Genomic DNA, 115,343 nt, shown 5'->3' on the forward strand with positions numbered 1-115,343 from the left:
GCCGGATGCCCTTCTGCATGAAGGTGTGTTTTTGCAGGCAGAACGTACACCAAATATTGTTGCTTTGGTGACTAATAATAAGGAAATCAGTTATGGTGAATTAAGTTTGGCCGCTCGCTGGTTAGCAACCGTGTTGCAAAAAATGTCGGTTATACCGGGAGATCGGGTTGCCATTAGCATGGAAAAAGGCGTTGGACAAATTGTTGCGGTATTGGCGATACTTTATATCGGCGGCGTTTATGTACCGGTTCCTGTTGATCAGCCAGTAAACCGACGTCGTGCTATCTGCGAAAGTGCTGGAATTCGTGTCGTTATCATTGATCCTGAACAACACATTGATCTTGAAAAACACAATGATGACTGGTCACAAGATGTACACTGTGTTTCCTGGCATCAGGATGAGCAATGGCCACCTTTGGCAAACATGGTTAAGCGTGCGGTTACTGATCCGGCTTATATCATCTATACCTCTGGTTCAACCGGTATGCCAAAAGGAGTCGTTATCAGCCACCAGAGCGCACTCAATACCTGTTTGGATATTAATCGCCGTCATCAGGTCCAAAGTAGCGACCGGTTATTGGCACTCTCTGCTCTACATTTCGACCTCTCCGTTTATGACATTTTCGGTATTCTCACCGCGGGAGGTGCGCTGGTATTAATTAATGAAGCACAGCGTCGTGACCCATCAACCTGGGAAATGTTGATCGCGCGTCATCATGTGACGTTGTGGAATAGTGTGCCCGCACTGTTCGATATGTTACTGACCTATTGCGAAGGCATGGAGGTCGATGCGCCGAAAGCACTTCGTACTGTGATGTTGTCCGGGGACTGGATTGGCTTGTCACTGCCTGAACGTTACCGCGCCTTCAATCCTGATGGTGTTTTGAGTGCAATGGGTGGTGCAACAGAAGCGGCTATTTGGTCAAACGAATATATCGTCAAAGAAGTTGAAGCACAGTGGCGCTCCATTCCGTATGGCTATCCTTTAGCTAACCAGCGTTACCGTGTCGTAGGTGAAGATGGCCGTGATTGTCCTGACTGGGTTGTCGGTGAGCTTTGGATTGGTGGTGCCGGTGTCGCATTAGGCTACTTTAATGATGAAGAACGCACTTCCGCTCAATTTGTTGTCGATCAAGGGGAACGCTGGTACCGCACCGGTGATCTAGGTTGTTACCATCCTGAGGGCTGGCTTGAATTTCTGGGACGTCGTGATAGTCAGGTAAAAATTGGTGGTTATCGAATTGAGTTGGGAGAAATTGATGCGGCACTTAATCAGGTAATCGGAATCAGTAAAGGGGTGGCACTCGCCAGTGGCGAAAAAGAGAAGTCGCTAGTGGCGTTCCTTGAATTGGATGGTGATTCTTTATGCCAACGGATAAATCGTGCGCCTCAGTTACCGGCTGGCTATCGCGAACTGTTCCCTGCAACGCACGCAATAACCACGGATAACAGTGGACCTCAAGTTGCAATGTTCCTGCTGGAACATCTATCTCGTCACGGTATTACCTTTACTTCACCGCAATCATTGACAGATTGCTTGAAGCGCTATCAGCCCCAACCGGAATACCATGACTGGTTTGCCTGTATGTTGGCATATCTTTGTCAATGTAAGGTACTAGTTGAATCTACACAGCATATATATCAGGCCGGATGGTTACCTGCTACATCCAATAATGAGGCGATAGGTATCCCGGAACGTTGGCATGCTGTGTTACATGATGTTCTTACCGGGCAACAGACGGCGATCGCATTACTTGACGATCCGCAATTCGCACCGGAACAACAACTGTTTGTATTGCCAGAAACCCAGCAGTGGTTAGCAGGGTTGCAACAGGTCATCACTGCCCTTTCTCAGCGATTACAACGCCCCGTGACTTTGATGGAGTTTGATGCTCGCAGCGGTCGCTGTGCGCAGTGGTTGGCTGAGCATATTACTGATCAGCACCTCTGTTATCTCGGCTTTGAACGTTCTCAAGCACTGGTCAATCAGGCGCGAACACGGCTGAGCGGTTATGTTCATGCATCAGTACAATATTGGTCTGAACAACGTTGGCCTGAACAAGTTCCTGAATCGCTGCAACATCAGGCTGATATTATTCTGCTGAATAACGTATTACATCGGGAAGAAGATCCCGCATGTTGTGTCAAGGAATTGGTACCCCTTGCTCAACCTGGCGCGTTGATATTGGTAATGGAGTTGCAACAGGCATCGTCTCTCTCCCTGATTACGACTGAATTGCTTTCACCTCAAGGTATTCAATTACGTTCTGCGTCACAGTGGTTATCGCTATTATCACAACGATTGCCATTACAGGCTGAAACGCCAATTACCATCGGTAACCTTAATGTGTTATTGATGCGGTCAAGTGACAGTGTCACCATTCCAGATCGGGAAAAAATTAAGTCTGTTCTGGCACAACATCTGCCGGGATATATGATTCCACAGCGCTTGCATATCATTCCTCGCCTGCCACTGACACCTAACGGCAAAATTGATCGTAAGGCGCTGTCGCAAGAACTACAGTCTGCGACAAAAACAGAGACATCATCACGCCGGAATGAAGTGGTTTTGTTAAATGCAGTTGAACAAACCGTTGCTGACATTTGGCAACGTTTGCTCAATACAGAGCAACTGGGCCGTGACAGTGACTTTTTCCAACTTGGTGGAGACAGTCTTCTGGCTACACGCTTGGTTGGTGAACTGACACAACAAGGCTTCAAAGGTGAACTGGGCCATCTTTTCCGTAACCCACAATTAGCTACATTTGCGGCTACGCTGGTTCCTCTGGCTGAAACCTCATCAGCAGAGTGTGCTCTGCCGAAAGAGCAAAATGAATACCACCCTTTCCCACTCACGGAAGTTCAGCAGGCTTATTTGGTCGGGCGCCATCCGGGTTTCGCTTTAAGTGGTGTTGGCGCGCATTTCTTTATTGAATACCGGATAGAGCAATTAGATGTTCAACGTTTAAATCGGGTGCTAAATCGTCTGATTCAGCGTCATCCAATGCTGAGAACCGTGGTTGTTAATGGGCAGCAACAGGTATTAGAAAATGTCCCGCAGTTCTCTGTCAAACAACATCAATTCACCAATATTACGCAGGCCGACACATTACGTGAACAGCTTTCACATCAGGTATTAGATGCCGGCAACTGGCCGGTATTCGATTTCCAGCTTGCGCAAGATGATGGAATTATCTCCCGGCTATTTGTCAGTCTGGATAATCTGCTATTAGACGGGTTGAGCATGCGGATATTGCTGGCCGAATTAGAACAGCTCTATCTCGACGAGCAACATGAATTGCCACCATTGAAAGTGACATTCCGGGATTGTGTGTTACGCCAGCAGCAAATGCCGACGCACCGGCATTCGCTGCAATATTGGCAGGAGCAAGTGAAAACATTACCACTGGCACCACAATTGCCACTGCGTATTGCCCCGGAAGAGGTTCAATCCCCACGTTTTGTGCGCTATAGCGATCGGTTATCTGCATATGAATGGAGCCAGTTAAAACAACATGCAGCGCCTTATCAGATAACGCCTTCCGCGCTATTAATTGCGGCTTATGCAGCGGTTCTTTCCGCATTCAGTACTAAACCGGAGCTAACGCTCAACCTTACCCTTTTCGATCGTCCGCACTGGCATGAAGATATTAATCACATTCTGGGTGATTTCACTTCTCTGTCATTACTGGCCTGGCACCCGAAGAAAAATTGGTTATCAAGTGCCCGTAGATTGCAACAACAGCTCTGGCAGGATCTGGATCACCGTCACATTTCAGCAATTAGAGTGATGCGTGAATTGGCACAGAGCCGTAGCCCCGATGCGGCCATTATGCCGGTCGTTTTCACCAGTGCATTGGGAACACACCAAGGGCAATTTCTTTCGCATTCATCATGGATGAAACCCGTTTGGGGTATTTCCCAAACGCCACAAATCTGGTTGGATCACCAGGTTTATGAATCTGATAATGAACTTTGTCTAAATTGGGATGCTGTCGAAGAATTGTTTGAACCGCGTCAGTTGCAAAACATGTTCAATAGCTACATGACGCTGTTGCGTACCCTTGCGGCACAGCCAGAAAGTTGGCATGCGGTACTGGAACAACTGATGCCACGCCAGCAATCCGTGATGGTTGAAAATACTGCTGTTACCATTGCGCCATCACTGCGTTCAGCGGGATATGACCCACAAATATGCAGCGAAATTCAACGCCTGTTCTTGTCTATAACAAATCATCCTATTAACGCACAACAAAACTTTTTTGAGGCAGGAGCCAGCTCGCTACAGCTAATTCAATTGCATAGCAAATTACAACATGCGGGTTTTTATCATCTTGCCGTGACTGATTTATTTGCTTATCCAACAGCAGAGACGCTCAGTTTGCGCTGCCGGAAGGATCCCCACGACGGAAATCGCCAGTCGATTACCCCTCGTCGGCGTCAACAACAAAAGCGTTTGCAACAACGGGAAAAACGTCATAAAGGAGCTGCATAATGACTGATTTAACACCTCACTACGATAATTGCGATCCTATCGCAGTGATTGGCCTTGCCTGCCGCTTCCCGCAGGCACCAGATAGCAATACTTTCTGGCATAACCTGCAACACGGAGTTGAGTGTACTGTTCCACTCTCCCGTCAAACATTATTAGATGCAGGTATTCCTCCTGAAGTTATTGAGAGTGAAAATTTTGTCAATCGGGCAGCGATATTAGAGAAGGCGGAACAATTTGACGCCTCGCTGTTTGGTTATTCACGTCAGGAAGCGGAGATGCTCGATCCTCAACAGCGTCTTTTTCTCCAGACTGCCTGGCATGCCCTTGAGCATGCTGGTTATGCACCACGCCATGTCCCGTTGAAAACCGGTGTTTTTGGTAGTAGCCGAGTCAGTACTTGGCCTTCATGGTCACAATTTTCCATGACTGATGTTGGCAAAGTTAAAGGGCTTCAAGCGTTAATCAGTAACGATAAAGATTATCTTGCGACACGTACCGCTTATAAATTAAACCTAAAAGGCCCGGCACTGACGGTACAAACAGCGTGTTCAAGTTCACTGGTTGCCGTACATATAGCTTGTGAAAACCTGCGTGCCGGTGAGTGTGACATGGCGTTGGCTGGTGGTGTGGCAGTTTCTTTCCCGCAAGAAAGTGGTTACTTGTATCAGCCGGGAATGATCTTCTCCCCTGATGGGCATTGTCGCCCTTTTGATAGCCAAGCAAATGGCACCTATGGTGGCAATGGCGTTGGTGTTGTCACGCTAAAACGCTTGAGTGATGCTCTGCGCGATGGCGATCCCATCATGGCTGTGCTACGTGGCAGCGCAATTAATAATGACGGCAATGAGAAAGTTGGCTTTACTGCCCCTTCGGTTAACGGTCAGCGCAACGTTATTATCGAAGCACTTCAACTGGCGGATGTCAGTGTTGATGATGTTGGGATGATCGAGACACATGGCACAGGAACGCCTCTTGGCGATCCGATAGAAGTCGACGCGTTACGCAGCATATTTTCTGACCGTAGTGTGGCGGTACCGCCTTGTTATCTTGGCTCAGTGAAAAGCAATATGGGCCATCTTGATACGGCTGCCGGCATTGCTAGCTTGATTAAAGCGGTTCTGTCTGTTTGGCATGGGCATATTCCACCGACGATCAATGTTCAGCAACCCAACCCAGTTTTACGGTTGGAACAAAGTCCATTCAAGCTGGCAACACAAGGGCAACGCTGGACACAAGCATTACGTACCGCGGGCGTCTCTTCGTTTGGTATTGGTGGTACTAACTGTCATGTCGTCGTGCAATCATTGCCAGAAAAATTACGTCGTCACCGTGTCCATCATGCGCAGACTTCGCCTTTATTGCTCTCTGCTGCTTCTGAATTTTCATTACGTCAATTGGCCCAACGTTATGCGGCTGCGCTCAATGGTGCACCAGAGCATCATGCAGATTTGGCATGGACCGCATTACAGGGGCGTGATTTTTCATTACCTTGGCGTTTAGCGTTGACGCTAACGCCACAGAGTGCTGCAAATTTATCCGCTTTTGCCAACAAGAAACCAACACAAAATGTTTTCAGTGGGCAAATCAACAGCGAAAGTAAGCAACTTTGGCAATTTAGCGGCCAAGGTTGCCAATGGTCTGGCATGGGAAAAGCAATGTATGCCAGCTCTCCTGTTTTTTCCGCTATGTTGGATCGTTGCTGTGCAGCCTGTGCATCAAAGTTGGCATTGCCATTAAAAGCCGTGATGTTCGGAGAGCATGATGCCGCATTAGCCACCACAGAATACGCACAACCGGCAATTGTGGCGCATCAGATTGCACTGGCGGCACATTGGCGGGCGCTTGGATTGAAGCCTGATTATGTATTGGGGCACTCGGTTGGCGAATTTGCCGCTGCCGTTGTTGCCGGGATTCTCACACCTGAACAGGTGATGCCGCTCGTTGCGGTACGAGGCAAACTGATGCAAAGCTGCTCCCAAGGGGGCGCAATGCTGGCGGTTTTTGCCAATGAAGAAGAAGTACTTCCGTTCGTTCGTTCGCTGGCATTAGATTTGGCGGTTTGCAATGGCCCACAACACTGGGTTTGGGCCGGTACAGCGACGGAAATTGCTACTTTGGCGCAACGTCTGGAACAACAGCAGATTCGTTGCCAACGTCTAAACGTTGCCTGTGCAGCACATTCAGCCATGCTTGATGGCGTACTGGAGGCGTTTTCTCTGCGTTGTAGCCAGTTGCAACCTACATTGGGGGAAATTCCGCTGATTTCTACCCTGACAGCCAATATTGCAACGGCTGAACAATTAGGTTCACCGGACTACTGGCGTAACCATATGCGTCAGACCGTACGCTATTACCCGGCGGTTGAATTTGCTCGCCAGCAAGGGGTGACATTATTCATGGAGATGGGGGCTGATGCACAATTAACTGGCATCGGGCGGCGTGTCAGTCTGCCACAGGAAACCTGGATTGCTAGCGTACAGCGTCAAGGCTCTCCAGAGACAACTCAGCAAACGGCTCTTATGCAACTTTACTGTGCTGGTGTGCATCTTGACTGGCCGCATCTTTTCTCGCTTACTGGGGAAAAATGTCATGCTCCGCTCTATCCATTTGATGAGCAGCATTATCGCTTCCCTGCAACCAAATCTGTGCAGCCCACAACCAATATCAATTCTGGACTTGATGTAAATGCTTTGCTCGATCCTGCCATTGAGCAAAACCCCGATGCTGCAACACTACGTGAGTTGTATACCGATGCATTGGTATATCAATGTCATGGGCGTGATACTGAACAAGGTTTCAGTGCTATCGACACTATTCGGGCTGGCCGTCTGCAACCTCGTTGGCGCCCTTTGTTGGAACAATTGTTAACCTATTGCGTCCAGCAAGGTTATTACCGGGAAGTTTTTGGGCCAACAACAAGTAAAATGTATCGTCCTGATCGTCCCCTGCCATATGCCAAACGCAGATTATTAGAGGCACGTTTACTCACTGCTTTCCCTGCTTTGATTTATGCGGGTGAGCGTCTATTTGCCCTGTTAAGCGATCGTTGCGATCTGCCGCGTCAGTTTGTATCAACACAAGCTGCAACCAACTCATGGCTTCCCGCACCACAACCGTGTCCCGATACCCACTATGCCCTACACTGGCGTACAATAAACATCACAGATAACCCAAGATCTTCAACGGCATATACTCTCCGTTCTTCAACTGAGAATGACGAGATAGTTAATCATTGGTGTCAGGCGGGTATTCATTTACAGCCAGAAAGCGGAAATATCTTATTGCTGCTTACTGGCAGTGATGTACTTGAATTATGCAATCAAGTTATTACCGAACTAAAACGTGATGAAGAAATACCATTAACCGTTGTCACCTGTGGCGCTCAACCGGAAACCACCTTATCACCAGAGAATATCAATCCAGCTCAATATGCTGTCTGGGCATTGTTACGTGTCGCAGTTGAAGAATATCCCCATCGTCGTATTCAAGCGATTGATATTGCTGATATCAACGATGCTGACGCTTTGTCATTAGCGCTTGGATATTTAAGTGAACATAACCGTTGGCTGAGAATACGTGGCAACCAAGTCTCGGTACCCGTTTTACAACGTCAATCCTTACTGCTTTCTCAACAGCCGATGTCGATTCCTCATCAGGGTTGGCATATCGTGACTGGGGGAATGGGCGGAATTGGTCAGATTTCCATCCGTTGGTTGTTGGCTCAAGGTGCACGTAGAATCGCGGTATTTGCCCGTCGTCAACATGCGGATTGGGATGCTTTTGTTCAAGAGTTATCACTGAATATTGAATGTGAGATCCGCTGGATTAACGTTGATGTTACTGATACGCCAGCTTTGTTAAATTCAGTGCGGACGCTGGCACAAGAGGATGGTATCGCCGGGGCGATTCATGCGGCGGGTATCGCTGATCACACCCAGTTGGCAGAACTTGAACCTCAACGTCTGTCACAAATGTTATCGATAAAAGCCCTAAGTGCATCGGCATTGCAAATTGCTCTTAAGCAACATAATGCACACTATCTGTTGCTTCATTCTTCTGCCGCATCAATGTTAGGTGCTCAAGGGCAAGGTGCTTATGCCGTTGCCAATGCTTACCTGGAATCTTTGGCGCTGACAGCACCGAGTCCGTTGGTGGTAAAAACACTGGTTTGGGGTGTTTGGGGTGGCGTTGGTATGGCCCGCGAGCGGCGATTAGTGGAAAAATTGGCACAAGATGGCATGTTACCGTTCAGCGTCAATGAAGGTATCTGGCATTTTAATCAATCTCTGCGTACCGCATCTCCTTGCTATCTGGCAATACGGTTAGATGAGCATCATCCTGATATTTCGCGACGTTTACAGGCTGACACTGCTCATATCCATCCAGTGGCAACCCCAGCTCTTTCACACTCTGTCGATAACACGCTGTATCAGGACAGTGAAGAACGGCTTAATTGGTTGCGTCAACGTATTGCTGTATTGCTACGATTAGAACAGCCTGAATGTTTGGCACCGCAACAGGACTTACTGCAATTTGGTTTGGATTCCCTGCTGTTCCTGGAGCTAAATGCGGTGATCCACCAGCAATTTGGTTTCAGATTAACTGCCGAGTTGGCTTATCAGAATATGACTTTAGAGGGGCTTAATCGGCTTATTGGCGACGCATTACCTGAACAACCAGTAACCTGTTCTCAGCCTGAGATCATTATTGACAGCGCCCAACGTCATGCTCCATTCCCGTTAACACCCATTCAGCACGCTTACTGGATTGGTCGTACTCAGGCCATTGATTTCGGCGGTGTCGCGTGTCACGTCCTATTTGAATGGGATTTGACACTGGATAGTTTTGATATTCCGCGTTTTGAACAGGCATGGAATGCTTTAATTCAGCGTCATGGCATGTTGCGCATGGTCGTGGATGAAGACGGACAACAAAGAGTTTTGCCTGAAACGCCTTGGTATGTGTTATCACAAGATGATTTGCGGATGTTGGATGAAACCGCTTGCCTACAGGCGCTGGTTCAGCGTCGTCATACGCTTTCTTACCAAGTCCCGCCAGCAGAACAGTGGCCGTTGTTTGAAGTTTCTGTTTCTCTGCTAACGAATGCACGTTGTCGCTTACATATGAATCTGGATCTGTTGCAGTTTGACGTACAGAGTTTCCGGATCATGATGGACGATTTGCAACGCGCTTACCACCAGCAACCCCTGATCCCGCAGGTGTTTACTTTCCGTGACTATGTGATGGCGGAGCAAGCTCAACGGGCAAATAAAGAGTGGCAGGCATCATGGGCATATTGGCAGGAACAATTACCTTCATTGCCTCCGGCGCCAAGATTACCGCTGAATCCACAACTGCCCCAGCGTAGTCAGCCTCAATTCACAACTTATGAAGGTCGATTAGCACAATCTGATTGGCAAATGCTTAAACAACGCTGGCAACAATGGGGCGTGACTCCTTCTGCCGGTCTGCTGACGCTGTTTGCTCATACTCTGGAATGGTATAGCCGTCATCCGCTGTTTACTCTCAACCTGACATTCTTTAACCGGCAACCTTTCCATCCAGAGGTTCAAGATCTGATTGGTGATTTTACCTCAGTTATGTTGATGGATTTTGATTTACGCAAAATAACCTCCTTGCGTGCCAGCATGGAGAAAACACAAGCTTTGCTGTGGCAACGACTGAGCCACAACTATGTCAATGGCGTTGAGGTGTTGCGAGAACTTGGCCGCCAACAAAATGGTGAAGCTCAAAGCAGGCAACCGCTGACGCCGGTAGTTTTCACCAGCATGTTGGGAATGGCACAAGAAGGCGTCGCCATTAAACAATCCATCACTCAGTTACTGGGTGATCCAGTCTTTGTTCTGAGTCAAACCCCGCAAGTCTGGCTGGATCATCAGGTCATGGAAGTGGATGATGATTTACTGTTTAACTGGTACTGCATGGATGATGTATTGGCACCGGGGGTTATTGAAGCACTATTTGCCGCTTATAATGCTCTGTTAGTGCAAATTTGCCATCAGCCTGACTGCATAGAACATTATGATCTTCATATCCCCCCTTCCGGTCATGCACGTTATAACTTCTGGCCGCAACAACCTGAATTGCATCAAGCTGAACAATATTTGCGTACTAAACCTGAAGTACGGTTGGCGGAAATTCAGCCACGTCAGGACGACACGCAAGGTTATAACTTATGGCTGGTGGCGGAAGATAATTTGCCATTATCGCTACCAGAACCATTGGCAATAAACACTGATAAGTTACCGCTGCCTGAGTTAGCTGAACAACAGGCATTTGAGCGCTCCTGGCAACACATTGAGCAGCAAGCGTTATTTGGCCTGAGCCAGACATTACTGCGTCATAATCTGTTCACTTATCCTCAGCAATGTCACTCTCGTGCAGAGATTGAACAACGTTTACAACTGGCACCACAGTATCAGCGTCTTCTTACCCAATGGCTGACGTTATTAAACAACCAAGGATTGATTGAAAAAAACGCTGATGGATACCGTTGTCTGCAACCGCTTACTCATGTTCTTGCACCTACAGCAAAACTGGACGATGCCGTATGGTGTCAAACGATTAGCCGTTATGTTGCAACATGTATCGAGCAACATGATGCCCTGCTTGCCGGGCGAGGTAATGCGTTGGAACTGCTGTTTGCTGATAAACAGACCACTGCCAGCCTCTATAGTGAGAATCCAGCGTTACGATGCCTGAACCAAACTGCCGCTGAAATTGTCCGGCAATTGAGTCAAGTATCTGATCATTTCACTGTACTGGAAGTCGGTGCAGGAACTGGAGCAACCTCATCGAAGGTGCTTAAGCACAATGCACAATCGATTGAACGCTATCACTTTACCGATGTTTCGCCGCTATTCCTGGATGATGCACGCCAGTTGCTCAATCATTATGGAGAAACTGTAAAATTTGCGCTGTTCGATATTAATCAGAGTATTGATTTTAGCCAGCATCCTGAATCCGGTTATGACCTGATTATGGCGGTTAACGTGTTACATGATGCAACCCATCTGCGAAACACCTTGCAACGCCTGTCACGGTTACTAAAAACCGGTGGATGGTTGCTGATTATTGAATCGACGAAACGCGAAAGTGCGATGCAACTCGCCAGTGTTGGTTTTATTGAAGGCATTAATGCCTGGAGTGATGATCGCGGCGATAGTGCATTGATGGCGCTTGCGGACTGGCGTAAGTGCTTGGAGAAATCCGGCTATCGGGTTTCATTGGAATGGCCGGGGCAAGATGGACCAGAACTGCATCAACAACTGATTCTGGCGCGGGCTGAACGGCAAACACGGCTCAATATCAGTGAAATAGCGGCACAATTTTCCACTTTGCCTTATTCATTGCATGTTCAACAGCAAGAACAATTACCATTGATCATGACCGCTAAAGAGAGCGTAGCACAGCGATCAACTCTGGAAGCAGTACAACCGGAAACAGAGGATAACCAGCTCCATGATATAGAGCAGCAGGTAATCGCGCTCTGGTGTTCACTGCTTCCTCAGCCAATACAGCGCCACAGTGACTTTTTCCAAAGTGGCGGTGACAGCTTAATTGCTACCCGAATGGTGGTGCAATTGCGTCGTCAAGGTTACGAACAGGCAAATCTGCAACAGCTTTTTGAACATCCTAAGTTGAGTGAGTTTTGTCACACCTTGCGAATAGTTGAAACAACACCCACTACACAGGCTGTTCCACTTGAGGCTAAGCCAGCATCGGAGCAGACGCTTCCACTGACTGCGTTGCAATATGCCTATTGGTTAGGCGAAAGCCAGCTATTCCAATTTGGTAACGGTATTGCGCATTTCTACGCTGAATTGGCTATCAACGATCTTGATCTGCCACGTTTTACCACAGCTTGGAACCGTGTGGTGAGTCATCATGCGCAATTACGTGGCTATGTGAAGGATGGGCAATATCATATTCTGCCGGAAGTGCCCTGCTATACCCCGACGGTAATTGACTGTCGTAACATGATGCCTGATCAACGCGAGACAAAACTCGCTGATGCCCGCGATATCTTGCGCACTAAAGGTGTTCCTAGCGATAACTGGCCGCTGTTTGATTTGACGCTATATCGTACTGATGACCGGGTATGTTTATTGCATTTGACTATCGACCTACTGGTTGCCGATGGCAAAAGTCTGACATTAATCCTACGCGATTTGCAACGCGGATATCAGGAACCTAACTGGCAGCCAGAACCACCGGCAGCGACTATTAGTGACTATATTCAAGCACTGGAAGATGAGAAAACGGGGGAAGCCTGGCAACAAAGCCGGCAATATTGGCTTAATCGCTTACCTTATCTGCCTGATGCTCCGGTGTTACCGTTAAAAGATCATCAGTCACAAGAACTTAATCAACAATGTCTGACGGGATATATCAGTCCGCAACAATGGCGGCGTTTGCAACAACGTGCAGCAGAATACCGAGCTTCACCATCACAGGTTATGCTGACGTTATTCACCCATATTCTAGCGGTATGGAGCAACAGCGAGCATTTCACCATCAATGTTCTGCATGGCAACCGACTGTTAATGCCGCAACATTGCGATACGCTGGTCGGAAATCTGTCTACTACATCATTATTGGAAGTGGATTTACGCAATAGCACAGGATTCAGTGACGCGCTAAGTCGGATACAGAAACAGTGGTTAGCTGATCTGCAACATGCTCTATTTGACGGACAACTGGTACTCCGAGAGAAAAATCAGCACCGTCACAATCTAAACGCCGGTATGCCGATTGTGTTCAACGATACAACCGGTACTGCGGGCCAGGGGCCATCAGGGCTGGGAACGCTGAATCTCTTTGGTGCGCAAACACCGCATATTTATCTCGACTGTATGCTGATTTCCGGTTCAGATGGTGGCGTTATCATTCAATGGGCAATTTTGCCGCAACTGTTCCAGCCACAAGTTGCAGAAAACATGTTTGCGCATTATCAAGCTAGTGTCGTCGCCCTGCTTGAACCCGATTACCAATGGAGCACCTTACTTCCAGAGTGGCTCCCGGTAAGTGATCGGATTTTGTGCCAAGATAGTAATGCGACAAAGAATGTATTTCCGCCCCATACGATCTGTTCGTTAATTGAGCAGGCGGTAAATCGCTACCCACAACGTACCGCTGTAGTCGATGCTTATCGTCAAATCGATTACCGCACTTTGTGGTCACAAAGCCTGACGCTGGCTGCCCATCTACAAGCACAAGAAAATCAGCATTCGCCTCTGATTGGCGTGGTGATGGAAAAAGGTTGGGAACAGATTATCGCGGTTATAGCGATTTTATTGGCGGGACGGGCTTATCTACCTATTGATGCCGGCTACCCGCAACAACGCATCCATCAGCTATTGGCATCAGGGGAAGTTGATATTGTATTGACTCAACCTAAGTTTGCTCAACAGCTGAGTTGGCCTGATGGTGTGCAGGTTATCTCTCTGGATGAAATATTACTTAACCGCTTGCCGAAAAATACCGGTGAACAGCGTTTGTCTGCCCATCCTGAGGATTTGGCTTATGTGATTTTCACATCAGGTTCTACTGGCAAACCGAAAGGCGTGATGATAGATCATCAAGGTGCGGTTAATACCATTCTTGATATTAACCAACGTATTGCTCTCAATGAACACGATAGCGTACTGGCAATATCAGAATTGACATTCGATCTTTCAGTTTATGATCTGTTCGGTACTTTAAGTTGTGGGGCAAAACTAGTTATTCCTTCTCCTGGTGACAGCCGACAACCTGACAAGTTATTGACGTGGTTACAACAAGAATCAGTCACAGTTTGGAACTCTGTTCCGGCATTTGTCCAACTGCTTGAGGAGTACGCCAGAGATTATCCGCACTCCTTGGAGAGTCTGCGCTGGATATTGATGAGTGGTGATTGGATACCAACCAGTTTGCCAGAAAGATTATCTGCCCTTCACCCTGCCCTGAATATTCTTAGTTTGGGCGGTGCAACTGAAGCGTCAATCTGGTCTATTGCCTATCCTATCGTTCAGGTTGATCCAAACTGGCACAGCATTCCATATGGAAAACCACTGGCTAATCAGACTTTCTATGTGCTTAATGCAACGCTTTCACCCTGCCCGGTTTGGGTAACGGGGGAACTCTATATTGGTGGACAAGGGTTAGCGCTAGGCTACTGGGCTGATTTAGAAAAAACTGCACAAGCCTTTATTACCCATCCTCAAACCGGTGAACGGTTATACCGCACTGGTGATTTAGGGCGCTGGCGGCCAGACGGTAATATTGAGTTTCTGGGACGCAATGATCATCAGATTAAGATTCGTGGCTATCGGATTGAGTTAGGCGAGATCGAGCACCGCTTATGCGAGCATCCGGATATACAACAAGCGTTAGCGTTTGCACATACTACGTCAACCGGTGCATTGCAACTCGTTGCGGGTGTGCGTTTATCTGATGAAGCCCCGCTATCTACAGAGCTTTTACCGGTTCTGCCTCATTGGTTGCAACAGACCTTGCCCGTCTGGATGTGTCCACAGCGATTTATCATTCTTGATACGATCCCTGTATCCGACAACGGCAAAATTGACAGACGCGCATTGGCAGTTTTGGTTGAGGAGGCAGCACAGGAAATCAATCTTGCATCGTCGGTTGCTCTCAGTGTGACAGCACAAGCTGTGTTGAACCTTTGGCAATCAGTATTGGAACAACAAGCTATCAGTGTGCATGAGAGTTTCTTTACGTTAGGTGGAGACTCTCTGGCGGCGGTACGGTTAATGGTGAAAATCAATCAGACTTTTGACCGTCAATATCCACTCAGCCTGTTACAAACTTACGATACCGTACACTCTTTGGCTGAATTCATTGAACATCAGCCAGAAAACCCTTGCCAAGGGGTGATATTGAACGAGGGAAGCGTTGAACAACCTGCCCTGTTTATCGTCCATCCTATTGGTGGGCATCTGTTGGGGTATCGTCATTTAGCAGCCAATTTCGGTGACCAACGCATGATTGGGTTGGCGTTTTCGCCAGATAATTTAAATACAGATACTCCTTCTGTGGCAGCGTTGGCGGCTGACTATATCAGTCAAATCCGAGCTTTCCAGCCACAAGGACCTTATGCCTTGGCAGGATGGTCGTTCGGTGGATTGGTGGCTTATGAAATGGCTCATCAATTACGTGCGGTGGGTGAAAGTGTTTCTCAATGTATCCTGATTGACAGCTTTGCGCCAAATGTGCGCACCGATTTGACGCTGAATGAAACATTTTGTCATCGTCATTTCTTGCTCGATTTGCAGGGGCAATTCCCTGGTCTGACGCTGAATAATCATGTTATCGCTGCCGATACTAGGACTTTCCTTAATGCGTTGCACGATGCCTTGCCGCAATCTGCCCAGATTGATAGCTCGCTGACCGCACTTTATGACGTGTGGCGTCATAACCTGAATGCGTTGCTTGACTACTGTCCGCCGCAGACTTCACAGCCTTTCTGGCTTATACGGGCAGCACAGGCACTACCTGATTTTATGGATTATCTCGATCCAACCACTATCGCCTCAATCGATCTTGGCTGGCAGGCTTTTGGGCCAGTCAATGTGACACAACTTGCGGGCGATCATTACACCTTGTTCCAACATGAACATGTTGGCTCATTGGTTACTTGTCTGAAAGATATCTTGAATTCAGTACCAACCACTAATCTTGTTAAGGAGAACATATGATAAAGTCACGGCGGGTTCTGATTGTCGGTTCGAAATTTGGCGAATTATATCTTAATGCGTTCTTACAACCTCAGTCTGGTTTGGAATTAGCCGGTATTTTGGCACAGGGCAGTGCTCGCTCGCAGCAACTTGCCTGTGATTTTAATGTGCCCCTATTCCACTCACTGGATGAACTACCAGATGATATTGATATTGCCTGCGTGGTAATACGGGCGGAGGTTATTGGCGGCAAAGGCGATCAGCTCACTCAGGCACTTTTGGCGCGTGGAATTTCTGTCATTCAGGAACACCCCCTTGATGCCGAAGCCATTAAAAGACATCAATTAACCGCAAACAAACATGATGCAATGTTTTGGGTAAATAGCTTTTATAGCCAATGTCATGCTGGAAGAAGTTGGTTACATGCGGCGCGACAAATCACTCACTTATCACAGCAACGTCCGGTAAGTGGTTATCTGACAACCAGTCGCCAATTGCTATTTTCCGCTCTCGATCTGTTGTTACAGGCATGTCACTGTCCGGAACAGATGGAGATAGTCTATGTCGGTCAGCGAAGCAGTGCGTTTCATTGCTTTGAACTTAGCTTCGCAGGGACAACAGTAACATTAAACGTGCAATCCTATCTGGACCCGAGAGATCCCGATATGCACAATCTGGTAATGCATAAAATGACGCTGATCTGGCCTGTCGGTTATCTTACGCAGGAAGCCAGTTACGGGCCGGTCATCTGGACACCCGTTCTTCATGCACCTGATCATCTGAACAACGAACAAAGCCTCTACCTGAATGCCAGCCAGCCGGATGATAACTATCTGCACCAAGCAACATCACAAATTCTTTGTCCGGCAACCAAAAACTGGATGACAGCATTTGAATGTGATGGTGCTAAAGGTGTGGCATTTCTGCTCAATACCTTAGGTTCTGTATTGAACGGTGCCCTCTGCCCACCGGCTTTTGCTTACGATTACCAACTGCGGTTAGCAGGTTTATGGCAACAAATTTTGCGTATTATGGGAGAGCCTGTTACTCAGGATTTATCGTCCCCTGTTTGGATTGAGCCAGCAAAATTGATGTTAACTAAGGAAGAATGTTGATGACGTGGGCACTCCCTACACACCCGATGATTCGTCCTTGCCTGACGACTCACGGCAAACCCAAATACACGCTGTTAATCTGCCCCTTTGCCGGGGGCAGTACCAGTGCATTCCGCCACTGGTCCACACTAGAAAATTCAGATATAGCGGTTTCACTAGTGATTTACCCCGGACGAGACAGTCGGATGACGGAAAAGGCGGCCACCAATATTGCGACATTGGCGCAATCACTTTCTGACCTGATGGTGTCATTCACCTCCGCACAAAGAGAGAACCTGATACTTGTCGGTCACAGTATGGGGGCTCAAGTTGCTTTTGAAACTTGCCAACGCCTTGAGCAACAAAATTGTTCACCCAAGGCGCTGGTGCTTTCGGGGTGCCATGCACCTCATCTTCAATCCCGCCGCCAACTTAGCGGATTACCTGATCATGAGTTTATTGAACAATTGATTGATATCGGCGGTTGTAGCCCGATTTTGCGAGAAGATCCCGGCTTGCTTGCGCTGTTCTTGCCGATGCTACGGGCTGATTTTCTTGCTACGGAACATTATCACCGGCTCGTTCAGACTGACGCGGTAAAACTGCAAACACCAACATTGCTGCTTTATGGCAGTGAAGATAAAGAGGCTTCCGCGATAGAAGTTCAGCAGTGGCAACAATGGCTTGCAGACGGAGAGCAACACCTTTCATATCGCTACAAGGAGATTGTAGGCGACCATTTTTATATTACTCAAGAACCTGAGAATTTTATTCGCCACGTTACACAATTTATACAATATGTTTGTTTACAGGAGCTCGCATAATGGCACCTTTTTCTGTTCTAGGGAAAACACTTACTATGACGCCAGACTACCTTTGGAATGGCAAAACGCTGGACCAACAACTTGCCGGGTGGTCTGGTATTTGGAGCGATAAAACAGCGCTGATCTATCAAGAACAACAACTAACTTACCGTGAATTGCACCAATTCGCAGAGAGATTGGCCAGCGGACTATTTCGTCGTGGGATCCGTCGTGGGGATAACGTTATGGTACAACTGCCTAACCGTATCTCCTTTGTCGTTACCTGTTTTGCCCTGTTCAGGCTCGGTGCTCATCCGGTGTTATTAATGCCGACACAGCGGACTCATGATGTTCATGCCCTTTGCCAGATTGCACTCCCGGTTGCTTACATTATCCCTGATTGCTTCCATGATTTTGACTACCGAAAAATGGCACGAGAAATTGTGGCATCTTGCCCCGATCTAAAACACATTATTGTTGATGGAGAAGCGGAAGAATTTACCGCATTGGCATCCATTGATGATGAACCGGTAAATATTCCCGGCCCAAGTTATGGTGATATTGCTGTATTGCTGCTTTCTGGCGGAACAACTGGTACACCGAAACTCATTCCCCGTACTCACGATGCTTATACCTATGATTTTGTGTTGTCAGCCCGTCTGTGTACGGTAAATACAGAAAGTGTCTATCTAGCCGTACTGCCTGTGGCACATAACTTCACACTAGGCAGTCCCGGTATTTTGGGCACCCTTTCCCAGGGCGGAAGTGTCCTTCTGAGTGATACCGCCAGTTTTGATGAGGCCATGCCGCTAATCGAGCAACACAAAGTGACCCATCTGGCATTAGTACCAGCTCTGGCTCGGCTCTGGGAACAGGCTCGCGACTGGGAACAAAGCGATCTTTCATCCTTACGCTGTTTACAAGTGGGTGGTGGCAGGTTGACACCAGAACTAGCGGAACAAGTAATAGCACGCCTTGGGCCTTTGCAGCAGGTGTTTGGTACAGCGGAAGGATTACTCTGTTATACCCGATTGGATGATCCCCATGAGGTCATCATTAATACCCAAGGGCGTCCGTTATCAGAAGAAGATGAGATCAAAATTGTTGATACCAATTTACAACCTGTAGTACCCGGCGAGGTAGGAGAACTGATTACACGTGGTCCCTACACTATTACGGGATATTACCGTGCAGAGCTGCATAATACCGTGGCTTTCACCGCCGATGGGTTCTATCGCACCGGCGATCTGGTTCGTATGACCTCAGATGGCAACCTGATCGTTGAGGGCAGAATTAAAGAGCAGATTAACCGCAGTGGTGAGAAAATTTCGACCAAAGAAGTTGAGACCTTGCTGCTGCAACACCCTAACATTGATGATGCCGTTGTCATTTCTGTGCCTGATGAACTGTTGGGTGAACGAACCTGCGCCTGTTTACCTAACAACGGCAATCAACCGGAACCGGTGCAGATAGCGGCATTTCTACAACAGAAAGGGGTTCAGCGTCATAAAATTCCTGACCAATGGTTGTTTGTCCCATATTGGCCACTCACCACCGTGGGAAAAATTGATAAACGCCGCTTGGTACAGATGGCACAAGCAGAACATGGTCGCCCAATGCAGCAATATCATGAACAAACTGTTGTTATTACCAGCACTCCGTTAGATTTGATCACACATTTGCTTTCAGACGACGATGCACAACCTTATATGCTCTATGAAACAAAAGGTGAATGGTCACTTGGGATAGGCTGTGCAGCAACCATTAGTGCAGATGCATCGGGACAATTAATTGATCCACAAGGTAATCGTCATCCATACGATATCAACACATTAAGCCAAAAACTTGAACAGGCGCTCAATGCTCTTCCTATTCAGAATTGGCGGGCTTATGGAAGAACTTTATTTGAATTCTCCCATATGACATATGGACTGCCATTAGCACAACAAAACGAAGCATTAATAAAAATCACTATTCCACAGCATGAATTTCGTATAACTCCAGGACAGGTTCTGATACGAACTCTCGAAGAGAGTCAACTCACCATATTGAGGGAAAAAATTAGCCAGGTTGATCAATTAGGTACACCTGTTTTCCCGTGGACAAAAGATATGGAAATTATCAGTACATCAGACGCAGCGAAACGTTATCAGGATAATGTCGCCAATGCGGTTAAGGACATTGCCTCGGGTCACTACCAAAAAGTGATCCTGTCACGTCGAGTTGAACTTGGCTCGGATATTGATATGCCACACAGTTACTGGTTAGGCCGCCAAGCTAACACACCTGCTCGCTCCTTCTTCTTACGTGATGAAGATTTCTCTGTTTATGGTTTTAGCCCAGAAACCGTAGTTGAAGCGGATAGTTCAGGCTGGGTTAGCACGCAACCATTGGCTGGTACCAGAGCATTGACACATGATAAAGATCAGGATCAACGATTGAGAGCAGATTTGCTTTCTGACCCGAAGGAGATCTCTGAACATGCTGTTTCGGCTAAATTAGCATTAGAGGAACTGGCACCGATTTGTCAGGCTGACACACTTTGTGTATCAGAGTTTATGGCGATTCGTGAACGAGGTTCAGTACAACATTTGGCATCACGGGTAAAAGGATTACTACAAACAGACAAAAATCGTTGGGATGCGTTCATCGCCCTATTCCCGGCTGTAACCGCTTCGGGGATACCGAAAAAACCTTCTTTACAGGCAATTTCACGTTATGAAGATGAACCACGCCGACTTTATAGTGGTTGTGTCATGTTATTGGATAGCTCAGGAAAACTGGATGCGGCGCTGGTATTACGTTCTCTCTATCAGCATCAAGGGCGCTGTTGGCTCCAGGCTGGCGCAGGATTGGTCAGAGATTCAAAACCAGAAAGAGAGTGGCAGGAAACTTGTGAAAAACTTGACTGCATTATGAAATACGTTCGCCCTTGCTCTGGCAAAAAAGAGTAAATGAAGTAATAACACTTTTTCTTCCAAACCCCGGGAAAACCAGATCTGTCTCTGGTTTTCCCTAGACGACTAATTTTCTACTATGCTTAATCAGTCACTTCTAATTTTTCCTTCCAGTGACAACCATTAACTTAAAAAAATCAAATAAATAGATATCAGCTTGCAACTATTCTTGCTGGTACCCATTTTAATTGGAGGCAATAAATATGTTCTCTCGTCGTGATATCTTGAAGGCATCCGCAATTGGCGCGGCGGCCGCTAGCATGGGCGGTATGATTAAAACGGCTGTTGCTGATGAACAGCACAATACGGCTGCCGCTGGTAATAGTAAACCATCCACAAATGCTAAAAGTTTGTATAAATATAAATTCACCGATAGTAAAAAACGGGTATTGGAAAATGGATGGGCACGGGAAGCTACGGTGGAACAATTCCCGATATCTGAAGGGATTGCGGGTGTTGATATGATGCTTGAACCGGGTGGCGTGCGTGAACTCCATTGGCATGCTGTTGCCGCTGAATGGGCATATATGCTTGAAGGGCATGCTCGTATTACCATTATTGATCCGGAGGGCAGAAGTGAAGTAGCTGATTTTGGTCCCGGTGATGTATGGTATTTTCCCAAAGGTCATGGTCATTCCATTCAGGCGCTTGAAGATGGCGCGCATTTTATTCTGACTTTTGATAACGGACACTTCTCAGAATTTGGCACTTTTAGCATCACTGATTGGATAACGCATGTGCCGAAAGAGGTGCTTGAGAAAAGTGTCAACATGCCAGCATCTGTTTTTTCTAAAATCAAACAGGGTGAAGCTTACATCGTCGGTGGCGCTATCCCGCCAAAACTTCCCCTACCCGCCGATGACGGCGGATTAAACGATGCCCCACTCACCCACCGTTATGAACTCTTGAAGAATAAACCCTTCTTCGAGAACGACGCAGGGAGTGTTTATCGAGCATCATCGAAGGAATTCCCCATTTCTACAACGATCACTGGCCTCATCGAGACCATCAAACCTGGCGCTATACGTGAACTACATTGGCACCCTAATGCCAACGAGTGGCAATACTACATTTCAGGCAAAGGACGTATGACCGTGTTTAGTTCCCACGGACACGCCCAAACCGCAAAATATGGGCCGACCGACGTTGGTTATGTGCCACTGGGATTTGGTCACTATATCGAAAATATTGGTAATGATGATCTTCAAGTACTGATTGTGCTAGATAACGGTATCTACCAAGATATTTCACTTTCTGATTGGTTAGCTAAAACGCCGTCTTATCTACTGGCGGATAACTTCAACAATGATCCCTCCGATTGGGTGAATCGTCCTAAGGATAAGCTAGTTATATCGCGCCGTAGGACTTGAAATATTGCACAGTGGTGTATTGAAGGAACCTGTATAACTTTGTATATCAGAAATAGCCTCGTTTACACGGGGCTTTATTAGTAAAAAAACGCTCAATGAAAATCATTTATTAGGTGAGTTTTTTATTAACAAGAATCGAAAATTGCCTATTTCCTGCCATGCGCAATGATTATTTTACATTTACACAACCAGCCGTGACTATATTAAAAATATTTTGTTAACATAAAATTATCCTATTCTTCAAGTCCGTATTGGTACAGTTTGTTTTTAGTATCCTCTGTTTTTATTTAACTCATTTCATTTTTTATTTAACTAATATTAACCTAATGATTTAAATGAAAAAAAATCAACGAAAAATGGCAAAATAAAAGCTTGCTAATAATTCTTGTGTAAGTTAATTTTACATTGAAATTAATCATTAAAAAGCTAGGGAAAACTCTATATTTAAAGTTGAAATTTATATTAGCAGCGAAAAATTGCGGAGTTTTCTGCCAGAAATTTCATAGTTCAAATAAACATTAACATAATGGAGAAATATAATGGTTATACAATTAACACCTGATGATAGAAGTGGATATCCACCCGTTGAAAAGCAAATAGCAGGAGATATAGTACGTATACTAAACTTTAAGCAAACAGATGAGGGTCATACAGCATCATATGGAATTGAATATCGAGCTAAGAAAATAATATTAGCTTACGCTTTGGCTGTAAGTGGTATTCATAATGTATCTCAACTTCCTGATGATTATTATAAGAATAAAGAGACTGCTGAGAGAATTTATCAAGAATATATGTCTAATCTTTCATCTGCACTATTAGGTGAAAATGGTGATCAAATTTCTAAAGATATGGCAAATGGTTTTTATAAGAATGAACTGGATTTTGAAGGTCAATATCCTCAAAACATTTGGAATGTTCCTGAACTTGAAAATAAACCATTGAGTGCTTATTCAGATGACGATAAATTATTAGCACTATATTTTTTCTCTGTACAGGAAATTCCACTGGAGGAAAATCAACAATCAAATGCCGCAAGATTTTTTAAATTAATTGATTTCTTATTTATCTTATCTGCTGTAACTTCACTAGGAAGGAGGATTTTTTCGAAAAACTTTTACAATGGGTTAGAGTCTAAATCATTAGAGAATTATATTGAGAGAAAAAAGCTTTCTAAACCTTTCTTTAGACCACCTCAGAAGTTACCTGATGGTAGAATCGGTTATTTGGCCAGCCCAACTGAACCACCTAAATGGAGAGTGAGTTTTCAGGAACTTAAAAAGAATAAATCCAGGAATGGATTTTATAATATGGACCGTGCTGCGCAACAAAAGTATAGTTCATTTATAAAAGAGGTACAAAAGGGTAACGATCCACTGACAGCAGCAAAAAGTATTGGTACAGCAAGCGGCAGTAACCTGGAAAAATTGCCGAATAATTTATATAGTGTGAGGCTAAGCAAAGAAGACAGGGTAACCTTCACTCAAAATAATACTGACAATACAATGACGGTTCATAGTGTTGGAACTCATTATAAAAATATATGATGAGTGATCTCTGACTTCGATTGACAGAACATTTTTAAGCTCTCATTTTTTCAACGGGAGTCTCATAAGGCGTTTTACTTTTCAAGCCACTGTGTGGTCTGTGATAATTGTAAAACGCCTTCCTTTAGCCAATACACTTTACTACCAAGAAAATATATACCCTATGGATTTCAAGATGCATCGCGGCGGCAAGGGAGCGAATCCCCGGGAGCATAGAGAACTATGTGACCGGGGTGAGTGAGTGCAGCCAACAAAGAAGCAACTTGAAAGATGACGGGTATGCCGGCTCTCCCTGCCAATAACGTTAGATGGTTATAATTTTTGATGTTATTTTTGATTTTCGTAACAAAACACATAATATATATGACAGGATAAAAGCCAGCAAGGAATAGGCTATTATGTAAACATATACATTTATGTAATTAAATTTTTTTAATAAGAAATTATGGATAAATTCGTTATGTATTTCAATAACAAAAATATTGTGAACAAGATATATTCCTAGTATATTCTTGCTAATGTCATCTATTAAGAATGGTATTTCTCTGACATTTAAATTAACCAAGAATAAAAACAGGCACACCGAAGAAGCTTGAAGGAATACATTATAAAACTTCCCATAAAAGAAAGTCATCCCCGTCTTGGATGAAATGATTGATAAAGATATCAATGATATAATAAAAAATACCAGAAGTATTATATGCTTACAGGAAAAAGCCTTTATTTTAGGTTTCGTTAGCCCTATATATCCACCTATCAAGAAACTAATCAAACCCTCAGATTGGAACGGAAACAAAATATTGAATGGGATTAGGGAAAAAGAGAATTTGTAATCTGTTAGTGCATTCAGCAATGTAAGATTAGAAATTATAAGCATTATAACGAGTATTTTCTTAATCCCCTTTGCATTTGTTTCATTAAATGTGTTACGCATTAGTGGTGTTAATATATATAGAGAGACAATTGCAAATATAAACCATAAATGGGTAGCATCTGATGTGGTTATACTAACATTAACATAATTTAAAAAATTAATAGTAGGCACTGTTGTAAATTTACTGATAAAATATGTGTCATACAGATAATAAAATATAAGCCAAAACAACAATACAGTTAATATCCCTTTGGATTTATTAATGATGTAATCCACCTGCTTTTCATGCTTGTTGTTTAGTAAGAAATAGCCACTGCACATAAAAAACAACGAGACCCCCAACTGACCGGCCTGCCTAAGAAAATACAAAACCACGTCATTATCATCGCGCAACAAGAAAAATAAAGTAACGTGAGAAATTACAACGAAAAATATAGAAACTATCTTTAATAAATCTATGGCTAATATTCTCATTTTTTGTCTCTTAAATAGATAAAATGAAGTTTGAAATTTTTGGGGCAAGCCTGGTCATACCTAGTTTTGATGGATGCAAACCATCGGACACTGTGCCCAAGCTATTGCTGGTCATAATATCGATATTGCCTTCATTGAATCCAGATTGTTTTAACAAATCCAGATATGGGATGGAGTGTTTTTCGCAGATTTCCCGACAAACGCTGCAATAGTCAGACAAGTAATACCCTTTGGCGTTTTTACTGTTCATGCCTCTTTGTACTGATATTGGCGTTGTTATAATAAACCCTATTCTCGTTGATGGGTATTTTTTGGTAATTCCAGTCATTAATAATTTCATACCGCCAATAAATGTTAAAGGGGTTTTGTCTTTATAATCACCTATTTCCACTCCTCCATTGGAGCCAAAGTCAAATCCAAAATCATTTACCCCTCCCCATATTGTAATAATATCTGGATTGCTTCCCATTTTTTCATATCTTAAACACATGGCTGAATTGTCATTTTTATCTTTTTGGGCTATGCATGTTCCCCCTATTCCGTAGTTTTTCCATTCTTTTAGATCTAAATTTTTAGTCACTATTGGTTGATACCACCCTCTTTCAGTTATACTGTCACCGAGGGTAAACCAACACCCTCCCTTCAAATGCGATTGAATATAAGACATTTACTTTTATCCTTCTAAAAATAAAATGTAGACCGACTGGTTTTTTATCAGTATCGAATGTCAGCTGGAACGGACGCAGGCATTTCGATAGCGTGGTATTCGGACATTTGGCGATAGGCCGTTGTGATAATTGCTGCCTAAATTTCTCAGACCATAGAGAATATCCAAACAATTCTGCGATTAGTTTACGTTGAGTGTAATACTCATGGTTGGCAACTGGGGCGGCATGACGGAAGTAGCGATTAATCACAAATGTATAATCGCTTTCCACATCAGACAAAACGAAACGGAAAAAAGCGTGTTTAACTTTGAAATAACCGCTTTGCAGGACACAGTAAATTTGGGAATACAAAGCCGACCGGTTTGTAGTAGGCTCCAGTTCGCTTGCTGACAGCGACAGAAATTCCAACTGTAGGCCTTCATCAAAATTAGGAAGCGCATACAGGGAGAATTGCTTCGCATCCGTTAAGGCAGAGAGTCTTTTACTTTTATTGGCAGTTTGGTCTATATGATGAGTCATCATCCTGATTCCATGCAAATCATGTCCGTATGAGGATCGCTGACCGGACAGTAAAAATGAATTTCGTCACTGCGGTTGGATCTCGAATGAAGTTGTCTCATATAAATAGTACGATATCAACCCCTTTTACGCCCCTTTAATCGTACACATTCATGATAGAAATATGGATTGGTGATCATAAACAAATTATTGATCAGGTACTAAAAAATGCTGATAGTGATAATTAGTTTGCTAAAGAAGTGCCTGATAAATTAGCTGAAGAGAAAAATGAATCTGAAACATAATATTGAGTTACTGACCACCTGAGTTTAATAACAAAAATGCCGATCTTGAATATCGGCATTTTACTGTGAAAGAGAAGATTAATTTAATGCTTTAACGCTTCAATTTTATCCCGGCTCAGTCCGGTACTGGTGGCAATAATGTCCAAACTCACGCCATGCCGTAATAAGGCACGAGCCGTTTCCAGTTTACCTTCTTCTCGGCCTTGCTCAATACCTTGTTCGATACCTTGCTCGCGCCCTTTTTGTTCAAGCTGTTCTGCAATAGTCATCAACATCGTTTCATGCTCCGGAGATTGTTCAATCAGTTGATGGACAAAGTGTGAGAGATCCAGCGTATGTCCATTCAGTAAAATATAGCGTAACTAAAACAGCAGAGGCACCACCAAGGGGAGTTCAGTATGGCCTTTTTTCAGGTGAGCCGCCATGGCTGACATGGCGTAATACATCAACCGCCAGGCCATCAACGGGTCAGGGGTGGACTGATGTTCAATCAGACAGTAGATATAACCTTGTCCCCGAGCCGTTTCAACCGAGTAGAGCACATCACTGTGCAATTGACGTAAATGCCGGTCCACAAAACTGCCGGGTTCCAGTTTCAATGTGGCTAAATCACACAACGACTGGACCTTTTCGGGCAGATAAAGGGATAAGAACTCCCTGGCCGTTTCAGGCTGCGTTAAAAAATGTTTGAATAACGCGTCATGGTGAGGTCGTTTTTCTTTCTTTGCCACAATCCGTTTTCTCTGTCTTATCAGTTAGTCATCGCCATGCATTGCCAAAGTTATAATATCCGCAACCAATGTACAACATATTATCTACTTAGCAAAAACCGCCGTAAACCTTAGCCCAGTGTGGATGGGAATATCAGGCGAAAAGCCCAAAGGGCTTGAGGGCTGGCTACTCCGGCGTATTCTGACTGGCAACGTACGCTTTTAACGTTTCTCTCGTTGCGCCACCTGCTATACATAATGAAATGAGTATTTTTCAACATAGAAAAGCTTGAATGGAGCAATTCTCGTAAGCCTGTTACCCTATTGGGGATAAAGAAGTTTCCGCCAGAAATTCTTTTAGAAAAAAGTGAGCATCAGCATTTTTTATTTTACATGGCTTTTCTGTTAAATATATGCAGGAAATGGCCGTGAAGCATGTGAGAATGCCGTTGTGGTTGCTGCGGTACTTAAATGGATTAAGTCAATATGAGATCCGTGTTATTTCTTCCTATATTGCGAACAAGTTTTTAGAAACTTACTTGGTAAAACTCATTGCTAGTGAAAAAGTTGAAAACCTGATTGTTGGTGGTGGCGTTCATTTCAATGTCAAACTCAATAATGTTTTACTGAATAGCATAAAGGGAGATATCTGCTGCTCTCCCCTTGCTGGTGATATTGTGCATGCAATGACAGGTGCTGTTACTCTTGATAATACATTATCTAATAGAAGCGTAAATCTATTATTGCTAAAACGTGATTTATCTTTGCCGTACAACGGTAAATATGCAAAGAATATCATTTATACAGATAATCAAGCTGATTTTATTGAAAATACAGCTCACTATGTGAGTAAGGTATATATTATCAATACAGTAAAAAATTGGGGAGAATTAGGTCCCAGAGCACTTATGTCAAACTCCACGTTGTGTTTACCGACTGGTGAGTTGAAGCAAGAAATTAACCTTCTTAATGGCCGGGATGACCATATGCCAATGGCCCCTGTATTAAGATCAGAGAATTTGCCGGTTCTCTTTAACATTAAAGAAGTAAACAGAGTAACAGGCTCACTTCATGGCATGATTATTGCGCTAAGTTATAACGATAATATACTTGAAGAAAAATATGAGGGAGTGATGCATAAAATGCATGATGGTAGAACCACTGGCAGGCCGCTTGTGGTCAAATTAGACGTTGATGTCGAAATACTACAGAAAGTTGAAAATGAAACTGGCTATGCAGCGTTAATCAACACCTCTTTCAACATTCATGGTTATTCTACAGTTCAGCGGATGCAACATGCATATCACGACTTCGATTATCAGTGCAGGAAAGCTGAAAAAGCGGGTATCCGTAAGCCTTTTCTTATTATCGGCAACTTTTGAAATCCATAGGGTTATAGGTAATCGCCCTTTCATTAACGGTGACCTTTTAGCTGGTCACCGAATTTTTCTATATACCCGTCATCTTTCAAGTTGCCTCTTTGTTGGCTGCACTCGCTCACCCCGGTCACATCGTTATCTATGCTCCCGGGGATTCACTCCCTTGCCGTCGCGATCCATCTTGAAATCCATAGGGTATATATTCACAACAGTGTCTCGCATTTAAACCTGTTTTATAGTTAATTGTTTTTTAATTGATGGTGATTATTTGCATACCAGGAAATATAATCATCACTGGATATTGGCGTTTCGATTCCAGCCTTATCCACGCCAAAACTGGAAATATAATCATTTATTCTGTCTGCATGCTGACGTATATACTCAATGCGTCTCTCGTCTATTTTTTTAGATTCTTGTAAATTGATCACTTCACTTCTCAGGAGATTGCTCATGCTACGATGAATCCAGTCGAGAAGATAACCTTCGATGATCATATAAAAATCATCATCATTATTGTTGTGGTATGTATCAATAATGGTCGTTACCACGGATAAAACGGCATATGTTTGGCTTAGTTCTAGAAAATCCCTACTATGCTTATTAAGCATATCTAAATTTATTTTTTTATTGCTACTCACTGTTAATCCATTTAGTTTTTTATATAAAAAGTTCATATAATCATTTAAAATGGGAAATAGATTATGTTGGAAAGATGTTTTTTCTATTTCTTTCATCTTATTGAGAATGATCATCCCTCCGGCTTTTAGTGATAATACAAGGTTATCACCTTCCGAAGTAATCGTACCAAAATTAGATATCAAATAATGGGATATCTTGTTAACAGTAAATAATCCCTGTGCGCCGCAACGCTCACGACAATTAATTAATATTTCTTGTGTACGCCATGTGCACAGGGACTTGGTAGTAATGATTTCAATAAGTAGTTCATCTGAAAACTTAAAGTTTTTAACTGATTCTGATAATATAGCTGAAACTTTTCTTGTTAATTCTCTTAAGTATAACGCATGAGTGATTGTGCTCAGGGTATCCCAAGCAATACCTTCTTTGAAATGAGAATAATTAATTATTGGCATAGCACCTGAGTAACCGAATGTTTGTCGTTTATTTCCATATGTGCTAGTTATATGAAGAGCTGATTTGGCCGCTGTAACTGAGATCATTGCCATGCATAACTTGCCTGAATGTATTCTATTTGTAATTAACGAAAATCTTTCTCTTAATTCTTTAGTATGCAATGATACTTTACCCTCCCTGGTCAGTGTTATCATATTGCCCGTAAGGATCCCTTCAAAAGGAATTTCGACATTATCAAATGAAGTTATTGCGTTATCTAAATGAAGCCCTGGCTTATCGCCAAGTGGAGTAATTTTAACGCCAGGAGTTAATTTTCCATTTTCAGATAGAGGAAGAATAAATGGGAAAATACCATATTTCTTTCCTGATACATTTAACTGAGCTAAAATTACAGCCACTTTAGGTAATTCACAAGGCATGGTATTAGGCATAAATTTATATGCATTTGGACCAGGTGAATTCAACATGAATACGCCTTTTTCCGGCAGATAATTAGCCTGTGTTTCGATTGCGATTAGATCATTCCCGTGAGCTAGCTCAGTCGCCAGATATACTCCAATGGCACGACCTGAACAAAGTTTTTGGTAAAGATCTTCCACATATGGAGTTTGCACTCCTAAGTTAGCGATAGTGCCGATGGCTAAATTAAAATGAATTGATAGCATAGAAACTACAGCGCAATCATGTGGAGCTACAAGTTCATGAAGCGCAACTAATTCATTAAATGGTTTCGTGTGAATATTATTATCTTGAATATATTTAAGAAGTTCTATGAATTTTTTTACTGACGACTGATAATTGTCACAATTGCTTTTAAGTACCGCTACAAGGTTATCAGATACTCCCTCATTTCCTATGCCTAAATAAGACTTTAATGTTGATTCTGAATTGCACAATGATTTATTCATATCGATGGAGCCTTTTACTAGAATAATAATATGTATATCCCCTATGGATTTCAAGATGCATCGCGGCGGCAAGGGAGCGAATCTCCGGGAGCATAGGTAACTATGTGACCGGGGTGAGTGAGTGCAGCCAACAAAGAGGCAACTTGAAAGATGACGGGTATATTAACTATTTAATAGTTTAATGGAATACACCAGAAATATACACTTCTACGTTAAAAAATTTATTAATAGAAGTGATTTGTTAAAAATTTTTCTTCTTAGAGTCCAGTAGAGAAAGCGATATTAAAACATATTTATCAAGTAAATAATTCATCGTTGTTATTTTATTTAAACAGATGATTAATCATTTTATCTTCATCGTAAAAATTATATTGATATAAATAGTTTGTTATGAGAATGGATTTTTGTTGTTTTAATATAACTAGTTGGTGAATTAGTTATGAACCATTGTAGGTAGAGGTTTTTTATTATTTCAAACAATGTTATTTTTATAGATAAAAATTACCATGTTACTTTTATCAATTACTTAATTTTAATGAAAAAACTTTTGGCATTATTTATCATGCGAGGCACCTATTATATTAATGTGAAGTTGGTGCAAAGATTATTTGCATAATTTACACTTCAAATGCGTCAGATTTTCTTTATTATTAACTAGGAGTAGAATATGAAAAAATTGATATCTATGTTATTTATTTTCATTGGTATGATTAGCGCCCCTGCATTTTCTGCGGAAACGAATAGTGGCATTGTCAGAGTCGCAGAAATTAAAGCTGATTGGGACAATCCTGCACATTATTTTTATACATTCAGTGGAAGTTTAGCCGGTAACTGTGGAAAACCAGGTTATATTTGGTCAGGATCAAGCGCTGATAACATTAACAAGCTATTAAGCCAGGCTTATGCACAGGGTTTAAATATTAAAGTTGGTATAGAAAATGTAAGTTGTAATATAACTACAGTTTACGTCATTAAACAATAGTAATTATTTCTTATGCTGTTATCAATGGGATAAAGAGATAAATAAACATTGATTTACCTAACTTTATAACGAATCCCTCTACTTTACAGTAGAGGGATTTTTAAATTATCTTAAATGATTTTTCCTTTTCAGAATTATTTCAACTCAGAATTTATCTTATTCGCAATATATTTCAGTGACGAAACTTGGTGCATTTTCGATGGTATCATGAACCGGGCAGGTTCTATTAATAAAGTCGACAAAGGCATGAATTTCTTCTTCACTATTATCAGCTTTAATATGAAATTTTGTCACTATTTTGGAGAAACCTAATTTCGCTTGTTTATTTCTACCAGTGAAACCATCAGTATCAAGCTCACCTTCCAGATCAACGTGAATATCAATTAAGTTGATTTTGTGCAGTTTAGCAAAAGCCTTTGCTACGATACATTTACAGGCCCCGAGAGAACAGAGTAAAGCTTCAACTGGATTCATCCCCTGATCAGTACCACCTAAATTACGCGGTTCATCCAAATAAAAGGAGAAATCTCTTGATGTACATTCAACTTTCAATCCAGCTACAGATTTTACTGTGGCAGTAAATAATTCTTTCGCCATGATCTAACTCCTTAATTGTTTTCCGGATAAAACTCAGGGGACAGTATCTGGGACATACCCCAAATGGATACATCGGGAAACACGTCTAACCCGGTTTCGTTCATTGCTGAGGCAACGGCTTTAGACCAGACAACATCAACCCAATTTGAATCATCTAACTTTGTCTTTAAACTAGGTGATTCTTTTAAATCATAAAGAATCTCTTTTCTTTGCGCTTTAATTGTTCTTTCCCAACTTGTTCCTCTATCACTTGGCTGGTATTTCCATTTTAATAAGTGAGCAATTAATACTGCCATGCGGCTAGCCAACTCACGCTGCTCACTCTTGCCCACGTCTTCGATATCCTCAGCAATATTGGCTATATCAATCTCAGAGAGTTTACCGGCACGTAATAACGCTGCCTGCTCATTTGCCCAAGCGACCACATCAGTTTCGTAACGGGTATGATTCATAATTGTCTCCGCTAATAGGTCTATTATGCTAGCAGTCTGTCAGAGAATACGCTTTAGGTCAAAAAAGAACTTATCTTCGATAACTCAGTGTTTACCCTACTTCCGGCAACATTCCACTCACTATGCCAATCTGGATTGCTATTACTGCAATACCGCAGGTAAATACCAGCAAGAGTACAGGTTTACCGCCAGGTACCCGATATCGAAGTTCATTTTGTTGACGGGATTTATAGGCCAGGAGACTAGGCAATACTAACGCCAAAATTGATAGCGCGATCGCGGCATATCCCAACGCCATCACAAATCCTTTTGGGTAAAATAGCGCGAAAATCAACGGCGGAACGAAAGTTAACAAACCAGTTTGCATACGCCCGGCTACGCTATTTTTGCGTTTAAACAGATCACCCAGAAAATCAAACAGGCCAAGTGTGACACCGAGGAATGAGGTTGCGAGCGCTAGGTTGGCAAACATTTGTACTGCAAGCTCAGTTTTCGGTGAAGCAACAACTTCGCGAATGCTGTGTAATAAGCCATTCAACCCTGCGTTTTCAGCTAAGATATCGACGAATGTGCTGGAATTAATACTTCCGAGTGTCGCCAATTGCCAGAGAATATAAGCAAATAGCGGAATCGCGCTGCCGATGATAAACACCCAACGGAGTCGACGAATATCGCCATCCATATATTTCACAATACTGGGAACACTACCGTGAAAACCAAACGATGTGAATATCACAGGAATTGAAGATAGTATTAATCCTTGTTCTAATGGCATGGTCAGTAAGTTAATATGCTGAACATGTGGCATCATCATCCCCAACATCAATACTAGGAAAATAATTTTTGCACTGAAAATAACCCGATTAACCATATCTACTGAACTGGTGCCAATACAAACAACTCCTCCGCCAATCACTGTAAACAGGATAACACCTACTGAGGCAGGAAGAGATAGATTCAGCCATTTGTTGAGGCTGACTGTCAGTAATTCCCCGGCGCCACTAATATAGGCTGATGTTAATGCATACATTAGAAACATCATGCTGAAACCGGCTAACATTTTGCCACCGTTGCCAAGATAACGTTGAGCAAGTGTCCCTAACCCCGTATCAGGGGATTCATATTGGTAAGTTTCAACCAGCAATAACGCGGTGTAACTCATCAAAACCCACAAGCCAACCAACATGATCAAACTTACGCCAAATCCTACACCGGCGGTTGCTAATGGCATGGCCAACATACCAGCGCCGATGGTTGTTCCTGCTATGATAAAAGTACTGCCAAAAGTACGGTTCTTCACGTTTTTTCCCTTCGAATCAACAGCAAATATTTAATAATAGAAAATCAGGCGACTTTCTTTTTTTCTTCTTCATCAACAATTTGAGTCAGTTTTTGAATAAAAATTTTCTGGAGCCTTTCCCAATACTCGTCAAAATCGTCAGCATTATGTAAACAGTGAGTCATCACAGCAGCACGTAAGACATATAAACTGTGGACTTTCTGCCATTCTTCTTGGGCAAAACCGCAACGTTCAACATAATGCCAGGGAGTATCACCATACTCTTCATAACTAAGGGAGGTGGAAGAAGTCAAAAAATCATTGGTATAAGTGCGTCCAGAGGCATATGAACAAAGTTCGTACATCCGTTTATTAAGACGATTATGATGCATTAAGTCATCATTTCCTTGCTCTTTAAAAGTAAAATTGACCATATGGAAATCAGGATTCGGCATGGCATGAATTTCAAACCGGCGTTTATCAACAACCAATGGTTCTGTGGTTAAAAGTTTTTTAACCATCCAATTGGCCGTCACAATACCGGCAGCAATTACTTTTCCGTAGCCACTGATATTAAGTGGAACCAATCGATGCGCAGCCCAAATTGCGGCGGCGATAGCTCCGGCTTTAGATCCCTCCATAATAGAAGCACCGAGCACGACACGCCGGTTAACGGCTTGATCCTGTTGAGTATCAACATCTTCAAAAACATAAGCTGCACGGTAGGAAATTAGGTCAACAATACGCCTATCTTTCATACATACCGCACCGGCTGCATATTGAATAAATCCAACTTTGTGAGGATCTACGGTGATTGAATCAGCCTGACACATGGCCCGGAAACTTTGATAAATTTCAGGTTTAGGCCAAATAATATCTTCCGGAATGATTGCCAATTCACGATAACGGCGGATAAGTTCATCATATTCCATAAACTCTCCCCGCTCGTTAAGGAACATTGCGCTGGCATAACCTGCATAAGCGGCATCAATATGCACATAAAATGAGACGCCATAACGCTCTTCACACTCTTTACGCAACGCAATAACTTCATCAACTCGATCAATAGCACCGACTTCCGTAGTTCCAACTACGGTTACCATAGCTAGAATAGGTTCTCCCTGCTCTATCAGACTGAACGTAATTTCACGCATTTTTTCAACATCGGTACGATAATTTGCATCGACCGGCAATGGCACAATATGCTGTTGACCAATCCCTAGAACATCCATTGCTTTCATCCATGAATAATGTTTCGACTGCGGCACCAAGACTTTGCCAAACATTCCCTGTTTTATCCCAACACCACGGCAAGAAAGTTCACGAACTTCTTCGAAAATGCCCCGCTTTTTTAATTCATCCGTTAAATCCAGAATGTCTGATGGAGATATATTCAACAGTTGTTGTTCTGATTTATTTGCAACCAAATCACTGGATTGCGGATGCTGTGCCATAGCAAGAGGAATGGTTTTTAAATTACGTGCAACCCATAGCCCTTCATAATTGGCGACAGTTCCTCCCGATGTGATATGTCCCCAAGCTCGGCGAGGGTCATAACCAAACATCTGACATAAATCTAGCCCGGCTTCAATTTCTAGCTCCGTTGTTGTCGGTGATGACTCGTGGGCACAATTGTTCGGGTTGTACATCATAGCCATAACATAAGCGAGATTGGAAACCATCAAGGTATCGGCATTCATATGCCCCATATAACGAGGAGAAAACCAGGGAACAGAGGTGTTTTTCAATTTGGCGGATAGCTGGTTCAGAATACCTTCTGTCCGATAAAGGGTTTCTCTATAATCAGGTGCGTAACGATCAACTGAGGTTACCAAGGCGGGATCTTCTGGGTGAAAATCAGAACGCCAGTGCATGTGCTCACTTACGGCATATTCCATCATTTCTCTAAAAAAAACCGCATTTTCTGATTTAGGGCCTAAAAACAACGCATCAATGTTTAAGTGCGAAGTAAACTGTTTGGTCATAATCACATACCCTTTTCCAACTAACAAAAACGGCTGTCAGCAACAGAGAGATTCTGAAATTCTTTATTTGTTAATGAAATCACTATCATCCTCTGATAAGCAGACAGAAAATTGTATGCCACCTAACGTATCAATAGTTGGTCATACCTCATTATTCTAAATATTCAGAAAAATCTATCAGGTGTAATAGATCAATCATTAATATATCTATAAACGATCATTTGTTAATAGATATAGACTATATTTGTTAAAATATTAACAATGACGTTGAATATAAATTCTGATTTTGTGCGCAAGGACAAAGAACGAATAAAAACCAATCAGAAAATAGAGATTTATTTGTCATTTACCTTATTAAATATGAGTGTTTATTCTAACGCGAAGAGGTTAATAGATAAAATGCAGGGCTACAAGTTAAAATAGCCCTGATTTAAGCAGAAGTACTATTAAGATGATACATTTACCAGCATAACCTTGCCGATAACATCACCGGCTTCCATCATTCGATGCGCATCAGCAGCATCTTTCAGATCAAATACTTTACAAATTAGTGGACTGACTTTTCCTGATTTCAATAATGGCCAGACCTGTTGTTCCAATTCCCTGGCTATCTCTGCTTTTTCCTCTACACTGCGAGAACGTAATGTAGAACCTGTGTGAGTCAGACGTTTTAGCATTAAGGGCATCAGATTAAGATTTTCAGGGTCTCCTTTCATCATACCAATTTGAATAATTCTCCCGAATTTAGCAGCAACCTTATAGTTTTTATTGACATAATCACCACCGATTAAATCAACAACCATATCAACCCCATGATTACCTGTGATTTTCAATACTCGATCAACAAAATCTTCTTTATGGTAATTAATAACAAAGTCAGCACCTAAACTGTGTGCAACTTTAGCTTTCTCATCAGAGCCGACGGTAGTAATGACTTTGGTGCCAAAGGCTTTTGCTAACATAATCGTGACACTACCTATCCCAGAAGTACCACCATGAATCAGCAAATTTTCTCCTTGTTTCAGTTTGCCAGTCTGAAAAACATTAGCCCAGACGGTAAAAAAGTTTTCTGGCAATGCGGCTGCCTGAACAAAATCCAAGCTATAGATGGGTAAGGCAATGGAGTCATGTACCAGACAATACTCGGCATAACCGCCTCCGGCAACAAGGGCACAAACTTTATCACCAAGGTTCCAGCGTTCACAACCTTCACCCTTGGCAACCACTTCTCCTGCAATCTCCAAACCCGGTAATGGTGATGCATCAGGGGGTGGTGGGTAAGAACCCATTCTCTGAAATATATCAGGCCGATTAACACCTGCCGCAGCTACTTTTACCAACAAGTAGCCTTTTCCTGGCCGCGGCAGCGGAACCTGAACCAGATGCAATTTCTCCGGGCCTCCGGGCTTAATAATGCTGATCGCTAACATATATTGGGGCAATGAATTAATTTGGCTATGCATATATACCTCTTATTTCTTTTGACGATCCTTTTTATTGGGTTATGTTTAATATGATAAGTGAGATTTAAACAGGTTTTTCCATTTTGCTAGATAACTTGGCATTTTAAGGATCAGTTGTAACCTTGCCCAAGTCAACTAATACTCACCATTTTTGCGATTGAACTATCGGTAGATAATCTTAGTAAATTTCAACCTCCAGTATCCACATCCACTTCGATTTTTCTTTCAGACCTGGTGACGCATGGATCTTAACCGGAAAAAACGTCAAATATCTCAACACCATAACAGTGAAATTTAGCATTTCGCCCATTACCAGACAGATCGTTATAATTCATCCTACAAATTTTCATAGCTATCCTCTTATAATATACCTGCGAGTTGTTTTCAGTCTGGAATTGATTAAATTATTATGCTCTTTTCCATAGAGTATGTTTTCGTATCGTTGGATTTTAATACTATAATAAGGTTCACTTTTATCTGGAAAACTTCATATTAAAATAAATATGGATTATGACTATCGTTAAAACTGCAAAATAAACCGATATTAACTCTTCAGCTCTATACTTTGAAACTTTTTCACAAACGATTAAAAATATAGAAATATCAAAGTGGTAAAAGTAAAACCGTACTGAGTTAGCGCATCACCAACTAATATGACTGTTTAAAAAGAGATTGGTGAAAAAGCTTTCCTATCTTACAATTTACTATAAGCTAATTTTCAAAATTGTAAAATACCATTGAGGTGCTAATGGAAACATCAGCAAAACAACCCAATGACCGGACAGTAAAATTGAAAAGCGGATTTGATCAGTCTGAACTGGTCAAAGCACGCATCATCAATCTTGCTGATCATTTTATTAATGTGCTTAAAAACAAAGATTCAGAAAGTATTTCCCAGTTGTTAACCCTCTCTGATGATGAATTTTGGACAGAAGTCAAAGGACGAGCTAACTATATTGAAATAGTGGCAAATATCACACCGGAAAAGAAGGAACACGAAGAATTTATCGAAACTAGAAACGCTTTTCTTGCCCATCTTGGGGAATATGGTGGTGTTTATAAGTCCAGTAAGGTTGCTGATATATTAGGAGTGACCCGCCCAACAGTAAATAAGTATGGTGAAAATCATAAACTCATTGTATTAAATTGGGGAATAGAGAATTTATATCCTGTATTTCAGTTTTCGGTAAATAAAAAAACTAGCAATAAAGGATATTTAAAAGGTGTCCCAGAAATACTGGCTAATCTAGGTCCAGTCAGTGGTGTAAAAAAGTGCGGTTTTTTCCTGCGTGAAATCAAGACATTTAATCTTGGTATCGATCTGGCTGAATCCACGATGGTACTGGATATCCTCAGAAATGGTGCCTCCAATGATGAAATTGCTCAATTGGTAAAACTGGCGAAAATGTTCGGTTCTGTTGATTCTATATAAAAAATTCCAGCATAACCCTCCTTTGGAATATATCAACTGCTCAAAAATGCGTGTTCTCACAGTACTACCGTTTGTCCGCCATCGACTAGCAGTGATACGCCGGTTATAAACGATGCGAGATCCGATCCTAACCATACGACCGCATTTCCTACCTCTTCCGGCTCTCCCAATCTTCGGAGAGGCATCCTTTCCCGTAACCCATCAAACATTTTCGCCACTTCCGGCGAGGAAAGAGGAAGTGCTGTATTGATCAGTCCTGGGCAGACTGCATTAACACGAATACCTGACGGCCCGAAGGCATCGGCCAGTGCAGCCACCATCATATTCACGCCAGCTTTGCTAGTGGAATAGGCGGTTGTAAGTTGTCCTGTTCTAATGGACCCCATACTTGACGTTGCCACAATACTTCCGCGTTTACCTAGTTTTATCATCTGTTCAGCAGCAGCCTGTGCGCCAAATAGAACGCCATCCAAGTTGACCGTAAGCAGCTTGTGAAAATCATCTGCACTAATCTGTGGGCCATCGGTAGCTAATGCGATTCCTGCATTGCAAGCCATCAGATCAACACCGCCGAACGGTGTAGCGACATCAACCAAGGCGTCCATCTCACTTCGTGAGGTGACATCACACCGGTGGAATATGGCTTTTGTACCAAGCGAATTGAGACGCTGAAGCACTGGTGTTCCTCCCTCTCGAGGCTGATCAGTGATATCGCCAATAATTACGATTGCTGCGCCATGACGCGCCGCAGCTAAAGCAATGCCTGCTCCGATGCCACTTGCGCCGCCAGTGACAATGACAACCTTACCTTCTAGCATACGGTCCATTTGATGTTCCTCATTAGTATCGCGTTATCACAGGCGCTATTTGAGATATTTATTGATCCAGATCATGGGGATAGCATAAAAAACACACATACAATCATTAACCAATGCAAATATAACCGACATTGGCTTCCGAAACCCTACGCCCTGTTGCTCAGAACGAAACTATCTCTGCCGGATTAAGCGTGCTTATCACTCCCAGAATACCTTTAGCCAACGGAATGGCTACCGGAGAGAGATAGGAGCCCAGCGGGATACTCGCGTGGTCAATGGAGGTAAGCATGGTAAAATCGTCGTTGAGTCCGGTAAGATCGTCGCTGATAGCTTTGCCAATGCGCACCGTCTGCGCCACGCCATGACCACTCCAGCCATGTACCATATACACGGGTACTCTGTCGTCGCTCTTGCGGGCATCGGTGGCACCGTTTAAGGTCAGATCGCTGATCCCGCCCCAAGAATATTCTAGTTCGGCTTTTTCCAACTGCGGGAACACGGTTCTGATACGCTCAAGCAGATAGTTGTTCACATCACGTGGTGACCAAGAATTGCCAGTACCCTGTCCACCGAACAGCAGGCGGTTGTTGCGCACTGCACGATAGTAGTCGACCTGTAACTGTGTATCGTAGACCGGCAGATTCGACGGGATCAGCTCTTTGACATCCACTGGCAACGGCGGCGTTACCGCCACGTAGGAGAAAAAAGGCACCGTGGTGGAAGGGCCGGAGATAAACTCACCCGTGGAGACATGCACACCCAATACCACAGCTTTACTTGCCCTGATAGCTCCCCGCTCAGTTTCTACGACTGTACCACCAGCATCCTGCCTGATGCCCTTCACTTTCGTGCTGTCATAGATTCGCCCACCCAGTCTGGCGAAACCATAAACCAGGCCACGCAATAGTGCCAGAGGGTGAACCTGCCCACCGATACTGTCGACATTTGCTCCATGGTAGATGCTCGAACGCACATACTCTTCCTGCAATTCGTGCGGTCCGATAACCTTCATCGCCGTGTCTCCCAGTTGACGCCGGGCATCGGCATTAGCCACCAGCGGCCCCATGTGGCCTGCGTGCACCGCAACAGTGATATGACCATATTTGCGGTCACATTCAAAACTATAACGCTCACGGAGTTCATCCACGAGATTCATCGCTTCAACAGAGGCAAAACGCCATAAGCGTTTAGCCTCATCGAATGAAAGTTTTTCCAGTATGGTTTTAGCTTCCCAGCGTGCAAGCCCAGGGGTTATCTGTCCCCCGTTGCGGCCAGAAGCTCCTGAACCAATGTTATCCTTTTCAACCAGAATCACGTCCACTCCCGCTTCAGCCAGATGCAATGCCGTGGAAGCACCCAGCAACCCACCGCCGATAACCACAACTTCGCAGTTCTGGTCTTCAGGCAGGCTTCCAAAAGTGGGCCAGTCAGCCAAAGAAGCTTCATAATAATTGGCTGGCATGGCACCAGCCGCAGCGTCTTTATGCCAGCTCCAGATGCGCGGATCCAGCCCCAACCGGCTGGCTCTATGCTGTGCATCCTCCAACAGTGTTGGCCGGAGCTTATCAACTTTGACGGCCGGAGCATCGGCCGCGGTTAAGGTCCTGGCGAGCAGGGATAAGTTGGGAAATACGGATGAAAGCACTCCTGCCCCCGCGAGCGTCGCGACGGTAGAAATAAAGTCTCTTCTATTCATTGTCATTTCAACACTCCTGTCATGATCTTGAAATCACCTGCTGGCTTGGTCTGGAGAGTTTCCCTATGAGTGAGTCCGGCTATCTGAGCTGTATTTATTGCTGCCAGGGCTCCCTTTCAGGCCGGCGAGAATCAGCAGGATAACAGTGCCGATAAACGGTATGAGATGCAGCAGTAACCACCAAGCGCTACAGTTGATGTCGTGCAGGCGGCGGGCATTCACTGCTAGCGCGGGCAAAAACGTGAGCAGCAGATAGACAGCGCTGAACCAGCCCATATAAGTTTCAGGATTGGCAACGGCAAAGTAGCTTTCAAGGAAAGAGATAATAAATACAGTCAAGATCTGGAACAGGAAGAAATACCAGAATTCTTTACGCCTGGCTCGCCCTTTGAAACATGCATAGTTCTTTAATACATTTAAATACCAGTGCATTGTTATCCCCTCTTGTGAGGTAGCAGATTCTGAAATAAGCGAGCTTCAACAGACAGACGCCCGATGTGAATAGCTATCCAAAGCTGGTAGAAGTAACCGATCCAGCGTCGAAACCAGCATATCTGCCTGTGTATGGGCATCCGGTTGCGGCGCGACCGCAAGCTTCGCGCCGGGTATCGATCAACGCTAAAAAATACCGTGGCGATGCAGCGCTTTCGCATCCTCCGGTACCGGGGTGATAGCATCCCAAAGTTCGGCCACTTTGCCGTTCTCAATGCGCCATAGCTCGAAGTAGCTGTGACGCGCTCCGACGATACTTCCCTCCGAATGGGTCAGAACAAACTGCCCATCGGCTACCGTACGGTGAATTTTAGTGTAATGCAGCCCCTGCCCTTCATCCCTGAGTTGCTTAAGAAACGAGATGAGTGCCGCCGTACCATCGGGAATATCGGGGCTGTGCTGGCGAAACAATTCACCATTAGTGTAGTTTCCAAACTCTTCGTAGTGACCCTCGATCAGGGTACGTGTAAAAAAGTTGACCACCAGCTCGCGATTCTTCTCTCGGTCATGGTCATCGCCTGCTTCAGTCGGGCCGTCTAACTGAGTCCGGCCACTGACGTTGGGTGCAGCCTGCGGCACCAAGCCGTCCCAGTGCTCTACGATTAAGCCGCCGGCAACCCGGTACAGATCGAAACCAACCAACGGCCAGTTATCTAATCCCGTAAAACGACCGTGGATGGCGACCAGATCACCATCCTGCAATACACGATACGTTTCGTGGTGCAGTTCGGGATGTGTCCAGACCAGCTCACGTAATCCGGCAAGACCATCTTTGACCAACGGGGAATGTTCGATGAAATGTGGCGCGAAATAACGCTCAAGCGCCCCTAGATCACGGTCAGTAAACAGCTCGTGGTGCGCACGCGACACCAAGTCGCGTGGAGATCTATTCTGAATCATTGCGGATGTCCTGTGTCAGTCGTTGGAACTCATCACGTGTTTGATACGCGTATATTCGTCGAAGCCATAAGCCGACAGGTCTTTACCATATCCGGAGTTCTTGAAGCCGCCGTGCGGCGCTTCCGCCGTAAGAGGAATATGGGTGTTAATCCAGACGGTACCGAAATCGAGTTCACGTGACAGGCGCAACGCGCGGCCATGGTCGCGGGTCCAGACACTGGAGGCCAGTCCGTATTTCACGTCGTTAGCTTTCTCTATGGCATCCTGTTCATCGCGGAACTTCTGCACCGTGATAACCGGGCCGAAAATCTCGGTCTGGATTGCTTCGTCGTGCTGTTCCAGACCGGTAATTACCGTAGGTTCAAAGTAATAACCCGAACGTTCGGCCTGACGGCCTCCAGTTTCGATACAGGCATGCGCGGGCAAACGTGCAATGAACCCTTTGACCTGCTCCAGCTGACGAACATTATTGAGCGGCCCATACAGCGCCTCTTCATCTTCTGGATAGCCAAAGCGGGTAGCTTTAGCTACCGTCACCAGTTTGGCGACGAAGGTATCGTAAACAGAGTCATGCACCAGCACACGCGAGGCTGCCGTACAATCCTGACCCGCATTGAAATATCCCGCGGTAGCAATGGTCTCCACCGCTTTGTCCATATCTGCATCGGCGAAAACAACCACTGGCGCTTTGCCACCTAGCTCCAAATGTGCTCTGGTGAGATTAGCCGCCGCCGAAGAGGCAACCTGCAAACCTGCGCGCACGGAACCAGTGATGGAAACCATAGCTGGCGTTTTGTGTGAAACGACCAGAGCACCCGCGCTGGCATTACCCAACACCACGTTGAATGCACCTATCGGGAAGAACGGAGCGGCCAGTTCAGCCAGCAACAGAGTACTTTCCGGCGTGGTATCGCTCGGTTTGAGTACCACGGTATTACCCGCTGCCAGTGCGGGTGCTATCTTCCATACTGCCATCATCAGCGGGTAGTTCCACGGCGTAACCTGCCCCACCACGCCCAGTGGTTCGCGCCGGATGCTGGTCGTCATATCAGGAAGATATTCAGCAGTCGCTTTGCCTTCCAGAAAACGGGCGGCACCAGCGAAGAAACGGATATGATCCACTGACGTCGCAACTTCCTCAGAGGCAATCAGATGCTTGAGCTGCCCTGTATTGCGGCTTTGCGCTTCGATCAGACGTTCAGAGTTTTTTTCCACCGCGTCGGCTAATGCCAGCAACGCCTGCTGACGAGCTGACGGTGTGCTGCGCCTCCAGATCTTGAATGCCTCTTTAGCCGATACATAAGCTTCATCAACATCCGCTACAGTCGCGTTAGGAGAACGCGCATAGATTTCACCTGTGACCGGGCTTACTAGGTCAAAATATTCGGAACCTTTAGATTCAACATACTGACTATTAATGAAATGCCTGAGCGTTGGTACCGCCATGGTTACCTCCTGATGGATTGGATAACATAAAATATAACCTATAACTTAATATGTTCAATTGTTGTATAGATGTTAATTTTTCAACTAAAAAACAAAAATAAAAGAGTAATTAGATACATAGATGTACCTCTCGACACTCCTGTTCAGGAAAATATGCCGATCTGTGAGCAGGATCGATGATTTTTTTAACTGAAAGAAAAGATTTGGGGGCTATTTCTCGGCAGGATTATTTACAATCGAGTTAATATCAGAGATTGCTCAATTTGCAACATCAATATTAAAAAACGAAGTCTGAGAGAAATTACGTTAAATAACTCGCGACTGAAGTCGCAGCCTTTTAACTGCGACTACGGCGACAAGCCTTATTATTCTATACCTTATGGATTTCAAGATGCATCGCGGCGGCAAGGGAGCGAATCCCCGGGAGCATAGATAACTATGTGACCGGGGTGAGTGAGTGCAGCCAACAAAGAGGCAACTTGAAGGATGACAGGTATATACCCAATGGATTTCAAGATGGATCGCGACGGCAAGGGAGAGAATCCCCGGGAGCATAGGTAACTATGTGACCGGGGTGAGCGAGTGCAGCCAACAAAGAGGCAACTTGAAAGATGACGGGTATATACATTCACTCATGCTTTATTGACCTCAACCAATAATGTTTGATGAGAGTTTCCGTGTGCAAGCGGGGTTTTACGGGATGATGTCAGCACATTGACACAACCTCCCCAATCAACACCATTTTTATCCGGTTGCCACCATGCGCCGGTCGGCATTGCCACCACGCCGGGGATAATACGTTGAGTTACCTCCGCCGGGATCATAGAAACACCGCGATCATTAAATACCCGAACTAAATCCCCTTGTTTAATTTTGCGTTTTTGCGCATCCAATGGATTAATCCATAACCTCTGGGTTTGTACTTCCTTTAACCAAGGATTTGAATATTGGGTTGAATTAGAGCGGTTTTTCCCTTTCCAGGTAATTAATTGCAACGGGTATTTTTCAGTTAATTTATCCTCCGGCCCTTCGAATGCAGGTACATAATGTGACAATGCAGGGATCTCAGGATGTTGCATGTCGTATAGACGCTTAGAAAATATCTCTATTTTTCCTGAGGGTGTTGGAAATGGATGATTTTCTAGGTCACGAATATTTTTTTCAAAAGCGACATAAGGCGGTATTTTGAAAAGATGTTTGTTTGTCCGTTGTAATTCCTCAAAAGTAGGTAAATTTTCTTTTGGCATAGCTTGACGATTAGATTCCATAATATGAGCTATCCACGCTTTTTCGTCACGACCTTGGCTGAATTCCTGTTCAACTCCCAGCTTTTCGGCCACTTCACGTATCCATTCATAATCAGAACGCCGTTCGAATTCAGGTTCAATCAATTTTGATGACAAAATGAAATAGCTGCCGGTGCCCCAAGGATAGGCAATATTCCAGCGTTCCATAAAACTGGTTTCCGGCAATAAAATATCAGCATATCGGGTGCTTGGTGTTAGATAAAGATCACTGGAGACAATGAATTCAATTTTAGATTCATCTGCCAATATTTTTACTGCCTGATTAATATCCGGGTTTTGATTTGCAAGGTAATTACCGGCCAGTGAGAATAACACACGGATATTGGTATTCAGCTTATCTGCACCAACTAAACCGTCTGCCGGAGTCACTTTACTGGCATCATCGGCTGCTTGGACCCAGTTCATTACAGAGATTTTTTCTTTTACCGGGTTTTTACCAAGATCAAGTCCGTAGAGATATTTATTACCCGCAACACTACCGAAACCGGCTGCCCATCCCCCTTTTTTACCCACATTACCGGTTATTGTGGCTAAAATTGTTGAACCACGTGCAACACGTTCACCACAGATATGACGTTGTGGCCCCCATCCCTGAATCAGCGCCGCGGGTTTCGTGCTGGCATATTCGCGGGCAAGTTGACGAATGATATTTGCCGGCACTTTAGTGATTTTTTCAGCCCATGCCGGTGTTTTTACAATGCCATCTTTAGCGCCTGTCAGGTAAGCAACCAAAGATTCATTGGCAGGAACGCCATCCGGCATATTGTTTTCATCAAAACCAATCGTATAGCGATCGATAAACCCTTTATCGTGCAAATTTTCACTGACAATCACATACATCATTGCATCCATTAATGCGTTATCAGTTGTTGGCAGCAAAGGAATCCATTGGTCAGCCAATGAGGAAGCAGAATCAGAATAACGGGGATCGACAACAATAAATTTGGTGCCGTTTTTTTTCATCTTCTGGAAATAGTGATTGGTGTGACCAAAAATAGTTTCAGACGGATTATGGCCCCAAAGGATCACCAACGGGGTATCTTCTAAGGTATCCAGTGTGCTACCCGAAGTTGCTACGCCATAGGTATAGGGCGTGGCTGCCGCGGTATTGCCCATACTCACGGAATGGTAATATTGTAAATGTCCGCCGGTAATATTGAGTAAACGACGTAACATTTTATCACCTGATGATACACCGCCAATTATCGCGGTATTAACGCTAACATAGCGGCAAGCTGGGCCATATTTCTCAGTAATGCTTTTTAGCTTATCCGCAATAATGGTTGTCGCCTCATCCCAGGAGATTCGTTCAAATTTTCCTTCTCCCCGCTTACCAACTCGTTTCATCGGATATTTTAAACGATCAGGATGATAAACAAATTTGCGATAGCCCTTGCCGCGGACGCAAGCTCGCATGATCGGCATTGCTTCATCAAGTTCATGATCAGGTCTGGTGGTTATGCGGGTGACAACACCTTCTCGGACATGAGCTCGGATATCGCATCTTCCTCCACAATCAAATGTACTACAGGTGGGTATGACTTTCGTTTCACTTGTATCAATAACATTAATCGGTAGTGAGCTCTGGTCTGTTTTCTCGCCGGCGGTTGTTTGGCGGGTAGAAACAAAGGGAATAGATATAAGCGCCGCACTCGCTTGAATAAAATGACGACGGCTGGCCCTCAGGTCATTATTCTGTTCATCGGCTTCATCACTTATTTTTTTATGTTTCATATTAGCCTCCACACTGCATCTCATCCGTTGAATGTTATTTAGGAAAAAGGGTTTAAATGCTGATATACCCGTTATCTTTCAAGCTGCCTCTTTGTTGGCTGCACTCACTCACCCCGGTCACATAGTTATCTATGCTCCCGGGGATTCGTTCCCTTGCCGTCGCGATGCATCTTGAAATCCATAGGGTATAGATCACATTTTATTGAAAATTTTTGCTAAATCTGATTAATAAATTAACGCTGAAATGAATGCCTTAAAATAATTCATGTGATGAGTGAATATTTCAAGGTGTATAATTAAAAAACAAATTATATTTATTGCTTAAATTTCATGATATTGATGAAGTAGCGCTAAGTATTTTATGCTAATACTTAATTATAGTTATACCTCTTACATTCAAAATAGGGTATTCAATAGAATCACGTAATTTTAACTTAATATCTTAAATAGTCATAAACATTCTGAGGTTTGGTTTGCAAAATTATATAAAAACCTTAATTATCAAAAAATTGACTTCCCTGAAATAGATACCCCCAAAATGAAATTCTCTTGGAGAACAAACGATGAATAAAACATTAAGGAATATATCCTTATTCACAGGTATTATATTTGGCAATCTGGCATTATCTCATGCCGTAATTATTCCAGCAGGTACATTATTGTCAGTTAATCAAGATATCGTTCGCAATAATGGTTCAGAACCTGTGTCTCTTGATGTTCATAAAGTTGAAAATGATGTTGAATTTAATATTATTCATGATTTTTTTAGTGGATTAATCAGAGCGGGCAGTGATGGAAAAATCAATCCTGATTTAGCGGTCAGTTGGGAAGCCAAAGATAATAAAGTGTGGTTATTTCATCTAAGAAAAGGAATAAAGTGGTCTGATGGCTCCCCTATTACTGCCCATGATGTGGTTTTTAGCTGGCGACGTTTAGTTGATCCCAAAATTGCCTCTCCGTATGGCAGTTATCTTGGAAACATGCATGTAGTCAATGCCAAAGATATTGTTGCTGGCAAGAAAAAAACCGATGAATTAGGTGTAAAAGCGCTGGATAATTTAACTTTGGAAGTGACGTTAGAACAACCCGTATCCTATTTTTTACAGATGTTGGCCTACCCTGTTATGGTACCTATAAGCCAAAAAGCGGTTGAAAAGTATGGCGAAAAGTGGACTCATTCCGATGTATTTGTCAGTAGTGGACCATTTAAGTTATCCGAATGGGTTGTTAATGAGAAAGTTGTGGGTATCAGGAATTCACAATATTGGGATAGTGCTCATACTGTTATTAATAAAGTCACTTACCTTCCAATAGCATCAGAAACGGCGGATATCAATCGTTATCTAGCCGGAGAAATTGATATCACCAAGAATATCCCGTCGATTTTATTTAAATCCTTAAAGGAAAAATTAGGTAATCAAGTTCATATCACACCAGCATTAGGTGTTTATTATTATGATTTTAATAATAAAAAAGCACCTTTTAATGATTTCAGAGTCAGACAGGCATTAAATTTGGCTTTAGATAAAGAGATTATAGCGAATAAAGTTTTGGGGCAAGGTCAAGAACCTGCTTATAATCATACTCCACCAAATACTGGAGGAATGAATTTAGGGCAACCTGATTATGCATCATGGACACAACAAGCAAGAATTGAGAAAGCTAGGAAGTTATTAAATGAAGCGGGTTATAATAGAAGTAACCCATTGAAATTTAAACTTCTTTATAATACGTCAGAAGAGCATAAACGGATTGCTATTGCGGCGACTTCAATGTGGAAAAAAAGTCTGGATGTAGATATTATTTTGCAGAACCAAGAACGAAAAGCTATGTTGGATGTTATTCATCAAGGTAATTTTGAGATGGTGAGATATGCACGGATCGCTGATTACGATAATCCTGCCTCGTTTTTAAATAATTTTGTTACTGATAGTTCTAATAATACATTATTATATAGCAATCATACTTATGATGATTTGATAAATAAAGCTAAGGCAACAAATGATCGAAAATATTTTCAGCAAGCAGAAGATATTTTGGCAAAAGATGTACCAGCAATTCCTGTTTATTACTATATCGGCGTCAGATTGGTCAAACCTTATATTGGTGGATATTATATGAGCCCATTGGGTTTTGTGTCGACAAAAGATCTTTATGTTATTAAACATTAGTAGAATATTATTGTAGTACTTAAGTAGATATTACGGTTTTGGACAGGTTGGTTGTTTTAAACCGTAATATGAGATGATTTAATATTTTCATCAATTCTTATATAGATAATTTTTTATTTAAATTATCTTCATAGGAATATTCTGATGGAAATATATCACCATAACTATGAATAAGTGTTTTTAAGATAGCGGCCGTTACCTAAGATGCATCAACTGTCTATTATATGAACCATATCGAATAAATTATAAAAATCATATCGTTTTATATTACAAAAAATAGTAACAGGCATATTTCAAACAAAATTTCAATAACTTAATATAATTAGATTATTAATCAATTTATGAAATGGATAATCATATTATATTTATCTAGAATTGATAGCTAAGTCCTGGGGCTTTATTTGTCGTAGATATACCTAATGGATTTCAAGATGGATCGCGACGGCAAGGGAGCGAATCCCCGGGAGCATAGATAACTCTGTGACCGGGGTGAGTGAGTGCAGCCAACAAAGAGGCAACTTGAAAGATAACGGGTATAAATTATCCTGTAAAATGGAGGACACTATTATGTATAAACATAAAGTGAAAGTGATGACTTTAGCCGCTACGATAATTACAGCTTTATTTAATGGCGCATGGGCTCATGGTTATATTGATAGCCCAGGAAGTCGTGCATTCCTTTGTTCTGCACAGGGAAATGAACAAAATACGGATTGTGGGTTGGTTAAGTATGAGCCTCAATCTCTTGAAGCTAAGAAAGGCTTTCCGCAAACTGGTCCAGAAGATGGCCATATCGCTAGCGCTGGCATTGGTCATTTTGGCTCATTGGATGTTCAAACCGAAGATCGCTGGAGAAAAATTCCTATTACTGCCGGTGATATTGAGTTTCAGTGGGAAATTATGATTCAACACAAAACCTCAAGTTGGGAATATTTTATTACCAAACCTAATTGGGATCCCAATAAACCTTTAACCAGAGAGCAATTTAATAGTACACCTTTCTGCTTTGAGGATTATCAGGAAAAAATGCCGGGCAGCCGAGTTATTAATAAATGTACCTTACCAGAGGGTTATCAAGGCTATCACGTTATACTGGGTATTTGGACAATCTCAGATACCCTAAATGCATTTTACCAAGTAATTGACACAACAATTAGCCCTGCTTGATTATAAAATAGCTATTATCGGGAACAGCATGATGCTGTTCCTGTTTATCGAATTATATAGGTTTGCTCCCAAACTATGTGGAACAAACCTCAAAGACCGAATTTTTCTTTAAGTTTATCAAGCTGTTGTTGTTGAAATAGCTCAAACTTAGCTCTTGGCTGCTGCAAGCGTATAGAATCTAACATTGGATCTTTGACTTCCGTACGAATGCCGCTCATTTGTTCAAGCACAGCCAATCCACAGAATGGTACATAAGACTCTGCGTACCCGCCTTCATGAACAACGACTAGTTTTCCGTCGCATAAACTATCTGCTGCCTGTTGCACTAGCTGGGTCATCTCCCGAAAACTTTCACTATGGAGCTGCATCCTGGCCAGAGGATCCACCGCATTCGCATCATAGCCACAGGCAACAATAATCAGTTCCGGTTTAAAACGTTCAAGCGCTGGAAGTATTATCTGTGTCATTGCATAGATATAGCTATTATGTCCGGCTCCAGCAAGTAATGGGATATTCAGGTTATAACCTATTCCTTCACCTTCCCCAATATCATCTTCACCGCTGTATCCTGGAGGGAAGCAACCATCCTGATGTATCGAGATGGTCAAAACATCAGAACGCTCCCAATAAATATGCTGAGTACCATTACCGTGATGAACATCCCAATCAATGACCGCAACTCGTTTTAAATCAAAACGTGCTTTTGCCTGTTCAATTGCCAATGGGATATTTGCTAGAAAACAAAATCCCATGGACTTATCAGGTAAACAGTGATGACCTGGTGGTCGAGAAAGGCTGTAAGCATTATCAAGCTCACCGCTAAGCACTGCTTCCACCGCCGCACAAGCAAGGCTGGCTGAAAGCTTAGCAATTTCATAGCTTCCCGGTCCCAGAGAGGCTTCTATACCAAGCATTCCTCCACCATTATCACTGACTTGCTTAAACCGCTTCAGGTACTCTTCCGGATGAATTCTACGTAGCGTTTGCTCATCAATAGGCGATGCCGAAGAAAGGTGCAAAGAGTGGCTCAAGCCTGATACATCCATCAAATTTTTTAGCCGCCTTTTTGTTTCCGGCGATTCAGCATGTGCAGTTCCAGAAGTAGGTTGAACCCAACCACCGACAGGTAACGTCGTTATATGCATGCCAGTACTATGCCAAAAACAATGTTCATCAAAGAAAAACCCTGTTTTTCGTCTCATCACCCTTCCTTATAGATTAAATTAACTTACATATCATTAACATAATCAAAACAAAAACAGATTATGCCTAAGCCTCCCTAATATTCGTGGGCACCGATGAGATAACCCGAACTACTTGTTCGGGCCACAAATTCAGCAGTTAAGTGCTGAATTTAGAGGTCAGAACCACTCGGTGAAGCCCCATGTCGTGGTAAAGTCTCTAAGTATCTTCAGTTGTATGTTGCCCTGAATTCCAACAAATGCAAAATGGTCATCTTTTCTCATACACCACTCGAATCCTCCAGACGAACGCTTAACCACAGCCATATCTTCCCATTTTTGTTGGTACTGAGCTTTACAGATAAGTATCTCGTGAGCGTTGTAGCCAAGGTAAGCCCCGTGATCACTTACAGGGGATGCCCGGCAAATAAAGCCAAGGTAGCCTCCCCTCTTTCCTTCCCAGACGCACTCAAATTTTTGGTGTAGTATAGTGCTTTCCCATATTGCCAATGACACGCTCCCCGGCGCTGCATGAAACTTACTAGCCACCGTTACAGCAGTCGCGTAATCACCCGCTGGATACGGATGAATAATATAGGATTTTCCTGGGATCGGAGTATCGTTGCCTGTGAGTATTCCCATAATCATTCTTCGTTAGTTTATGTGGTATTCACATTCATTTAGGTAGATATTTTAATTATTGTGTCTTTTTAATGAAGCTCAATAATCAACATCAGTATCCTGATATATAAATATCTAAAAAATTCATAATAAATGACATCGACAATCCAACCATGAATTTCGACACAAGGATATTATAACTTTTATTGTTTATTTGAATTTTAATATTCAATGGCTTTGTGTGGCGTATGGCACAAAGGTGACAGTAAAAATCCGCCTTCATCCCATCCCCTGGCATTGTTTTTGTGCTGCTGAAATGAACATTTCCACCAAACAGTCTTGTTCACAGTAACGTTCAATGCATTGATATTTTGTGTTTTTTCTCAGTGGTATCATTCAGTGACATTCCTGACCACATTGTTGGCTTCAAGTTTTATAGGTGGTTGAATGTACATATGACATATTTGAGTTTGATGTTTTCTCCTTTTGTTTTATAATAAAAAGTATGTTGTAACTAATCGTGTTATTCAAATGAGTAAATATTTATCAATTGAAGATTTGAATAGTTGTTTTCAAAGACAAGAGAGTAAGTTGAAACAACTATATGAACAATTAAATAGCTATTCTTTGTTGGCCGCTCATGTGTTTATTCTGCCTGATGTAGAAAAAGGTAGTGAACATGAGCCAGTAACGAAAATAATTGTTAATGAAGAGACGGGTAATAACGCACTAAATATAGGGTTAAATCATTACCAGAAGCTATTTATATATCACAATAACCAAAATATCAGCAGTAAAGCTGCCGTTCGTCTTCCCGGTGTATTATGTTTTTCTGTGAACCAACAACAATATCGCTCTGCTTTACTGTTGATTGAGGAAATTAATAAGTTGAAAGCAGAACTTGAACATATCGTAACTGTACAATCAGGAGTGGATAAAGAACAACGGTTTGAGTTTGTTCACAGTCAGTTACATGGTTTGATAACTTTAAACGCTTACAGAACCATCACTCCCCTTATCAATCCCGATTCAGTTCGCTTTGGTTGGGCAAATAAAAATATCATCAATAAAGTCACAAAAGATCAAATTTTACAACGTTTAGAGAAAAGCTATAACGCGGGACGAGCAGTTTCCCCCTATTCTCGTGAACAGTGGGCAGCATTAGTCGCCAAAGAAATTATCGACATAAAAAAATTACCTAATGATGTGGTTTTAAAAATCAAACGTCCAGTGAAAGTACAGCCCATTGCACGAGTCTGGTATGCGGAACAACAAAAACAGGTGCAGTATGCTTGTCCCCTGCCAATAATTGCATTTTATGTTAATTATGGCGATAACCAACCAAAGATAGGTAGACTTGCTAACTATGATGCCAATGCCATAGTGCATCGTTATAAACCCAAAGCCAAACCATTGGAGTTGATTATTCCAAGGCTACATTTATATCGTGAGATTTAGTGCAATTAGTTCTATTTGCCTAATGGAAGCATCAGCGTGTATGGCTCCAATGGTGACTGGGCAAAGCCAAGACGCGTATAGAACGTTCGGGCGCTCTCATCAAGTGCATGGACGATTATAGCTGAAATGCCCACCAGTTCCGCCGTGCTGACGACACGCTTCCAAGCATCCTGGAGAAGCAATGCCCCGAGCTTCTTCCCTTGATATTCCATATCGACAGCCAGACGGCCGAGAAGCACTACAGGGATAGGATCTGGCATATTACGTTTAAGCGATGGTGTAGATTCAATATGATTAATTGAACCGGCGCTTAGACAATAATAACCGATAACGTCTTTTGTGCCTTCCTTGCAAATAACAAATGTGCGGCTCGCGCCGAGCTTATTATTTTTTAAAGCCCGGCGTGAAAGCCATTCGTTTAATGTTTCATGCTGGCAATAAAAATCATTTATATTATGTTCAACTGTTAATATTTCAGGTGCGCTTATTCCCATGGTGCTTTATATCCCATGAGTTTTTTAAAACCTGCATTATCAGAAAGCGGTTGCTCCAGCATCTGCATGAACGCATGATATTTTTCGTCGTTAACGAAAAAGTGGCGCTGATCGAGTATGGCCTCTTCGGCTGCGCGGCAGGCAGCATCCAAGATGAAATCAGTTCGGGTCTTTGAGTGCAGGTTTGCTGCATGGTCAATAAGCTCCCTCTGGAAGGCTTTCGCCCGGATGTTGATCGGGGTTTCTTTAGGTTGTGTTCTCATAAATCACCTGTGTAGCAAATTGGTAGGCAGTCATTATAGCAGTTGTATAACTAATAGCTACACAGAATGTATCCCGTACATTCTACTAACCGGAGCACTCGTCTCCGGTCAGTTTTTCATGGCTAAACAACAATTACTTCAAGCTGCCAACCATATCTTCCGGACGAACCCACTCATCAAACTCAGCGCCTGTCAGATAACCCAGTTTCATCGCCGATTGTTTCAATGTCAGCCCTTCTTTATGGGCTTTCTTAGCAATTTCTGCGGCTTTGTCATAACCGATATGTGTATTCAGCGCTGTTACCAGCATCAAAGATTCATTCAGCAACTGAGTAATGCGATCACGGTTAGGTTCGATACCAACGGCACAATGTTCATTGAAACTACGCATACCATCCGCCAGCAAGCGAACAGATTGCAGGAAGTTATTAATCACCATTGGACGGAACACATTCAGCTCAAAGTTGCCCGATGCCCCACCAATATTGATAGCAACATCATTGCCCATCACCTGAGCACAAAGCATCGTCACCGCTTCACACTGAGTTGGGTTAACTTTACCTGGCATGATTGAACTACCCGGTTCATTTTCAGGAATTGAAATTTCACCGATACCACAGCGAGGGCCGGAAGCCAACCAACGAACATCGTTTGCAATTTTCATCATGGATGCCGCCAGACCTTTTAATGCCCCATGAGAATGAACCAGAGCATCACAAGTCGCCAAGGCTTCAAATTTATTTGGTGCGGTAACAAACGGATGGTTGGTCAGTTCAGCCAATTTCTTAGCAACACGAACAGCATATTCAGGATGAGTATTTAAACCGGTGCCAACCGCAGTTCCCCCTAGCGCCAGTTCACAAACATGGGGAATACTGTCTTCAATGTGTTTTAGGTTATGCGTTAACATTGCCGCCCAACCAGAAATTTCCTGACCAAGGGTCAATGGCGTCGCATCTTGCAAGTGTGTACGGCCAATTTTAACGATATCCTTATAAGCTTCAGCTTTATCAGCCAATGTTTTTTGTAATATTTTCAGCTCAGGAATAAGGTGCTCACGCAGCGCGATAACCGCGGCAACATGCATTGCTGTTGGGAAAACGTCGTTAGAACTCTGACTTTTATTTACATCATCGTTAGGATGGATAAGGCGTTCACTCCCCCTCACCCCGCCAAGGATCTCACTTCCACGGTTCGCCAACACTTCGTTCATGTTCATGTTACTTTGTGTTCCAGAACCGGTCTGCCAGATAGCAAGAGGAAATTCTGTCGGATGTTTACCTTCCAGCACCTCTTTCGCAGCAGCAATAATTGCTTCACCACGTTCTTGCGGCAGAAGACCCAAATCCATATTGACACTGGCCGCAGCCTGTTTGGTCAATGCCAGAGCATGAATTAATGCAACCGGCATTTTCTCCTGCGAAATGCGAAAATGCTCAAGTGAACGTTGAGTTTGCGCTCCCCACAATTGGTCAGCAGGTACTTCGATGGGCCCCATTGAGTCTTTTTCAATGCGAGTGGCTGCCATTACTATCTCTCCTTAACACACAGAATAATCGAATATGCATATACCCGTCATCTTTCAAGTTGCCTCTTTGTTGGCTGCACTCGCTCACCCCGGTCACATAGTTACCTATGCTCCCGGGGATTCGCTCTCTTGCCGTCGCGATGCATCTTGAAATCAATAGGGTATAATCAGTCTTTGCAGATAAACTAATTAGCATTCTGTTATCATGCCACATATTAGTTCCTGATTATGCCAACCAAGTCGTATTTATCGTATTGTGGTAGAAAGGAAATAGATTGATTTTTTTAAAAAGAGAGTAACGGCCATGTTGAAGATGATAAATCAGATCCAGCGCTATTCATGGGGAAGCAAAACCGCCCTGATGGATATTTATGGTGTTGAAAATCCAGATAATCTGCCAATGGCTGAATTATGGATGGGCGCCCATCCTAAAAGCAGTTCACTTGTAGTCAATCCAGAAACGGGAAAACCCATTGCCTTAAATGAATTAATAGCCAGTGATCCGGAGAAATATCTGGGGAAAAAAGTTTCAGATAGCTTTCACCGTTTGCCTTTCCTATTTAAGGTATTGTGCGCCGCTCAACCTCTTTCAATTCAGGTTCATCCTGATAAAAAATCCGCAGAAGAGGGGTTTGCCAAAGAGAATATCGCCGGTATTCCGTTGGATTCCCCGGAAAGAAATTACAAAGATGATAACCATAAGCCCGAATTGGTTTATGCCCTTACCCCTTTCCGGGCAATGAATGGGTTCCGTCCATTAAACGAAATCGCGCAATTACTGAAATTTATTACTGCGGCTCATCCCAAAATTCCGTTCTTTATTCAGACACCAAATGAACAGAATCTTGCCTGCTTATTTTCCCAATTACTGAATATGAGTGGTAAACAAAAGCAGTTAGCTCTTGGCGTATTGAAATCAGCATTGAATAGTCGGCTCGGAGAACCTTGGGATTCCATCAAAAAAATGACGGCATTTTACCCTGACGACAATGGCCTATTTATTCCACTTTTACTTAATGTCATCGAACTTGAACCCGGTCAAGCCATGTTTCTATGCGCCCGCACGCCTCACGCTTATCTGGAAGGCGTTGCTCTTGAAGTGATGGCAAACTCAGATAATGTCCTACGAGCGGGCTTAACCAACAAATATATTGATATTCCTGAGCTAATGGCAAACCTTGACTTTATTTCAAAACCAACAAACACCTTATTTATGCTACCAAGACAGGAAAAAACAGCTAAAAATTTCCCGATTCCAGTGGATGATTTTGCATTTTCTATTTATTCTCTATCGGAACAGTCAATTACGCTTGATAACAATTCAGCATCGATTGTTTTTTGTGTTGAAGGTCAAACAGTTATACAATCTGGCGAACACCAATTGAGAATTTTCCCAGGTGAGTCAGTATTCATATCTGCTGCCGAAAAGGCTGTGATAATTCACGGTGATGGTTTTACTGCTCGGGTTTTTAATTAATAATACCAATCTGGGCCTAAAACTTATTCACAGGCGCTGTTAAGCACTACTTACACTCCAAGCTGTGTTAACGGCCATTTTTATACCAAGAGAATGCATATTACCTGCAAAATATGCATTAAAAGGATGGATTTGCATTATGAAAAAATCGTTAGTGGCAATAGGCATTATTGTTGCCTTGGGAGCAGCCTGGACTGGAGCTTCATGGTATACAGGCAAACAGATTGAACAACGTATAGATCAATCTATTTCCCGCGCCAATGCTGAGATGAAAAAAGCCTTCCCTGAAACAGGCTTGATGTTACAGAGTAAAGATTTCCACCGTGGCGTGTTCAGTTCTGATGTCCGTCTTGTTCTGACAGCTAAAGACGGCGTTAAAAACGCAGAAATCAAACCCGGTGAAGAGATTTCAATTAAATCGGTGATTGATCACGGCCCTTTCCCACTTGCACAAGTGAAAAAATTAACCTTAATTCCTAGTATGGCTTCCGTTCATTCCGAGCTGGAAAATAATAAATCTTTAAAATCCCTGTTTGAAATCACTAAAGGAAAATCACTATTCACTTCTGATTCACGTGTCAGTTATAGTGGTTCTGTTATTTCTGATGTTGATATCGTCCCTGTCGATTTTGAAAAAAATGGTGCTAAGTTCAATTTTTCCGGCGCCAAACTGACTTCCGATCTCAGCCGTGATCTGAAAGAGATATCACTGGCAATCAAGAGTGACCAGTTAGTCATCAATAAAAATGACGAAAATTTCCTTGTCAAAGGTATTGATTTAAACCTAGCTAACAAAAAAGGCAAATTTGATATCTATATTGGCGATCAAAGCATCAAAATTCAGGAAATCAGCCTAAAAGGCATCGGCAATGAAGATATGATGCTTTCCGGAGTTAAAATAGATTCAAATATCGGTGAAGATGAAACTAATCTGAAAGGAAAAATCACTTATAGTTTGGATGGTCTTAAACTGAAAAACATTGATTTTGGTTCTGGTAAGTTTGCAATTACTGCGGATCGTCTGGATGGTGAATCTGTCCGTAAGTTCACCCAAGCATATAATGATGCCACAGCTAAATCCCTCGCGTCTGGTGATCTCTCTTCCGATGCGGCAAACACAGCGATTATTGACGCGGTATTTTCTAACCTGCCTATTTTGCTGAAAAACAATCCACAATTTGGTATTGAGCCATTGACCTGGAAGAATACCAAAGGTGAAAGCACCATTAATTACCAAGTGGGTTTGAAGAGCTTGCCGAAAGATAAAAGTAGCTTGTCTTCAATGAAAACAGAAGAAGCTATTCGCACTTTAATTCAAAACATGTCTCTGAATGTCACATTACCAAAACCTATGATGATTGAGTTCGCTACTCAGTCGATGATAATGAATGGTGTGGATAAAGCAAAAGCTGAACATAATGCTGAACAACAGATAAAACAGTTTGAACAATTAGGACAGTTATTTAAAATTACCACGGTTGATAAAGATGCTATCAGCATTAAATTTAACTATGTAGACGGTAATGTAGAAATGAATGGTAAGAAAATGCCCTTACATCAGTTCATGTCTGAATACAATTTATCCGACCCTTCTGATGATGAAGCACCAGAGCAACCAGAACAAATAGTGCCAGAAGGCGACACCCACGACAATGGAAAAGTGAAAGCAGAAGGTACTGTGAAACCTGTGCAATAAAACGCGCCCATAAACGTTTTGTTAAATTGCCAGTCAACGTATGTGACTGGCTTTTTTATATAAAAAAGGACTGGAATGTGATTGACATAAAACTCCCACTGACAGATTTACACCGCCATCTCGATGGAAATATTCGACCGGAGACTATCTTAGATCTTGCCAACCAGCATAATATTCAGCTTCCAGCAAATGATCTGGAATCACTACTCCCTCACGTACAAATTATTGAAAATGAACCAAGCTTAGTAAGTTTTTTGCAAAAACTTGATTGGGGAGTGGCAGTATTAGCTGATTTGGACGCTTGTCGTCGTGTTGCTATCGAAAATGTTGAAGATGCCATCAATACTGGGCTAGATTATGCTGAATTACGTTTTTCCCCTTATTACATGGCGATGAACCACAAATTGCCGGTTGAAGGGGTCGTTGAAGCGATTATTGATGGTATCCGTTCTGCCCGTCAAAATAACGATATCGACATCCGTCTTATCGGAATTTTAAGCAGAACTTTTGGTGAACAAGCCTGTACTGAGGAATTAGCTAGCCTGCTGGCTCACCGGCAACATATTACCGCATTGGATCTCGCGGGTGACGAATTAGGTTTTCCCGGCCATCTTTTTCAATCTCATTTTACCAAAGCCCGTGACGCTGGATGGCATATAACCATTCATGCCGGCGAAGCCGCTGGTGCTGAAAGTATTTGGCAAGCAATTAGGGAATTAGGAGCTTCTCGTATTGGTCATGGGGTAAAAGCCATTACCGATCCCGTATTGATGGATTATTTGGTTGAAAACCGTATTGGTATTGAAGCCTGTTTAACCTCAAACCTTCAAACCAGCACCATCAATTCTTTATTGGACCATCCACTGAAACGATTCCTGGAAAAAGGTATTCTTGCTTCTATTAATACCGATGATCCGGCCGTTGAAGGCATCGATATCCGCCACGAATATGAAGTTGCCGCACCTGCCGCAGGTTTATCTATTGCTCAAATTCGCCAGGCTCAGATAAATGGGCTGGAAACCGCTTTTATCAGTGATGCGGAAAAAAAGGCATTACGTATGAAAGCAGCAAGTCGTTAAATATAAATAGTTCAGGAATGGAGATTCCATTCCTGACTTATTTTGGCTATTTATTAGGGATCACGGTTATATAATCACTGACACAATTTATCAGCTTACTATCACTTGTGATCAGTGGAATCTTGTTGTGCTTCGCCTGAGCGACAATTAACCGGTCAAACGGGTCTTTATGTAGTTTTTCAGGTAAATCGCTCACAGCAAGCGTATGCTCGCTTTTTATGGGGATTTCTATCAAACCAGCCTCAAACAACCCATCCCTGAACTGTTTGGGATCTACGGAAAAATCAGGCTTGTTGAGACTATTCTTGATGACCACTTTCCATACTGACGCCGCACTAAAACAAAGAGTTTTGTCGGTATCTTCAAGTATATCAACAATATCTGCTTTCAATTTTTCCGGTTCATATGCCATGAACAGCGGGATATTAGTATCTAACAACAAATCCATTAGGAGTATTTTCCTTCAAACATATCAATAATTTCGGTGCTGTTCATATCGTCAAAATTGGCGGGAACTCGTAAACGCCTAATTAACCCCACATACCCGACTGATTAATCTTTTGTCATAGTGTTTTTTCTTTTTTATTTAGGAGACAAACCACTATGACACTCACTGAAAAACAGCAACACTGGGCGGCAGTCATTGCTTCCCAGAAGCAGAGCGGGCTAACGGTGACGGCGTTTTGCCAGCACCATGAGATTAATCTGGCCACATTTTACTATTGGACAAAAAAGCTCCGGCAACAGCACGAGCCCCAACACCTGCATTCCGTTGTGGTTGAGGAACATTCCAAGGCCGGACACACCGTCACGCTCTTTCTGCCCAACGGACTCCGATCCTGTTATGGGACACCAATGGCTTCTGGCTCTACTACCGCCGGCTGGAAAAAGGCCGCTTTCAGTGGCCTGCTCCGGTGTCAGACGGCACGGTACACATTACACGCCAGCAACTGAACTGGCTGTTATCGGGGCTGGCGTTAGCACATCCCCGCGCACATCAGCCCTTACGGGGATTAAAAGTGTGATCGGTGACACTGATCCTGTTTTTGGAGTAGAGTATCGACAAAGTTGATACTTAAAATTAAAACTGATAGAGTATCTTCATTGTTGATACTTTAAGGATTTAAAAATGGCACGAGTAGTAGTGAAAAAATGGGGTAACAGCCCTTCTGTACGTCTTCCGGTAGCTATCATGCAAGCCGCCTCACTTAATGTTGATGATACTGTTGATATTGCTGTCGAAGATGGTCGAATTATGATTATTCCAATCAGGGTGAAAAAGTATTCTCTAGATGCGCTATTAGCCGGAATTACGCAGGAAAATATTCATGAAAAAATAGATTTTGGTTCTCCAGTGGGTAAGGAATTGATCTGATGGTTTCTCGTTTTGTGCCTGATGCTGGCGATATTATCTGGATTGACTTTGATCCTGTGACTGGACACGAACAAGGAGGCCATCGCCCCGCAGTAGTACTGAGTCCATTTGCATATAACAATAAGGTGGGGTTACTACTCTGTGTTCCTTGCACAACGAAAGCAAAAGATTATCCTTTTGAAGTTGAACTATCAGGAAGCCACGATAGTGTCGCCTTAGCTGACCAGGTAACATGCATTGATTGGCGAGCCAGAAAAGTGACAAAAAAAGGCAATGTTAATTCTTCAGAACTAGAAGATATAAGAGCTAAAGCAAAAGCGCTTATCGGATAACGAGGCTCTGTAAATCATAATATTTCACTATACCTGTCATCCTTCAAGTTGCCTCTTTGTTGGCTGCACTCACTCACCCCGGTCACATCGTTATCTATGCTCCCGGGGATTCGCTCCCTTGCCGCCTCGATGCATCTTGAAATCCATAAGGTATATATTTATATCTATCTCCATTTTAACCTCTTGGCATAACGTTGCGCCAATACGGCACACACCATCAACTGAATTTGATGAAAAATCATCAACGGCAACAACATTACGCCAACCGTCGCAGCGGGGAATAAAACATTTGCCATTGGCACGCCATTAGCCAGACTCTTTTTCGAACCACAAAAAACAATCGTAATTTCGTCTTCTTTATTAAAACCTAACCAACGGGCAATATAAGTATTAATAACCAACACAACCGCCAATAAAACACAGCAAACCACCCCAATCATCAGTAGCGAATAACCATCAATTTTATGCCAGATACCTTCTACCACCGCCTCACTAAAAGCCACATAAACCACCAAAAGAATCGATGACCGGTCAGTCATATTAACCAGTTTTTTATGTTTTTCTACCCAACGGGCAATCAATGGCCGCGACAAATGCCCAATAATAAAAGGAACCATCAATTGAAGAATTATGGATTTTATTGCTTCCAGCGTATCGGGGCTGCCTTCGCCTTGTGTATGGATCATCAACCCGACTAATATTGGCGATAAAAACACGCCCAGAATACTGGACGCCGAAGCACTGCAAATGGCAGCGGCAACATTACCACCAGCAACAGAGGTAAAAGCAATAGCTGACTGAACCGTAGCCGGTAATGCACAAAGATAAAGGAATCCCCAATAAATCGTTGATGTCATGATTTCGGGTACTAGCAAATTCAACCCTAATCCGATAATTGGGAATAAGACAAAAGTACTGAGAAAAACAACTAAATGAAGCCGCCAATGTCCCATGCCGGCAATAATGGCCTGACGGGATAATTTAGCTCCATGCATAAAAAACAGCAAAGCAATAGCAGCCGTCGTTAGCCGTTGAAACCAGACTTTAATTTCTCCCTCGCAAGGCAAGAATGTCGCAATAACGACTACCGTCACTAATACCATCAAAAAAGGATCTATTTTTAATCTTTGCCACCAAATCATTTATCATTTTCCTTGCTTTGCAAATAGTTAGCCCGGTTTACCAAGCTAACTACTAAGAATTAAATAGCTGAAAATAGACAAATCTTAAGAAATTCTGCGGGAGTTTATTCCATCACCACGATACCAAGCCGTTCCATCAGCTCCGACGCTTGATAGGTATCGATTTTCACGCCCTCCAGATTAATGCTACGAATGTCGAGTTCACCCAGCATTGAGTTAGTTAGATTACAGTGTGTAAAATTTGCTGCACGCCAATCAAAAGCGGCAAATTCACCACCAGAAAGATCGGAGCCACTGAAATTTGCACCAAGAATATTCGCACCGTTCCAACGGTTTTCCCATAACTCACACTTTTCAAGAATAACCTTAGAAAAGTTGGCATAGCTCAAGTTACTTTTGGTTATGTACGCACGACAAAACCAGACACGAGAACTAATCATATTCACAAAACTGGTTCCACGAAAATCTGAACCTTGAGCCCTACATTCCCTGATCTCTATACCAAGGGCGTTAGCATTCCTGAAATTAACCATTGACAGATCACAGCTTTTAAAGCTGGCGTCCTTTAGCACAGCATGGCTGAAGTTACACCCCATCTGACTTTCCTGGTCATAAAACTGACAACCGATAAACTGCGTTTCGCTCAGATCGGCCCCTGAAAAATCGCAGTTAAGGAATTTACTGTTTTCAATTACCTCTCCGGTAAACTGGTTACGTCCAATCTTCTCATCACACAGTATTAACGTTTTCATATAATGACTGTTCGTTGTTGTTTTGCCGACTGAATACCGGCTTCAATTAATTTCATAATTTGAATGGCTTCACTTGCCGTGACTGGATTAGGTTTACCTAGCGTAATCGCATCACGGATAGCAACATAATAAGCAGAATAATTACCAGGCAAAGTCGGCACATGTTCAGTCACTAACTCCTCTCCACTTAACAGTGTCATAACACCGTCACGAATATCATATCCCCAATCAGCATGCGGTGGCCTTTCCCCCGCTTTCAATCGCTCTTCCTGAGGATCAAGACCATATTTTACGTAACTGCCTTCCATACCATGCAACGTATAAACAGCAGATTCAGCCGCCGCCACAGTTGTTGCATGAAGAACTACTTTGATATCCGGGTAATTCAGCAATGCATGAAAATAATCCACCGCTTCCGCTTGTGGGCGAATCATTCCCAAATCAGCCGTAATAGATTGCGGTTTACCAAACAGTTGAACCGCCTGATCGAGTAAGTGAGGGCCTAAATCATACCAAATGCCACTTCCTTGCCCTGCCGCTTCACGCCATCTTTGACGTATAACCGGACGATAACGATCAAAATGGGATGCGAAATATTTTAATTTGCCCAAACGATTCTCTTTAATTAACGACTTTATCGTCAAAAAACCGGAATCCCAACGACGGTTATGAAATACAGAAAGTAATAAATCCGCTTTTTCTGCCTGCTCTTTTAAAGATTCAGCTTGTTCAACGGTGATAGTAAACGGTTTATCCACCACAACATGCTTACCCGCTGCCAATGCCTTCTGTGCCAGAGGATAATGCGTATCATTAGGTGTCGGAATAACGATTAAGTCAATGTCGGGATCATTAAAAAGATCCTCAGGGCAGGATACCACCGGGATATTTGGCCAATCTGATTTCACTTTCTCAGCATCACTACTGGAAATAGCGGCCAATTTAACACCAGCAGTGCCAGCAATTAATGGTGCATGGAACGTTTTACTCGCATAACCATACCCCACCAACCCAACCTTTAACAGCTCACGCATAACAGCCCCTCAAACTCATTAATAATATGCAGCAATTCAGCATCCGTAAAAAATATCATCGGTGATGACCGTTTCGCAAACTATCTCTAAATTTACTCTTGAAGATCTTTCAATCAATCTATTTCCTAAGTCATCAGAATCGCCTATTATTCTTTTTTCGTATAGCTTCAAGTGGAATGATTTATGTATCAAACCAATGACTACCACCGAATTAATGGTTGGATTCTGGCTCCGGCGGCTTATCTGATTATGACCTTTTTCAGCGCCAGTATAATGCTCGCCTTATATATTGTGGCATTTTTTAGTCAAAACAATGCATTGAGTGCCGGGAATAATCACTTTACTTTAATGTGGTTTCTTTCTGTTGCCATTACTGCGGTAATGTGGTGTTACACCCTATGGGTATTGAAACTGCTTTTCATTCGATCAAAAAGATTTCCCCAAATTTTTATTATTTGGCTTATTGTTACCGTATTAATTGCATTGAAAACTTTCGCTTTCTCCCCTATTCCTGATCAAATAGCTTTGCGTGCATTAGCATGGCCACTATTGGCAACTGCTATTTTTGTCCCCTACATTAAACGCTCTCATCGAGTCAAAATGACTTTCACACAAGATCGATAACCTCAACTTTCTTTGGTTGTTATCATTAACAATAGATTGCCCCTGGTAAAACGAGGGCATACTTATAATTTAATAAAAAGTCAACAAACTCATTTTCAGGCACAGCAATGACTGACTATTTTCTTTTATTTGTTGGAACCGTATTGGTTAACAATTTCGTCTTGGTGAAATTCCTCGGTTTATGCCCTTTCATGGGCGTATCTAAAAAACTGGAAACTGCCATCGGGATGGGGTTTGCGACAACATTTGTCATGACACTAGCCTCTGTATGTTCATGGCTGGTGAATACCTTTATTTTATTACCACTGGACTTAATCTATTTGCGTACTCTGAGCTTTATTCTTGTCATTGCGGTCGTGGTGCAATTCACAGAGCTTGTTGTACGCAAAACCAGCCCGACGTTATACCGGTTATTGGGTATTTTCTTGCCGTTGATTACGACTAACTGTGCTGTACTGGGTGTGGCGCTGCTGAATATCAATCAATCACACGATTTTTTACAATCCGCTATCTATGGTTTCGGTGCCGCCGCCGGTTTCTCTCTCGTTATGGTATTGTTTGCCGCTATTCGCGAACGTCTGGCTGTTGCTGATGTACCCGCCCCTTTCAAGGGGTCATCTATTGGTCTTATTACTGCGGGTTTAATGTCCTTGGCTTTTATGGGCTTTAGTGGTTTGGTGAAATTCTGATGACATCGTTATGGATTGCTATTGGTGCACTCAGTGCACTAGGGTTAATTTTTGGGTTAATCCTAGGGTTTGCTGCCCGCCGTTTTCAGGTGGAAGAGGACCCCATTGTTGAAAACATTGATGATATTCTGCCGCAAAGCCAGTGTGGACAATGCGGTTACCCAGGCTGTCGCCCTTATGCTGAAGCCGTAGCGAATAATAGCGAGATGATTAACAAATGTGCACCGGGTGGTGAGCAAGTCATGCTGAAAATTTCAGAGCTGCTCGGTATCGATCCGCAACCATTGGATGGTGATGCAAACGTACAAAACCCTGCACGCAAAGTCGCCTTTATTGATGAAGAAAATTGCATTGGTTGCACTAAATGTATTCAGGCATGTCCTGTAGACGCTATCGTCGGTGCTACACGCGCCATGCATACCATTGTTGAAGATTTATGTACCGGTTGTGACCTGTGCGTTGCTCCTTGTCCAACAGACTGTATTACGATGATCCCTGTAGCAACAACCACTTCCAACTGGAAATGGGATTTAAAAGCTATTCCAGTTAGAAATATTCCTGTTCAGCCACCTCTCGCCACTTCCATTAAAAGTATCCCGGTCAAAAATATTGAGGCTGAACACCATGTTTAATTTATTTAATTTGCTCAATAAAAATAAAATCTGGGATTTCGCCGGTGGTATTCATCCACCTGAAATGAAGCTGCAATCCAGCCAGACCCCTTTACGCATTGCGCCACTACCGGAAGAGTTAATCATCCCATTGCAACAACATTTGGGTACGGAAGGCGAGTTGCTGGTTAAAGTGGGTGATGAAGTGCTTAAAGGCCAACCTTTGACATTTGGCACTGGTCGTACTGTACCGGTGCATGCATCGACTTCCGGCACAATCATTGCCATTGAACCGTGTATTACAGCGCACCCATCCGGGTTGAAAGAGTTATGCGTTCGTTTGCGCCCTGATGGGAAAGATCAATGGGGTGAACGCATTCAAGCACCGGATTATCAATCACTGGATGCAGATACGATTCTTAACCGAATCCATCAGGCCGGTATCGCAGGTTTAGGTGGAGCCGGCTTTCCTACCGCAGCCAAACTACAAAACGGCCGTCATGGTCTTAAGACACTGATCATTAATGCCGCAGAATGCGAGCCTTATATCACCGCGGATGACCGCCTGATGCAGGAACATGCCGGCGAACTTATTGAGGGCATTCGTATTCTGGAACATCTGCTTAAACCGGAGCAGATCCTGATTGGTATCGAAGATAATAAACCAGCAGCAATAAAAGAACTCAAAACCGTTCTAAAGGGCGATAAATCGATTATCGTCCGGGTTATCCCAACCAAATATCCTTCTGGCGGTGCCAAACAACTGACCAAGATACTGACCGGTAAAGAAGTCCCCTCCGGTGGCCGTTCCTCTACTATCGGTGTACTGATGCAGAACGTAGGTACAGTGGTTGCAATCAAACGTGCCATTATTGATGGAGAACCTTTGATTGAGCGCATCGTCACAATTACTGGCGAAGCCATCACCTCGCCGGGTAACTTTTGGGCGCGGCTCGGTACTCCGGTACAATTTCTTCTCCAGTTAGCCGGTTTTGCACCACAATCCGAACAGATGGTCATTATGGGTGGGCCCTTAATGGGATTTACGCTACCTGACCTCAACGTGCCCATCGTTAAGATCAGTAACTGTATTCTGGCTCCATCCCATCAGGAAATGGATTCAAATACAACGGAAGAGGCTTGTATCCGTTGTGGATTATGTGTGGAAGCCTGCCCTGCCCGTTTATTGCCACAACAGCTCTATTGGTTCAGTCGGGGACAAGAGCACGAAAAAGCCAGAGATCACAATCTGTTCGACTGTATTGAATGCGGCGCCTGTGCTTATGTCTGCCCAAGCAATATTCCTCTAGTGCAATATTATCGCCAAGAGAAAGCTGAAATTCGGGCCTTGGATCAGGAAAACCGCCGTTCAACCGAAGCCAAAATTCGTTTCGAAGCTAAGCAGGCGCGCATGGAACGAGAAAAACTGGCCCGAGAGGAAAGGCACAAAAAATCGAACGTCCAAATTGATAATAAAGATAAGAGCGCTGTACAAGATGCGCTTTCCCGCGTGAAGGAAAAACAGGCTAACGCGGGTAAAATTGTTGCTATAGAACCGGGGCAAATACCTAATAATGCCGCAGTAATAGCTGCTCGTCAGGCAAGAAAAGAGCAGCTTCGCGCTCGTCAGGCGGAAAAACAGGCGGTGGAAAATATTAGTATTACTCCATCTGAACCACCAAGTGCAGAAGATCCACGCAAAGCCGCATTAGCAGCAGCAATTGCCAGAGCTAAAGCGAAGAAAGCAGCTCAAAATCAAGAAGTAACACCATCACCAGAAGCGAGAGAACCAGAAACTACTGCTAGTGAAAAACAAGATCTTCATAAAGATGCGGTCGCTGCCGCTATTGCCCGTGTCAAAGCCAAGAAAGCCCAAACACAGCAATTAGCTGAAACTCAAGCAGAACCACCGCCAGCGGAAGAAACTGATCCGCGTAAAGCTGCCATCGCGGCTGCCATTGCTCGTGTTAAAGCCAAGAAAGTCCAAACACAGCAATTAACTGAAACTCAGGCAGAACCACCGCCAGCGGAAGAAACTGATCCACGTAAAGCTGCCGTCGCGGCTGCCATTGCTCGTGTTAAAGCCAAGAAAGTCCAAACACAGCAATTAACTGAAACTCAGGCAGAAACACCGTCAGCGGAAGAAACCGATCCGCGTAAAGCTGCCGTCGCCGCCGCTATTGCCAGGGTTAAGGCCAAAAAAGACGCTCAGGAACAACAGAAAATTTCAATAGAATAGTGATTGTTATAAATGAAATTCAGACCCGTTCAGATTGACAATAAAAAACTAAAAGTCGCAAGTTCGCCTTTTACACACGATCAGCAAAGTACCAGCCGCATTATGCTGTGGGTTGTGCTGGCAGCAATCCCCGGTATTGCAGTACAAACTTACTTCTTTAGTTACGGTACCTTGTTCCAGCTCCTGCTTGCAGTGATTACCGCCCTACTTGCAGAATCATTTGCCCTATCTTTGCGTAAACAGGCAATTATGCCTCGTTTGCAGGATAATTCTGCATTACTGACAGGTTTACTTTTAGGGATCAGCCTTCCACCACTGGCTCCTTGGTGGCTGATTGTATTGGGAACTGCCTTTGCGGTAATTATTGCCAAACACTTATATGGTGGCCTTGGTCAAAACCCATTCAATCCGGCAATGGTCGGTTATGTCGTACTGCTAATATCATTCCCAGTGCAAATGACCGGCTGGCTGCCTCCTATGGATTTACTGGCAACACAAATCACACCGCTAGACAGTCTGATGGTGATCTTCAGCGGTCATACTCCCGATGGCACAACATTACAGCAGTTGCAACAAGGTTTCGATGGAATCAGCCAGGCTACACCGCTGGATAGTTTCAAAACCGGTTTATTGACTCACAATATTGATGACGTTCTTCGCCAACCTATATTGCAAGGATCTCTGGCTGGCATTGGCTGGCAATGGGTCAACATTGCTTATCTTGTTGGTGGGTTGATTCTGCTGAACAGAAAAGTGATAACCTGGCAAATTCCTGTGGCATTTATCCTGGTATTAGGCTTATGTGCACTCATTAGCTGGTTGATTGATCCATCTCATTATTCGCCACCATTATTACAACTGTTCTCCGGTGCAACCATGCTAGGTGCATTCTTTATTGCAACCGATCCCGTCAGTGCTTCCACGACACCCAAAGGTCGTTTGGTTTTTGGTGCCATGATCGGTTTATTAGTCTGGGTTATCCGTGTTTATGGTGGTTATCCTGATGCCATAGCATTTGCGGTCTTATTGGCGAATATTACCGTGCCACTCATTGACCATTACACCCAACCCCGCGTTTACGGGCATAAATAAGGAGCCGTTATGTTAGAAACCATGCGACGTCACGGCATCACACTAGCCATTTTTGCTGCAATTACCACCGGGTTGACGGCTGTCGTGAATTCACTCACCAAAAGTACTATCGCAGAACAAGCCGCACAACAGCACAAGTCGCTGCTTGATCAGGTTATTCCGCCTGCCCTATACGACAATGATATACAAAACGAATGTTATCTAGTCAATGCGGATGCTCTGGGCAATAACTTACCTCATCGTCTCTATCTAGCCCGTAAAAATAATCAACCCGTAGCGGCAGCGTTAGAAAGTACTGCACCGGATGGTTATTCCGGTGCTATTCAATTACTGGTTGGCGCAGATTTCTCGGGAAAAGTACTTGGTGTACGGGTTACAGAACATCATGAAACCCCAGGACTAGGGGATAAAATTGAAACCCGGATTTCAAACTGGATTAATGTATTCTCAGGGAAAACCATCACATCAAATCATGACCAGCACTGGGCAGTGAAAAAAGATGGCGGTGAATTTGATCAATTTACCGGTGCCACTATTACCCCACGCGCCGTGGTAAACTCAGTCAAACGAACCACACTTTATTTACAAACTATACCTAAACATCTCTCTTCTCTAGAATCCTGTGGAGAAAAATCATGAGTGAAACCAAAAACTTATTTATCCAAGGGCTATGGAAAAACAATTCCGCTTTAGTACAACTGCTAGGATTGTGCCCACTGTTAGCCGTATCTTCCACTGCAACCAATGCGCTCGGCTTAGGGCTGGCAACGACACTGGTTCTAGTCTGTACCAACATTGCGGTTTCCAGCTTGCGTCGTTGGGTACCCAATGAGATCCGTATTCCAATTTATGTTATGATCATCGCCTCGGTTGTAAGTGCTGTCCAGATGTTGATTAACGCCTACGCTTTTGGTCTGTATGAATCATTGGGGATTTTCATTCCTCTGATTGTGACTAACTGTATTGTTATCGGCCGTGCTGAAGCCTATGCCGCGAAAAATCCAATTATGCCCTCTGCGATTGATGGCTTAGCAATGGGATTAGGAGCCACTTTTGCCCTGTTTGTTCTTGGTGCTATTAGAGAAATTCTCGGCAATGGAACCCTATTTGATGGCGCTGATTTACTGCTGGGTAATTGGGCTAAGGTATTACGAATAGAAATCGTTCATATGGATTCCCCTTTCCTGTTAGCGATCTTACCACCCGGCGCTTTTATCGGTTTGGGATTAATGCTGGCAGCGAAATATCTTATTGACGAAAAAATGAAAACTAGGGCACTAAAAGAAAAAAGCCGTGCAATAACCATGTTACCAGAATAGGACAGTTCCATTTGATATGAACAAGCAGAAACGTATCGACATTTTAACGCGTTTACGGGATAACAACCCAAAGCCAACAACTGAATTAGTTTTCACAACACCATTTGAGTTACTTATTTCAGTACTGCTTTCAGCGCAAGCAACAGATGTGAGCGTTAATAAAGCCACAGCGAAACTCTATTCGGTTGCTAATACCCCCAAGGCAATACTTGACCTTGGTGTAGATGGGCTGAAAGAGTATATAAAAACTATCGGTCTGTATAACACCAAAGCGGAAAATACAATTAAAACCTGCCAGATATTACTGGAAAAACATGCTGGCGAGGTTCCCGAAGATCGTGCTGCATTGGAGGCATTGCCAGGTGTTGGCCGCAAAACAGCCAATGTGGTATTAAACACCGCTTTCGGCTGGCCGACTATTGCAGTCGATACCCATATTTTTCGCGTTTGTAATCGTACTCAATTCGCGCCCGGTAAAAATGTCAATGAAGTCGAAAATAAATTACTGCAAGTTGTCCCGGCTGAATTTAAAGTTGATTGTCATCATTGGCTTATTTTACACGGTCGTTATACCTGCATAGCCCGTAAACCTCGTTGTGGTTCCTGTATTATTGAAGATCTATGTGAATTTAAAGAAAAAATTTACCCTGAGTAACTATTGTAATTTTCATTGCAATTTCCATACTGTTTTACGCTATCTTGCAGATGTTGCTTGCTCGACACCATCAATTCGCGTAAAACTGTTATTCTAAAAAACTATCTGATAATAACCCTCAACTTTCTCCGCGGATATTATGTTTCAAAACAACCCGCTGCTTGCACAGCTAAAACAGCAACTTCATTCCCAAACACTTCGAGTAGAAGGTTTGGTCAAAGGTACCGAAAAAGGATTCGGATTCTTAGAAGTCGATGGGCAAAAAAGTTATTTTATTCCTCCCCCACACATGAAAAAAGTTATGCATGGCGATCGAGTGACTGCCGCTATTCATACTGATAAAGAAAGAGAGATCGCCGAGCCAGAAACATTGGTCGAACCATTTCTAAGTCGCTTCGTTGGCCGTATCCAGAAAAAAGAAAATGATAACCGTTTATGGATCATTCCTGATCACCCACTGCTAAAAGATGCTATCCCTTGCCGGCCGACCAATCAGGTCACTCATCCATTTCAACATGGTGATTGGGCTGTCGCTGAAATGCGTCATCATCCATTGAAAGGCAGCCGTGGTTTTCATGCAGAAATTACCGGCTATATCACTGAAGGCGACAATCACTACGCCCCTTGGTGGGTAACACTCACTCGCCATAACCTGGAACGTGATGCTCCCGCCATGGCTGCCGATTGCCAGATGAACGATGGCGATCTTGAGCGCATTGACTTAACGTCGCTGGATTTTGTCACTATTGACAGTGCAACCACGGAAGATATGGACGATGCTTTGCATATTGCTAAACAAGATGACGGTAGCCTGAAACTCAGCATCGCCATTGCTGATCCAACAGCTTATATTGCGGCTGACAGCGAACTGGATCAAATCGCCCATCAACGTGCTTTCACTAACTACCTGCCGGGTTTTAATATCCCCATGTTGCCACGCGATCTGTCAGAGAATTTATGCTCTCTGCGCCCTAACGCTCGCCGTCCGGCATTGGTTTGTCAAGTTTCTATTCTGGAAGATGGTCAACTGGGTGATGATATTGCGTTTTTCTCTACCTGGGTTGAATCAAAAGCTAAATTGGTTTACGACGAAGTTTCTGACTGGCTGGAAGAAACCGGGACTTGGGAACCTGCTTCCGAAGCGATTAAGGTTCAAATCACGCTCCTGAAGGAAATGAGTGATCGCCGTAACCAATGGCGCCACCAACATGCGCTTATTTTCAAAGATCGTCCTGATTATCGCTTCATCCTCGATGATAATGGTTACGTACTGGATATCGTAGTAGAACAACGCCGCACAGCTAACCGTATTGTTGAAGAAGCCATGATCACTTCTAACCTGTGCGCCGCAAAAATACTACGCGATAAGTTAGGTTTTGGTATTTACAATGTCCATATGGGTTTTGAGCCACTGCAAATTGAACAAGTGGTTGAATTACTGAAAGAAAATGGTGTCGATGCTAACACAGAAGAATTGTTAACCTTAAACGGCTTCTGCAAATTACGCCGTGAATTGGATAAACAGCCAACACAATTCCTTGATAGTCGCATTCGTCGTTTCCAGACTTTCGCAGAAATTAAACCTGAACCCGGCCCTCATTTTGGTCTCGGTTTTGATGCTTACGCCACCTGGACGTCACCGATCCGTAAATACAGCGACATGATTAACCATCGTTTACTGAAAGCGATTATTCAAAAAACGGATGTGGAACAACCCTCAGAAGAAACCTGTTTACAACTGGCTGAACGTCGCAGACTGAATCGTATGGCTGAACGTGATGTAGGGGATTGGCTGTATGCCCGCTTCCTGCAACCACACGCAGGAACAGAACAACGATTTACCGCGGAAGTCATTGATATCACCCGTGGTGGTTTACGTGTCCGACTGGTCGATAACGGTGCAGTGGCCTTTATACCGGCACCATTCCTACATGCGGTGCGTGATGAGCTGCAATGTAGCCAAGAGACCGGTACAGTGATTATCAAAGGTGAAGTCGCTTACCAATTGAACGATATTATTGATGTTCGTATTGATGAAGTCAGAATGGAAACCCGTAATATTGTCGCCCGCCCTACGGTCTGATTTTTCTCACAACACTTTCTGCGCCAAACTACAGCGATTAAGCTGTAGTTTGTTATTAAAAATCCACAATCAAAGGGAAGAATTACATCACATTTTATTCTGCGCGGGGTGTCACTATATTGAACCAAAATGGAAAATTATCCAACGGACCGATAAACTCATCAAACTTAGTGCGCTCTCCCTTAATTTTCACATTCCTTTTTTTCACCTCATTATCAAATTCTTCTTTACCCAAGTGAATTTTATCCAGAATAGCTTTGGTTAACGTCAACGTGACATCGACCTGCGCCACCTGCTTATCTGTATAATTCAATACCCATTTTCCACGGTCAATGTATAACGCTTATTGAGATCGGTAAGATTAATGTTCATCACCAATTTCTTACTAGCAGCTTTAGGTCCATTCAACCGCACTGCCAGATAATCAAATTGATGAAGGACTAAGAACGGCAAACGATACTGCGGTTGAAATGGTTAATAATCATTTGTAATTCATAAGATAACATTCCTTTAGACAAATTAGTTAGATGACTAAAACTAGAAATAACTTTATCCATAAAATCCAAACGATATGAATCATAGCCTGATAATAATAAATAGGAATATGGAAATAAGTAAAGGAAACAAATCCAGGTTATCGCTATTAGCATCACAACAAAAAATAGTTGTTATTATAGGAAAACTATAAATAACAACATTAATCTCCTTCCTACACTATTAAAATCAAATAACCTGATATATTAAATCTGAAAAAAGAATTATACGTAACCCTCTGTTAATAAATCGCTTTGCCTAAATATCGTATTTTTTATATATCAAAATTTATAACACACCATTTATTCATCCTTTTACAGAAAAATATAACCATGTGATTATAAAATAATTTATATGTAAATAATTCTATTGATTGATAATTTTAAATATTAATAATTGATATTTGAAATTAACGTCAGTTGACTATAATCCAACGTGATCATTCATGTGATCTCAAATTTACCAAGTAACGTTTCTATATAAAGAGTAACCAAGAAAAACAGGTTAGTGCGGTAGCTATTGTCTATTGCTAAATGCCAAGAGAAATAAAGCGATAATCGCGCTTAACATGTAATACACATGAAAAATAAAGGAAATAACTATGACCATAACAACAGAACAAATTGCTGTTGACTATCCAATACCAACTTATCGATTTGTTGTCTCCGTTGGTGATGAACAAATCCCTTTCAACAGCGTTTCGGGACTAGATATTACTTATGATGTCATCGAGTACAAAGATGGCACCGGTAATTACTATAAAATGCCGGGCCAGCGTCAACTGATCAATATTACGCTGCGTAAAGGGGTATTCCCTGGCGATACCAAACTTTTTGACTGGCTTAATTCCATTCAGCTTAATCAAGTTGAGAAAAAAGACGTTTCAATTAGCCTGACCAATGAAGCCGGTACCGAAATTTTAATGAGCTGGAGCGTAGCAAATGCATTCCCAACTTCATTAACCTCCCCCTCTTTTGATGCCACCAGCAATGATATTGCGGTCCAAGAAATAAAACTCACCGCAGATCGGGTAACCATTCAGGCTGCTTAAAGTATCACGATAACTGATATATCAGACGGGAAAAAATGATGCTCAAAATTGGCATAACCGCCACCCGTCCAACTAAATTCATCATCCTACAGTTCACACAAAATATCGCCCAATAATTGGAGGCAATATATGCCAACATCAACAACTTATCCCGGCGTTTATATTGAAGAAGACGCCTCACTGTCACTTTCTGTTCGTTCCAGTGCAACAGCAGTACCTGTTTTTGCTGTCAAAAACGACAATTCATTAATATCAGCTAATACCTATATTCGTATTAATAGCTGGCTGGAGTATTTGAAATTAAAAAACGGAAAATTTGATCATTCCAATAAGCTTGATATTTCATTGAGAGCCTATTTTATTAATGGCGGTGGATATAGCTACCTCGTCAGAACCGAAGATTTAGCTGAACAAGTTCCAAAACTCGACGATATCACATTACTGGTTGCTGCCGGAGAAGATATCAATGATGCCGTGTCCACACTTTGTAAATCAGGTAAAGGGTTATTTGCTATTTTTGATGGCCCAAAGGATGATACCAATATAAAAACACCAAACGAAGTACTCAAATCTTATACCGCTACCGCTTATGGTTCCGTTTACTACCCTTGGTTGACGGCCAAATGGGGAGAAAAAAAAGCCCTCGTTGATATTCCTCCTAGTGCTGTGATGGCCGGTATTTATGCCAGTGTCGATAACAGTCGTGGTGTTTGGAAAGCGCCAGCTAACGTTCCGATTCAGGGAGGATTACAACCTAAATATCCGGTGACTGATGACCTGCAAGCGCAATATAACAAAGATAAAGCGTTAAATATGATCCGCAACTTTCCTAAGAGCGGCACATTGGTTTGGGGAGCCAGAACCCTTGATGACAGTGATAACTGGCGTTATATCCCGGTTCGCCGCCTGTTTAATAGTGCAGAACGAGACATTAAAAATGCCATGAGTTTCGCGGTATTTGAACCTAATAGCCAGCCAACTTGGAAACGGGTACAAACAGCTATTGACAACTACCTCTATCAACTTTGGCAACAAGGAGCACTCGCAGGAAATAAACCACAAGAAGCTTATTTTGTCCAAATCGGCAAAGGTATCACCATGTCCGACGCTGACATTCAGCAAGGCAAAATGATTGTCAAAGTCGGTATGGCGGCGGTTCGTCCGGCTGAATTTATTATCCTTCAATTCTCACAACATGTAGCACAGTAACCGTACTGAGGCGCGGTTTAACACCGCGTCCATTCAGCCATTGAGGAGATGACAATGATAATAGAGACAAAACAGCCGGGCGTCACGATAACGGAAAGCCGTATATCTCTGCCACCAAACAATGAATTTATCGGTGTCCCCGTTTTTATTGGTTATACCGAAAAAAGCTCAAGTAATAAAACCGCCATTAAACTAAACAGCCTGACTGACTTTACCCAACATTTTGGTAAATCAGGATTAACCTATTATTCAGTGCGCCACTTCTTTGAAAACAGTGGTCGGCAAGCTTATGTCCTATCACTGGGCCATGATAAATCGCTAAATGATTTTCAATTATTGATTACCGCCCTACAACAGGACTGGGTGAAACAAGCCATTTCCGCAGAGAACGAAATTACATTGATTGTTGTACCTGATATTGCTCGTTTTAGTGATACCAACACTCCAAAAGACCTTTGGCTACAATCTTGGCAATCAATACTTGAACTTTGCAAAAGCCGACGCAGCATCATGGGATTACTGGATGCCCCAGACGATCCAACATTAGCTGCTAATTGTCTGGCTGATTTTTCTTCCAGTGATCGACAATGGGGTGCCGTATATTGGCCAAGGCTGATAAGCACCTATCAGGAAGGAGATAAACATATCGTACTTTCGCCTACCGCTGCGGTCGCCGCTGTTATACAACGCAATGACAACCAAAAAGGCGTATGGACAGCCCCTGCCAATGTCGCTTTAGCCAAAGTGATCAGCCCGGTACGCTCTTACATTGAAGCAGGCGCCCTCCTTAATCTTAATCAAGAAGGCACTTCGTTGAATTTGGTTCGTAGCTTCCCGGGCAAAGGTATTAAAATCTGGGGATGCCGCACGCTAGACAACACGCCGGGTTCCCCTTGGCGTTATATCCAAATTCGCCGGCTGGTTTCCTATATCGAAACCCACATGACCCAACTTGGCCGAGCCTTCGTCTTTGAACCCAATAACGCTATTACCTGGATGAAATTTAAAGGTCAGGCCCACAACTGGCTACGTCAGTTATGGTTAAAAGGTGGATTGCGCGGCACTCAGGAAGATCAAGCACTTGAAGTGTTACTGGGTGTTAATGAATCAATGAGTGAAACCGATATCCTGGCCGGAAAGATGATCATGAAAATCAAGCTGGCCCTGTTAATTCCGGCGGAATTTATTGAGCTAAGTCTGACGTTTGATATCCGTAACAATACTGTATCTAGCTAATCTCAACAGGGGAAAAACATGTACAACTTATACACCCCGTCAGTATCACACCGTTTTATCGCCAGTTTTCTGTTTAACAATATTCCCAGTCCACTTGATATCGCCTTTCAGCGCATATCGGGCCTGAGCCGAGAACTACAAACCACTCAACACAGCCAAGGCGGAGAAAACGCCAGAAATGTCTGGCTAGCCGAGAAGATCCAGCATGGCAGTCTGGTGCTGGAACGTGGTGTCATGACCATCACCCCACTCACCTTAATATTTGATCGCGTGCTGCGTGGTGAGAAAGCGGTGTATGCCGATGTCATCATCATGTTGCTGAACGAAAACACGTTACCTGTAGCAAGCTGGACCGTCAGTAACGCACTCCCCGTCCGTTGGTCCACCAGCGACTTTGATGCTAATAGCAACACCGTGCTGGTGAGCTCACTAGAACTACGTTATCAGGATATGCGCTGGTTAGGAGTAAAAGCATGACTGTAGAAATTAAGGAACTGATTATTCAGGCGAAAGTCACCGATCCGACGAGTGATCAACACGCCCCACGCACATTAGCTCAGGAAAGACTGGATAACGCCCGTTTGATTGAGATGGTGAAACGGGAGGTGTTAGAGGCATTACGTGAAACAGGAGGCGATTATGAGTTTAATTGAACGCGGTTTATCCAGACTCACTTTAACAGCCTTCAAAGACCGGGAAGGCAAAATTTCCGTGGGTAGCTTACAAGCCATGTACAACCCCGATGCAATCCAACTTGATTACCAAACCCGCTACCAACAGGATGAAAGTGTCAATCGTGCCAGCCAAAGCAGCCGCTATGTGTTATCCCAACCGGCTGGATTATCCTTAGTCCTGCTGTTTGATGCATCGATGCCCGGCAATAGCACACCAATAGAAACACAGCTTGCGACCTTAAAATCCCTGTGTGCGGTTGATGCCAGCACCAAAGTACCCCACTTCCTTAAAATCAAATGGGGAAAAATGCGCTGGGAAAATAAAGGCTATTTTGCCTGCCGGGCCAGTGGCCTTGCCATCAACTACACCCTGTTTGACCGGGACGCCACCCCATTACGAGCCAGTGCGACCTTATCTTTAGTGGCAGATGAAAGCTTGGTGATTCAGGACACCGAGCGGCAGTTAAAATCGCCACCGGCCACTGCGGTTAGCGTCACAGACATGCTCTCCTTACCCTTGATTGCTTTAGGCGCCGGCGCTTCTCTGGCAGGCGGTATCGATTATCTCTCTCTGGCCTGGCAGAACGATCTGGATAATCTTGATGACTTTACCCCCGGGCAAACCTTACAAGCACGGAGGGATACATGAAAATACCCACAGTAATCATCAAGATAGGTGGTAAGACACTCAACCAATTTACCGTAATCAGCCTGACAACCAACCATCACATCAACGGCATCCCTTCGGCCAACATCACTTTAGGCATAGCCGGTGATGCCAGTCATATTTTTGATGCCAAGACGCAAGCTGAATTGGCAAACTGTCGCCCGAATCATGAAGTTATCGTGCAGATACAAAAAACCGTGTTATTTAAAGGCGTTATCGTGCGGCAAATTCTAGGGCTTAAAGGTCAAGACAGCATCATTACTCTGACAGCAAAACATCACCTGCAAAAATTAACCCATAGCTTTCACTCACAGCTATTTAATAAACAGAGTGATGAGGCGATTATCAAAAAACTCTTTAATCAGAATGGCATCCAAACGACGATAAAACAGGCACCGCAACTCAAAACCGTTCATGAACAAATGGTGCAATTTCGTTGCAATGACTGGGCATTCCTAAAAAGCCGATTGACTGCGACTAACACCTGGTTATTGCCCGGTAATGAATCAGTTACCTTGATAACACCTAAGGCACTGAATAAGTCAACTGTGCATACCCTTCATCGGCATGCCAGCGATCAAAACATTGTGCTATTTGAAGCGGATCTCCAGTGGAATAACCAACACAACCCTAAAACCGTGAGTGTACGTGCCTGGGATGTGACTCAACAAAAGCTTTCTCAGGCAATCAATACCCAAAACAGCAAGCTTGGCAGCGACAAGTTGGCTGTGGACAGTATCGCTGCGCTAGCTGATAAAGAGTGGCAATGGGCTTACAGCTATCCATTGGATAATGAACAAGCCAAACATCTTGCTCAAGGCATTATGGATAACCTACGCAGTCATAATATATCCGGTAGCTTTGAAATCGAAGGCAGTCATCATTACCAACCGGGGAATGTTCTGGCGTTAAACGGCTTTGGTCAGGGAATAGATGGTCAAGGGATTATCACCGGTGTAAATCAGATAATTAACCAGCGGCAAGGCTGGCGCACCCGATTAACCTTAGGCATGTCGCCGGATATAGACCCTCCGGTGCCACAGGTAAAAGAGTTACATATCGGTATCGTGGAAAAATATCAGCAAGACAGCCAATCGCTAGGCCGTATCCCGGTCAGAATACCGGCATTAAACTTAACCCAAGGCGTACTCTTTGCCCGTTTAGGTAAACCTTATGCCAGTCATGAAAGTGGGTTCTGCTTTTATCCAGAACCGGGAGATGAAGTTATTATCGGCTTCTTTGAATGTGACCCCCGTTTTCCGGTGATATTAGGCTCCATGCATAATCCTAAAAATAAATCGCCGGTAGAACCCAGTGAAAAAAATCAAATGAAAACCTTAGTAATCAAACGAGGAGATAAACAACAGGCATTAATCTTCGATAATAAAGAAAACACCGTGGCACTTAATAGCGGAGAAAATAAAGTCTCTCTGCAACAGGATAAAGATATTACGCTCAATTCATCTAAAAATCTCATCACTCAGGCCCAGGAAATTAACATACAAGCAGAAAAATCTCTGTCAGCTACAGGAAAATCCGGGGTAGATATTAAGGGCTCGAAAATTAACTTAACACAGTAATGAGGTATTGAAATGACAAACTCAATATTAGCCGATATTTATGGTCGCGGCTGGAAATTTCCACCACAGTTTTCTCTTGAAACAGGCGTAGCAATGGCAGAAGGCGCAGAAAATGTTCGTCAAAGTATGAAAATCCTTTTTCTAACTGAACCCGGTGAACGGATTATGCGTGAAGATTATGGCTGCGGTCTGAATGATTATATGTTTGAAAATATCAGTGATGAATTGTTATCGGAGATTCAAACCCGTATTGAAGAGCGAGTTCTGCGCTATGAACCTCGTGCTGAAATCACCGATATTCAGGTAACTCAGAAAACAGGATCACCTAATACTCTACATATTCAAGTGACCTATGCCCTAAGAGGCAGTGAAATTAGTCAACAGCTTGAAGGCATTCTTGAAGTCAACGAAGGTCGGGCAAAGGTGAGCCTATGAGCAAACAATTGATCATCGATGGCGATAGCCTGCTATTTGAACCCTTATTCGGCAACCGGCAGGTCACCATTTTGGGACCAGCAATTATCAGAGGCAGCGGGCACGCTCAAATCCAAGGCAAAAAGATCGCTATTGTGGGTGATGAAAAAAAGGTACAACTTCAAGCGCAATATATTACCCCCAGCCACCCAACACTTGGCATGGGTATAGTCACCATTGCGCAATTGGATGCCAGCCAACAAGTCAACTTTTGCCGCAGTAACGCCACGGTAATTGTTGTCGGGCAGCAATTTACCGCCCGTTTTACTCCGACACAACCGGCAATTAATCCGTCAGGTGTACCGGATATAACAACCCCCAGTATGGGAAAAGGCCGTTTTATTGCCAGTCAATATGCTGTCAATGCCGGATAAATAACTCTTTAAAATCATTATTAAACAACGTTTCTATTCCGCAATAGCTATCAGCCATATATTCAAATAACAGGTGGTATAATATGGGACTCACCGAATTAAAAAACAAACTCGCCGCTATCGTACCAGAGACAGATTTTAAACTTGATGAAAGAAGTACGCTGGATATTTTAAACTGGCTACAAGAATACGCTAAAAAAATCCCTTTTGATCAAGAGAAAAAACAATTCTGGGATAGTTTCTATTTTATTCAGGAAAATAGTCCTGAAAAATTAGCCGATCTTTACCAAAACGTTAATAAAGCAGATGGACATTTACCGGCACATCAAGCTTTTGTGTTGGCTTTTTTAAAACTTTTAGAAACAACCAAAGTTTTATTTAATACTTTTCCGGCACGGCATCGTGATCTTTATTATCGGGAATTATTAGGATTGAAACCGAGAAATGCACAAGCGGATAGCGTTGCTTTAGGCATTACCTTAAATACAGATAAGGCAGAATATCTTATCCCTAAAGGAACCCTGTTTGATGCCGGGCAGGATAGCGCTGGGAATCCGTTACAATATGCATCAGATGCTGATCTACTGGCGAACCAAGGAAAATTAACCGACCTGCGTTGGTATCGGAAAGATAATGATAGTTGGAAATCGGCAATACTACTAAACCACTCAGATAATATTAAATTACCTGAAAACGGTATTAAGCTTTTTAGCCCAACACCCAACGATGTCCCAATCTTGTCTGGTTATCTGATTACCTCTTCTTTATTTGCTATGTCGAAAGGAGTGCGTAATATTGAGGTAACTCTAGCAAATGAGTGGATGGGTAATCCTAACAACATTACTGCTCAGATCAGTTCTGGAAAACATTGGCTTTCACTGCTAGTAAAAAAAGCAGAGACCAATCTTAAACTCATCTTAAGCTTATCAGCTAATGATGAACCCATCAGCCCCCCTGATTCCTTGGATAATATGGAGTTTGATGTCCCCATATTAAAGCTAGGCACCATTCAGGGAGCTATGCTACCCAAGATCGCGGGTATTGAAATTAGCATTAACGGCAACGGTAATGTACGTTATTCCTCTGATGGAGGTGTTGAAAACGCAGGTGCGACTAATTTTCCCTTTGGACAATCACCGTCACTAGGTTCCGGTTTTAATTTGATTGCTCCTGAATGGTATAACACTGAAAACGCAACAGTGACGATTACTCCTCAATGGGTGGGATTACCTCGACAAAACTTTTCAAAATGGTATGGCGTATATGAAACTAAACCGGACAATAGTAAATTTAAAGTACAGGGTTACTTAATCACACCTCAAAAGAGAGAAAAGCTCAATGAGGTACAAGCATTGTTCGATGGACAAGACGCACCACAAGGACAAAGCTTAAAAGTTACCTTGCCAACAATGAATTATCCCCTTACAAACAGCTCTTCACCCAATGACTGGCCTGCATCAGTACGCATAGAATTAGTTGAGCAGGATTTTATGCATTCTCAGTATTGGCAAAATCCTACGGGTAAAAATCAACCCTATACTCCTCAGATCAGTTCATTGAAAATTGAATTCAGAGCAGAAATCAAAACTGGGCAATATTTCGTTTATCCCCTAACTCCTTTTGGTTGGGACAAAGCAAACGCAGAAACACCACCATTAATCAGTGACACATTTTATTTAGGCTTTACTGATGTATTACCGGGGCAAACTTTATCTCTGTACTGGCAATTAGACGGTATTAAAGAACGCTTTTTATCCTGGTTCTATCTCAATCAAGAAAATACCTGGAGTCCATTAGATAATTTAGTACACGACCAAACCCGCAACCTATTTGACCGAGGAGGATTGAGTACTTTATTACCACATGATGCTTCAAACCAAGCATCTCAAATGCCAAAGGGACGGTACTGGGTGAAGGCACAAATTTTACAGACGAATCAAGCAATACTAACCGACCTGTATTGGCATCGGAAAGATAACGATGGCTGGAAATCTACAACACCTCTTAACCTTTCAAATAACATGAAATTACCAGCAAATGGGATTCAAATTTTTAATCCAACATCCAATGATATCCCGGTTCTATCCGGCTACCTAATTACTTGGCCTTTATTCACATTTCTAAAAAAAGGGCTCAACATTACATTAATTTTGGGAAGTAAATTGGAAGGTAATTCTGAGAATATAGCTGCTAAAATAAGTTCAGGGAATCATTGGTTAACACTGTCAGTCGAATATCTCAGTGACACTGATAGTATTAAGTTGCAATTACCAGACGATGATAACAATGATCCCATCAGCCCCCCTAATGCTTTGGATAATATGACGTTCGATACGCCATTGTTAAAATTGACAACTACTGAGGGTTTCACTTTACCCTGGATTTATAAAATATGTATTAACAGCAACATCGTGCTCTCTGCTTCCGACAATTCAAAAGCAGAAATCTCTCATTTCCCTTTTGGCCAATCGCCATCACTGGGCTCCAGTTTTAGTCCGAAGGTAGTTCTCCCCGAATGGATTAACTCTGAATATACATCGAACACAACATTCACTATTACTCCTCAATGGGTCAACTTACCTACAGAGAATTTTTCATCGAGGTATGAAGGATATGCTAATAAACCTACCAATAACAATGTATTTAAAGTGGAAGGCTATCTTGTCACTCCCTACAGAGGAGAGAAAAAACTTGATGAAACTCTGTCATTATTTGATGGCGAAAATGCACCACAAGGAAAAAGCCTGACTTTTACCTTACCTAACAAGGATTATTTCTATTCAAACAACCATGAAACAATTAATATAAAAATAAAACTCGCTGAGCAAGACTTTATGCACGCTCAATACCAGCAAAGTCCTACAGGTAAAAAACAACCCTACACCCCACAACTCAGTGAATTACAGGTGGAATTCAGTGCGACAGCTTTCCGTCGACAATTCTCCATTTATCCTCTCACGCCTTTTGGCAAGGGCGAAGCCGGAAAAGATATAACACCATTAACTCACGATACATTCTATTTAGGTTTTACCGATATATCACCAGGGCAAACTTTTTCTCTATATTGGCAGCTAAAGGGCCTGAAAAATCTATCTTTGTCTTGGTTTTATCTGAGTCAAAGAAATACCTGGAAATTATTAAATAGATCAACTTACAACCAAACATATAATCTATTTGAATCAGAAGATCAAAGTATCCTATTACCCCAAGATGCTTCAAACCAAACCTCTCAAATGCCATCAGGGAGATACTGGCTGAAAGCACAAATAGAACAGGAGAAAAAGCAGATAAAGATAGTCCCTCCAGATTACCCAAGAATTAAAGGATTGTTATATAACGCCACAACAGCCACGTTAATCAACACAGTAACAGTAGAACAAGATCACTTAATCAACGGATTAGCCGTTAACAGCATTAAACAGCCAGTGAACTCATTTATTGCAATCAGTGAAGTGGCTCAACCTTGGGCATCTTGGAATGGTCGTCCGAAAGAAGACGAGCAAACCTTTTTGAAACGGGTTCCCGCCCGGCTGTCCCATCGTAATCGAGCATTAAATTGGGGCGATATTGTCACCTTACTAAAAGAGCGTTTTGTCAGTATATTTGATGTCAAATACCCTTCTACCAATGAATTAACCAAAATACCAGCACCAGAAAAGCGCCAATTAATCGTCATCCCTGATAATCGTTACAAAGATAATGATGATTCACTTCGTCCAGAATTGAACCAAGCTCGATTAACTGAAATGGTCGAATGGTTAGATCAATTAAGTAGCCCCTGGACAACCATTGAAATTAATAATCCCACATACGTTGATGTCCCGATTAGCTATGAATTGGTATTTGCTTCAGGAGTTAATCCCGATTATGGCCGCCATCAATTACAACAGGAACTGAGTCGAATCTACATGCCGTGGGGAGAAAATATTGCTATTGGCGTAACACCAGGTAATCGCATTGACTATTACCAGTTATTAGCCACGATTCAACAATCACCTTGCGTTGAACGGGTCACTAGCTTGACTTTGCAAAAAGGCAATCCACCCACAGATACCGTAGGTAAAAGTATAGAAGCCGACGATGATGAAGTATTGATTTTAGTCTGGTAATACCCCCCTAAACGAAGGAGTTAACAAATGAATAATCGAAATATGCTATTTCCCATTATTAAAGATAATATTGCCTTTGAGACTTTACTTACCCAAGCAAAAACCGTTATTGAACAACAATCCGGCCAATGTTGGAACGATATGGGGGAAAATGATCCAGGCATCACCTTATTAGAAGCTTGTTGTTATGGTGCATCTGATTTAGCTTACCGCCATTCATTACCACTGAAAGATCTTCTTACTCCTAAACAAGAGGAACAAACATCCAGAGATGGTATTTTCCCTCAAGAGTTTGGCCCACAACAAATATTGACTTGTGGCCCCATCACCGAAGAGGATTATCGCCGGGCCTTATTGGATTTGCACAGCAACGACAAAAGTGATGGCTATTTTCTCTTTAACGATGTACAGATTATTCGTGAACCTGGAAATCAACGCTATACATACTGGTATAACGAACAAAAACGACAATACAGTTTCACTAAAAACCAATACAGCAAACAGTTAACACTAAGGGGAAACTATTGGCTTTATTTACTCCCTAGTCGGGAAACTGAAAAAATTCAAGATAATAAAATTCAAGCTCAAAAAAAGTTGGAAAATTTTCTAAGGGACAATCGTAATCTGGGGGAGTCCGTCAGTAAAATTATTTGGCTGGAGCCCATCGATATACCATTGGAGATTGATATTCAACTTGATGATGACGTCAAAGATATTGCTGATATATTCGCTAAAGTTTATACAACGGCAGAACAAATGGTGCTTGAAAAACCGCGACGTTATACCACTCAAGCCATGAAAGAAATGGGTTACAGTAATGAAGAGATTTTTAATGGGCCTTATTTACATCATGGTTGGATACCTCAATTACCTTCAATTAAAGATTACACTAAATCTAAAGAACTAAATCTAAGTCCCTTAGTTAATCAATTACTGAGGATCAAAGGAATCAAGAAAATTACCCGATTCACGTTAGATGGGAATAATGAAAGAATTTCTAAACTACCAAATGATAATTGGTCATGGGCAATCATTCATGGGTACTATCCCAGACTATGGGGCAACGATCCCTTACAATCGATCACCTCACCAAATAGCCCACTCACCATTACAGCCAAAGGTGGAATCAAAATTATTGTTTCCAAACAAGATGTAGAGGAAAAGCTCATTGCAGAGCCACTAATTGAGACACAACCTGAATTACTGGATTGGGGTAAATATCGTAAGGTCCTGGATTATTATCCAGTAAGAAATAAATTACCCGCTTGCTATGGATTACAAACTAATACCCAACAGCAAATACAATTACATCAGTTTATGTTACCTTTTGAACAAACTCTAGCTAATAACTGTGCCAATCTCGCCTTGTTACCAAAACTATTGGCTTTTAAACAACGGGGAGATACTGTACGTGGTACTCAATGGCCTTTTAAAGAAAATACTGTAGCTCAAAATGTTCATCAAAACATAAAGCCTCATTTAATTAATCAAATGAATAATGAAGCTAAAATCAATAATAATGATAAAAACTATACTAAAGAATTAGTGATGTTAGACTATCTATTGCGATATTTTGGAGCGCAATGTGCAACCCCTCTTTTATCACAAGACTCAAACTCTCAGGAAGATTTTCTATCTACTCAGCGCGAATATCTTTCTCAACAACCTGACTTAGCCTATCAACGCAATAATATTCGTATTGATAAAGTATCAGCGCTGCAAAAACGCATTGCCGCCCGATTGGGTCTGGGAGGAGAATGTTTCAAAGAAACACCAGAACTGGATAAACTCCCTTTTTATTTAATTGAACATCGTCAACTCTTACCAATAAAACCTAATGAAAAATTCAATAATGACCAAACACCTGATAATCTAGAAATTAAAAATGATCAAGTCATGATTACACAAACTGATACAGCAGGCCATTTAATGCAAGGTCAAGTTATTAATCTGGAATTTAGAGAAGGCTACAATATATCCAAATTTCTGAACCTGATGATCACTGAAGTGACAGGAGATACATTCACTATTAACACCAATAACAATAATGATCTAAGAAACAATCTGGACAAATTGCAAAACACATTTAAGCAGCGCAATAGCCTGCACTGGCGCAATAGCTCCGTGTGGATAGAAGATATGGATTATCAACTCGTTTATGACAGTGAAAAGAGTCAAGAAGAAACCGAAAATAGACGATGGATTACCCTTAATGACCAAAACTCCTTCCCTGCCATGATCGAAAACAATGATGAAATCACAATAAGAATCAAGTCCAATTATGAACTTACAACCCAAATTGTACAACTTGATAGTGCTAATAACCGGATATTACTTAGAAAAGATATAAATTCAAAAAATAAATTTCCACCAAGAGAATATATATCACACTATTGCTTGTCCTACACAAGCTATGATTACGGATTCAGAAAGGAACGAACATATAAATTAATTTCTACCGATACAACCTCAAATGAAAATGAACTCTGGATTACCATCAGAAAACAACCCGATGATACTCCTTACGATAGTTTTCCTTTTGATATATTCGAATCGGATGATGAAATAACACTAAAATTTGACCCTGATTATGAACTTAAAACGCAGGTAAAAGAATTTGATCGCATAGAGAAACGAATATTAGTTGAAAAAAACATAGATCAAATAAATGATTTTCCATTGGAAAACAATGAGTCGCACTCTTACTGGTACTTCTCAGGAAAAAGATATATCCAATCTGACCATTTTTCATTTGTAGTCAGCATAGTACTGAATCGAGAACGCATTAGGAGCGGTACTACTGATTTTTACAAATTAGAATCTTGGGTGAAAACTGAAATTTTAGCTGAACTGCCCGCTCATATCTCACTCGTTATTCATTGGCTATCATCGGAAGAATTCGAAAAATTTGCCAGCACTTATAAACTTTGGCAAAATAATGGCGCTCCTTTAGGCGATCACGCATATAAAATTCTAGAAACATTAACATTAGGAAAGAAACCTTCTGCTTCAGTAGAAGAATACAGTGAAGAAATAATTATTGCATAAGGATTATTTTATGATATTACAAAGATACCCTATGGATTTCAAGATGCATCGCGGCGGCAAGGGAGCGAATCCCCGGGAGCATAGATAACTATGTGACCGGGGTGAGTGAGTGCAGCCAACAAAGAGGCAACTTGAAAGATGACGGGTAGATATCTATGAATCCAAATATTCATAAATTATTTTAGTATGTTAATATCCTGTGGCAATGATTCTTACGATTCTATGAAATATTTCACTCTCAGTTTTCTCTATATCTGTTATTTTCAAAGAGAATATTAATATGGTTTCAGAGATAAATCTGTTAAATAGGATTATCATTACTATTGAAGCTAATAATGCACAGGTAGCTAAAAAAGTCTTACATGGTTCCCTACTTAAACAATCCAGTATAAATAAATTAATCAATTCCTATTTTAACCAATATATCATTAATCAAAATATCTATTTTGAGGTACTCACCCTGAATCTTGGAGAAATAAGATTAGATGATTTTAATTCATTGTTTCCTATTCGGCTTAATGCTACATTAAGTCAAGCATTAAACCAATATCAGGTAAATAATCAGGCTGATATTGAGAAATTTATCCATTACTTACAGCAACAAAATTCCATATCAAACCCAATAGCAGGAGCGAAGAATAGTGAAATTACTGATGTAAACATTAAAGAATTAATTAACCAATTATCTCATATACAAAATAACTGGACACTTTTATTAGCAAAAAGCTGTTTATCTGAGCACAGTCTGAAAAACATTCTGGCTATCAGAGAACCTGCTTTATTAACTGCCATTAATAGAAAATTATCGGAGAACACAGTCACACCGCAACATCAGGAGGAACCAGTTTCCTCCTGGCAATTAATACTGAATGCTCTGAAATATATACAACAGCATAATACACAAGAAATACCTGAACCCGATGAGAAAATTATCTCACGTATCACGGCTGAATTTAATAACGGCACGATTAATATAGCATCTGTTATTGCGCTATTTCGTCAGGCTATAACCTGCCACACTCCATTAAATGACTGGTTAATACAACTCTGGCAAACAGCACCAGTTTCACAATACTGTAAAAAACATCTATTACTTGAAGAGTATCAATATCTGTCGAAATACGATATTACAATAGGAGAAAATAACCATAACCAGCCTAGAAATGACAACACACAACTCCCTGAACCAATTTTATTACCTGAACAACCGATAAACAATGCTGGAATATTAGTTTTATGGCCGATATTACCTGCGCTGTTTAATCAACTTAGTCTACTTGAAAAACAGAAGTTTATCCATCGTCAAGCTCAATTCAGTGCTGTTATTATCCTTGATTATCTCATTTGGGGAACTGAAAAAGCACCGATAGAACGTAAAGGGTTAAACTCTATTTTATGTGGGCTAATGGCTGACGAAAATATCGAATCAATATCCATTGAACCAGAGAAACAGTTAATAATAGATCAATGGTTGGACACAGTTATCAGCCAACTTCCTGCCTGGAAAAAATTAAGTCACAATGATGTTCGCCAATTGTTTTTACAACGACCGGGTGAATTACGAATAGATGAACAAGAAATCAATATCACGGTACAACATCAACCGTTTGATGCACTATTATCTGACTGGCCCTGGCCATTAAATATCGCCAAACTGCCCTGGCTGGATCGTCCTTTATTAATCAACTGGCAAACTATTTAAAAGGTTTATATGAACTTCCCTCTGACAAATAACCACTGTATGGCAGCAGAATTGCATTGGATTTATCCTCATCTGGAGCGTATTGATCTACTATTACAACGCTACTATTACCAAAAGGGAAATTGGTACGATTCCTTACCGGAGAGCTTTTTACTGACCGAAGATGAAATAGAGCAACGTTTGATAAAACCATTAGGCATGCCTCACTGGTTAAAAAAGTATGATATTATTGATCATGGGGAAATAGAGAATAAAGCTATTACCGGTACATTATCATTGTTGATTGAGCGTTTTGAACTGACTGAATTTGAACGCGATATCTTGCTATTAGGTTTATTACCCCATTTTGACAGTCGTTATCATGCACTATTTGCTTTTCTGCACGGTAACAGTAAAAAACAGTGGCCCAGTTTTGCTTTAGCAATTGAATTATTTAGCCAACGCCAAAGTGATTGGCAATTACTGCAAAATAGCTTTCTGCCTCAAACACCATTAATCAATCATCATCTGTTACAACTGAATAATGACGAGGACCCCATTTGGCTGCAAACGCAATTTCTAACACACAGTTCCGTCTGGCATTTTTTATCCGGCCAACGGGTTATTTTACCTCCCCTGATAGCTTGTGCTTATTGGCATTCTTCCGTCTCACAGACTTGGTATCCGCAAACCCTTTATCATTCACTTAAAAAGATATTGTTAAATGAGATAGATGAAGTACGCCCACTGGTGATCCTCAAAGGAAAACAAGACAGCGCCCAAGAATTAGCGGTCAGTAACATTATGGCACTTCATGATATCAGTACCTTAATTCTCGATTTAGCCCATCTACCGGACGAAGAGAATATCAATACTAAACCTGACCTGTTAACAGACGTAATACGGGAAGCCCGGCTACACGATGCCTGCTTATTAATCCGTAATTTTTCTTTACTTGCAGGGGAAAAGAAAATATATCAAAGCGAATTATCCACCCTGCTAAATCAACCCAAATTACGTGTAGTTTGTCTGGTAGAACCGGGAGATTCATTTGTATGGATTCAACATCTGCCAATGGTACAAATTGAGATGCCTATAGCCACGCCGGCAGAGAAAAAAGCGATACTGACAGAAAATCTGCCAAATAATGCTGATCGGGAAATTAATCTTACTCAGTTATGCCAACGTTTTTCATTTACACCGGAAACATTACCGTTAATTATTAAAGAAGCCTGCCAATATCAAATACTCCGGCAACCGGAAGATCAATTGAAGGAGATCGATTTGCGTAAGGCATTAAATTTCCGCGCCCAACAAAATTTCGGTAAATTAGCCCAACGAATAACACCCAGACGCAGTTTTAATGATTTGGTGATTTCAGAGGGATTAACTCAACAACTGAAAGAAATCATTGCCGCCATTAATTACCGAAACCAAATATTAAACGCAGGTTTTCAGGAGAAAATAGGTTATGGTACCGGTATTAGCGCCCTATTTTATGGTGAATCAGGGACCGGAAAGACGATGGCCGCAGAAGTGATTGCCGGACATCTTGGCGTTGATCTGATTAAAGTCGATCTCTCTACCGTGGTGAACAAATACATCGGTGAAACGGAAAAAAATATCTCTCGAATCTTCGATCTGGCCGAAGCCGATTCCGGCGTGCTGTTTTTCGATGAAGCCGATGCCTTATTTGGCAAACGCAGTGAAACCAAAGATTCTCAAGACAGACATGCTAATATTGAAGTTTCTTACCTATTACAGCGATTAGAAAATTATCCGGGATTGGTAATTTTAGCCACTAATAATCGTAGTCATTTAGATAGCGCTTTTAACCGCCGCTTTACCTTTATTACCCATTTTACTTATCCCGATGAAATATTACGTAAACAAATGTGGCAGGCAATTTGGCCTAAACAACTACATTTATCAGACGAACTTAATTTTGACCATTTGTCTAAACAGACAGATCTGACAGGTGCAAATATCCGTAACATTGCTTTATTATCATCAATATTAGCCGAAAATGATAATAGTGAAAAAATTGACAATAAACACATAGAACGGGCAATTATTCTCGAATTGAATAAAACTGGCCGATTATTTTTTTAAACATTTAATAAGATTGGAGTCGATATGACAAACATAATTGATCCTAATAATGCGATTGTTGAAGTTAATACCGCGTTGCATGAAATTTTATCTCAACATCTAAACACCTCTAGTCAAATAATTGATATCCGTTTTGATCTACCGGAAATTAACTCAACTCCTGCTAAACCTACCGTCAGTGTATTTCTTTATGATATACATGAAGATCTACAATTACGTTCTGCGGAGCCAAGGAGTTATAATCCTACCACCAGCTCATTATTGTCTGGGTGGGTAAATATTAATTATAACTATTTAATTACTTACTGGCATTCAAACCAACCATCAGGAGACGGTTCCAATCCTGACAGCCAGCCCAATAATCAAGCTGCACGCGTCATGACAGCTATTTTAAATGCACTGGTTAACAACCGACAATTACCTAAAATTCCTGGCGCATATACCAGAGTCATTCCACCACAAGAAAATCTAAATAGCCTGGGTAATTTTTGGCAAGCGCTCGGCAATCGTCCTCGTCTTTCTTTATTATATTCAATTACCGCACCAGTGAAACTGCAAAATATTAAAGAGGTCATAAAACCAATCAGCCAAATTTCCACTTCTATGGATCAGAAGTCAAATCTGGATAATTCGCAAATAAACCAAGCCTTATTTAGCAAATTGTGTGCCGATTTAGGTGGCACAGATGATGTTCACTATGCCCTTGCAAAAGTGAATCTGACAACCAAACCCGCTAAGGAAAATAATGAAAACCAGAATAATCAAAACGTAATTCTTGAAGTTTCTGGTATTATTCGTTCAGGTTATTCATCCAAAATAAAAAACGTTATCTCAACATGGAAAAACCGTCAGGGTGCCGTGATTCAGATAAAAGGCATAGGCATTATAATTGTTGAAGAGAAGGCTGATAGATTAATTGAAATTTAGCATTGTCATTTAATCAATCATATATCTATAGCGGAATATAATATCATTAAAATAATGACTACAAATAAACAAAAAAATACCTTACAATCGTCTCTCTAATAGGAGAATAATCTATGTTCGAGTTTGAGAATCTTGCTGCATTAAAGAATTCCTCATCACGAAAACAAAAACAAGTTCGTGACGAAGGTGAACTAAAAATTGCCGGCCGTGAATATCATATTGATGTAGATCTACAAAAGGTTCTGCGTACGGATCCAAAAAAGAACCACTTCGCCCGTTTCTTTGAAGGGGTAAATAAACTTTTCTTACATGGCAGTAGCGCTTCAAGGGCCAAAGAAGCGACGAAAACTCTCTTTTCTACAGAAGAGGCGCAACAACAGCGTCTACAGAGTACAAATTCGGTCAATCATGCTCGTATGTTGTTTAAGGATAACAGTTTGCAAACACCAGAACAGGTACTAGAGCGATTAAGAACAGTAGATATACATAAAACGACGAAAGTAGCGTCGGATGAACATTCTCTTCTGCTACAGCGGGCTATGTCAGAATCGCTACAAAATACAGAGACCGGTAAAAAATTACAGGATCTGATGGGGTGCCAGGCAACAGCTCAATTGACCAACAAATTAGTTGCCCCTGAACAGTCTTTCGTCAACTTTGAACAATTGCGTAAGCAACCTTCGGCAGCTAATGCTATCGCTAATCTTGAGCCAGTTTTGATGATGGAAGAGAAAAACTTACTGGCAGCCCAACGTCATCAGGAAGCTATAAAAGGCAAAGATCTTAGCCAGGGCATTTACGCGGAAACCCTTCCTGAAACGTTTTATAACCCTAGTAAGTTAACTGATAATGTTGACCGCGCTGCTGCCTGGATCCTTAAGGCATCCACTTCGGGCGGTAATGAGTGGAGTAACTTCACCGCGCTACTCAAGGAGTATACTCATAATGGGAAGGATCTCGCTGATAGCCAAGTCCTTAAGGAACTTCATCATAGATTAGTTCCAAACATAGAGCGTGATTATCGTGGTCCTGCAATCAGCGGGGGAAGCCTTCCTTCTAGTATAGGCGGTGCCGCAATGCTGGAGCGTCATTTAGAAACATTAGATAAGGAAGATCCCCAGATTGGTAAACAACTCTTTGCCGCTGTCGTCGGTTTTCACGGTTTCACCGATGGTAATGGTAGGATGGGACGTCTTCTCTACGCACTTACCGAACTGAGGGCGAACCGGTTCTCCCCTCTTTCTGTCAAGACAGAAAATGCTTTGCACGGAATCCACTGAAAAAAAGACTATATTTTACCCTGAGTAAATAGATAGCTAGATTCGACTATAAGTGCCATTTTTCAGAATGGGCAACAGTTGCTACGGTAGGAATGAGGAAAAAACCAAGCAATACAAGATCCCGCACTGATAGTTAATAAAAATAAATAGGCTAAACTAAGCCTTAAAAAATATGTTTTTTGAAATATCAGAAATAACATTAAATAATTGAAAGATATAAACACTTATTCCAACAACTGCAAAGATGATAAAACAAGATTTTAGTAATTATAAATCAGAATAATTAACAGAGAATTAACCTAAAGGTGATAATATGGAACATGAATATAATGAGAAAGAAAAACAGAGAAAGCCGGAAATCAAATTGAATGATGCTGTTGAAAATAATGAGAAAAATATGGATGTTACTAGCCAATTGGAATTGGGTCCTAAAATATTCCATTATAATCAAGAAAATGGCGATCTGTTTTATGGACTTGCTGCTAAAAGAGGACGCTATATAAGAAGCGCTAATCCTGATTTTGATTCACAAAATCCTAATAGTATTCCGATGATTATAGATGTTTATAATAATAGTATTTCAAAGAATATTTGGAATAGGCATTCAGGAAAAAAACCAGAAGATAATAGTAAAAAGTTAGAAAAATTATTCGATAATCCAAAAAAATATTCCAGAAACATTAAAGTGTCAAATAAATTACAACAGGATGTAATTTCAGATGAAAGAGGATGGTATCCTCTATGGGAGTATTACTTTAATACCGGAAAGAAAAATCCTAAATTTAATCTTTCTAAGATATATGAAAAAACAGCCAGTAAGTATGATTCTGACTATTATCACTCATGGGCTCTTGCCGCATTAGCACCTAAATTACTTTGGAAAAGAGGCAGCAAATTAGGCATAGAAATGGCCGCCAGAAATGGAAAAACAAAGATACATTTTGTTCTTGATGGTCTGAATATCGAACAAGTCGTTAATAAAACAAAAGGTTCTACTCCTTTGGAAGCCGGTCCTGGCGAATCAATTACAGCTTCTGAATTACGTTACGCTTATCGAAATAGAGAAAGGCTCGGAGAAAGAATTCATTTTTACAAGGATGATAAAGAGACAATTGCACCGTGGGATGAAGATCCAGAGCTATGGCAAAATTATGTCCCTAAGAGTAATAAAAGAAACATAGCTACTCAAGGAAATGGTGAAAGAATATCTAGATTAAATACATTCTTCGGGAGAATATTTTCTCCTTTAAAGGGAAGAGAATGATTATATTTTCCGAGATCTATATATGATAATCGCAATTATTTATCAAAAATAGACTCCAATTATTAATATATTGTTAATCTATAAATAATATATCTGGAACACACAACGCTCACCTAAATAAATAGCAACACTGTTCTCCAAATTCCACTTTCATCTCTCTTTAGGACAACCATCAAATCAAGGAGCATAAATAAAATGACATCCACCTTCGACCCGGCCATATATGCCGGTACGCCTACAGTCAATGTATTGGACAATCGAGGATTGACCGTGCGAGAGATTGCTTTCCACCGTGCCCAAAAGGGCGGCGATACCGATATACTCATTACCCGCCATCAATATGATTTACACGGAAATCTGGCTCAAAGCATCGACCCTCGTTTATATGACTTGATGCAAACAAATAGTACCGTACAACCCAATTTCGACTGGCAGTATGACCTGACAGGCACAGTACTGAGTACAATCAGCGCCGATGCCGGGTGCACGGTGACACTAAGAGATATTGAAGCTCGTCCGGTTTTGAACATAAATGCAACAAGTACGGTGCAAACCTGGCAATATGAAGATCGCTCATTGCCTGGCCACTTGCTATCAATCAAAAAAAATTGATCGACTAGTTATCAGCCCTCCTGAATGGACTAAAAGGCGGTAAAAAAGAACAAGTTTCCATTAATCAAACATAAAAATAGTCTTTTATAAAAAAATCTCTGGCAAATATTGTCAGGGATTTTTTTAATTTCAATGATCAAAAAATAACATTATAGCTCCGAAGTAGTTTGATTTATGACCGATATCAGACAAATAATTCTAGATCGATATATTGACTTTTACGCATCAATAAGTTTTTTCTATAAAAAAATAGCAATTATTGCATACAAAAATAACATAATATAAAACAAGGGTATTTTTTACTAAAAAAATGTGGACACAGTTATATATTCTAAAATAAAGCGTAAATTCTATACCATTGGACTTAAAATCCACATTATGATGGATACCCCTACACCAAAGAGATAACTAACTATGTCAACAAATACAACATATCGTGTTGCCGCCGTTCAGGCTGCACCTATTTTCCTTGATCTTGAAGCTACCGTTGCAAAAACTATCACGTTAATTGAATTAGCAGCTAATAATGGTGCTAAGTTGATTGCTTTCCCTGAAACTTGGATACCGGGCTATCCGTGGTTCCTCTGGCTGGATTCCCCTCTCTGGGGCATGCAATTTCTCAAGCAGTATCACAACAATTCATTAATTATCGGTAGTCATCAATACCAACGTATTGAACAGGCCGCCGCCGATAATAATATTATGGTGGTGCTTGGTTTCAGCGAGAAAGATAAAGGCACTCTTTATATATCCCAATCCATCATTGATCAGACCGGCAAAACATTATTAGCAAGGAGAAAATTAAAACCTACTCATGTAGAAAGAACACTTTTTGGTGAAAGTGATGGCAGTGGCCTGAGCGTTGTTGAGACGCCCCTTGGTAAAGTTGGCGCCCTAAACTGCTGGGAACATATCCAACCTCTATCAAAATACGCGATGTTTGCCCAAGATGAACAAATCCATATCGGTGCCTGGCCCAGTTTTTCTGTCTATAAAGGACATGTTCATGGCCTGTCCGGTGAAATGAATACGGCAGTAAGCAGCGTATATGCATTAGAAGGTCAATGTTTCTTCATTGGCGCTTGCGCTCTGGTTTCCCAAGAAATGATCGATATGATGTGCCAAACTGAAAAACACAAATCTCTGCTTGAAATAGGCGGAGGTTATGCCTGTATATACGGTCCGGACGGCAAGCAACTTGCCAAGCCATTACCCCAAAATGAAGAAGGGTTACTGTATGCAGATATCGATCTAAGTGCGATTACCTTAGCAAAAGCGGTTGCAGACCCCGTTGGACACTATTCTCGACCTGATGTCACCTGCCTTCTTTTAGATAAAACCCGACGTCAACCAGTTATCATGAAGCAAGACTATTGCTGTGATAGCGAAGTCTGTATTGAAAAAGAGAGTATTTGTGAGCCATTAGAAAAAGCGTCTACAGCGAATAATATCTATGCCAAATAATAACGGATAAAATCAGTTTATTTTAAATTTTACAGCCGTGATTTAACTACGTTATTTCTCCAATTACACGGCTGCATTCCAATCAATCCAAAATATTTAATTAGCATCACCCCCTCACAGTAATAACATTTCTCTTTCCATTTTTTTACAAATATGTACTATTCCTACTATTCACTATTCACTATTCACTACAGAGTAACTTTAATAAACATCCCGTATTAGCTACAGAAGCCTTTCAACCCACCTATCAATGGATATATTGGTTTATATTTGACCATATTATAAAAAACTATAAATAAATATTTATATATAGTTATACTAATTAATAATTTTATGATGTTATTAATTGATATTTGATATTAACCAAGATCAACTATAATCACCCTGCCTTACGATTGTGACCTTAAAATCAAAAAATAATATTTTTATATGAGCAATCATTTCTATAAATCAGATGGATACGGTAGCTATATAGCTAAATAAATAATAAATTTAATCAACTTGGAGGATTATATGTCACATTTTGAATATGATGTCGAAAATAAAAACGATGCCTATCAATCAAAAGAAAATAAATATACCGTGGTCAATGGAGAGTATTTTAAATATAATACGAAAAATGATAAAAATAGTGATAATATTTTTACTTACCTATTAAAAGGCAATCAAGACTATCCAACTTGGATAACCTCTGATATTAAAAAAGTGAGTCTATATATCATAGAAAATTTATTTTCTTATAATAAATACTCAACTAAATTACAACAAAATTTAAAACAAGCTGTGAACGCCGTTTTCAATGAATATTCCGAAATAAAATACTCTGAGTTACTGCATAACATTAACAATATATTCAACCTTTTTTTCATAAAAAATTATGATAGTTTTGATATCGATACAGCAATCAATATTTTAATATCAAAAATAGAAATTCATGAAAAATTATCAAGCATAAATAAAAATAAAGTCAATTCAGATCAAACTAAAGCCGATATATGGCAGGAACTGGGTATCAATGCGGAAGAACCTTTACTAAAAATATATCGTCAGGCATTCTCTACCGGAAAAATCGATGATGAGGTCTATTCAGATGCATTGCTAACTTTTATGTCAGATGGCAATGTAACGTTAAGTGATAAAGAAAAATCAGATTATAACCAACGAATCAAAGATAAAGAAGATCTTTTCAAATCCTATAAAAAAGGCATTGAAAAGGTGAATAGTTTAATTTCTGCTAATAATATTAATCCAGGCATTCCGATTATTCATCCAGAAACAAACCAAAGTATCAGCATTGGAGATGACATATTATTAGCTCTACTAGCCAAAGAAGAGGTAGCATTAAAAAAACAACATCGTACCGAGTATAGTCAGAAAGATATTTTTGAACTACAAACTCTACAAGCTGCTAAGTATCATTTATTAGTCTTATCTTCATTAGGTGCCCTATTATATCAGATTGCCCCTAAAATCGGAAAAATGACTCAAGGTCATGGTGATTATCGCGATATCATTTTTGCCCAAGATCAGGCTGAATTATTATTTAAAAAACATAACATTCACTATGATACTGATCATGTTCTTTCTCAAGAATCAAAACATATTGAAATGGAAGGCTGTATTATTTTAACAGCCGCAATCATTTATCGAATGAGAAAAGAGAATTCCAATGAGGAACAAGCATTTAAGTATTCTACATTAGAAACAATAAAATCATTTGAAAATGACAAGCAAAAACTTAATCCTTTCAATAAAAGCAACGTAAAGCCAGCAGGATATTTTTCTTTTATTGATTTCAAAAAGAGAGATAAATTTGATTCACAATATAATTTTAATGAGCAATTTAATGTTTATAAAAACAAATACAGTCATTATGAATCCATTTCACTCAGTAAGTTAATACTTTCATCTCCGGCTGCGCAATTAACTGCCGAAGAGATTGTTAATCCACCAGAAGAAGCCTTTCTCTATTCAGTCGAACACGGCATGGGAAATGTCGCCATGATAAAAATGTATCAGGGTAATTGGTTGGTTGTCTCAACAATACAAGGAGGAGTGAAAGCAAGAAAATATTCCCAACAACAAGTTGATAGCCAGCCCACCTTACGTGCTATGTCTAGACCCAATGCACTATTTTTAATTGAGCAAAAAATAGAGATAGGCATGGGGATATTAATGGCAAATAGAATGGTTCGTACAGGAAAAAGACTTTTCCCAATTGGCTATGAACGGGCCAAAACCTTGAGTGGTTTCTCAGAAACAAACAGATATAAATATTCTTACGACGCATTTTGGAATGATTATTATGGTATAACTTCAGGAATGAATGTCGGAATTAGCTTCACAGGTTCACCTAAATTTAATTTTCATAAAGAAGAGAACTTACTTTCTGTTACCACAACGATAATACAGCAAGGCTTAAACGATATTGCAATAAAAAGTAAACAGGCCCTGGATATTACCTCTGGTTGGCATATCGCGGCAACCATTCTTATTCCTTTCTATAATGTTATCTATAAAGCAACAACCGATAGTGAATATAAATTAACTGGAGAGGATATTGGCTCCATTGTCTTTGATACAGCAAATGTGCTGTTAGTTGTTGCTACCCTAGGTATGTCATTGACTGAATCAATGGCTGCAAAAGTCACACAGACCACATTGCGCCTCAGACAAGCCGGTCTAACCGGAAGAGCTTTAATTACAGCGGTTATCAGAACATTACCAGAGCATGGCGTAATCACTTTACGTCAATCTTCTCGCATTCTGCTCGGCGGATTAATTGATTTAATCGAACCTTTACCGATTAGATCAACACTGACCTTAACTTACCGAGGAGTTGTAAGCGCAGTAGGTATGATAAAAAATAGCATTAAACTTGAGAAAAGTTTCGCCGATATTTTTAGCAAAAGCACCAGAGGGATTGGTAAACTTAAAAATGAATGGAAAGTCAGCAATATTTCACTCGATGAAATGGTCCCTCATGCAAATGAGGGAATATATAAAGGGATCTATTCAATACGCCCTGCTAATGTGGAAACAGCAATTAAACAGAACTACTATATAAAGGAATCTGGTGCTGATTATCAAGTCAAATGGGATGAAGCAAACCACACCTGGCGCGTAGCCAACCCGGCTTATCCAGAACAATTTAGTTACTGGCCTGCGGTGAAATTAGATAAAAATGGCCATTGGATTACTCATACCGATGTATCTAATAAATTTCTTATCCTGGAGCAGAGTAAAAAAATAGATCAGGAACTTGAAGCAGCACGCAGTAATATTAATAATGATAAAATATTGGATGCATTTATTCATATCAATACTGCATTCAAAGATCATGAAAAGTATGATATCGATAAACTATCAGATATTACTGACACATTAACCCATTTCTTGGAGAAATCCCTAAAACTTGGAAATAAACAAGCCCTACTCAACACAGAGATAGTGAATATCCAACAAGCCTGGATACGTGAAGTCACCTTACCATTACAAAACAATCCATTACCAAAAAACCTCAGTATTTCGGCTGAAAAAATTAATGCCATCAAAACCGAACTGCCTTATCTATTGAGAGAAATCTATCCTGTTGGAAATCAATTACCTAATGCATCAGCAATCAATAAAATTGCCCTAGCCATTGAAGAAATACCTAGCACACCGATGCCAAAATACTCTTCGGGTAATATCCAAAAAACTATACAATACACATCCATAGAGAGTAACCGTGTAGATATTCCTCCTGTCGGGATCACAATAACAGGTAATGATCTATTTATTAATCAAGTCACTCACGTACTAGATGAAATAAGTGAAATCCCTTCCGGAAATATCGTTATTCAGGAGCTTGAAAAACAAGGTTTAAATATACAACCACCGACGATGGATGCCATTGTACGCGAAAAAGATGGTCAATTTTATGCCCGTAATAGCGCCGGTAGCAGTATTACCTTTGACCCAGAGAATCACCTAATTGGCACAGAAGAAAAACTTGTCGAGGAGCCCTGGCGTTCCCGTGAACCTGCTATCGCTTTATATCATGAGATGCTACATATCTATTATAATCGTTACCCAACATGGTTTACCTCTATCGATAATAAAATAATTGATCAAAAAGTTAGTGGCGGTTTTTCTTTGCTGGAAGAATCACGCATTGTGGGAACAAAATATTACTCCAATGATAAAAATACGTTATTTGATTTCAGTAATTCTGGCTATTTATTAGAAAACAATTCTGCCTTATTGACTGAAAATAGATTCAGAGCAGAATATGCCATATTCAAAGGTGAAAGCGAGTATGTTATTCAACCTTATTATGGTAAAGGTGATAGTCAAATCCCATTAACAAGTACTAGAATAAGCACAAATGAATCACACCGTAATGTCATGGGTGTGGGAAGTGGAAAACCTGAAAAAATGCCCGGTGAATCAGCTACTGATTACCGTAATAGAGTGAAGGAATGGCGAAAAGAGAATAAAAAACCAGGGATGGATATAGATATTGGATTAGCTGATATTAGAAAAAGAAAAGCAAAATTCAAAATTGAGATTTTAAAAAAAGAATATCCTCAACTTGAACCACAAAAAATTGAGCTTGGCGGTGCATTCGAATTATGGACAGTACCTAATGAACCGGCGAATAGATTAATGCTGAGTTCACATGGATATTTTTTCTCTGATAGTGCAACGACGCAAGTCCCCGCGGGAAAAACGATTCAATTTCTTGGTCCTCACGGTCAAACCTTATTGGAAGCACCGGAAAGTCCATTGAATTCTCCCTTTGATGTTACATTGGGTAATAGCGGCTTGACTGTACAACCTTATGCAACAATTAAAGCAGGCAACATAGCAAGTCTGGCTAATGTAAGAATAGGTGATAAAACGTTTACCGTGAACGATATTCAGAATATGACTACCAATGATATTGAAAATTATCTGCTAGCCACTGGAGTAGAAGCCAATACAGTTAATCATGGCAAGGTAAGAAATTACGGTATCAAATATTATGAGAAAATGCCTGATGAGGAAGTGAAGGCGGCAGTATGGAAAAATAGAACAGACAGTACGAATATCAATAAATATGACACACTATTAGTCAGCCCGGAAGCGGGGAATCGTAAAAAATTGTCCGATATTTTTACGCTGCTGAAAACCGACGAAAGGATGGCAAAATATGATGAAATAACCTTTGTTGCCTGTCGTGAAGAATTAAACAGAATAAATATGAAATCAGTACATGATACCGGTCTTGGCGGTGGTTATGAACCCAAACTACAACCAACGGTGATTCTTTCACGTTCTAAACGATCGGCGACTCTCACGCCGGATGGAGCAATTATTTATTCTATTATTGCGGTAAATCTACATCATAATCTCATAACAGAAAAAATTATCGGCATAGCACCTTTCTTATTGATAGATAATTAAAAGGTTTTTGTATTACTTGAAACACTAAATTAAGGCGGGAAATGTTTTCTCGCCTTATTTATTTTAAACTGTGTTAATTCTGCGCTAGGAATTATTACGAGAACGAACACTTCTGTCAGAAAATCTTTGCACTTGGTATGGGAATCCAGCCTTATTCCTCGCGCCGTGAGGAGTAAGAAAAAGCATCCTACGATTTTGATATCTTATTTAGCCTACTACGTAGATCTGCGGGGGCAATATAATAAGTTGTCCGTCTTATTTTTATAGGAAGAAATATATTCATTGCCTCAAGCTCTCTAAGTAATTTTCTGGCTGTATTTTCACTAACATCATATACATTTTGAACCGATTTCACTTTAAACAATCTTCCGGGTTCTTTTACACCTTTTTTAATTAAATCTTTTTGAATGAAGGTTAGCTTATTTTTATACTTTGAATTTTCCAACACATCGACAATTTCATAAAATTCTTTTGTTTTTACTTTTAAATACTCTTGTAATTCATCAAATGCGTTTAGAATAACATTAACATTAAAATCGATAAAATAAGTTAAATCCCCATAATCCTTTTGAACATAAAGATATGACATACCATAGTCCTTAGCGTGCTCCTTGATAACCTTGCTTATTGAAATATATTCAAAAATATCATATCCATTCTTTAGCATATACCAATAAAATATTGCCCTTGCAGTTCTGCCATTCCCGTCTCTAAATGCGTGTTCATACCCCATCATAAAATGAAGAATAATCGCTTTTATTACTGGTGGTATAAATTTCCTGCCATCCTCTCCATTATGATTTTCGTTAACAAAAGCACATAATTCTTCTAACCTATTTTCTAACTCCTTATAGTTTGGCGGGTAAAATAATGGATTGTCATCATTTCCAATGTAGATATCATTACTGCATCTAAATTCCCCCGGTATATTTTCGTTTTCAGATACGCCATTAGTCGCTATTCTGTGAAATTCAAGCATCAGATCCCTTGTAAGGAGTTCTTGTTTTCTTTTATCCGCTAGCTTTAATAACATATAATTATTCAGAATCATTCTCTCATCAGGAGTGCTGGGCGCTAATTCTTCCTCTAGCATTTTTTTTGCGTCAGCTCGGGTAGTTGCCGCACCTTCCAATTGAGCGCTGGTGATGGCTTCTTCCATCAGTAAAGATGATACTAAGTAATTCTGTTGAACATTATCTGATGCTTGAGATCCTGCAATTGCAGCTACTTTACCGGCACCAAGTTGTACAATTTTGTGCAACTTTGGTTCTAGTGCATCATGTATACAAAAACTAAACTCATTCCCGCTTTTATCAAATAAGCCCGTACTTTTTTTTACCTGATCTCTACAGAACTTTACCGCATACCAGATGTGTTCAGCTTCTTTACTAGGAACTCGCCACTTAAGCTGACTCCAATGAAGGTATCTTCCTTGTTTATCAACAATACTATATTCACTGAGGTATTCCCCGAATTTAACAAAATCTAAATTTGAAAAATTAAGTTTAGGTGATTGTTCTACAGGATGTTTTGCCATATTACCTCACATTTTAAAATTTGATGTATAGGTAAGTATGACAGTAAATCCTTAAGGGGATCAACACGAATAAACCAGATTCATGAACTGTTTGAAACATATTGGGATGTCCCGGGTGGTCAAATCCCGATAAAACCACATCATTCTCGTCCCTCAGTCTCTGTTTTTCCTTAAATATCGTGAATCATCAGCGGTGGATTATACCATATTTTAGTAAAATAAGAGGTATAATAAAGTCTCTTAACTATAAAATTTAAACTTAAGAGGTGTATTTGTGGCTCTAATACTTTATACCGAACCAGAGTTGCTGGCAGAACTTGGGCACCGCCTCCGGGAGCATCGGTTACGGCGTAACATGCTCCAGACAGAGCTAGCGCTCAGGAGCGGTATTTCCGTCTCTGCGCTCAAAAAACTTGAAGGCAGCGGACGGGGCACGCTTGAGAATTTCATGAAGGTCGTCTTTACTCTGCGTCTGGAGAACGAAATTAAATCCCTGTTTGCGCCACAACAGATCAGCATTGCACAGCTCGAAGCCATGAAAGCACCGGTTCGCCAGCGCGCCCGGCGAACCCAACGTTCGTCTCGGAAACCCTCCGGCCATGGCCGCGCTCATCAATCAGGAGACTCAAAAAAATGACGACACAAAACTTTCAGTACCGATCACTGAGTCGGCTACAAGTGATCTACAGTGGTCGTGGGGAACAGTGGGTGTTTCCATAGATACTTACGCGAATTTTGAGCACTTTGAGGACTGGCTTCCTGGCTTCATCGCAGATTCCCTGCCGGATGGCTGGGGACGGCTGCTTATGGACCGGTTCCTTCGCCGTAATGCCGCATTAACCGTAATCTGTCTCATCTTAAACGATAAATTCAAGGTGCAGGCCTTCTGAATTCTTCCGTTAATCAGAAGGCCCCGACGGAGGTACTGCACATCAGCCACGTCTCGACTGTCGTCTGAAAAGGATTACAACCCTAACTCAGATAATCCAGGATGATCATCAGGGCGGCGACCTAAAGGCCAATGAAATTTGCGCTCAGATTCTTTTATCGGAAGATCATTAATACAAGCATAACGGTTGTACATCAAACCATCTTCGTTAAATTCCCAATTCTCATTACCATATGAGCGAAACCAGTTACCGGAATCGTCATGCCATTCATAAGCATAACGAACCGCTATTCTATTCTCAGTAAACGCCCAAAGTTCTTTAATCAATCGATATTCATGCTCTTTCGCCCATTTTCTGGCTAATAAGTCCTGAGCTTCTTTACGACTATGTACAAATTCAGCACGATTACGCCAATGGGTATCCAATGAATAAGCCAATGCAACTTTTTCAGGATCACGGCTATTCCATCCATCTTCCGCAAAGCGAACTTTCTGAATAGCGGTTTCACGGGTAAATGGCGGCACCGGCTGGCGAATTTCTTTTGTATTAGACATATTGTCTCCTAATTAAATTTTCCATTAACTCACATCGTATTTATTCAGCAATGCCTCGGCAATATTCATCGCCTCTAAAGCATAATGTGTATCATTCATCACATGCGCAGTTGTAATAGCGCCTTCTATTAAGAGCAGGAGCTTCCTCGCTAAATCCACTGATGAATCCGGCGATATTTCTTCACAAATAGACAGCACGTAAGTAAAAACTTTCTCTTTATGTTCCTTAGCAATTATTCTTACCGGATCATCAGGATTAGGGCGTTCACCAGATGTATTAATAAATGCACATCCTCTAAAATCATCACTTACGAACCATCTTTGTAATACCAAAAAAATATTCAGCAATTTCTCTTTAGGTGTTTTATATTCGGCTATTGATGAGGTAAACCATCGCATCCATCGTTCATCTCGCCGACGAAGAACTTCTTCAATCAACCCCTCTTTCGTACCAAAATAACGATAAATTGTCTTACGTGAAGAACCGGTCGTGCGCGTTATCAGATCGATACCCGTCGCCGCAATCCCCCTTGTGTAAATTAATTCCTCTACAACATCCAACATGTTTTCCCTGATGTTGGGCACCTGCTCACCTTCCATGTTTTTCATGGTAGAACGATCATTCTCCATAGTCAACCTCTTTACTAAAAAAATGGATTTAAATTGTTATCTCTATGATTTAAAAAACAATTATCAATATTTGTCGCCTTTATCATCAAAATTGCTCATTCCCATACGAAAATGCCCTTTAATAATGATCTTATCAGAGAAATGAAGAGATAATATTAAATTTCCTACTGCCATTTCTTGCTTATTATATCAACTAAAAAATAGAAATTTATTTTTAAAAGGAAAAAACAATATCAATATATTATTTTCATAGAATATTTACAATATTCTATTTTATCTCTTTATTGTGAATTATTTTTAATAATAAATTTTTAAGAATATTATTGATAAATATCTTAAAACACTACCAACAATTAGACCAAGAAATAAAATGAATGAAGGGCGAATATCCGCCCTTCTGTCAACCACCAGCTAATTTAACTGTCATACCTTTGGCTTCAAGCAATTGTTTCAATAAATCCCTTTTATCACCTTGAATTTCTATTTCGCCATCCTTTACTGAACCACCACAGCCACATTTTTTCTTCAATTCAGCCGCCAGTTTAATCAGTGTCTGATCATCAGCATCAATCCCGGTAATCACGCAAACCCCTTTTCCTTTACGACCACTGGTTTGACGTTGAATACGAACAATACCATCTCCTTTTGGACGCTGAGATTTAACCGTTTCTTCCTGAATACGCCCTCTGTCTGTGGAATAGACCAACCGAGAATTATTATCTTGCATTAATCACTCCCGCAATAGATTGATTAATTTGACGCAATGCGGCCGCAGGATCGGCGGCACGGGTAATCGGACGCCCAATGACCATATAATCAACACCAGCCAATACCGCCTGTTCTGGCGTCATGATACGGCGCTGATCACCCACATCACTGCCCGTCGGGCGAATTCCGGGAGTAACTAATTGAAAATGCTGACCACAAACCTTTTTCAGTTGCTGAGCTTCATGCGCAGAACAAACCACACCATCCAGCCCACATGCCTGAGCCAGTTTTGCCAACCTTTCAGCCTGTTGCGCTGGTGTCATATCAATCCCAATACCTTGCAGATCCGATTGTTCCATACTGGTTAATACCGTGACAGCAATTAATAACGGCGCATCATGACCATAAGGTAGCAGCGCCTCTTTCGCCGCTGTCATCATTCTGGCACCACCACTCGCATGTACGTTTACCATCCAAACCCCCATCTCAGCAGCAGCAGCTACCGCTCTGGCGGTGGTATTAGGGATATCATGGAATTTCAAATCCAGAAATACTTCAAAACCACGTTGGTGCAGCAACTTAACAAACTGCGGACCATGTAAGGTAAACATCTCTTTACCTACTTTCAGACGGCAATCCTGTGGATCAATTTTATCGGCAAAAGCCAGCGCCGCATCCTGATTGTCGTAATCTAAAGCAACAATGACAGGCGAGCTAACCTGTCTACCGAACGATGTTAAGGTATGAGATGTCATTTTTTAACCTTTTTGACTAACAAAGCAATATTATGGTGACACTGTCACTGACCATCTAATCCACGGATCGGTTTAATCGAATCCCACGAACGGCATGATGGACAGTGCCAATAAAGCGAATGAGAAGTAAAGCCGCACTTATGGCAGCGATAATTAGGTTTGGTGCGAATTTGCTCACCAACCATGTCCCGTAGCAAGATAATACTTTCTTTCGCCCGACCCTCTTCTGCTTCGGCCAGGTGGTAATCCATCAAGCGATAAAATAGGCGCATGGTCGGATGACGCTCCAATCGATGATTGATGTAAGTTTGCGCGACTTCATGCCCTTCTTGCTGCTCGATAATATCAGCCAGCAAAAGCTCGGCCGTTGCCCCACAATCCTCTTCGACACAACGTCTCAGGAAATTTTCCCATTCATCAAGCTGATTCCGATGCTGGTAACACTCCTGGAGAATAGGTAACACCTCACTCACCAATTGTTTATCCTGCTCAAGAACAGATTTTAAAGCATCCGCCGCTTTATTGTACTCTTGCCGGGCCATAAACAGACGCCCCAACATGATAGAAACTCTGGCGCAGTTTTTATCTGCCTGAACCGCTTTATTGAGATAACCGATAGCCTCATCAAGATCATCACCGCTCATCTCCTGTAAAGCGAGTTCACAATAAAAATGCGCAATTTTTTCCCGTAAATCATGTTTGCCGGATTTGACTAATTTCTCAGCAATATCAATGGCTTTTTTCCAATCACTGGTTGCCTGATAAATAGTCAGCAGTGATTGAAACGCATTTTGTCGAAAATCTTTTTCATTCACCAATTGAGAGAACATATTTTCAGCACGATCATACAAACCCGCAGACATATAATCGCGGCCCAATTGTTGCGTCGCAAGCAAACGCTGATCAAATGTCAGAGAAGCGCTTTCCATGAGAGATTGATGAATGCGGATAGCCCGCTCTACTTCTCCCCTGGAACGGAATAGATTCCCCAAAGTCAAATGCGCTTCAAAAGCAGAACTGTCCTCTTTAAGCATTTCAAGAAACAGATCCACGGCTTTATCTTGCTGGTTTGAAAGGAGAAAGTTAACCCCGGTAACATATTCTCGTGATAAGCGATCAGCATTTTGTTGCTTATCCTGTTGAGCACTTCTGCGCCCCATATACCAGCCATAAGCAGCGGCCACAGGAAGCAACAGAAACAACAGCTCTAACATAGGGGTTTATTCCTTGCTAAGTGCAAGCGATGAATGAGTAACCGAAGGTTCAGCAGGTTGCTCCAGTTGCGCTTCAAGTCGCTTAATCTTGCGCTCAGCTCTTCCTAATGACAAACGAGCACGAAGATAAAATAATCCACAGATAACCCAACCTAACACGAAACCGCTAGCAAATAATACAGCCAAAAGTGTAGATATAGAGTAATTCCCTTTAGCAATCAGATAGTTAAATGTAACGATCTGTTCGTTATTTGATCCAAGAGTCATCGAAATGACAAAGATCACCAATACCAGTAATAAAATCAGAAAATATTTCACATTTTTTCCTGTTATCTATTGTTGCTTGGACATTATGCTGGATAACGGCTCATTAAATTAGCATTTCCAGTCTGGATAAAGGAAGCAATTTATCATGATAAATGCGTCTTTCAGCTTTTTTGCGATATCTTCCCATCGATTAAGTGTAAATAAGAAGCAATGACACCGCCAAATCCTTTTTGTCGTTAATCAACCGCCATTTTTCTGAGTGACGACGCGACCATAAAAAAACCACTATAAAAAAACCCACTAAAAGTAGCGACAAACTTGCAGCAAACAGTATATACCTAGAAGGAAAAGCATATCCGGTCTCTCATTGCCAACCTGCCAATAATACAGCTACAGGTGGTAACAATAAAATCAGGGTTGCGATAATAATAGGTTTAGTAAATGGATTCATATCTGGCACCGGATTATTTTATATACCCTATGGATTTCAAGTTGCATCGCGACGGCAAGGGAATGAATCCCCGGGAGCATAGATAACTATGTGACCGGGGTGAGTGAGCGCAGCCAACAAAGAGGCAGCTTGAAAGATGACGGGTATACACATTTTAAAAACTTGTTCAGTGTTAACATGTTAGTGTTATAACAGCCATTTATATATGATTATTTGAAAGTTTTTGACGGATAATTCGCGGTAAATATGGCAAAATATAGCCGCATTATAATCAGAGAAAATCTTTTACGCAGTGTCCGCTGATTTCCCAGACCGGTATTGTTTTTCACATCTATTCTTGTAACGAGTCTGAATCAACATATGAACAATAAAATGCAATTAAAACGAGTCGCTGAGGCCAAGTTACCCACTCCTTGGGGTGATTTTTTAATGGTCGGCTTTGAAGAAATCGCCACAGGTCAAGATCATGTCGCATTAGTATACGGTACTATTTCTGGCAATGAACCTGTTCTTTCCAGGATCCATTCAGAATGTCTGACCGGTGACGCCCTGTTTAGTCTACGTTGTGATTGCGGTTTTCAACTTGAAGCCGCCCTTGCTCAAATTGCTAAAGAAGGGCGAGGTGTATTACTTTATCATCGACAAGAAGGTCGTAATATTGGCTTAATCAATAAAATTCGTGCTTACGCGTTACAGGATAACGGTATCGATACTGTAGAAGCTAACCATCAGTTAGGTTTTGCCGCCGATGAGCGTGATTTCACCTTATGTGCAGATATGTATAAATTACTCGGTGTTCAAGCTATTCGTCTGCTGACAAATAATCCCAAAAAAGTGGAAATTATGACCGAAACAGGTATTAATATTGTAGAACGTGTTCCATTAATTACCGGCCGGAATCCTAAAAATGCTTATTATTTGGATACCAAAGCCAGAAAAATGGGTCATTTGTTACCTGAGCAAAGTTAGTTTCTCAGTAAGCTAGCTGGAAAAGACGGCGCTCAAATAAATCAGTGCCGTCTTTAGTATGATGTATACCCTATGGATTTCAAGATGCATCGCGACGGCAAGGGAGTGAATCCCCGGGAGCATAGCAAACTATGTGACCGGGGTGAGCGAGTGCAGCCAACAAAGAGGCAGCTTGAAAGATAACGGGTATAAAAATTATTTCAGCATGTGACGAATAACATAGTGCAAAATACCACCGTGGTGGAAATAATCTAATTCAGTTCTGGTATCAATACGACACTGAGCATTAATGATTTCCTGACGCCCATCCGAATAAGTCACTTTCACCGGAACAATCTGTCCCGGCTTGAGGTCATTCATCCCTTCAATATCAATTGTCTCATCACCTCGCAGATTTAATGTCTTACGATTTACGCCCTGAGAAAATTCCAATGGCAATACCCCCATACCAATCAGGTTCGAACGGTGAATACGCTCAAATGATTCCGCAATCACCACCCTAACCCCCAATAACCGAGTCCCCTTCGCTGCCCAGTCGCGGCTCGAACCAGAACCATATTCTTTGCCTGCAATGATAGCCAATGGTGTTTTTTCTTCCTGATAACGCATAGCCGCATCATAAATCGCTAATTGTGTCTGTGATGGAATATGGCGGGTATATCCTCCTTCGATACCAGAAATCATCTCATTACGGATACGGATATTAGCAAACGTTCCACGCATCATGACTTCATGATTACCGCGCCTTGAGCCGTAGGAGTTAAAATCCTTAGGTTCAACCCCATGTTCTTGAAGATAACGCCCTGCCGGGCTGTCAGCTTTGATATTCCCCGCCGGAGAAATATGGTCTGTGGTTACAGAATCCCCAAGAATAGCCAATATATTCGCGCCGTGAATATCCGTTATCGCTTCAGGTTCTGCTGTCATTTCACTAAAGAACGGTGGGTGGCGAATATAAGTAGAATCAAGCTGGAAGTGATAAGTTGCAGAACTCGCAACATCCAGCGACTGCCATGTTTCATCACCATCAAAGACTTCCGCATACTCTTTGTGAAACATATCAGCCTTAATTTGATCAACCGCTTTAGCAATTTCTTTGCTATCAGGCCAGATATCCTTCAAATAGACATCATTGCCTTGTTGATCCTGACCAAGAGGATCTTTAGTCAAATCCTTTTTCATGTTTCCGGATAAAGCATACGCCACGACTAACGGCGGCGACGCTAGCCAGTTAGTTTTTATCAGAGGATGGATACGGCCTTCAAAGTTTCGGTTGCCAGAAAGGACGGCACCGACGGTAAGATCAGCTTGCTTAATCGCCGCTTCAATAGATTCATGCAGTGGCCCAGAGTTACCAATGCAAGTTGTACAACCATAACCTACCAGATTGAAGCCCAGTTGCTCCAGATACGGCATCAAGCCCGCCAGTTCAAGGTAATCCGTCACCACTTTCGAGCCTGGCGCCAGTGAGGTTTTCACCCACGGTTGGCGTTTAAGCCCCTTCTCAACCGCTTTTTTCGCCAACAACCCCGCGGCCATCAGCACAGTGGGATTAGATGTGTTGGTACAGGAAGTAATCGCAGCAATGACGACAGCCCCCTCTTCTAACTCATACTTCTGGTTATCCAGATTAACTGGCGCTGAGATGGCTTTCCCCTGGGATTTATTCATTTCCAGATCAACGGATGATTGAAATACTTGAGGTACTCGCGCTAAAGCCACCCTGTCTTGTGGACGTTTCGGTCCAGCGAGGCTCGCTTCCACCGTCGACATGTCCAGCTCAAGACTACTGGTAAATACCGGTTCATCACCAGGATTTCGCCATAATCCTTGGATCTTACAATAAGCTTCTACCAGCTCAATCTGCTGTTCTATACGCCCTGTCAATCGCATATAGCTCAGGGTAATATCATCTACCGGGAAGAAACCGCAAGTTGCACCATATTCCGGTGACATATTGGCAATGGTTGCCCTGTCTGCCAGCGGCAAATCAGCTAACCCATCCCCATAAAATTCAACAAATTTCCCGACCACACCATGGGCACGCAGCATCTGAGTCACTGTCAGTACAAGGTCTGTTGCAGTAATCCCTTCGCGTAACTTGCCGGTAAGTTTAAAACCCACCACATCAGGAATAAGCATGGAAACAGGTTGTCCTAACATGGCCGCTTCAGCTTCAATACCGCCCACCCCCCATCCTAGAACACCGAGACCATTGATCATGGTGGTATGAGAATCGGTACCAACCAAGGTATCAGGATAAGCCAACTCTCGTCCGTTATGCATTTCATGCCAAACCGTTTTACCCAGGTATTCCAGGTTTACCTGATGGCAAATCCCGGTTCCGGGCGGGACAACACGAAAACGGTTAAAAGCTTTTTGCCCCCAACGCAGAAAGAGATAACGCTCGTAGTTACGTTCCATTTCTAATTGAACATTTTGTTCAAAGGCTTTTTCCGTGCCGAATTTATCCACCATAACTGAATGGTCAATAACCAAATCAACGGGTGATAGTGGATTAACTTGTTCAACATTACCACCAAGGCGCTGAACCGCTTCTCTCATGGCCGCTAAATCAACAACGGCAGGCACTCCGGTGAAATCCTGCATTAATACACGTGCCGGCCGGTAAGCAATTTCTCTGTCTGCATGGCCGGTATTTTGCCAATCAACAATTGCTTTCAAATCATCATCAACAACAGAATTGCCATCGATATTGCGAAGAAGATTTTCCAGAAGAACTTTCAGTGATTTGGGCAAACGGGAAATATCACCCAAATGTTTAGCAACCAGTGGTAAGCTGTAATAATCATATTGTTTACTTGCAGCGGAAAGTGTTGAAACACAAACTTTTTTTAAATCAAACGACATAACTCCTCCTTCTTCTTATACTGGCATAACTCAAAACAACCTTAGTGCCTAGCCGTTAATGATAATGGCACAAATTAAACATAACATATAAGCAAATATTTGCTTCTCATTACCGCACAATGAATCAATTCAGTGTAACTATCAGAATTTCAGTAATAAATTTTGATAATTTAGTCGAGTAAACAATCGAATGATAATCAGCTAGAATTAACCCGCTGACAATTCAATTG

86 protein-coding genes and 2 pseudogenes (1 of these 88 only partly in view) are annotated in these 115,343 nt (G+C 41.9%); 50 read left to right on the forward strand and 38 right to left on the reverse strand.

The features are described 5' to 3' along the window. The 7 genes from CKY02_RS00255 to CKY02_RS00285 form a co-directional block, all read left to right on the forward strand. On the forward strand, positions 1–4,495 hold the 3' portion of the coding sequence (locus CKY02_RS00255; RefSeq protein ID WP_112893775.1) for a non-ribosomal peptide synthetase. Its footprint begins 1,643 nt before the window's first position; 4,495 of the gene's 6,138 nt are visible here — the last part of the coding sequence; the start codon falls outside the window, past its left edge; it ends in the stop codon at positions 4,493–4,495. Then, a complete protein-coding gene (locus CKY02_RS00260) occupies positions 4,495–16,215 on the forward strand; it encodes a non-ribosomal peptide synthetase/type I polyketide synthase (protein WP_112893776.1) in 11,721 nt (3,906 codons plus the stop codon). Before CKY02_RS00255 ends, CKY02_RS00260 begins: the two co-directional genes overlap by 1 nt. Then, the gene (locus CKY02_RS00265) at positions 16,212–17,309 is read left to right on the forward strand and encodes a Gfo/Idh/MocA family oxidoreductase (RefSeq protein WP_112893777.1); all 1,098 of its coding nucleotides are present in this window, start codon (positions 16,212–16,214) and stop codon (positions 17,307–17,309) included. The genes CKY02_RS00260 and CKY02_RS00265 overlap by 4 nt, the downstream gene beginning before the upstream one ends. After that, a complete protein-coding gene (locus CKY02_RS00270) occupies positions 17,309–18,112 on the forward strand; it encodes a thioesterase II family protein (RefSeq protein ID WP_240001966.1) in 804 nt (267 codons plus the stop codon). The genes CKY02_RS00265 and CKY02_RS00270 overlap by 1 nt, the downstream gene beginning before the upstream one ends. A gap of 35 nt (positions 18,113–18,147) precedes the next feature. After that, entirely contained in the window at positions 18,148–21,045 is a 2,898-nt protein-coding gene (locus CKY02_RS26100; RefSeq protein WP_338047378.1) for a salicylate synthase, read from the forward strand. 206 nt (positions 21,046–21,251) lie between these two features. After that, positions 21,252–22,418: a cupin domain-containing protein gene (locus tag CKY02_RS00280; RefSeq protein ID WP_112893779.1), complete on the forward strand. Its 1,167-nt coding sequence runs from the start codon at positions 21,252–21,254 to the stop codon at positions 22,416–22,418. Between the two features lie 539 nt (positions 22,419–22,957). Further along, the gene (locus CKY02_RS00285; protein WP_112893780.1) at positions 22,958–23,965 is read left to right on the forward strand and encodes a Txp40, insecticidal toxin (previously name A24tox); all 1,008 of its coding nucleotides are present in this window, start codon (positions 22,958–22,960) and stop codon (positions 23,963–23,965) included. Positions 23,966–24,135: 170 nt separating this feature from the next. Here the strand turns inward: CKY02_RS00285 and CKY02_RS24200 are convergent, their stop codons facing one another. The 5 genes and pseudogenes from CKY02_RS24200 to CKY02_RS00310 all read right to left on the reverse strand — a co-directional run bounded on the left by CKY02_RS24200 (position 24,136) and on the right by CKY02_RS00310 (position 27,515). Further along, entirely contained in the window at positions 24,136–24,321 is a 186-nt protein-coding gene (locus CKY02_RS24200; protein ID WP_112893781.1) for a hypothetical protein, read from the reverse strand. After that, positions 24,270–25,313 carry an acyltransferase gene (locus tag CKY02_RS00295; protein ID WP_112893782.1) on the reverse strand — a complete coding sequence of 348 codons (1,044 nt, stop codon included), beginning with the start codon at positions 25,311–25,313 and terminating at the stop codon, positions 24,270–24,272. The genes CKY02_RS24200 and CKY02_RS00295 overlap by 52 nt, the downstream gene beginning before the upstream one ends. Positions 25,314–25,323: 10 nt before the next feature. Continuing rightward, the gene (locus CKY02_RS00300; protein ID WP_112893783.1) at positions 25,324–25,980 is read right to left on the reverse strand and encodes an SGNH/GDSL hydrolase family protein; all 657 of its coding nucleotides are present in this window, start codon (positions 25,978–25,980) and stop codon (positions 25,324–25,326) included. After that, the gene (locus CKY02_RS00305; RefSeq protein WP_112893784.1) at positions 25,928–26,503 is read right to left on the reverse strand and encodes a DUF4158 domain-containing protein; all 576 of its coding nucleotides are present in this window, start codon (positions 26,501–26,503) and stop codon (positions 25,928–25,930) included. Before CKY02_RS00305 ends, CKY02_RS00300 begins: the two co-directional genes overlap by 53 nt. A 364-nt stretch (positions 26,504–26,867) precedes the next feature. After that, positions 26,868–27,515, reverse strand: a pseudogene (locus CKY02_RS00310) (Rpn family recombination-promoting nuclease/putative transposase). Between the two features lie 407 nt (positions 27,516–27,922). On the opposite strand from CKY02_RS00310, the gene CKY02_RS00320 reads away from it, so the two are divergent. Next, positions 27,923–28,876, forward strand: a complete 954-nt coding sequence (locus tag CKY02_RS00320; RefSeq protein ID WP_162119898.1) for a carbamoyltransferase C-terminal domain-containing protein — start codon at positions 27,923–27,925, stop codon at positions 28,874–28,876. 236 nt (positions 28,877–29,112) lie between these two features. Here CKY02_RS00320 and CKY02_RS00325 read toward each other — a convergent pair whose 3' ends face one another. Further along, positions 29,113–30,876, reverse strand: coding sequence for an acyl-CoA dehydrogenase family protein (locus CKY02_RS00325; protein ID WP_112894008.1), 1,764 nt, complete (start codon positions 30,874–30,876; stop codon positions 29,113–29,115). Between the two features lie 667 nt (positions 30,877–31,543). Between CKY02_RS00325 and CKY02_RS00330 the strand changes: the two genes are divergently transcribed. Next, on the forward strand, positions 31,544–31,858 hold the full coding sequence (locus tag CKY02_RS00330; protein ID WP_112878221.1) for a hypothetical protein: 315 nt from the start codon (positions 31,544–31,546) through the stop codon (positions 31,856–31,858). 156 nt (positions 31,859–32,014) lie between these two features. On the opposite strand, the gene CKY02_RS00335 is transcribed toward CKY02_RS00330, so the two are convergent. From CKY02_RS00335 to CKY02_RS00355, 5 genes are all read right to left on the reverse strand, one after another. After that, positions 32,015–32,455 carry an OsmC family protein gene (locus CKY02_RS00335; RefSeq protein ID WP_105399738.1) on the reverse strand — a complete coding sequence of 147 codons (441 nt, stop codon included), beginning with the start codon at positions 32,453–32,455 and terminating at the stop codon, positions 32,015–32,017. A gap of 11 nt (positions 32,456–32,466) precedes the next feature. Continuing rightward, complete coding sequence (locus CKY02_RS00340) at positions 32,467–32,907, reverse strand: DUF29 domain-containing protein (protein WP_112893786.1); 441 nt, start codon at positions 32,905–32,907, stop codon at positions 32,467–32,469. Positions 32,908–32,998: 91 nt separating this feature from the next. Continuing rightward, positions 32,999–34,207: a tyrosine transporter TyrP gene (tyrP, locus tag CKY02_RS00345; RefSeq protein WP_112893787.1), complete on the reverse strand. Its 1,209-nt coding sequence runs from the start codon at positions 34,205–34,207 to the stop codon at positions 32,999–33,001. Between the two features lie 44 nt (positions 34,208–34,251). Continuing rightward, complete coding sequence (locus CKY02_RS00350) at positions 34,252–36,171, reverse strand: pyridoxal phosphate-dependent decarboxylase family protein (RefSeq protein ID WP_112893788.1); 1,920 nt, start codon at positions 36,169–36,171, stop codon at positions 34,252–34,254. Positions 36,172–36,617: 446 nt separating this feature from the next. Beyond that, positions 36,618–37,634, reverse strand: a complete 1,017-nt coding sequence (locus CKY02_RS00355) for an NAD(P)H-quinone oxidoreductase (protein WP_112893789.1) — start codon at positions 37,632–37,634, stop codon at positions 36,618–36,620. 790 nt (positions 37,635–38,424) lie between these two features. Between CKY02_RS00355 and CKY02_RS00365 the strand changes: the two genes are divergently transcribed. Then, on the forward strand, positions 38,425–39,066 hold the full coding sequence (locus CKY02_RS00365; protein WP_238399039.1) for a hypothetical protein: 642 nt from the start codon (positions 38,425–38,427) through the stop codon (positions 39,064–39,066). 56 nt (positions 39,067–39,122) lie between these two features. Here the strand turns inward: CKY02_RS00365 and CKY02_RS00370 are convergent, their stop codons facing one another. The 7 genes from CKY02_RS00370 to CKY02_RS24205 form a co-directional block, all read right to left on the reverse strand. Next, positions 39,123–39,893, reverse strand: coding sequence for a glucose 1-dehydrogenase (locus CKY02_RS00370; protein WP_112893791.1), 771 nt, complete (start codon positions 39,891–39,893; stop codon positions 39,123–39,125). Between the two features lie 151 nt (positions 39,894–40,044). Next, positions 40,045–41,586, reverse strand: a complete 1,542-nt coding sequence (locus CKY02_RS00375) for an NAD(P)/FAD-dependent oxidoreductase (RefSeq protein WP_112893792.1) — start codon at positions 41,584–41,586, stop codon at positions 40,045–40,047. A 57-nt stretch (positions 41,587–41,643) separates the two neighbouring features. Beyond that, a complete protein-coding gene (locus CKY02_RS00380) occupies positions 41,644–42,012 on the reverse strand; it encodes a DUF805 domain-containing protein (RefSeq protein WP_112893793.1) in 369 nt (122 codons plus the stop codon). Between the two features lie 186 nt (positions 42,013–42,198). Further along, positions 42,199–42,972, reverse strand: coding sequence for a nuclear transport factor 2 family protein (locus CKY02_RS00385; RefSeq protein WP_112893794.1), 774 nt, complete (start codon positions 42,970–42,972; stop codon positions 42,199–42,201). 15 nt (positions 42,973–42,987) lie between these two features. Continuing rightward, on the reverse strand, positions 42,988–44,418 hold the full coding sequence (locus tag CKY02_RS00390) for a gamma-aminobutyraldehyde dehydrogenase (protein WP_112893795.1): 1,431 nt from the start codon (positions 44,416–44,418) through the stop codon (positions 42,988–42,990). Positions 44,419–45,050: 632 nt separating this feature from the next. Then, positions 45,051–47,483, reverse strand: a complete 2,433-nt coding sequence (locus tag CKY02_RS00395; protein ID WP_112893796.1) for a DMSO/selenate family reductase complex A subunit — start codon at positions 47,481–47,483, stop codon at positions 45,051–45,053. Positions 47,484–47,511: 28 nt separating this feature from the next. Next, positions 47,512–47,655, reverse strand: coding sequence for a hypothetical protein (locus tag CKY02_RS24205; RefSeq protein WP_162119894.1), 144 nt, complete (start codon positions 47,653–47,655; stop codon positions 47,512–47,514). 367 nt (positions 47,656–48,022) lie between these two features. Between CKY02_RS24205 and CKY02_RS00400 the strand changes: the two genes are divergently transcribed. Both CKY02_RS00400 and CKY02_RS00405 read left to right on the forward strand, forming a co-directional pair. After that, entirely contained in the window at positions 48,023–49,630 is a 1,608-nt protein-coding gene (locus CKY02_RS00400) for an ABC transporter substrate-binding protein (protein WP_112893797.1), read from the forward strand. Between the two features lie 567 nt (positions 49,631–50,197). Continuing rightward, on the forward strand, positions 50,198–50,797 hold the full coding sequence (locus tag CKY02_RS00405) for a lytic polysaccharide monooxygenase (RefSeq protein ID WP_112893798.1): 600 nt from the start codon (positions 50,198–50,200) through the stop codon (positions 50,795–50,797). 89 nt (positions 50,798–50,886) lie between these two features. Here the strand turns inward: CKY02_RS00405 and CKY02_RS00410 are convergent, their stop codons facing one another. Together CKY02_RS00410 and CKY02_RS00415 are read right to left on the reverse strand one after the other, a co-directional pair. Then, positions 50,887–51,999: a class II histone deacetylase gene (locus CKY02_RS00410; protein ID WP_112893799.1), complete on the reverse strand. Its 1,113-nt coding sequence runs from the start codon at positions 51,997–51,999 to the stop codon at positions 50,887–50,889. A 159-nt stretch (positions 52,000–52,158) separates the two neighbouring features. Continuing rightward, complete coding sequence (locus CKY02_RS00415) at positions 52,159–52,620, reverse strand: hypothetical protein (protein WP_238399037.1); 462 nt, start codon at positions 52,618–52,620, stop codon at positions 52,159–52,161. Positions 52,621–53,130: 510 nt separating this feature from the next. Between CKY02_RS00415 and tus the strand changes: the two genes are divergently transcribed. Next, the gene (gene tus, locus CKY02_RS00420; protein ID WP_112893801.1) at positions 53,131–54,057 is read left to right on the forward strand and encodes a DNA replication terminus site-binding protein; all 927 of its coding nucleotides are present in this window, start codon (positions 53,131–53,133) and stop codon (positions 54,055–54,057) included. Positions 54,058–54,068: 11 nt separating this feature from the next. Here the strand turns inward: tus and CKY02_RS00425 are convergent, their stop codons facing one another. The 4 genes from CKY02_RS00425 to CKY02_RS23400 form a co-directional block, all read right to left on the reverse strand. Next, positions 54,069–54,551, reverse strand: coding sequence for a GNAT family N-acetyltransferase (locus tag CKY02_RS00425; RefSeq protein WP_112893802.1), 483 nt, complete (start codon positions 54,549–54,551; stop codon positions 54,069–54,071). After that, complete coding sequence (locus tag CKY02_RS00430) at positions 54,542–54,814, reverse strand: type II toxin-antitoxin system TacA family antitoxin (protein ID WP_047965112.1); 273 nt, start codon at positions 54,812–54,814, stop codon at positions 54,542–54,544. The genes CKY02_RS00425 and CKY02_RS00430 overlap by 10 nt, the downstream gene beginning before the upstream one ends. A 133-nt stretch (positions 54,815–54,947) precedes the next feature. Then, a complete protein-coding gene (gene fumC, locus CKY02_RS00435; protein WP_112893803.1) occupies positions 54,948–56,342 on the reverse strand; it encodes a class II fumarate hydratase in 1,395 nt (464 codons plus the stop codon). After that, positions 56,323–56,556 (reverse strand): hypothetical protein, encoded by a 234-nt coding sequence (locus CKY02_RS23400; RefSeq protein ID WP_146747375.1) that lies wholly within the window; start codon positions 56,554–56,556, stop codon positions 56,323–56,325. The genes fumC and CKY02_RS23400 overlap by 20 nt, the downstream gene beginning before the upstream one ends. 90 nt (positions 56,557–56,646) lie before the next feature. Between CKY02_RS23400 and manA the strand changes: the two genes are divergently transcribed. From manA to add, 3 genes are all read left to right on the forward strand, one after another. Further along, on the forward strand, positions 56,647–57,819 hold the full coding sequence (gene manA / locus CKY02_RS00440; RefSeq protein WP_112893804.1) for a mannose-6-phosphate isomerase: 1,173 nt from the start codon (positions 56,647–56,649) through the stop codon (positions 57,817–57,819). A 139-nt stretch (positions 57,820–57,958) separates the two neighbouring features. Next, positions 57,959–59,515, forward strand: a complete 1,557-nt coding sequence (locus tag CKY02_RS00445) for a YdgA family protein (RefSeq protein WP_112893805.1) — start codon at positions 57,959–57,961, stop codon at positions 59,513–59,515. A 77-nt stretch (positions 59,516–59,592) separates the two neighbouring features. Continuing rightward, positions 59,593–60,594 carry an adenosine deaminase gene (gene add, locus CKY02_RS00450; RefSeq protein WP_112893806.1) on the forward strand — a complete coding sequence of 334 codons (1,002 nt, stop codon included), beginning with the start codon at positions 59,593–59,595 and terminating at the stop codon, positions 60,592–60,594. 46 nt (positions 60,595–60,640) lie between these two features. On the opposite strand, the gene CKY02_RS00455 is transcribed toward add, so the two are convergent. Then, the gene (locus tag CKY02_RS00455) at positions 60,641–61,042 is read right to left on the reverse strand and encodes a type II toxin-antitoxin system VapC family toxin (RefSeq protein WP_112893807.1); all 402 of its coding nucleotides are present in this window, start codon (positions 61,040–61,042) and stop codon (positions 60,641–60,643) included. Between the two features lie 155 nt (positions 61,043–61,197). Here CKY02_RS00455 and tnpA point away from each other — a divergent pair, with 155 nt between their 5' ends. From tnpA to mazF, 3 genes are all read left to right on the forward strand, one after another. After that, positions 61,198–61,548 (forward strand): IS66 family insertion sequence element accessory protein TnpA, encoded by a 351-nt coding sequence (gene tnpA / locus CKY02_RS25405; RefSeq protein WP_238399406.1) that lies wholly within the window; start codon positions 61,198–61,200, stop codon positions 61,546–61,548. A gap of 175 nt (positions 61,549–61,723) precedes the next feature. Beyond that, on the forward strand, positions 61,724–61,969 hold the full coding sequence (locus tag CKY02_RS00470) for an AbrB/MazE/SpoVT family DNA-binding domain-containing protein (RefSeq protein ID WP_112893809.1): 246 nt from the start codon (positions 61,724–61,726) through the stop codon (positions 61,967–61,969). Further along, positions 61,969–62,301, forward strand: a complete 333-nt coding sequence (mazF, locus tag CKY02_RS00475; protein WP_112893810.1) for an endoribonuclease MazF — start codon at positions 61,969–61,971, stop codon at positions 62,299–62,301. The genes CKY02_RS00470 and mazF overlap by 1 nt, the downstream gene beginning before the upstream one ends. 164 nt (positions 62,302–62,465) lie before the next feature. Here mazF and CKY02_RS00480 read toward each other — a convergent pair whose 3' ends face one another. The 3 genes from CKY02_RS00480 to CKY02_RS00490 form a co-directional block, all read right to left on the reverse strand. Further along, positions 62,466–63,443: a bile acid:sodium symporter family protein gene (locus tag CKY02_RS00480; protein ID WP_112893811.1), complete on the reverse strand. Its 978-nt coding sequence runs from the start codon at positions 63,441–63,443 to the stop codon at positions 62,466–62,468. A 104-nt stretch (positions 63,444–63,547) separates the two neighbouring features. Continuing rightward, positions 63,548–64,195 carry a Qnr family pentapeptide repeat protein gene (locus tag CKY02_RS00485; protein WP_112893812.1) on the reverse strand — a complete coding sequence of 216 codons (648 nt, stop codon included), beginning with the start codon at positions 64,193–64,195 and terminating at the stop codon, positions 63,548–63,550. Beyond that, the gene (locus tag CKY02_RS00490; RefSeq protein ID WP_112893813.1) at positions 64,192–65,229 is read right to left on the reverse strand and encodes an oxidoreductase; all 1,038 of its coding nucleotides are present in this window, start codon (positions 65,227–65,229) and stop codon (positions 64,192–64,194) included. The genes CKY02_RS00485 and CKY02_RS00490 overlap by 4 nt, the downstream gene beginning before the upstream one ends. 183 nt (positions 65,230–65,412) lie before the next feature. On the opposite strand from CKY02_RS00490, the gene CKY02_RS00495 reads away from it, so the two are divergent. From CKY02_RS00495 to CKY02_RS00535, 9 genes are all read left to right on the forward strand, one after another. Further along, a complete protein-coding gene (locus CKY02_RS00495) occupies positions 65,413–65,853 on the forward strand; it encodes a DUF2569 domain-containing protein (protein ID WP_112893814.1) in 441 nt (146 codons plus the stop codon). 107 nt (positions 65,854–65,960) lie between these two features. Next, positions 65,961–66,542: an electron transport complex subunit RsxA gene (rsxA, locus tag CKY02_RS00500; protein WP_011146612.1), complete on the forward strand. Its 582-nt coding sequence runs from the start codon at positions 65,961–65,963 to the stop codon at positions 66,540–66,542. Further along, a complete protein-coding gene (rsxB, locus tag CKY02_RS00505; protein WP_112893815.1) occupies positions 66,542–67,174 on the forward strand; it encodes an electron transport complex subunit RsxB in 633 nt (210 codons plus the stop codon). Before rsxA ends, rsxB begins: the two co-directional genes overlap by 1 nt. Beyond that, the gene (rsxC, locus tag CKY02_RS00510; RefSeq protein WP_112893816.1) at positions 67,167–69,392 is read left to right on the forward strand and encodes an electron transport complex subunit RsxC; all 2,226 of its coding nucleotides are present in this window, start codon (positions 67,167–67,169) and stop codon (positions 69,390–69,392) included. The genes rsxB and rsxC overlap by 8 nt, the downstream gene beginning before the upstream one ends. A 12-nt stretch (positions 69,393–69,404) precedes the next feature. Continuing rightward, a complete protein-coding gene (gene rsxD / locus CKY02_RS00515) occupies positions 69,405–70,484 on the forward strand; it encodes an electron transport complex subunit RsxD (protein ID WP_112893817.1) in 1,080 nt (359 codons plus the stop codon). Between the two features lie 9 nt (positions 70,485–70,493). Next, a complete protein-coding gene (gene rsxG / locus CKY02_RS00520) occupies positions 70,494–71,123 on the forward strand; it encodes an electron transport complex subunit RsxG (protein ID WP_112893818.1) in 630 nt (209 codons plus the stop codon). Beyond that, complete coding sequence (locus CKY02_RS00525) at positions 71,120–71,803, forward strand: electron transport complex subunit E (protein ID WP_112893819.1); 684 nt, start codon at positions 71,120–71,122, stop codon at positions 71,801–71,803. Before rsxG ends, CKY02_RS00525 begins: the two co-directional genes overlap by 4 nt. 16 nt (positions 71,804–71,819) lie before the next feature. Continuing rightward, a complete protein-coding gene (gene nth / locus CKY02_RS00530; protein WP_112878189.1) occupies positions 71,820–72,458 on the forward strand; it encodes an endonuclease III in 639 nt (212 codons plus the stop codon). A gap of 139 nt (positions 72,459–72,597) precedes the next feature. Further along, the gene (locus CKY02_RS00535; protein WP_112893820.1) at positions 72,598–74,541 is read left to right on the forward strand and encodes an exoribonuclease II; all 1,944 of its coding nucleotides are present in this window, start codon (positions 72,598–72,600) and stop codon (positions 74,539–74,541) included. Positions 74,542–74,635: 94 nt separating this feature from the next. On the opposite strand, the pseudogene CKY02_RS00540 reads toward CKY02_RS00535, so the two are convergent. After that, positions 74,636–74,913 (reverse strand): annotated as a pseudogene (locus tag CKY02_RS00540) (alkyl sulfatase C-terminal domain-containing protein). Between the two features lie 763 nt (positions 74,914–75,676). Here CKY02_RS00540 and CKY02_RS00550 point away from each other — a divergent pair. The 11 genes from CKY02_RS00550 (at position 75,677) to CKY02_RS00600 (ending at position 89,497) form a co-directional block, all read left to right on the forward strand. After that, complete coding sequence (locus CKY02_RS00550) at positions 75,677–76,126, forward strand: phage tail protein (protein WP_036776181.1); 450 nt, start codon at positions 75,677–75,679, stop codon at positions 76,124–76,126. Positions 76,127–76,255: 129 nt separating this feature from the next. After that, on the forward strand, positions 76,256–77,335 hold the full coding sequence (locus CKY02_RS00555) for a phage tail sheath family protein (protein ID WP_112893823.1): 1,080 nt from the start codon (positions 76,256–76,258) through the stop codon (positions 77,333–77,335). Between the two features lie 54 nt (positions 77,336–77,389). Continuing rightward, entirely contained in the window at positions 77,390–78,571 is a 1,182-nt protein-coding gene (locus CKY02_RS00560; RefSeq protein ID WP_112893824.1) for a phage tail sheath family protein, read from the forward strand. Between the two features lie 18 nt (positions 78,572–78,589). Beyond that, entirely contained in the window at positions 78,590–79,048 is a 459-nt protein-coding gene (locus CKY02_RS00565) for a phage tail protein (protein WP_112893825.1), read from the forward strand. Continuing rightward, entirely contained in the window at positions 79,045–79,224 is a 180-nt protein-coding gene (locus CKY02_RS00570) for a DUF5908 family protein (RefSeq protein ID WP_112893826.1), read from the forward strand. The genes CKY02_RS00565 and CKY02_RS00570 overlap by 4 nt, the downstream gene beginning before the upstream one ends. Next, positions 79,211–79,894, forward strand: a complete 684-nt coding sequence (locus CKY02_RS00575) for a CIS tube protein (protein ID WP_112893827.1) — start codon at positions 79,211–79,213, stop codon at positions 79,892–79,894. Before CKY02_RS00570 ends, CKY02_RS00575 begins: the two co-directional genes overlap by 14 nt. After that, positions 79,891–81,492 (forward strand): phage baseplate assembly protein V, encoded by a 1,602-nt coding sequence (locus CKY02_RS00580; RefSeq protein WP_112893828.1) that lies wholly within the window; start codon positions 79,891–79,893, stop codon positions 81,490–81,492. The genes CKY02_RS00575 and CKY02_RS00580 overlap by 4 nt, the downstream gene beginning before the upstream one ends. 12 nt (positions 81,493–81,504) lie before the next feature. Continuing rightward, on the forward strand, positions 81,505–81,927 hold the full coding sequence (locus CKY02_RS00585; protein WP_065391980.1) for a GPW/gp25 family protein: 423 nt from the start codon (positions 81,505–81,507) through the stop codon (positions 81,925–81,927). After that, positions 81,924–82,340 carry a hypothetical protein gene (locus tag CKY02_RS00590; RefSeq protein WP_112893829.1) on the forward strand — a complete coding sequence of 139 codons (417 nt, stop codon included), beginning with the start codon at positions 81,924–81,926 and terminating at the stop codon, positions 82,338–82,340. The genes CKY02_RS00585 and CKY02_RS00590 overlap by 4 nt, the downstream gene beginning before the upstream one ends. An 83-nt stretch (positions 82,341–82,423) precedes the next feature. After that, positions 82,424–86,449 carry a hypothetical protein gene (locus CKY02_RS00595; RefSeq protein WP_112893830.1) on the forward strand — a complete coding sequence of 1,342 codons (4,026 nt, stop codon included), beginning with the start codon at positions 82,424–82,426 and terminating at the stop codon, positions 86,447–86,449. Positions 86,450–86,476: 27 nt separating this feature from the next. Beyond that, on the forward strand, positions 86,477–89,497 hold the full coding sequence (locus CKY02_RS00600; RefSeq protein WP_112893831.1) for a hypothetical protein: 3,021 nt from the start codon (positions 86,477–86,479) through the stop codon (positions 89,495–89,497). A 38-nt stretch (positions 89,498–89,535) separates the two neighbouring features. On the opposite strand, the gene CKY02_RS26105 is transcribed toward CKY02_RS00600, so the two are convergent. Next, complete coding sequence (locus CKY02_RS26105) at positions 89,536–89,670, reverse strand: hypothetical protein (RefSeq protein WP_275658191.1); 135 nt, start codon at positions 89,668–89,670, stop codon at positions 89,536–89,538. 107 nt (positions 89,671–89,777) lie between these two features. Between CKY02_RS26105 and CKY02_RS00605 the strand changes: the two genes are divergently transcribed. The 8 genes from CKY02_RS00605 (at position 89,778) to CKY02_RS00640 (ending at position 104,267) form a co-directional block, all read left to right on the forward strand. Then, complete coding sequence (locus tag CKY02_RS00605; protein ID WP_112893832.1) at positions 89,778–91,199, forward strand: contractile injection system tape measure protein; 1,422 nt, start codon at positions 89,778–89,780, stop codon at positions 91,197–91,199. Positions 91,200–91,208: 9 nt separating this feature from the next. Beyond that, positions 91,209–93,290 carry an ATP-binding protein gene (locus tag CKY02_RS00610; protein WP_112893833.1) on the forward strand — a complete coding sequence of 694 codons (2,082 nt, stop codon included), beginning with the start codon at positions 91,209–91,211 and terminating at the stop codon, positions 93,288–93,290. Between the two features lie 24 nt (positions 93,291–93,314). Further along, positions 93,315–94,217, forward strand: coding sequence for a Pvc16 family protein (locus CKY02_RS00615; RefSeq protein ID WP_112893834.1), 903 nt, complete (start codon positions 93,315–93,317; stop codon positions 94,215–94,217). 113 nt (positions 94,218–94,330) lie between these two features. Further along, positions 94,331–95,497, forward strand: coding sequence for a VopS family T3SS effector adenosine monophosphate-protein transferase (locus CKY02_RS00620; RefSeq protein ID WP_112893835.1), 1,167 nt, complete (start codon positions 94,331–94,333; stop codon positions 95,495–95,497). A 313-nt stretch (positions 95,498–95,810) separates the two neighbouring features. After that, the gene (locus CKY02_RS00625) at positions 95,811–96,761 is read left to right on the forward strand and encodes a hypothetical protein (protein ID WP_112893836.1); all 951 of its coding nucleotides are present in this window, start codon (positions 95,811–95,813) and stop codon (positions 96,759–96,761) included. Between the two features lie 195 nt (positions 96,762–96,956). Further along, positions 96,957–97,373 (forward strand): hypothetical protein, encoded by a 417-nt coding sequence (locus CKY02_RS00630; protein ID WP_193493023.1) that lies wholly within the window; start codon positions 96,957–96,959, stop codon positions 97,371–97,373. Between the two features lie 414 nt (positions 97,374–97,787). Then, complete coding sequence (locus CKY02_RS00635; RefSeq protein ID WP_112893837.1) at positions 97,788–98,837, forward strand: carbon-nitrogen hydrolase family protein; 1,050 nt, start codon at positions 97,788–97,790, stop codon at positions 98,835–98,837. Positions 98,838–99,350: 513 nt separating this feature from the next. Next, complete coding sequence (locus tag CKY02_RS00640; RefSeq protein ID WP_112893838.1) at positions 99,351–104,267, forward strand: putative adhesin; 4,917 nt, start codon at positions 99,351–99,353, stop codon at positions 104,265–104,267. Positions 104,268–104,454: 187 nt separating this feature from the next. On the opposite strand, the gene CKY02_RS00645 is transcribed toward CKY02_RS00640, so the two are convergent. Beyond that, entirely contained in the window at positions 104,455–105,804 is a 1,350-nt protein-coding gene (locus CKY02_RS00645) for a Fic family protein (protein ID WP_112893839.1), read from the reverse strand. Positions 105,805–106,159: 355 nt separating this feature from the next. On the opposite strand from CKY02_RS00645, the gene CKY02_RS00650 reads away from it, so the two are divergent. Both CKY02_RS00650 and CKY02_RS00655 read left to right on the forward strand, forming a co-directional pair. After that, positions 106,160–106,441, forward strand: a complete 282-nt coding sequence (locus CKY02_RS00650) for a DNA-binding protein (RefSeq protein WP_238399053.1) — start codon at positions 106,160–106,162, stop codon at positions 106,439–106,441. Then, positions 106,404–106,694 (forward strand): hypothetical protein, encoded by a 291-nt coding sequence (locus tag CKY02_RS00655; RefSeq protein ID WP_238399054.1) that lies wholly within the window; start codon positions 106,404–106,406, stop codon positions 106,692–106,694. The genes CKY02_RS00650 and CKY02_RS00655 overlap by 38 nt, the downstream gene beginning before the upstream one ends. 74 nt (positions 106,695–106,768) lie before the next feature. On the opposite strand, the gene CKY02_RS00660 is transcribed toward CKY02_RS00655, so the two are convergent. The 6 genes from CKY02_RS00660 to CKY02_RS00685 form a co-directional block, all read right to left on the reverse strand. Next, entirely contained in the window at positions 106,769–107,248 is a 480-nt protein-coding gene (locus CKY02_RS00660; protein ID WP_112893841.1) for a nuclear transport factor 2 family protein, read from the reverse strand. 24 nt (positions 107,249–107,272) lie between these two features. Then, positions 107,273–107,878, reverse strand: coding sequence for a TetR/AcrR family transcriptional regulator (locus tag CKY02_RS00665; RefSeq protein WP_112893842.1), 606 nt, complete (start codon positions 107,876–107,878; stop codon positions 107,273–107,275). Between the two features lie 400 nt (positions 107,879–108,278). Next, positions 108,279–108,605, reverse strand: coding sequence for a stress response translation initiation inhibitor YciH (yciH, locus tag CKY02_RS00670; protein ID WP_112879392.1), 327 nt, complete (start codon positions 108,603–108,605; stop codon positions 108,279–108,281). Beyond that, positions 108,595–109,341 (reverse strand): orotidine-5'-phosphate decarboxylase, encoded by a 747-nt coding sequence (gene pyrF, locus CKY02_RS00675; protein ID WP_112893843.1) that lies wholly within the window; start codon positions 109,339–109,341, stop codon positions 108,595–108,597. The genes yciH and pyrF overlap by 11 nt, the downstream gene beginning before the upstream one ends. A 44-nt stretch (positions 109,342–109,385) precedes the next feature. Next, positions 109,386–110,555 carry a lipopolysaccharide assembly protein LapB gene (lapB, locus tag CKY02_RS00680; protein WP_112879394.1) on the reverse strand — a complete coding sequence of 390 codons (1,170 nt, stop codon included), beginning with the start codon at positions 110,553–110,555 and terminating at the stop codon, positions 109,386–109,388. Between the two features lie 6 nt (positions 110,556–110,561). Beyond that, positions 110,562–110,873 carry a LapA family protein gene (locus CKY02_RS00685; RefSeq protein WP_112893844.1) on the reverse strand — a complete coding sequence of 104 codons (312 nt, stop codon included), beginning with the start codon at positions 110,871–110,873 and terminating at the stop codon, positions 110,562–110,564. Between the two features lie 772 nt (positions 110,874–111,645). On the opposite strand from CKY02_RS00685, the gene ribA reads away from it, so the two are divergent. Further along, positions 111,646–112,242, forward strand: a complete 597-nt coding sequence (gene ribA, locus CKY02_RS00690) for a GTP cyclohydrolase II (RefSeq protein WP_112893845.1) — start codon at positions 111,646–111,648, stop codon at positions 112,240–112,242. A gap of 195 nt (positions 112,243–112,437) precedes the next feature. Here the strand turns inward: ribA and acnA are convergent, their stop codons facing one another. After that, complete coding sequence (gene acnA / locus CKY02_RS00695) at positions 112,438–115,113, reverse strand: aconitate hydratase AcnA (protein WP_112893846.1); 2,676 nt, start codon at positions 115,111–115,113, stop codon at positions 112,438–112,440. Positions 115,114–115,343: the final 230 nt, after the last annotated feature.

Source organism: Photorhabdus bodei (assembly GCF_003287735.1).
Taxonomy (GTDB): domain Bacteria; phylum Pseudomonadota; class Gammaproteobacteria; order Enterobacterales; family Enterobacteriaceae; genus Photorhabdus; species Photorhabdus kayaii.

Excerpts from the sequence above, each read along its gene's own strand:
- CKY02_RS00260 (WP_112893776.1), top strand. The coding sequence starts at position 4,495 with ATGACTGATTTAACACCTCACTACGATAATTGCGATCCTATCGCAGTG.
- CKY02_RS00265 (WP_112893777.1), top strand. The coding sequence starts at position 16,212 with ATGATAAAGTCACGGCGGGTTCTGATTGTCGGTTCGAAATTTGGCGAA.
- CKY02_RS00270 (WP_240001966.1), top strand. The coding sequence starts at position 17,309 with ATGACGTGGGCACTCCCTACACACCCGATGATTCGTCCTTGCCTGACG.
- CKY02_RS26100 (WP_338047378.1), top strand. The coding sequence starts at position 18,148 with ATGACGCCAGACTACCTTTGGAATGGCAAAACGCTGGACCAACAACTT.
- CKY02_RS00280 (WP_112893779.1), top strand. The coding sequence starts at position 21,252 with ATGTTCTCTCGTCGTGATATCTTGAAGGCATCCGCAATTGGCGCGGCG.
- CKY02_RS00285 (WP_112893780.1), top strand. The coding sequence starts at position 22,958 with ATGGTTATACAATTAACACCTGATGATAGAAGTGGATATCCACCCGTT.
- CKY02_RS24200 (WP_112893781.1), bottom strand. The coding sequence starts at position 24,321 with ATGTGTTTTGTTACGAAAATCAAAAATAACATCAAAAATTATAACCAT.
- CKY02_RS00295 (WP_112893782.1), bottom strand. The coding sequence starts at position 25,313 with ATGAGAATATTAGCCATAGATTTATTAAAGATAGTTTCTATATTTTTC.
- CKY02_RS00300 (WP_112893783.1), bottom strand. The coding sequence starts at position 25,980 with ATGTCTTATATTCAATCGCATTTGAAGGGAGGGTGTTGGTTTACCCTC.
- CKY02_RS00305 (WP_112893784.1), bottom strand. The coding sequence starts at position 26,503 with ATGATGACTCATCATATAGACCAAACTGCCAATAAAAGTAAAAGACTC.
- CKY02_RS00325 (WP_112894008.1), bottom strand. The coding sequence starts at position 30,876 with ATGAATAAATCATTGTGCAATTCAGAATCAACATTAAAGTCTTATTTA.
- CKY02_RS00330 (WP_112878221.1), top strand. The coding sequence starts at position 31,544 with ATGAAAAAATTGATATCTATGTTATTTATTTTCATTGGTATGATTAGC.
- CKY02_RS00335 (WP_105399738.1), bottom strand. The coding sequence starts at position 32,455 with ATGGCGAAAGAATTATTTACTGCCACAGTAAAATCTGTAGCTGGATTG.
- CKY02_RS00340 (WP_112893786.1), bottom strand. The coding sequence starts at position 32,907 with ATGAATCATACCCGTTACGAAACTGATGTGGTCGCTTGGGCAAATGAG.
- CKY02_RS00350 (WP_112893788.1), bottom strand. The coding sequence starts at position 36,171 with ATGACCAAACAGTTTACTTCGCACTTAAACATTGATGCGTTGTTTTTA.
- CKY02_RS00355 (WP_112893789.1), bottom strand. The coding sequence starts at position 37,634 with ATGCATAGCCAAATTAATTCATTGCCCCAATATATGTTAGCGATCAGC.
- CKY02_RS00370 (WP_112893791.1), bottom strand. The coding sequence starts at position 39,893 with ATGGACCGTATGCTAGAAGGTAAGGTTGTCATTGTCACTGGCGGCGCA.
- CKY02_RS00375 (WP_112893792.1), bottom strand. The coding sequence starts at position 41,586 with ATGACAATGAATAGAAGAGACTTTATTTCTACCGTCGCGACGCTCGCG.
- CKY02_RS00380 (WP_112893793.1), bottom strand. The coding sequence starts at position 42,012 with ATGCACTGGTATTTAAATGTATTAAAGAACTATGCATGTTTCAAAGGG.
- CKY02_RS00385 (WP_112893794.1), bottom strand. The coding sequence starts at position 42,972 with ATGATTCAGAATAGATCTCCACGCGACTTGGTGTCGCGTGCGCACCAC.
- CKY02_RS00390 (WP_112893795.1), bottom strand. The coding sequence starts at position 44,418 with ATGGCGGTACCAACGCTCAGGCATTTCATTAATAGTCAGTATGTTGAA.
- CKY02_RS00395 (WP_112893796.1), bottom strand. The coding sequence starts at position 47,483 with ATGAGATGCAGTGTGGAGGCTAATATGAAACATAAAAAAATAAGTGAT.
- CKY02_RS00400 (WP_112893797.1), top strand. The coding sequence starts at position 48,023 with ATGAATAAAACATTAAGGAATATATCCTTATTCACAGGTATTATATTT.
- CKY02_RS00405 (WP_112893798.1), top strand. The coding sequence starts at position 50,198 with ATGTATAAACATAAAGTGAAAGTGATGACTTTAGCCGCTACGATAATT.
- CKY02_RS00410 (WP_112893799.1), bottom strand. The coding sequence starts at position 51,999 with ATGAGACGAAAAACAGGGTTTTTCTTTGATGAACATTGTTTTTGGCAT.
- CKY02_RS00415 (WP_238399037.1), bottom strand. The coding sequence starts at position 52,620 with ATGGGAATACTCACAGGCAACGATACTCCGATCCCAGGAAAATCCTAT.
- tus (WP_112893801.1), top strand. The coding sequence starts at position 53,131 with ATGAGTAAATATTTATCAATTGAAGATTTGAATAGTTGTTTTCAAAGA.
- CKY02_RS00425 (WP_112893802.1), bottom strand. The coding sequence starts at position 54,551 with ATGGGAATAAGCGCACCTGAAATATTAACAGTTGAACATAATATAAAT.
- CKY02_RS00430 (WP_047965112.1), bottom strand. The coding sequence starts at position 54,814 with ATGAGAACACAACCTAAAGAAACCCCGATCAACATCCGGGCGAAAGCC.
- fumC (WP_112893803.1), bottom strand. The coding sequence starts at position 56,342 with ATGGCAGCCACTCGCATTGAAAAAGACTCAATGGGGCCCATCGAAGTA.
- CKY02_RS23400 (WP_146747375.1), bottom strand. The coding sequence starts at position 56,556 with ATGTGGCATGATAACAGAATGCTAATTAGTTTATCTGCAAAGACTGAT.
- manA (WP_112893804.1), top strand. The coding sequence starts at position 56,647 with ATGTTGAAGATGATAAATCAGATCCAGCGCTATTCATGGGGAAGCAAA.
- CKY02_RS00445 (WP_112893805.1), top strand. The coding sequence starts at position 57,959 with ATGAAAAAATCGTTAGTGGCAATAGGCATTATTGTTGCCTTGGGAGCA.
- CKY02_RS00455 (WP_112893807.1), bottom strand. The coding sequence starts at position 61,042 with ATGGATTTGTTGTTAGATACTAATATCCCGCTGTTCATGGCATATGAA.
- tnpA (WP_238399406.1), top strand. The coding sequence starts at position 61,198 with ATGACACTCACTGAAAAACAGCAACACTGGGCGGCAGTCATTGCTTCC.
- CKY02_RS00470 (WP_112893809.1), top strand. The coding sequence starts at position 61,724 with ATGGCACGAGTAGTAGTGAAAAAATGGGGTAACAGCCCTTCTGTACGT.
- mazF (WP_112893810.1), top strand. The coding sequence starts at position 61,969 with ATGGTTTCTCGTTTTGTGCCTGATGCTGGCGATATTATCTGGATTGAC.
- CKY02_RS00480 (WP_112893811.1), bottom strand. The coding sequence starts at position 63,443 with ATGATTTGGTGGCAAAGATTAAAAATAGATCCTTTTTTGATGGTATTA.
- CKY02_RS00485 (WP_112893812.1), bottom strand. The coding sequence starts at position 64,195 with ATGAAAACGTTAATACTGTGTGATGAGAAGATTGGACGTAACCAGTTT.
- CKY02_RS00490 (WP_112893813.1), bottom strand. The coding sequence starts at position 65,229 with ATGCGTGAGCTGTTAAAGGTTGGGTTGGTGGGGTATGGTTATGCGAGT.
- CKY02_RS00495 (WP_112893814.1), top strand. The coding sequence starts at position 65,413 with ATGTATCAAACCAATGACTACCACCGAATTAATGGTTGGATTCTGGCT.
- rsxA (WP_011146612.1), top strand. The coding sequence starts at position 65,961 with ATGACTGACTATTTTCTTTTATTTGTTGGAACCGTATTGGTTAACAAT.
- rsxB (WP_112893815.1), top strand. The coding sequence starts at position 66,542 with ATGACATCGTTATGGATTGCTATTGGTGCACTCAGTGCACTAGGGTTA.
- rsxC (WP_112893816.1), top strand. The coding sequence starts at position 67,167 with ATGTTTAATTTATTTAATTTGCTCAATAAAAATAAAATCTGGGATTTC.
- rsxD (WP_112893817.1), top strand. The coding sequence starts at position 69,405 with ATGAAATTCAGACCCGTTCAGATTGACAATAAAAAACTAAAAGTCGCA.
- rsxG (WP_112893818.1), top strand. The coding sequence starts at position 70,494 with ATGTTAGAAACCATGCGACGTCACGGCATCACACTAGCCATTTTTGCT.
- CKY02_RS00525 (WP_112893819.1), top strand. The coding sequence starts at position 71,120 with ATGAGTGAAACCAAAAACTTATTTATCCAAGGGCTATGGAAAAACAAT.
- nth (WP_112878189.1), top strand. The coding sequence starts at position 71,820 with ATGAACAAGCAGAAACGTATCGACATTTTAACGCGTTTACGGGATAAC.
- CKY02_RS00535 (WP_112893820.1), top strand. The coding sequence starts at position 72,598 with ATGTTTCAAAACAACCCGCTGCTTGCACAGCTAAAACAGCAACTTCAT.
- CKY02_RS00550 (WP_036776181.1), top strand. The coding sequence starts at position 75,677 with ATGACCATAACAACAGAACAAATTGCTGTTGACTATCCAATACCAACT.
- CKY02_RS00555 (WP_112893823.1), top strand. The coding sequence starts at position 76,256 with ATGCCAACATCAACAACTTATCCCGGCGTTTATATTGAAGAAGACGCC.
- CKY02_RS00560 (WP_112893824.1), top strand. The coding sequence starts at position 77,390 with ATGATAATAGAGACAAAACAGCCGGGCGTCACGATAACGGAAAGCCGT.
- CKY02_RS00565 (WP_112893825.1), top strand. The coding sequence starts at position 78,590 with ATGTACAACTTATACACCCCGTCAGTATCACACCGTTTTATCGCCAGT.
- CKY02_RS00570 (WP_112893826.1), top strand. The coding sequence starts at position 79,045 with ATGACTGTAGAAATTAAGGAACTGATTATTCAGGCGAAAGTCACCGAT.
- CKY02_RS00575 (WP_112893827.1), top strand. The coding sequence starts at position 79,211 with ATGAGTTTAATTGAACGCGGTTTATCCAGACTCACTTTAACAGCCTTC.
- CKY02_RS00580 (WP_112893828.1), top strand. The coding sequence starts at position 79,891 with ATGAAAATACCCACAGTAATCATCAAGATAGGTGGTAAGACACTCAAC.
- CKY02_RS00585 (WP_065391980.1), top strand. The coding sequence starts at position 81,505 with ATGACAAACTCAATATTAGCCGATATTTATGGTCGCGGCTGGAAATTT.
- CKY02_RS00590 (WP_112893829.1), top strand. The coding sequence starts at position 81,924 with ATGAGCAAACAATTGATCATCGATGGCGATAGCCTGCTATTTGAACCC.
- CKY02_RS00595 (WP_112893830.1), top strand. The coding sequence starts at position 82,424 with ATGGGACTCACCGAATTAAAAAACAAACTCGCCGCTATCGTACCAGAG.
- CKY02_RS00600 (WP_112893831.1), top strand. The coding sequence starts at position 86,477 with ATGAATAATCGAAATATGCTATTTCCCATTATTAAAGATAATATTGCC.
- CKY02_RS26105 (WP_275658191.1), bottom strand. The coding sequence starts at position 89,670 with ATGAATATTTGGATTCATAGATATCTACCCGTCATCTTTCAAGTTGCC.
- CKY02_RS00605 (WP_112893832.1), top strand. The coding sequence starts at position 89,778 with ATGGTTTCAGAGATAAATCTGTTAAATAGGATTATCATTACTATTGAA.
- CKY02_RS00610 (WP_112893833.1), top strand. The coding sequence starts at position 91,209 with ATGAACTTCCCTCTGACAAATAACCACTGTATGGCAGCAGAATTGCAT.
- CKY02_RS00615 (WP_112893834.1), top strand. The coding sequence starts at position 93,315 with ATGACAAACATAATTGATCCTAATAATGCGATTGTTGAAGTTAATACC.
- CKY02_RS00620 (WP_112893835.1), top strand. The coding sequence starts at position 94,331 with ATGTTCGAGTTTGAGAATCTTGCTGCATTAAAGAATTCCTCATCACGA.
- CKY02_RS00625 (WP_112893836.1), top strand. The coding sequence starts at position 95,811 with ATGGAACATGAATATAATGAGAAAGAAAAACAGAGAAAGCCGGAAATC.
- CKY02_RS00630 (WP_193493023.1), top strand. The coding sequence starts at position 96,957 with ATGACATCCACCTTCGACCCGGCCATATATGCCGGTACGCCTACAGTC.
- CKY02_RS00635 (WP_112893837.1), top strand. The coding sequence starts at position 97,788 with ATGTCAACAAATACAACATATCGTGTTGCCGCCGTTCAGGCTGCACCT.
- CKY02_RS00640 (WP_112893838.1), top strand. The coding sequence starts at position 99,351 with ATGTCACATTTTGAATATGATGTCGAAAATAAAAACGATGCCTATCAA.
- CKY02_RS00645 (WP_112893839.1), bottom strand. The coding sequence starts at position 105,804 with ATGGCAAAACATCCTGTAGAACAATCACCTAAACTTAATTTTTCAAAT.
- CKY02_RS00650 (WP_238399053.1), top strand. The coding sequence starts at position 106,160 with ATGCTCCAGACAGAGCTAGCGCTCAGGAGCGGTATTTCCGTCTCTGCG.
- CKY02_RS00655 (WP_238399054.1), top strand. The coding sequence starts at position 106,404 with ATGGCCGCGCTCATCAATCAGGAGACTCAAAAAAATGACGACACAAAA.
- CKY02_RS00660 (WP_112893841.1), bottom strand. The coding sequence starts at position 107,248 with ATGTCTAATACAAAAGAAATTCGCCAGCCGGTGCCGCCATTTACCCGT.
- CKY02_RS00665 (WP_112893842.1), bottom strand. The coding sequence starts at position 107,878 with ATGGAGAATGATCGTTCTACCATGAAAAACATGGAAGGTGAGCAGGTG.
- yciH (WP_112879392.1), bottom strand. The coding sequence starts at position 108,605 with ATGCAAGATAATAATTCTCGGTTGGTCTATTCCACAGACAGAGGGCGT.
- pyrF (WP_112893843.1), bottom strand. The coding sequence starts at position 109,341 with ATGACATCTCATACCTTAACATCGTTCGGTAGACAGGTTAGCTCGCCT.
- lapB (WP_112879394.1), bottom strand. The coding sequence starts at position 110,555 with ATGTTAGAGCTGTTGTTTCTGTTGCTTCCTGTGGCCGCTGCTTATGGC.
- ribA (WP_112893845.1), top strand. The coding sequence starts at position 111,646 with ATGCAATTAAAACGAGTCGCTGAGGCCAAGTTACCCACTCCTTGGGGT.
- acnA (WP_112893846.1), bottom strand. The coding sequence starts at position 115,113 with ATGTCGTTTGATTTAAAAAAAGTTTGTGTTTCAACACTTTCCGCTGCA.